Genomic DNA, 114,669 nt, shown 5'->3' with positions numbered 1-114,669 from the left:
TTGCGAGGGCTGGGGGAAGGGGCGTTTCCTTTTCATCAACCATCCTTTCCTATAACTTACCGGCCTGCTGGTTCAGGCGCCGCCAGAGACCGTGAGTACGGTTCATTCGGGGAATGGAATACAGATGAAGCTTACCAAGACTGCCGTGCTGGCCGCCACGCTGGCTCTTTCCTGCGCCACTGTTTCGCTCCATGCGACACCCGCCAACGCCCTGACCGTCATGGAATGGCTGAACGGCAAGAAGAAGCAGAAGTCCGAGCCGCTCCCCGGCGTCACGACCGGCCTGGCGCTGCCTGGCGCCGAGGTGAAGCAGGAAGCCAAGCCGCTTCCGCGTGTTACCGGCCCGCGCTACTACACCTACAAGGCTGATGCCCTGAGGCGTGTCGCGGTTGACAAGCTGGCCGACCCGGTCGTCACCAGCTCCATTTCGGCCGATATCGCGCCGGCCGGCGATGCCGGTGTGCGCGCCGCCTTCTCCACCATCAATGTGCGTGCGACACCGGATGCCGCCAAGGCGGTCGAGACGTTCTACGGCACGCAGAAGAAATTCGTCTGGATCGACGGCACCGGCATCAACGACAAGGCGAAGACCGCCATCGCGGTGCTGGCCGATGCGGCCGCCGTCGGCCTCGATCCCTGGGACTATGCGGTCAAGATCCCGGCCGAAAGCTTTGACAGCGCCGACATGAATGCGCGCTACAGCGAGCTTGCGGCCTTCGAGGTCGGTCTTTCCGCGGCCGTCGCCGCCTATGTGCAGGACGCCGTGCGCGGCCGTATCGATCCGAACAAGATCTCCGGCTACCACGATTTCAAGCGCAAGGACGTCAACCTCGTCGCGGCGCTGAAGAACGTGGCGATGAGCAGCAACGTCAAGGGCTATCTCGAAAGCCGTTCGCCGGCGAGCGCCGATTTCCGGGCACTGAAGGCCGAGCTTGCAAAGTTGAAGGCGGAAACCTCCGGCGAGGACCGCGTCGTCATCGCCGAAGGCACCGTGCTGAAGCCGGGCCAGAGCAATCCGGAACTTGCGAACATCGTCAAGGGTGTCGTCAAGCACGGTTCGGATGCATTGAAGACGGACCATTCGCTTGCCATCGCCAACTACAAGGACACGCCGGACTACACGCCCGAGCTGGTCGCGCTCGTCGAAGCCTTCCAGAAGGAGAACGGGCTGAAGCCGGATGGCGTCGTCGGCAAGGCGTCGATCCGCAAGCTCGTCGGCGGCGATTCGGTCGCCGACAAGATCGCCAAGCTCGACGTGGCGCTGGAACAGGCACGCTGGCTGCCGGTCGATCTCGGCGCGCGCCACGTCTTCATCAACCAGCCGGCCTTCCAAGTCTACTACTACGAGGACGGCGCGGAAAAGTTCTCGATGCGCACGGTCGTCGGCTCCAAGTCGAACCAGACCTATTTCTTCGAGGACAAGGTGCAGACCGTCGAGGTGAACCCCTATTGGGGCGTGCCGCAGTCGATCATCATCAACGAGATGCTGCCGAAGCTCCGGAACGATCCGTCCTATCTCGACCGCATGGGCTATGAGGTCGCTGTCGGCGGTCGCGCGGTCGCCTCGTCGTCGGTCAACTGGTACGGCTCGACCGCGGGCGTCTCCGTCCGCCAGCCGCCGAGCGGCGACAATGCGCTGGGCGAACTGAAGATCCTGTTCCCGAACAGCCACGCCATCTACATGCACGACACACCGTCGAAGAGCTTCTTCAAGAAGGACATGCGGGCGCTGAGCCATGGCTGCGTGCGTCTTGCCGAGCCGCGCAAGATGGCCGCCGCGGTGCTTGGTGTCAGCGAGGAAGACGTCGGCAAGGAAATCGCCGGTGGCAAGAACAAGGCGCTGAACGTCAAGGCCGACATTCCGATCTACATCGCCTACTTCACCGCTTGGCCGAACAAGGACGGCGTGGTCGAGTATTTCGACGATGTCTATGACCGTGACGGCTACATGCGCAAGGCCTTCGCCGCCACGCAGAAGGCGCGGCAGGGGGAAAGCTGATCAACCCCAGGTCAGCGGATCCAGCCTGAGATAGAATGCGAGGCGCCCCTCATCGGGCGCCTCGATCTTTAGGGCGGAGAACAGTGTGTCGAAGGCCTGTGCCGCCTGTGCCTGCGTTGCCCAATTTTCCGAAGCGTTGGCGAGCATCAGCGTGAGATCGGCATAACGATCCGCCGTGCCGAGCCGGCCGAGATCGATCAGGCCCGTGCAACGCAGTGTGTGCGGGTCCACCATGAAATTCGGCAGGCAGGGGTCGCCGTGGCAGACGACGCGGTCCGTTTTTTCCTGCGCGAGCCGCTGCGGCAGGTCTGCCTCGACACGGGCGAGGAGCACACTGCCCGGCTGGCCTTGATCCTCGTCGGGCAGGAAGTCCGGATTGACGGCATCGCGCGCCACCACGTCGGCGGCGCGGGCGAACATGCCGGAAAGGTTCTTTTCGAAGGGGCAATCCGCGACGGGAAGGGCGTGCATGGCCGCAAGCTGTTCGGCCATCGACGGCCATGCCTTCAGAAGGTCGTCGCCCGCAAGCGTGACGGCGGGAACGCCGGACACGGCGCTCATCACCAGGCAGGCGCCGTGTTCGTTCTCCCGCCAGTCCTCCAGCAAGGGACAGGCGATGCCCCGGCCGGCGAGCCAGCCGAGACGGTCCCGTTCGCCGGCAAGCTCCGGCGCACGGTTGCCGGTTGCCAGCTTGGCGTAGCTGCGGCCATCCGGGCTGCGGAAAACCCGGTCGCCGGATTCGCCCTGATGGACGGGAGTCCAGCCGGACCGGAGGTTCAAGAGTGTTTCCGTCCAGTCCAAGGCTTTCCTCCGGGATATCAGCGGGCGATGAGCCGCTCGACGAGGTCGGGTGTCAGTTCGTCGAAATGGGTGATGACATGGCTCGGTTCAAGGTCGGCGACGGGTACGTCCGAGTAGCCGAAGGGTACGCCGATGGAGGGCACGCCGGCATTGCGGGCGACGAGGATGTCGTTGAGGCTGTCGCCGATCATCACCGTGCGCTTCGGATCGGCCTCGGCAAGGCGGACGGTGCCGAGCAGGTGCTCGGCGTCCGGCTTGCGCACCGCGAAGGTGTCGCCGCCGGTGATCGCGGCAAAACGCGGGGTGAGGGCGAGGCCGTCGAGCAGGCGGCGGGCGAGGCCTTCCAGCTTGTTGGTGCAGACGGCAAGGCGGTGGCCGGCGCCGGCAAGGCGGTCCATGGCGTCGAGAAGGCCCGGATAGGGCACGGAAACGCCGGGCATCGCGCCGGAATAGTGCTCGACGAAGGCGGCGAGCATGCGCTGCAGCTCCTCCTCGGAAATGTCGCGTCCGCGCAGCGCGAAGGCGCGCTTGATCATCACCTGGCCGCCGTGGCCGACGAGATAGGTAAGGTCGCCGTAACCGACGGGCTCGAGGCCCTCGAGGCCGATCGTGTGGTTGAGGCTTGCCACGAGATCGTGCGCCGTGTCGATGAGCGTACCGTCGAGATCGAAGACTACGAGAGAAGCGGACATGGGGAAACCTTGTATGGGGAGGACGCAGGCAGGCCCTTCCGGTATGCGATGGCGCCGGCATTTGCAATCGCCTTCTCCGCCTTGGCCGGCATGGGACGGGCGGCGTTTTTGGCTTTCGTTTGCCGGCGGGGGCGTGTAAGTGTCTCACCGGAAATCCGGCCGCTTCGGCGCCGGCCGACGACCATTCAAGGAGTTTTGGGCATGGACGCCCGGGAAATGAAGATCAAGGCCGCAGAGGTCGCGCTCACCCATGTAGAGGACGGCATGCGCCTCGGTATCGGCACCGGATCGACCGCCGAGGAGTTCGTGCGGCTCCTGGCAGAAAAGGTCGCCGGCGGCCTGAAGGTCGAGGGCGTGCCCACCTCCGAGCGCACGGCGCGGCTCTGCGTCGAGCTCGGCGTGCCGCTGAAGTCGCTCGACGAACTGCCGGAACTCGACCTCACCATCGACGGCGCCGACGAAGTCGACGGCAAGCTGCGCCTCATCAAGGGCGGCGGCGGCGCGCTGCTGCGCGAGAAGATCGTCGCCAGCGCCTCGACGCGCATGATCGTCATTGCCGACGAGACCAAGGTCGTGGAGACGCTCGGCGCCTTCAAGCTGCCGATCGAAGTCAATCCCTTCGGTCTCACCGCCACCCGCATCGCCATCGAGAAGACGGCGGCCCGCCTTGGGCTTTCCGGGGGAATCGCGCTGCGCGCCTCGGGCGACGGCACGTTCATGACGGACGGTGGACACTACATTCTCGACGCATCTTTTGGCCGCATTCCTGATGCAGATGCGCTCGCAAGCAACCTCAATGACATTCCCGGTGTCGTCGAACACGGACTCTTCATCAACATGGCGTCGCTGGCCATCATCGCGGGACCCGCGGGTGCGCGCACGCTGACGGCAAAAGACTAGACAGGAGCACAGACCGACATGATCAAATTTGCTGGTTTCGGCCGGACCCTCGCGGCGACCCTCATCGTATCGGCAGCGCTTGCCGGCGCCACCAAGGCGCAGGACGTCACCGATGAGCAGGTCAAGGCTGCCCGCGCCGCCATCGACGCGATCGGTGCCACGAACGGTTTCGACAACATCCTGCCGGGTCTTGCCGTTCGCATCAAGGCGACGCTCGTCCAGGCCTCGCCGAACCATGAGACGGAAATCAACGCCACCGTCGACGAGCAGGCTCTGGCGCTCGCCCCGCGCCGCGCCGACCTCGAGAAGGAAGCCGCGACGATCTACGCCAAGACCTTCACCCAGGAAGAGCTGAAGTCGATCGCTGACTTCTACAGCTCGCCGGTCGGCAAGAAGCTGCTGTCGGACGGCCCGATCGCCACGCGCGAAGTCATGAAGGCCGCCGAGATCTGGGCTGTCGGCGTCGACCGCGACCTGCGTGCCGAAAGCGCCAAGAAGCTGAACCCGATCCTCGGCGCCGCAGCGTCGGCCGAGGGCGGCGAAGCGCAGCCGCAGCAGTAACCGAATGATGAAGGGGCGGCGCGAGCCGCCCTTTTCCGTTATGCCGCCCTGTCGCCCATGCTGCCAGAGCGATCTTTCGCCGATCGCGTTCCCGACCAGATGATAGTCTATAGCGTCGACCGTCTTCTTGCGGACAGCCGGTTCCAGGACTGTCTCGTTTTTTCCGCCGCCGAGCTTCTGGCCACGCATCGCGAGATTCCCCGCGAGGTGCGCTATCTGGCGGACCTGCAAAAATGGCTTCTCAGCCAGGCGACGCTGGCGCTTCACTTCGAGCATCGTCTCGATTCGGCGCGCCCGCCGATCTCGCCCAGCAATCTCCTGCGCTTCCTTGCCAATACGCCGATCGCCAGCCGCAACACCGTTCTCGCCTTCCTGGCCGAGATGCGGCAGTACGGTCTCGTCGAGCCGCTTGCGAACAGCGACCGCCGGCAGCGGGTTTTCGTTGCGCGGGCGCATACGGAAGACCTGATCCGCCGCTGGTACTGCACCCATCTGGAAGCGCTCGACCGCATGGACGGCGCGGGGCGTGCGGAGCGCCTGCGGGCGGCGCCGGACCTCATCCTTCCTGCACAGACGCGCATGGCGCGCCTGCTGCTTTCCGCGCAGGGCTGGTGTCGCCCGCCGAATGCCGTCGGCCTGTTCACCCGGGCGGAAGCGGGCAGCAACATCCTGCACGACATCGCGGCGCGGGCGCCGTGGCACCTGACGGAAACTCGGGTCTGGATCGGACCGGTGACGTCGAGCGGCATTGCCGCGCGCTACCTGATCTCGCAGAGCCACACGGCACGCATCCTCGCCAGGGCGCGGGACGAGGGGCTGATCGGCTGGGCGCTTGCCGGCAATCGCGGCGACTGCTGGGTCTCACCGGATCTCGTCCTAGAATACCGGCGCTGGCAGGCGCTCAAGTTTTCGGCGATTTCCGAGGCTTTTCAGGCGGCCGTCGAGCGCGGCACTGTCATGGCCTGAAACGTGCGGGACCGCCGCAATGCGCGGCGATCCCGGGCGGGCTCATTCGTGGATCGTGTATTCGCCGAGCTCGCAGAGGTTCTGCGTATCGGTGGTCGTGTCGAGGTCGGAATCTTCCGTGAACTCGAAGCGCATGTCGTATTCGCAGACGCTGCGGCCGTCCGCGATGGTGATCTCGATCGTTTCGCCGGGGTTCAGGACCTGCTCGCCGAAAACATCCTCTTCCCACTTGTCGACGCCGACCGGGGAGGTGTGGAAGCGGGTCAGCACCGAGCCGGTGCCGTTCTTGAGCTTGAAGACGAGGTCTTCCGCGGCGGCCGGGCCTGCAAGCATGACGAGTGCTGCGGCGGCTGCTGTGAAATGTTTGAATTTGTGCATATTTGTCATCCAGTTAGCCCACAATCGAGCGTGCAATTCTTAGAGTGCATGCGGGCGGACGTAAACGGGAATTGCCGCCGTCGTCCTACCCATTTTTGGGCGGATCTCGCGAAGACGTGAAGGGGAGGAAATGCCTGCAGCGCCGGGCTGCGGCGACGTGGTCTTTTCCTTTTGGCCCTGCTGTTCCTATATGTGTAGCGCCCGACGGCGGATTCGCACCGTCGGCCCCCGTCAGACGGCCGTCCGGCCAGGCTTGCCCGCAGGAGATCACCATGCCGACATTCGACTACGACCTCTTCGTCATCGGTGGAGGCTCCGGCGGCGTGCGCAGCGCGCGCCTTGCCGCCGGCATGGGCAAGAAGGTGGCTATCGCCGAGGAGTTCCGTTTCGGCGGCACCTGCGTCATCCGCGGCTGCGTGCCCAAGAAGCTCTATGTCTACGCCTCGCAGTTTCCTGAACATTTCGAGGATGCCGCCGGCTTCGGCTGGCAGGTCGGGGAGACTCGTTTCGACTGGCAGGCGCTCGTTGCAGCCAAGGAGAAGGAGATCACCCGTCTGGAAGGGCTCTACCGTAAGGGCCTCGACAATGCGGGTGCGACAATTCTTGCGAGCCGCGCCGTGCTCGTCGGGCCGAACACCGTGCGCCTGACGGCGACGGACGAGCTGGTGACGGCCGAGCGCATCCTCATCGCGGTCGGCGGCCATCCGACGCCGCATGCCGACCTGCCCGGCCATGCGCTCTGCATCAGTTCCAACGAGGCGTTCGACCTGCCGGAACTGCCGAAATCCATCCTGATCGCCGGCGGCGGCTACATCGCCGTCGAATTCGCCAACATCTTCCATGGCCTCGGTGTCGAGACGACGCTGATCTACCGCGGCAAGCAGATCCTGTCGCGTTTCGACCAGGACATGCGCCAGGGCGTGCAGGCGGCGATGGTCGCCAAGGGGATCCGCATCCTCTGCGAGGACATCATCACCCGTGTGAGCGAAGCCGAGGGTGGCGGGCGCACCGTCACCACCAAGACGGGCGAGACGCTTGCCGTCGATCAGGTGATGCTGGCGCTCGGCCGCGCGCCGAACACCGGCAGCCTCGGCCTGGACACGGCCGGCGTTGCGACGGACGAGCGGGGGGCGATCATCGTCGATGCCCATTCCCGCACCAACGTGCCCGGCATTTTCGCGCTCGGCGACGTGACCGACCGCGTGCAGCTCACCCCTGTCGCGATCCATGAGGCGATGTGCTTCATCGAGACGGAGTTCCGCGGCAACCCGGTTTCGCCGGACCACGACCTCATCGCCACCGCGGTCTTCTCCCAGCCGGAGATTGGCACCGTCGGCCTCAGCGAAGAGGCGGCGGCAAAGACCTTCGACGAGCTGGAGGTCTACCGCGCCGAGTTCCGCCCGATGAAGGCGACGCTCTCCGGCCGGCAGGAAAAGACGATCATGAAGCTCGTCGTCAATGCGGCCGATCGCAAGGTCGTCGGCGCGCACATTCTCGGCCATGAGGCCGGCGAGATGGCGCAGCTGCTCGGCATCTCGCTGAAGGCCGGCGTCACCAAGGACGATTTTGACCGCACCATGGCAGTGCATCCGACGGCGTCGGAGGAGCTGGTGACCATGTACCAGCCGAGCTATCGCGTCAGGAACGGGCAGCGGCTCTGATTGACGGCTGTTCCTCGCCGGCCAGCCGGCCGGCGAAGCGGTCCTCGTGGCGCTTGAAGAGGCCTGCGAGGCGATCGAGGGCCAGCCGCATTTCCGGCCGGTGGCGGTCGTCGTCGTTGACGGCGAGCCAGAGCGGATGGCTGAGATCCTCGATTGGGGAGCCCTCGCGCACGAGCGCTGGCATGGCGTCGCCGACGAAGGCCGGCAGCACGCCGCGCCCGGCGCCACCGGCGATCAGCCGCGCGAGCACGGCCGGCGCATTCGTCCAGGTGTGGATCTGCGGCTCGTGGTTGCGGAAAACCCATTTCTCCGCATCGGACACGGCGACCTCGGTGCTGATCGAAACCCAGGGCAGGTCCGCCTCGAAGGCGAGATCTGCGGCGCGATAGACCGCATAGGCCACGGTCACCGACTTGCGCACGGCGACATTGCCGCTCTTCGGTGCGCTGTGGAAGAGGCCGATCATGCCGTGGCGATAGGTCAGGTCTTCCCCTGCCGGAAAATGCTTGCAGCACAGGCGGAAACTGTCGGCCGGGCCACGCAGCGCGCGCGTGTTTTCCGCGATGAAGTCCATCACCCAGATGTCGCCGGCTATCGAGACGATGGGCAATGCGAAGGCATCGCCGTGCCAGCGGGTGATGTCGGCGGTCGTGCGGCGGATCGTCCGGACATGGTCCAGCAGAATCACGCCGTCCGGCGCCAGCCTGTAACCCTGCTGGCTGCGGATGAAGAGCGTGCGGCCCATGGCCCGCTCCAGCGCCAGCATGCGCCGGCCGATCGTCGGTGCGCTGGCACCCGTGATCGCCGCCGCGCCGGCAAGGCCGCCCTCCGTCGCGACGTGGAAGAAAAGCTGCAGATCGCTCCAGTCGACTTCCGACATGCACCGGCTCCTGTTGAACGCCCTTTTCTAGCGCAAATGCCGCCGGCCGGCATCGCTCATCCGTGAAACGGACGTTTCATTTCCGCATCTACGCCGGCCGGCGAGCGGTCGCTATCTCGGAAAGGATACCGGAAACAGGAGGCCGTCATGAGCCCGGAATGGATGATCGCCCTCGACAGGGCGGAGAAGATGACGAAGCGGCGCCGGGCGGACCCCTTGTCCGATCCGCTGGAGGCGGAGGCGTGGCGGGGTCTCGAAGGGGTGAGCGCGCTTCTCTCGCGTCTCCTTGCCGGCCGCAGCCGACCGAAGCGGGGCGCCACCCGGCGGGTCCTGCCGGACGGGCCGGTTGCCTCACATGCAATCCTGCGTCGTTTCTAGACCAGACCGGTCGCTTGCGGTGTTTTATTGCCTGTCCAGGAGCGGGGCCGCAACCGTTGCAAATGCGTCGATGCGGCTGGAACTGCGGCTATGCAAGACCCATCTAACGGTTTATAAGCCCGCATCTTCAAACGGACGTGGCGCCCCGGGCTTTCTTGGGCGCATCAGGACAGGTGAGTATCATGGCAGAGAATTGGACCCCGAGTAGCTGGCGGCACAAGCCCATCCAGCAGGTTCCGGACTATCCCGATCTCGCCGCATTGGCGGCGACCGAAGAGCGCCTTTCGAAGTTTCCGCCGCTCGTCTTCGCCGGCGAAGCACGGCGCCTGAAGGCCTCGCTTGCGAATGTGGCCGAGGGCAAGGGCTTCCTGCTGCAGGGCGGCGACTGTGCCGAAAGCTTCGCCGAGCACGGCGCCGACACGATCCGTGACTTCTTCCGCGCCTTCCTCCAGATGGCCGTGGTGCTGACGTTCGGCGCCCAGCAGCCGGTGGTCAAGGTCGGGCGCATTGCCGGCCAGTTCGCCAAGCCGCGCTCCTCGGGCATCGAGAAGCAGGGCGACGTGACGCTGCCGTCCTACCGCGGCGACATCATCAATGGCATCGAGTTCACGGAAGAGGCGCGCGTGCCGAGCCCGGAACGCCAGATCATGGCCTACCGCCAGTCGGCTGCCACGCTGAACCTGCTGCGCGCCTTCGCGATGGGCGGCTACGCCAACCTCGAGAACGTGCACCAGTGGATGCTCGGCTTCGTCAAGGATTCACCGCAGGCCGAGCGCTACCGCAAGCTCGCCGACCGGATTTCCGAGACCATGGATTTCATGAAGGCGATCGGCATCAGCGCGGAAAACCATCCGGGCCTGCGCGAGACCGATTTCTTCACCAGCCATGAGGCGCTGCTGCTCGGCTACGAGCAGGCGTTGACCCGTGTCGATTCCACCTCGGGCGACTGGTACGCGACATCCGGCCATATGATCTGGATCGGCGACCGCACGCGCCAGGCCGACCATGCGCATATCGAATATTGCCGCGGCATCAAGAACCCGCTCGGCCTCAAGTGCGGCCCGTCGCTGACCGCCGACGGCCTTCTGGAGCTGACCGACCTCCTGAACCCGGCGAACGAGGCTGGCCGCCTGACGCTGATCTGCCGCTTCGGCCACGACAAGGTCGCCGACAACCTGCCGAAGCTCATCCGCGCCGTCGAGCGGGAAGGCAAGAAGGTCGTCTGGTCCTGCGATCCGATGCATGGCAACACGATCACGCTCAACAACTACAAGACCCGTCCGTTCGAGCGGATCCTGTCGGAAGTCGAGAGCTTCTTCCAGATCCACCGCGCCGAAGGCACGCATCCGGGCGGCATCCATATCGAGATGACCGGCAACGATGTGACGGAATGCACGGGTGGCGCACGGGCGCTGTCGGGCGATGACCTCGCCGACCGCTACCACACGCATTGCGATCCGCGCCTCAATGCCGACCAGGCGCTGGAGCTCGCCTTCCTTCTTGCCGAGCGCATGAAGGGCGGCCGCGATGAAAAACGCATGGTTGTGAACGGTTGATCGCCATTCGTTCATGCTTTGGTTCCGTAGATTAGCGGAACTGATGCAAGCATTCAGGAATGTGAAATTGACAGGACCGGGCCAGCTGGAAAAGCTGGCCCGGTTTTCGTTTGGGGGGAAGGCATGAGTGAGGAACATACGGGACATTGTCTGTGCGGCGCGGTGCGCTTTCGCACCCGTGGCGCGCTCGGCAAGGTGGTTGCGTGTCATTGCAGTCAGTGCCGGCGGCAGACTGGCCACTTCTACGCCGCTACCGACGTGCGCAACGACGCGCTGACGATCGAAGGGGAAGAGAACGTCACGTGGTACCGGGCGAGCGCGACTGCCGGGCGCGGCTTCTGCCGCGTCTGCGGCTCGGCGCTGTTCTGGAAGGGCGATACGGCCGATCACATATCGGTCATGGCCGGTGCCTTCGACCTGCCGACCGGGCTCGAGATGGGCGTGCACATCTTCTGTACCGACAAGGGCGACTACTACGAAATCAACGACGGTGCGCCGCAACTGCCCCAGGCGCGCTGAGGCAGCGGCGGCGCACCGTCCGGTCTACTGCACCAGCGTCGGCCGCTGGCAGCTGACGCCCGTCACGCGGATGTCCGCCTCGCCGACCCGGACGCCGGCGAGGATCAGGAGGTTGTAGAGCAGTTCGTCGATGGCGGGCGTCACGGCACCGAGCGTGCTGCCGAGTGCCGCGGCGATGCCGGGAATGCCGATCGGCAGGCCGAGCAGCTTGATGTTGATGTCGACGTCGAGATTGCCGAAGAGGGTGCGCACGGCCGAGGTGAGCGTGTCCCGCGTCGAGACGGATTTCGTCGTGCCGGCGGCGACTTCCGTCGGCGTGTAGGTGAGGCGGGTCCTGCCGAGGTTCTTCACTTCGGTATGGGCGATCGCGTCGATGCTGAGGAGGGCGGAATCGACGATGCGGGCCTTTTCCACCCGTGCGTCGTCCGAGAAGTCCGAGAGCACGGACGGATTGACCTTGCCGATGGCCACCTCCGCGACGCCAGGCACCGCATCGACCACCACATTGGCATTCGTCGGCGAACCGCCGAGGCAGCGGATATCGGAGAGCTTTGCCTCCGAGGCTGCGACCTCGACATAGAGCGGCAGCTTGATGCGCAGGCCGGCAAGCGCGGCGAGGCCATCGACGGAGACTTCCACGGCAAGCCGCGTCTGGGCGCTGCGCACGGCGGTGCCCGGTGCACCGAGACGGTGCGAGGGCGTTTCCACCGGCGGTTCGCCGATGGCGAGGGTCACCTTGACCGCGGCAAGGCCGGGCACGACGGCGCCGACGTCGAGCGCCACCTGGTTCTTGCCGTTGGCGAGCGCCGCGGCCGACGTGATCATCTGCAGGGCGTTGATCGACATCTTCCAGTCGCCGCCGGTGGCAATCGCGAGGCCCTTCTTCGGGTCGAGATTGAGAATGCGGGACAGCGGCAGCTTCACCTTGCTGCCGGCCGTTGCCTGTTCGACGAGCCGCAATGCGGAGCGCACGGGGCCGGACAGGCCCTCGACGGCGCGCATCGAGGCGAGGAGCTGCGGCATGGTGATGCCGGCGTTCAGCACATCCTCATAGGTGCCTGCCGTCAGGTTGAGGTGCGTCGCGACGGCCTTCAGGAAAGGGTTGACGGAGATGTCGGTATCGACCAGCGCCCGGTAGTCCATGACATTGAGGGAGAGGTTGGTGCCGAGCAACTGGCCGAGCACCGCGTTCAGGATTCCGTCATTGAGGCTGGCAAGGCGTGTTCCGATGGAAAAGGCCGCCGTCTTGGAGCGGGCGGCCGAGCCGGTTGCCGAGAGCAGCGGGGACTTGGGGGTGAAGAGCGTTGCGACGAAGAGATCCGACGAGCGGGTCATCGTCACCCGTGCGGCGTCCGCATCGGCGCTCGCCGCCTTGAAGCGCTCCGCCGGGGCGATGTCGGGATCGGCCGTGTAGCGACCACGCTCGACGACAGCCGTTGCCGGCGTCGCCTTGGAGTTGAAGGTGGTGACGACGGCCGGGATGGTGGCGCCGTCCTTGCCCGTCACGGCGACAGGGAGGTTGTTGAGCGCAAAGTAGCTGGCGGCGGATTTCTCCGCGTCGTTGACATTGGAGGCGGCGGCAATGGCGGCAAGGTCGGCGGCGGTCTGCAACTCGCGCTGCTGCACGGTGAGGTAGCCGTAGTCGACGCCGAGGGCGAGCGAGAAGATCAGCAGCGGCAGGCTGATGGCGGCAAGCGTGCCAATGTTGCCGTCGCGGTCGGAAAGCAAGGTGCGAGAGCGTTTCATGGTCACATTCCTCCGACACGGACGGTGGAGTAGCGTTTAATCTTCTGGCTGGGCAGGGCGAAGGTGAAGAGGTTCCAGATCGGCAGATCCTCGGAGTTGTAGGTGATCGTGACGGTGAATTGCTCCGGGTTGGCCGGATCGTCGGTAACGACGACCTGCATCTTTGCACGATTGAGGAAGGCGTAGTCGAAGTGGGACGTATCGAGGTAGCGGTTGACGAGCGTGATGCGCTCGGTCTGGTTGAGGCCGGCAACCGCCGTGCGGGCCGCGTCTGCCGCGACCTGCTGTACCGCATGGGTTACGCTGAGATAGACGCCGTAGGCGATGAGCGTAAAGAGCACAAGGAAGAACAGGGGCGCAATGATCGCGAATTCCAGAGCCGAAGTACCGAATCGATCCTTTACCAGGTTAGACAGCGTGTGCATGACATCTCCTCCTTGGGATTGTCCGCTGACAAGGTATTCGCGCATTCTGGTGGAATGCACCTATATCGTGCGCCCTGTGTGTTAATTTTCTCCTATTAATTGAATTAGCTAAAATTGTAACTCAGATAGGTTGTGGACGATTGTCACTCCCTCTGCCGCAGCACCTCGTGCAAGCGCAGAACCTCCAGTTTCAACGCAGCGATCTCGCTGATGAAGTGGGTGTCGATCTTGTGGTGCAGTGCCATCAGTTCGATCTCGGCCTTCAGGTTGACCTCGTAATCCTTCGAGGCCTCGAAGCGGTCGCGGGCGGCCTGCCGGTTCTGCGACATCATGATGATCGGCGCCTGAAGGGCAGCGAGCATGGAGAGCACGAGGTTGAGGAAGATGAAGGGGTAGGGATCGAAGGCTTCACGCGTCAGCACGATCGTGTTGACGATCGTCCAGACAACGAGGAAGCCGAGGAAGGTGATGATGAAGGCCCACGAGCCGCCGACGCGGGCGATGGCGTCTGCGACCCGCTCGCCGACAGACTGTTTTGCGTCATAGGCGTCGTTGCGATCCTCTGAAAGGATGCGACCCTCGCGGGAATGGAGAAGGACCTCGCGCTCGGTATCGTCGAGTTCGCTGGAGGCTTTGCCGAAGAGGATCTGGGCGGCGTCGTCGAAGGGTCTCATGGCCGGGCTCCGTTGTGGGAATCGGAGCCCTAACCTAACGTTCTTTTCTGGGAAATCAGTAGCCTGCGGCCATCAGTTCCGCATGGGAGTTGAAGAAGCGCTCCAGGCCGTACTGCTTGCCGAACATGATGTCGTGCTGCAGGAAGCGGAAGTCGCGCACCAGCGGGTCGATCGTCTTCTTGCGCGCCCAGCCGCCCGTACCGTTGCCCTTGGCGTCGATCAGCATGTAGCGGTCGATGACGCGCAGCTTCTCGTGCACCGCGCCGAGGAACCCGGTGTAGTAGGGATGCTCGAAGCCGGCTTCCTTGAGGATGTAGTAGGACAGGAACGCCGGGCTGATCGTGCCGATTTCCTTTTCCGCACCCGTCTTGTTCGACCAGATGACGAGCGGGGTCTCGTGTTCCTTCTTCATCACCTCGGGCGAACCCTTGCGTGAAGCGGTGATGCCCTTCATGTAGCCGGAGTTCTGGTAGACGGTGTTGAGCGGCGGCAGGTGGTCGCCGAAGACGACGATGATCGTCTCGCGGTCGCGGTCCTTGGCCCAGTCCATCAGCATCTTCAGGCTGTTGTCGGCTTCCTTCACGCCCTGCGCGTAGCTTGCGAGCATGCGGTTGTCGCGGGCATCGAGCTTGCCGTCGACCTTGATGTCGGTCTTGGCGTAGCGGCCGTCGTCATAGGGGCCGTGGCCCTGCAGCGTGACGGTGAAGAAGAAGAAGGGATCTTCCTGCAGGTCCGCCTGACGGATGATCTCCTTGGTCAGCGCCTCGTCCGAGGTGAAGTTGCCACGCTTGGCGAGCGGCGGCATCTTGTCGACGTCCTTGAAGGTCTCGAAGCCGAACGCCTTGTAGACGCTGTTGCGGTTCCAGAACCAGCCGGAGAAGGGATGGATGGCGCGCGCCGTGTAGCCTTCCGCCCGGAAGAAGGTGGCAAGCGAGGGGATCGGCTTGCGCACATATTGCTGGTAGGGGATCGAGCCCGTCGGCAGGAAGGCGTTGGAGAAGCCGGTCAGCGCCTCGAACTCGACATTGGCGGTGAGGCCGCCGAATTCCGGCGAGAAGACGTTGCCGCCCTGGCTTTCGCGGATGACGGGCATCGGGTCGGCCGAAAGCTTCACGCTCTCGATGCGCGCCGGATCCCACAGCGATTCACTCATGACGACGATCACGTCGGGCTTCGAACGGTGCGTGGTGCCGGCCGGCAGCGGCTTGGAGGGGATCTTGTCGATCGCCTCGGTCATGTAGCCGGCGGGCGCCTGGACGTTTGCCATCGGCAGGTTGATGGCAAAGGCCATGACGAAACCGTTGTGGCGATAGTTCTCCGCCTGATCCCACATGATCGGGAAGACTTTCAACCGGTCGCGGACCCAGGAGAACTCGTTGTAGTCCATGATGGAGACGAAGCCGGCGAGAAGCGGCAGCACGACGGCAAGCCGCGTCAGGCGTTCCCTCTTCGTCAGCGGCCGGAAACGGCGCCAGGCGAAGACCCACAGGCTGATGAGGCCGGCGACGGAGGCGAGAACGGCGACGGCGAGGAGAGCGGCCGTCCACGGCCGGTCCTGCACGAGCACGGGCATGAGTTCCAGAATCTGCCGGCCGAACAGCAGGTCCGTCGGGTAGAGCGGATCGGTGAGGAAGACCTGCTTCTGCTGGGAAATGACGCCCATCAGCACGACGAGCGGCGAGACGAGCAGGACGGCCTTGTGCTGGCGGCCGATCAGCGCGTCGACGGCGAGGTAGAGCAGGAAGAAGACGCCCGTCGTCGTCCAGGCAGGCTGTTCGAGATTGGTTAAATAGAGGCGCACCTGATCGAGCGCGCCGCGCGTGATCCATTCGACGACGACGACGGTGAGGAGCGCAAGAAGGACGGAAACGGCAAGGGAACGCAGGACGGCAAGCGTCTTGGCATGGCGCGCGAAGAAGCCGGCCTCGACGGCGCGTTCTTCGGTTGCATTGATTGCCACGGCTGCGGAGGTGAACAGGGCCAAGGCCGTCTCCAGATTTCATGAAAGTTTCGTGTATCTGTCATACGGACGTCATCTTGAACAGGAGATGAACGGTTTCTGCAACGTTCGTCCCCCGCTTTGGTTCCGTCTGTTGCAGGCCCGCCATGGCGCTGCGGACCCGTTGAAAACCGGGCTCTTGCGCCGAAAGGTCCGGCAAACGCTCCGCGCTTCATTCCCAAAACGTCCGCCATGCTCTAAAGAGCTTGTCGACCGTTCGAGAGGGCGACAGCGACGCGCGGCCGCAGGCTCGGACACCAGCAAGAGATGGGTCCGCAGACATGACTTCCGATCAAGACATGACCTCCGATCAAGGCAGGGCGACGCTGCGCATCGCGGTTGCGCAATTGAACCCTGTAGTCGGCGACGTCGCCGGCAACCTTGCCAAGGCGCGCGCCGCCCGTGAGGACGCCGCCCGGCAGGGCGCCGATCTGCTGCTGCTGACCGAACTCTTCATCTCCGGCTATCCGCCGGAAGACCTCGTGCTGAAGCCGGCCTTCCTGAATGCCTGCCGGCGCGCGGTCGACGATCTGGCGGCCGATACCGCCAAGGGCGGCCCCGGCGTCATCATCGGCTTTCCGAGGCAGGACGAAACCGGGCGCTACAATGCGGTCGCCGTCATCGACGACGGCAAGGTGATCGCGGTGCGCGACAAGGTGGACCTGCCGAACTACGGCGAGTTCGACGAGAAGCGCGTCTTCGACCAGGGCGCGATGCCCGGTCCCGTCAATTTCCGCGGCGTGCGTCTCGGCATCCCGATCTGCGAGGACATCTGGGGCGATCTCGGTGTCTGCGAGACGCTGGCCGAGAGCGGCGCGGAAATCCTGCTGTCGCCGAACGGCTCCCCCTATTATCGCGGCAAGGTCGACATCCGCCACCAGGTCGTCCTGAAGCAGGTCATCGAGACCGGCCTGCCGCTGCTCTATGCCAACCAGCTCGGCGGACAGGACGAACTGGTCTTCGACGGCGCCAGCTTCGCCTTCAATGCGGACAAGTCGCTCGCCTTCCAGATGAGCCAGTTCGAGGAGACGATCGCGCTCACCACCTGGAAGAAGCGGGCGGACGGCTGGGTCTGCGACGGTGGGCCGGCGTCGCGCATTCCCGAGAAGGAAGAGGCCGACTACCGGGCCTGCCTGCTCGGCTTCCGCGATTATGTCAACAAGAACGGCTTCAAGAACGTCGTGCTCGGCCTGTCCGGCGGCATCGATTCGGCAATCTGCGCGGCGATTGCCGTCGATGCGCTCGGCGAGGAGCGGGTGCGCTGCATCATGATGCCCTACCGCTACACGTCGAAGGATTCGCTGAAGGATGCGGCCGATTGCGCCCGGCTGCTCGGCTGCCGCTATGACATCGTGCCGATCGAGGCCCCGGTCACCGGCTTCCTCTCCTCGCTTTCGGAGCTTTTCGAAGGCACGGAGGAAGGCATTACGGAGGAAAACCTCCAGAGCCGCGCACGCGGCACCATTCTCATGGCGGTGTCCAACAAGTTCGGCTCGATGGTCGTGACGACCGGCAACAAGTCGGAAATGTCGGTCGGCTATGCGACGCTCTACGGCGACATGAACGGCGGCTTCAATCCGATCAAGGACCTCTACAAGATGCAGGTCTATGCGATCTCGCGCTGGCGCAACGCGCATGTGCCGCCAGGCGCGCTTGGGCCGACGGGCGAGGTGATCCCGCAGAACATCATCGACAAGGCGCCGTCGGCGGAGCTGCGTCCCAACCAGACCGACCAGGATTCGCTGCCGCCCTATCCGGTGCTCGACGACATCCTCGAATGCCTGGTGGAGCGCGAGATGAGCACCGAGGAGATCGTCGCCCGCGGGCATGACGCGGCGACCGTGCACCGCGTCGAGCACCTGCTCTACATCGCCGAGTACAAGCGCCGCCAGTCCGCGCCGGGCGTGAAGATCACCAAGAAGAATTTCGGACGAGACCGGCGCTATCCGATCACCAACCGTTATCGCGACCGGGGGTAGGGCGTGGGCGATCCCGCCGACAAGCCGGGCCTGCGCCCGGCCTTCACCGAGGAGGAAGTCCGGCTGATCCGGCTGTGGTCACTCAGTGATCTTTCGGCCGGGCGGCAGCTTTCGGCGCAGATCGCTTATTTCGCTACGCCGGCGGTTTTCGGCTTCTACGGCTTTGCAACCGGCAGCCTCGTCATTCTCGGCGTTGCCTTCCTTTCCATCCTGCTGCTCCTCGTCTGGGGTGTCGTCACCACCTGGCGCGACCAGCGCAATCTTGTGCTGATGCAGTCTATCTGCCGGAAGCTCTCGGCGGAGGAGGAGACTCGGCAGGATGGAGCGTCAGGTTTCCCGGATCCGGCTGGCGGAAGTTAAGTTTTCGCTCACCAGCTCATTTAAGCGAATTTTGCCGTCTGTCATTTAGCCTTCGTCCCATAAGCCGGAGAAACCGGCAGGGGACAGGCAGGGAAACGATGACAGGCAAGGCGCAGGTGGGCCGCTCAATGCGGCGACGCGGGGTTGGTCTGGCGATCCGGATGGCGGCGGTGATGATCGTCGTCCTGTTCGGCGCCGCGAACTATCTCGTGCTGGACTATGCCATTGAGCGGGCCGACAGTTTTGCCGCCGAGACCGAGCGCACGCTGGTGCGCAACGAATTCGGCCATCAGATCGACCAGGTGGTGCAGTACCAGAGCCAGTTGTCCTTCTGGGACAAGACCTTCAACGAACTGAAGGACGGCATGCCGGGTGATGCCTTCGTCAAGGATCAGCTGCGCGACTGGATGTGGGCCGACTTCGGCTTTTCCTGGATGATCTTCACCACGCCGGACGGGGAAAAGGTGCTCGGCGTGCATCGCGGCGAGACGGTTTCCGAAAGCAAGGCGCGCGAGAAGCTGCATTGGGTGAGCGACCTGACGCTCAAGGCCGAGCGCGCCTACCGCGAGGCGCTGTCGCCCGACCGTGGCGGATGGCAGGTCCAGGGCGCCAAGGAGGACCCCGACCTGCTGACGCCGGCGCTGCCGGAAATCCACGTCTCCGGCATGCGCCTCATCGACCGCGTCATGAGCATCGTCGTCGTGCAGGCAGTTATCCCGAAGTCGCTCTACATTCCCGCAAGCCGGATGCAGCCGACGCTGCTGATCACCGTCAAGCCGGTTTCGCAGAAGATGCTGGCCAATACCGAGCGGCGACTCGGTTTGCGCGACCTCGGCTTCACGCCCATCGTGACGCAGGAGCCGGGGCTGGTGATGACGCCGGTCGGTGCCGATACCTACAATCCGATGGTCGCCTCCTGGCGGCCGAACATGCCCGGCCTGTTCGTCTGGAAATCGGCACTGCCGCAGATCGCGATGTTCGTGCTGGTCTTTGCCGGCGTCATGCTGTTTGTCACGCTGCGCTTCTCTGCACTGGTCAAGGCACTGCAGCGCAGCGAGGCGCAGAACGCCTTCCTTGCCCAGCACGATCCGCTGACGGGGCTGAAGAACCGCAGCGGTTTCGACGAAGAGGTGCGCCATGCCATCCGCAAGGGCGAGAGCCAGCCCTTCTCGATCGTCGCTCTCGACCTCGACCGGTTCAAGGCCGTCAACGACCGGTACGGCCATGCGGCTGGCGATGCGGTGCTGCAGGCTGTCGCACGCCGCTTTTCCGAGCGTATCGGCCCGCTCGGTACGGTCGCCCGCCTCGGCGGCGATGAGTTTTCCGTGCTCCTTGGCGGTGTCTCCAGCCGCGAGATGCTCCTCGAGCTTGCTGAGGGCCTTGTCCGGGATGCGCAAATACCGATCGCCCATGACGGGCAGCTTCTGGTCATCGGCGGCAGCGCGGGCATTGCCCAGTTCCCGGACCATGGTGGTAGCCTGCACGATGTGATGGTGATGGCGGATGCGGCGCTCTATGCGGCCAAGAATGCCGGTCGCAACCGAGCCGTTCATGTCGGCGACATGGCTGGCGACGCGATTGCCGAAGCCGATGCGGTACGCGCGGCCTGACCAGTCGCCCTGCGCACTGAAGCGCCTACCGCCTTGTTTCCATGGGGTTTCCGCCAGGATGCGCCGCAGCAGGCGCCGGCCCTGTCTGAAGATAGTCGTGTCCGGTCGGTCTCTGTCTCCGGAAATGGCTTGAGAAACAGCCCGATAGGGGATTTGCTTGCGGAAATGAATCATGTGTCGATCGGCTTCTCGTTGTTCGCGAGCCAGTGTCGGCCGGTCTGCAAGGGAGGCATGGCATGAGTGAAGGTGCGCGGCTCGACGGCAAGATCGCCGTCGTCACGGGAGGAACGCAGGGACTGGGGGCGACGATCGCCCGGCTCTTTGCCGAGCGGGGTGCGGCGGGCCTCGTCATCTGCGGTCGCAATGCCGCCAAGGGCGAGGCGAAGGCCAAGGAGATTTCCGGCGCGACGGGTGTTGCGACACTCTATGTGAAGGCCGATCTCGCTGTGGTCGAGGATGCGCGCGCGGTCATTGCCGCCTGCGACGCGGCCTTCGGCCGTGTGGACGCGCTGGTCAACGCCGCCGCCATCACCGACCGCGGCACGATCCTCGATACGAGCCCGGAGCTGTTCGACCGCATGTTCGCGGTCAACGTACGCGCGCCGTTCTTCCTCATGCAGGAGGCGATCACGGTGATGCGGCGCGAGAAGACCGAGGGCACCATCGTCAATATCGGTTCGATGTCGGCCAAGGCCGGCCAGCCCTTCATCGCCGCCTATTGTGCCTCCAAGGGCGCGCTCGAGACGCTGACCAAGAACACGGCCTATGCCGTTCTGCGCAACCGCATCCGTGTCAACGGCCTCAACATCGGCTGGATGGCCTCGGAGGGAGAGGATCGCATCCAGCGCGAATTCCATGGCGCGGCCGACGACTGGCTGGCGAAAGCGGCGGCAAGCCAGCCCTTCGGGCGGCTCGTCGATCCGGCCGAGGTGGCGCGGGCCTGCGCCTATCTCTCCTCGCCGGAATCCGGCCTGATGACGGGCTCGGTGATCTGCTTCGACCAGTCTATCTGGGGTGCCTATGACGGCTCGCCCCATCCGGATGCGCCGCTCTGAGGCGCAGGCACGGCGGTGCATGGCGCAGGCGGGCTTGATCGCGCCCGCAAGCCATGCGCATATCCTTCGCGTCAGGTGCCCGCTCCGGCGGGAGAATCGGGAATCCGGGGCGGGCGAAACGCTCAGGTCCGGAACGTGCCCAACGCTGTGACGGGGATGGTTTGCACCGTAAAAGCTTGAATCGATTCAGGCTTTTGCCACTGGTTGTTCAACCGGGAAGGCAGGTGCCTGCCGCGCGACCCGAAGTCAGAAGACCGGCCTGGCACGATAGACCGAACCGCGCGGACGGCGGCAGGTTGTGACGCATTGTTGGGGAGATGACGATGCGAAGCGAACCCTTGGACCCTCTGGTCCGGGCGGGCGCCTTTTCCCGTGAGGAAAAGCAAGCCGTCTACCGTGCCATCGAAACGCGCCGCGACGTGCGCGACCAGTTCCTGACCGATCCCTTGCCGGACGACCTCGTCGGCCGCCTGCTGCAGGCCGCCCACAATGCCCCGTCCGTCGGTTTCATGCAGCCATGGAACTTCCTGTTGGTGCGCAGCGCGGCGACCCGTCAGGCGGTGCATGCGGCCTTCCTGAAAGCCAATGCCGAGGCGGCGGCGATGTTCGAAGGAGAGCGTCAGGCGCAGTATCGTGCGCTGAAGCTGGAGGGTATCCTGAAGGCGCCGCTGTCGATCTGCGTGACCTGCGATCCGACCCGCGGCGGCAGCGTGGTTCTCGGTCGCACGCACAACCCGCGAATGGACGTCTATTCCACGGTCTGCGCCGTGCAGAATCTGTGGCTCGCGGCGCGGGCGGAAGGCGTCGGCGTCGGCTGGGTCAGCATCTTCCACGACAGCGATATCCGTTCGATCCTCGGTATACCCGGTCATGTCGAGATCGTCGCCTGGCTGTGCGTCGGCTTCGTCGACCGGCTCTACGGCGAGCCGGAGCTGGCGGTGAAGGGCTGGCGGCAACGCCTGCCGCTGGAAGACCTGGTGTTCGAGGAACGCTGGCCGGAGGAAGGTGTCAGTTGACGCCGGCATCCACCGGGCGGCCAAGGTCGATGGCGGATTCGTTGGCCGGCAGGAAGACCGGGCCGACCGTGCGCACCTTGCTGCTGGCCGGGTCGTAGTCGCGCTCCTCGACCTTCGCCGGCACCTTGACCGGGGTCTCTTCCTTCTTCGGCAGGGTGCGAATGGTGGTGATCGAGCCGCTGTCGGAATCGTCGGCGGTGCCGGCGCGCGCGGTCTCGGCGTCGTCGCCCTTCAGCGCCTTCTCGCGCTTGATCATCTCCTGATAGTAGGCCGAGAGGTTGCAGCCGCAGGCGCCGGGCTTGGAAAGGTCGCGCGTGCGGTAGGAGAAGGCGTTCGGCATTTCGTAATAGGGGCGTCCCGTGACCGTGGAGGTCATCTGCTCGGTTTCCTGGCCGCTGGTCATCGACTGGTAGAACAGTTCGGTCTCGGTTTCCGGGCACATCATGGCGCAGACCTTCTGGTCGCGCCGGAAGTCGAGCGGTGTCGCGCCCGACGAGATCGGGAAGAAGCCGCCGTCGCAGGTGCGCACGCAGACGGTGCGCAGGTTGCCATGGCCGTTGCTGCCGCCGAGCGAGCGCAGTTGCAGGCGCTCGCTGCCGTCGGGCGCGGTGCCGAGGGGCAGGGTGCGCCTTTCATCGAGCGTGCGCAGCGTCTCGGTCGCCGCGATCGGCATGACCTTCGCCTCGTCGCCGCATCCGTTGCTCGCCAGGAGGGCGGTGAGACGGCTGCGCTTGCCCTGCGACGAGGTGCCGCCGGCAAATTCGCGGCGCTTCTTGTCGAGGATTTCAAGGTTGCGCTCCATCTTGCCGATGACGCTTGAGAGCGTGTCGCAAGCTCCGGCATTCGCCCCGCCGACCACGATGATGCTGCCGCCCGAGCAGCCAAGGCGGCGCTGGTCGCTCCTGGCCTTGCGCAGCTGAATGTTCTGGCGGGCGATCGCGCCGGCATATTTGCGTGCGCTCGTCGTATCGACCACCACCTTGGGCAGGTTGGCCAGCTCCGCCTGGAGGCGCTCGCACACGTTCGCCGCCGCCGTGCCGCCCGACAGGAGCAGCGGCAGGCCGGTTGCAATGGCAAGGAGGAGGCGAAGGCGCCCGGTCACATCATCGATCCCGTGAATTGGTTTGGCCGCGTTCCGGCCGCATATGCAGTTCCTATCATAGGCCCTGGCGGGGGAAGCGCAACGTGCTCCCGGATTTGTGATTAATGTCGGTCACAAAATATGAGTTGCGTATTCACCTTTTTGCCCGTGGCGCGCAATTGATCTCCCATGGGCCTTGGTGTAGCACTCTCGACAAACTCAACAGCCGGTCTGCGCCCGGATGGCGCAACCGCCTATGGCGGAACCCCGGCCCTTGCAGGCAGGTATTCATGCGGATTTCCTCCATCTTGCTCAGCCCCTGGTACGCGCTTCAGCTCGCATCCGGCGCAAAATCCTTCGCTGACAACCCCATCATCGGTAGCAAGTGGCTGAACCGGAAGGGCTTGCACGAGAAGCGCGTGTCGCTTGCCATGCGCATGGCCGCCTGGCGCCGCAGGAAGCTGGAAAACCTCGTCGCCCCGGATCACCGCCGGCAATATGCCGAGAACGGTTTCGTGAAGATCGAGAACTTCCTGTCGCCCGACGTGTTTGCCGCGGTCACCCGCGAGATCGCCGAGCGGGATTTCGAGCGCTACGACATGCTGCAGGGCGAAACCGTCACGCGCCGCGCGATCATCGACGACAGCGACCTCGAAAGCCTGCCGGGCTTCAAGGCGGCGCGCAACGACCCGCGCGTCACCAATCTCCTGCGCTACGTCTCGTCCCATGCCGGCCAGCCGCTGCTCGTCGTGCAGGTGGTGATGGCGCTGCCGTCCGTCATCACGCAGGGTTCGACCGACCCGCAGACCGCGCTGCACAGCGACACGTTCCAGCCGACGGCCAAGGCGTGGCTGTTCCTGCGCGATGTCGGCGAGGAGGACGGCCCGTTCGCCTATGTGCCCGGCTCGCACGAGATGACGCCGCAGCGCCTCGCCTGGGAGCGCGACATCAGCGAGAATGCCGATGCGATCGAGAACAAGTATTCCGCCCGCGGCTCGCTGCGCATCATGCCGGACGAGCTGACGGCGCTGGGCTATGGCCAGCCGGTCAAGATGACGGTGAAGGCGAACACGCTTGTCGTCGCCGACACGCACGGCTTCCATGCCCGCAGCCCGAGCTACAAGACGACGACGCGCATCGAGATCTACGGCTCGCTGCGCCGCAATCCCTTCCTGCCGTTTACCGGTCTGCACATCGCCTCGCTGCCCTTCATCGCCTCCGGCATGAACCGCCTGATCATCTCGGCCATGGGGTTTCGTGCGAAGCTCGGCCTCAAGGGCTCGCCCTGGAAGGATGCCGGCCAGGGCAAGGCCGACGAATGGTCGAAGCGGCTGAAGCAGCCCTCGGCCTGAGCCAAAAAAAACGGACGAACCGGCCGCACCCTTGCAAGGCGGCCGGTTCGACCCTAGATTTCCGGCAACGCAATGCCGACCGGATGGTGCACCATGGATTTCAACCCGACCACAAACCGACTTCGTTTTGTCCTCGGGGAAATCTCTATTCATGCCGCATTCCATCACCCTTTCCAAAATCCGGTGGTCCACGCCTGACGGCCACGCCCTCCTTTCCGATCTCGACCTGACCTTCGGCGCCGAGCGTGCCGGCCTCGTCGGCCGCAATGGCGTCGGCAAGACGACGCTGCTGAAGCTCGTCACCGGCGCGCTCACGCCGCAGGCCGGCACCGTCGCCGTGAACGGCACGGTCGGGCTGCTGCGCCAGAGCGTGCAGGTCAACCCGCAGGAAACCGTTGCCAGCCTGTTCGGCATCGTCGAGGCGCTCGACCTGCTTTCCCGTGCGGCGCGCGGGGAGGCGGACGCCGAGGCCCTTGCCGATGCGGACTGGACGCTGGAGGCGCGGCTTGCCGCCGCGCTCGCCCGCGTCGGGCTGGAGGCGGAGCCGGAGACGCCGATTGCCGCTCTTTCCGGTGGACAGCGCACGCGGGCGGCCCTCGCGGCCCTCATCTTCAGCGCGCCCGATTTCCTGCTGCTCGACGAGCCGACGAACAATCTCGACCGGGATGGGCGGCAGGCGGTCATCGATCTGCTCGCCGGCTGGCGGGCGGGGGCGATCGTCGTCAGCCACGACCGCGCGCTGCTGGAGACCATGGATGCCATCGTCGAGCTGACGACGCTCGGCGCCACCCGCTATGGCGGCAACTGGAGCGCCTATCGTGCGCGCAAGGCGCTGGAACTCGCCGCCGCCCATCGTGACCTTGCGGATGCGGAAAGGCATGCCGCTGAGGTGGCGCACACCATGCAAGTCATTGCCGAGCGCAAGGCGCGCAAGGACAGTGCCGGCCGCCGCAAGAAAGCGCGTGGCGACATTCCGCGCATCATGCTGGGCGCGATGAAGGAGCGCAGCGAGCTGACGGGCGGCGCCAATGCGCGGCTTGCCGAGGACCGCCAGGCGCAGGCGGGCGAAGCGGTAGCGGCAGCGCGCGAGCGCATCGAAATCCTCCAGCCGCTGAGCGTCAGCGTGCCGCCGACCCATCTTGCCGCCGGCAAGACGGTGCTCCGGATGGACGGCGTCACCGCCGGCTACCGGCCGGACCGTCCGGTCATCCGCGACCTTTCCTTCACCTTGACCGGGCCGGAGCGGGTGGCCGTGACGGGGCCGAACGGTGCGGGCAAGACGACCTTCCTGGCGCTCGTCACCGGCGCGCTGATGCCGTGGCAGGGCAGCGTGCGCCTCTTTACGGACGCCTCCATGCTCGATCAGAAGGTGAGCCTGCTCGATCCGGCCCTGTCGATCCGCGATAATTTTCGCCGGATCAACCCCGGTTCCGGCGAAAATGCCTGCCGGGCGGCGCTGGCGCGTTTCATGTTCCGCGCGGATGCCGCGCTGCAGGTCACCGGCAGCCTTTCGGGCGGGCAGCTGCTGCGTGCCGGACTAGCCTGTGTGCTCGGCGGGGGGCGGCCGCCGGCGCTGCTGGTCCTCGACGAGCCGACGAACCATCTGGACATCGATTCGATTGAGGCGGTGGAGGCGGGACTGCGCGCCTATGACGGCGCGCTCCTCGTCGTCAGCCATGACGAGGCGTTTCTGACGGCGATCGGTGTCACGCGCCGGCTGGAGCTTTCTGTGGGAGGATAGGAAGGCCGGGTTTTGCCCGACCTTCCTTCTTCAGGCCTTTCCGAAACGCTCGATGACCTCGGCAAGCGGAACGTGGCCCCTGAAGGCGCCGTTGCCGGCCGGTGTCTCGCCGCTTTCCAGTGCGGTGGCGAACACGACGGCAGGGTCGGCCTCCAGCCGGCGGCGGATGGCCTCGATTCGGGGCCAGCGGCTTGCCGGGGCGACGGCGTGGTAGTCGAGCCAGCGGGCGACGCCGATGAGCACGCCGTCCGCCAATGTCGGACGGTCGCCGGCAAGATAGGGCGTGTCGCCGAGCATCGCCTCCAGCTTGTCGTGCCGTTCGATGACCCCCTCGCGGCCCCAGCGACGCAGCGAATCTTCGAGCACCGGGTCCGGTGTCTCCAGTTCGAGCGCCGACCAGAGCGGGCTGAAGGAACCGGTGAAGCCGGTGTTGAGGAAGGCCATCAGCTGAACCATGCGGTCGGCTTCCGGCGCCGTTGCCTCGAAGCTGACGCGCCGCTCGGTGTCGCGTGCGGCGATCCAGTGGGTGATGGCCATGGTTTCGGTGATCACCCGGCCGTCATCGGTGACGAGGGCGGGTGTCTCGTGCCGGGCGTTGAGGCGAGCATAGGCAGGGTCGCGCATGTCGCCCAGCATGTCGACGCGGCAGAGGCGATAGGGTTTTCCCAGCCACTCCAGCGCGGCGACAAGGCCCATGGAGCTTCCGGCGGGGAAGCCGTAGACGAGGATCGGTTCCAATGTTCTTCTCCGTGATTTCTGTTGACCACGCTGCGCAGCGACACTGGACCTAAGCCTTGCCTGCCCCCATGTAAATTACGCACATTTTTGTCACCACGCCGGAGCCCGTCATGAAGGATCTCGTTTCCCGTTGCCCGATCGAGGAGGTCATGCAGGTCTTGAGCGGCCGCTGGCCGACGCTGCTGATCTATTACCTCAAGGACGGAACGAAGCGCTTCAGCGACCTCAGGCGCGACAATCCCACCGTCTCGCACCGCATCCTGACGCTCGAACTGCGCAAGCTGGAAAAGGCGGGCATCGTGCAGCGCACGGTGTTCGACGGCTATCCGCTGCGGGTCGAATACGACCTTACGCCATCCGGCCTGACGCTGCTGCCGCTGGTCGATGCGCTCGGCGACTGGTGGGAGGCGCGGGATGCCGCGCACCCGGCACCGCAAACAAAAACGGCCGCCGAGGTGGCGGCCGTTTCGTAAGGCGGGGATTGCGGCTCAGGCCGGGTAGGAGGCTTCCACCACGGCAAGGGCGGCCATGTTCACCACGCCGCGCGAGGTGACCGACGGCGACAGGATATGGGCGGGCATGGCGGCGCCGAGCAGGATCGGGCCGACGTGCAGGCTGTCCGTCATCGTCTTGACGACGCCAAGCGTGATGTTGGCGGCGTCGAGATTGGGGAAGACAAGGAGATTGGCTTCGCCGGACAGCGTCGAATTCGGCATGACGCGCTGGCGCAGCGCCTCGGAAATCGCGGCGTCGCCGTGCATTTCGCCGTCCGCCTCGAGCGTCGGATCCATGTCTCGCACCATTTCCATGGCGCGGCGCATCTTGAAGGCGCTGTCGGAATCCCGCGAGCCGAAGTTCGAATGGGAGACCAGGGCGGCGCGCGGCGTGATGCCGAAGCGGCGGATTTCCTGTGCAGCCATGACCGTCATCTGTGCCACTTCCTCGGCCGTCGGGTCGAAGGTGACATAGGTGTCGGTGAAGAAGGTGGCGCCGCGCTGGGAGATCAGCAGGCTGAGGGCGGAGAAGTCGAGCACGCCCTCCTTCTTGCCGATGATCTGGCTGACATCCCGCAGGTGCTTGGCATAACGCCCTTCGACGCCGCAGATCAGCGCATCGGCTTCGCCGCGCTTGAGTGCGAGCGCGCCGATGACCGTCTGGTTGGTGCGCACGATGGTGCGTGCGGCTTCCGGAATGACGCCACGGCGGCCGACGATGCGGAAATAGTCGTCGACATAATCGCGGTAGCGCGGATCGTCCTCGGGGTTCACCACTTCGAAGTCTGTCTGCGGGCGGACGCGCAGGCCGTAGCGCTTGAGGCGCGCTTCGATGATCTGCGGGCGGCCGATGAGGATCGGCTTGGCGATGTCCTCCTCCAGCAGCACCTGTGCGGCGCGCAGCACGCGCTCGTCTTCGCCTTCGGCAAAGATCACGCGCTTCTTGGCCGCATTTTTCGCCGCGGCGAAGATCGGCTTCATGACGAAGCCCGAGCGCCAGACGAAGCGGTTGAGCTGGTCGAGATAGGCGTCGAAATCGGCGATCGGGCGTGTCGCCACGCCGGTTTCCGCCGCCGCGCGGGCGACTGCCGGCGCGATGCGCAGGATGAGGCGCTGGTCGAAGGGCGAGGGGATGAGGTAGTTCGGACCGAAGCTCGGCGTGTCGCCGGAATAGGCGCGGGCGGCGACATCGGACACTTCCTCGCGGGCGAGGGAGGCGATGGCGCGCACGGCGGCCATCTTCATCTCCTCGTTGATCGTGCGCGCGCCGCAATCGAGCGCGCCGCGGAAGATGTAGGGGAAGCAGAGGACGTTGTTGACCTGGTTCGGGAAGTCCGACCGGCCGGTGCAGATCATCGCGTCCGGGCGGGCGGCGCGCGCCTCCTCGGGCATGATTTCCGGCGTCGGATTGGCGAGCGCCATGATCAGCGGCTTTTCCGCCATGCGCGCAAGCAGCTCCGGCTTCAGCACGCCGGCGGCCGACAGGCCGAGGAAGACGTCCGCACCGTCGATGGTCTCGGAGAGCTGGCGCTTGTCGGTCTCCTGCGCATAGATGCTCTTCCACTGGTCCATCAGGGCTTCGCGGCCCTTGTAGACCAGGCCCTCGATGTCATGCACCCAGATGTTCTCGACCTTCGCGCCGAGGGAAACGAGCTGGTTGAGGCAGGCAAGCGCGGCCGCGCCGGCGCCCGAAGCAACGATCTTGGCGTCCGACAACGCCTTGCCGGCGAGCTCCAGGCCGTTGAGGACCGCTGCAGCGACGATGATGGCAGTGCCGTGCTGGTCGTCGTGGAAGACGGGGATATCCATCTTCTCGCGCAGCTGGCGCTCCACCTCGAAACATTCCGGCGCCTTGATGTCTTCGAGGTTGATGCCGCCGAAGGTCGGCTCCAGCGCCGAGACGACATTGACCATCTCGTCGACGGTCGGCGCGTCGATCTCGATGTCGAAGACGTCGATGCCGGCGAACTTCTTGAAGAGCACCGCCTTGCCTTCCATCACGGGCTTGGAGGCGAGCGGACCGATATTGCCGAGGCCGAGCACGGCCGTGCCGTTCGAGACGACGGCGACGAGGTTGGCGCGCGCCGTGTAGTCGGCGGCCGTGTTGGGGTCGTCACGGATGGCAAGGCAGGGCGCGGCGACCCCCGGCGAATAGGCAAGCGCCAGATCGCGCTGGTTGCCGAGCGGCTTGGTCGGGTTGATCTCGAGCTTGCCGGGGCGGGGGTGGCGGTGGAAGAAGAGGGCCTGCTGGTCGATGTCGCCGCTTGCCGGACCGTCCTGCGTCCGCGATTTGTCACCCGTGCTCATGATGCTCCCTGCCATATGCTGTTTTCGTTGCGGCTCTTGGCTCTGCGAAACCGCCGCGACGTGAAGTTTTCCGAGTCTTCCATAAAGCCGCAATCAGCGGCCTGTGCAATGCCTATTTGCCGCCGAAAAAGGCATAGGTGTGTCATCAATCTGAAACAGGAGTCTGGTTTTCAACGGGTTGAAAGCCGCCCCTCCCGACGACCACCGCGGCGGCTGGCCACCCGGAGAAGAACGCATGACTGCGACCCTTGCCGACCCCACTGTCCGCCACTTCCGCACGCTGTTCATCTCGGACGTGCATCTGGGATCGAAGGCGGCCAAGGCGGACTTCCTGATCGACTTCCTGCGGCATCATGAAGCGGAGACGATCGTGCTCGTCGGCGACATCGTCGACGGCTGGCGCCTGAAGCGCAACTGGTATTGGCCGCAGGCCTTCAACGATGTCACGCAGAAGCTGTTGCGCAAGGCGCGCAAGGGCACACGCATCATCTACATTCCCGGCAACCACGACGAATTCCTGCGCGATTTCCCCGGCACCCATTTCGGCGGCGTGGAAGTGGCCGACCGCATCATCCACGAGGCGGCCGACGGCAAGCGCTATCTCGTGCTGCATGGCGATGAGTTCGACGTCGTCGTGCGCCATGCCCGCGTCGTCGCCTATCTCGGCGACTGGGCCTATGACGCGGCCATCGCCATCAACGTGGTCTTCGCCGCCATCCGCCGCCGGCTCGGCCTGCCGTACTGGTCGTTCTCTTCCTGGGCCAAGCAGCAGGTCAAGACGGCGGTGAACTTCATCGGCGAGTTCCAGAAGGTGGTCGTCGAGGAGGCGCGGCGCCACGATGCCGACGGTGTGATCTGCGGCCATATCCACCACGCCGTCATCACCGAGATCGACGGCATCCGCTATATCAACAGCGGCGACTGGGTGGAGAGCTGCACGGCGATTGCCGAACACCATGACGGGGAGATGGAACTGATCACCTGGCAGAAGCTCGCCTCAAGCCCCGCCGAAGTCCTTCCGGTCTCGCACCGGATGCTGGCGATCGAGACCCGGGAGCCGGAGGCCGCTTAGAGAAATTCCAGCGGAAGCGCGTAGTGGTTTTGCGTAAAAACGAGATAGAGCGTTTCCGCGATTCGAAGAAAAGCGGAACTGCCCTGCGGCAACTTGCGTGCATCCGGGATGCAAAAGCATGGGGCGGAAGCTGGCGGATCGCGCTGCGCCTGTGTCCGGTTTCACAAGTTCGGCATTCCCGCCGGTGGGCAGAAATAGCGCATTGGCGTACGTACATCGGCATGATAGAGCGGAGGGCGTTCCAACGCAGGTTCCCCGCCAATGAATGCCCCCTCCGGTTTTACCGTGACCGCCGGCGCGCCGCCGTATTTTGCTGCGCGTATCGCTCTCGTCTTTTGCGCGCCGATGATGGTCAACGGCATTGCGCTGCCGTTCTTTCCGGTCTGGCTGGAAACGCTTTCGATGAGCGATTTCCAGATCGGCATGGTTCTCGCCGTGCCGCTGTTCGTGCGCGTCTTCACTGCGCCGGTGGCGGGCATCATCGCGGACCGGATCGGCGAGCGCTCGATCGTGCTGCTCTGGTCGGCGCTGCTGTCGCTCGCGACGGCTCTCGCGCTTTTTGCGACGGGCTCCTTCTGGCCGGTGCTGCTGCTCTATACGCTGCAGGGCGCGGTCTATTCACCCTATGTACCGATCACCGAGGCGATCATGCTGTCGGGCGTGCGGCGCTGGAATTTCGACTACGGCAAGATGCGCCTGTGGGGGTCACTCGCCTTCATCGTCGCGACGATGACCGGCGGCTGGCTTGCCGGCCTCTATGGCGGTGCGATGGTGCTGCCGGCGATGGCGGTGGCCTTCGTGCTGACCGTGATCGGCGCGGTGATCGCGCCCAGGATCGGCAAGCCGCGCCGTCCGTCGCCGATTGCCGCGATCGCGACCATGCCGACGAAGAGCACGCTACGGCAGGCGGATGTGCAGTTCATGCTGATCGGCGTCTCGCTGGTCAATGCGAGCCACGCCATGCTGTTCGCCTTTTCGGCGATCTACTGGCAGAAGATGGGATTCAGCGGCGTCGACGTCGGTATTCTCTGGAGCGCTGGCGTTCTGGCCGAAGTGCTCTTCTTCCTCTTTGCCGTCCAGCTGCGGCGCCGCTTCAATCTCTGGTCCATGATGATGGCCGGCGGCGCCGTTGCGGTCGGCCGCTGGATCCTCTTTCCGATGGACATGTCCTTTGCCGGCTATTTCGCGCTGCAATGTCTGCATGCCTTCACCTACGCGCTGATCCATATGAGCGCGCAGAGCCGGCTCGTGGAGCGCGTGGCGGAGGAGCAGGAGGCGGCGGCGCAGGGGCTCTATTTCTTCTACACCGGCGTCTTCACGGCGCTCGCCACCTTCGTCTCGGGCTATGCCTTCAGCTGGTACGGCGTCCAGGGCTTCTACCTGATGTCGCTCGTTGCCGCTGCCGGTCTTCTCTCGGTCATTGCCGGACGCATCGTCGCGCCGCGTGTTCAGCCCCAGAGCGCGGCCTCGGGCGGATAGACGGTGGAACCTTCATAGCGCAGACCCGGTTCGCGGTCGCGGGCAAGCAGCAGCGGGCCGTCGAGATCGACGAAATCGGCGCCCTGCGCCAACAGCACGGCCGGGGCCATGCCCAGCGACGTGCCGACCATGCAGCCCACCATGATCTTCAGGCCGCATTCCTTAGCCGCCTCGCGCAGCGCGAGCGCCTCCGTCAGCCCGCCGGCCTTGTCGAGCTTGATGTTGATCGCGTCGTAGCGGTCGGCAAGTTTGGGGATGTCCTGCGTCTGGTGCACGCTCTCATCGGCGCAGATCGGGACCGGGCGGGCAATGTCGCGCAGGGCCGAATCGTTTCCGGCCGGAAGCGGCTGCTCGACAAGGGCGATGCGCGCCTCGGCGCAGAGCGCGAAGTGATAGGCGAGGTTTTCCGGCGTCCAGCCCTCGTTGGCGTCGAGGATGATGGCGCTCTCGGGGGCGCCGGCACGCACCGCGCGGATGCGGGCGGCATCGTCCGCCGTGCCGACCTTGACCTTGAGAAGCGGGCGGCCTGCCTCCTGTGCGGCCTGGCGCTGCATCGCCTCGGGGTCGCCGAGGGAGAGCGTGAAGGCGGTGACGAGCTTCTGCGGCGCCGCGGCATTGACCACCTGCCAGGTCGGCACCCCCGACAGTTTCGCCTCGAGATCCCAGAGCGCGCAGTCGAGGGCGTTGCGGGCCGCACCTGCGGGCATGACCCGCGCCAGTTCCTCGCGGCCGATTCCGTCCTCCACGGCGCCGCGCATGTCCTCAATGGCGGCGAGCACGCCGGCAACCGATTCGCCGTAGCGCGCATAGGGAACGCATTCGCCGCGGCCGGAAAGGCCCGAACTGCCGATCGTGCAGGTCACCACTTCGGCCGTCGTCTTGGCGTCGCGCGAAATGGTGAAGGTGCCGGCAATCGGGAAGCTTTCGGTGGTGGCGAGCAATGTGCGGCGCATGGGACTAATCCTGGCAGGCTTGAAAAAATCGAGGCGGGAAGGGGCTTTTGCAGGTTAGTTCGGTGACAGATGGGCGGCGAGCCGGTAAGACAGGCGCATGTTGTCCCAAGCACGGGAAGATGCAAGAGACTTGACCGCCACCCGTTCCCCCCTCGACATCGCGATCGAAAACCCGCCTGAAAACGGCCGGGAGGTCTGGCGCCTTTCCGGCGAGTGGGTGAACACGAACGCGGTTGCCGCCAGCAAGCGGCTGGCCGATATCGGCCGCGGGCAGGCCGGTGCGCTGGAAATCGACCTCAGCGGTGTTTCGGCCATGGATACGGCCGGCGCCTGGCTGCTGCGCCGGGCGATTGCCGAGCGGCAGGGCGGCGGCAACGAGGTCAGCCTTACCGATCGCGAGGGTACGCACTACGCCGACCTGATTTCTGCCCTGCCGGAAAAGCTCGCCGAACCACGGTATGGCGGCGGCGGGAAGGGCACCCTGTTCGAGCGCATCTTCACCCCCATCGGCCGCGCGATGATGGACGTCTGGGACGATACGGTCGCCGCCATGTTCATCCTCGGCTCGGCGGTGCGGGGCGCGCAACTGAAGCTCGGGCGCCGCAGCGGCGTCTCGCCCTCGGCGATCGTGCACCAGATCGACCATATGGGTGTCCGCGCGGTGCCGATCATCCTCCTGATGTCCTTCCTGATCGGTGCGATCATCGCCCAGCAGGGCGCCTTCCAGTTGCGCTACTTCGGGGCGGAGGTCTTCGTCGTCGACCTCGTCGGCATCCTTCAGTTGCGCGAGGTCGGCGTGCTGCTCACCGCCATCATGATCGCCGGCCGCTCCGGCAGCGCGATCACGGCCGAGATCGGCTCGATGAAGATGCGCGAGGAGATCGACGCGCTGAAGGTCATGGGCCTCAGCCCCATCGGCGTGCTCGTCTTCCCGCGGCTGGTGGCACTGACGGTGGCGCTGCCGCTGCTGACCATCATCGCCAACTTTGCGGCCCTAGGCGGCGCGGCCTTCGTCGCCTGGTCCTATTCCGGCATCACCTTCGACACCTTCCTGTCGCGTCTTCGCGAGGCCATCGACCTCTCGACGGTGGTGTCCGGCATGATCAAGGCGCCGTTCATGGCGCTGATCATCGGCATCGTCGCCTCGGTCGAGGGGTTGAAGGTGGGCGGCAGCGCCGAATCGCTTGGCCGCCACGTCACCGCCGCTGTGGTGAAGTCGATCTTCGTCGTCATCCTCGTCGACGGCCTCTTCGCCATGTTCTACGCCGCGATCGATTTCTAGGGATGTCCATGGAGCAGGTTTCGGCAAAGGCGGACGACGTGGTGCTTTCGGTCAAGGATCTGACCGTCGGCTTCGGCAGCAACATCGTGCTGGATGAGCTCAATCTCGATATCTATCGCGGAGAGATTCTCGGCTTCGTCGGCGCGTCCGGCACGGGCAAGTCGGTGCTGATGCGCACGGTGCTGCGCCTTCTGCCGCGCCGCTCCGGCAACATCCGCATCTTCGGCATGGATTTCGACAAGGCGAGCGAGGCCGAGCGGCTGGCGCTCGACATGAAGCTCGGCGTGCTCTTCCAGCACGGTGCCCTCTTTTCCTCGCTGACGGTCATGGAGAACATCCAGGTGCCGATGCGCGAGTATCTCGACCTGCCGCAGGCGATGATGGACGAGCTGGCGCGGCTGAAGATCGAGCTTGTCGGCCTTGCCCCGGAGGCCGCGAACAAATTTCCCTCCGAGCTTTCGGGCGGCATGATCAAGCGTGCGGCGCTGGCGCGGGCGCTGGCGCTCGACCCGGCGCTCGTCTTCCTCGACGAGCCGACCTCGGGCCTCGATCCGATCGGCGCGGCGGAATTCGACGAGCTGATCGCCAAACTGCGCGACACCCTCGGATTGACCGTGTATATGGTGACTCACGACCTCGACAGCCTGTTTTCGGTTTGCGATCGCATCGCCGTTCTCGGGCAGAAGAAGGTCATGGTCGAAGGCACGATCGAGGACATGCTGGCCTTTGACGATCCCTGGGTGCAGTCCTATTTCCGGGGCAAGCGCGCGCGATCGATCGTGCGTAAAACGTAAGGACGTGTCCGGGGCCGATGGGCCCGGATGGATGGAACTGCGAGCAGGATAGCCCGAAGCATGGAAACCAAAGCCAATTACGCCCTCGTCGGTTTCTTCACCGTCCTCGTCATGGCTGCCGCCTTCGCTTTCGTCTACTGGATGTCGCAATACGGCCGTGGCGGCGAGATGGCGCAGCTGGCGATCCGCATCCCGGGATCGGCGAACGGGCTCAGCATCGGCTCGCCCGTGCGCTTCAACGGCATCCCGGTCGGCTCCGTACGCAGCCTTGCCATCGATGCCGACGATCCGCTCTTCTCCGTCGCCATGACGGAGGTCTCGACCAGCGCGCCGGTCAAGCAGACGACGACCGCGGTGCTTGAAGTGCAGGGTCTGACGGGCGCGGCCTATATCGAGCTTTCCGGCGGCAGTGCTGCCGATCCGAACATCCTGCGGCAGGCCTTCGACACCGAGGTTCCGGCGGTGCTGCAGGCGGAACAGTCGAGCGTGACGAACATCCTGTCGACCGCAGACAAGATCCTGAAGCGTGCCGATGCGGCGATCACCGATATCCAGGGCTTCGTCGCCGATGCACGCGGGCCGCTGACGACGACCATCCAGAACGCCGAGCAGTTCTCCGGCTCGCTCGCCCGCAACGGCGAGAAGGTGGACGAGTTCCTGCAGAGCGTCGGTGGCCTGTCGGAAACCTTCCGCAATCTTTCCGGCCGGCTCGATTCGACGCTCGCCTCGGTCGACGAGCTGATCAAGGCGGTCGACCCGAAGAAGGTCGAGGATTTTGTCGGCAATGTCGACAAGGTCAGCAAGGACATCGCGGCCGCGTCCGGCGACATCAAGACCACGGTCGAGGGCTTCCGCAAGACGGCCGAGACCTTCGATACCTTCGGCAAGCAGGCGACGGCCTCGCTCGACAAGATCGACAGCCTGATCGCTGCGGTCGATCCGCAGAAGGTCGGCGGGGCGATCAACGACATTTCGGTCGCGACTGCCGATGCCCGCAAGGCCATCGCCTCCGTGACGGGCGTCGCCGACCGTATCGGCGCCCGCGAGGAGGATATCGACCAGATCATCACCGACGTGCAGCAGATGAGCAACAAGCTGAATGCCGCCTCCACGCGCGTCGATGGCGTGCTCGCCAAGCTCGACGGCTTCCTGGGCGAGGGAGATTCCGAATCGCTCTTCGCCGAGGCCAAGGCGACGCTGCAGTCGATCAAGCAGGCGGCTGACACGCTGAACGGGCGGATCGGACCGATTGCCGACGGATTGCAGCGATTCTCCGGTTCGGGGCTGCGGGATATCGAGGCGCTGGTGCTCGATACGCGCCGCACCATCCAGAATCTCGACGGTGCGATCTCCGGCTTCGAGCGCAATCCGCAGCGCCTGCTCTTCGGCGGCGACACGGTCAAGCAGTATGACGGTCGCAACCGGCGCTGATCCGGCCGCAAGGTGTGGCCCTATCCCCACAACTGCCGGCCGCCGGCGGGCCGAGGCGGATTTGTCCGTCCGCGCAGCCGTGACAGCATGCCGTGCCGCTGCTACACAGGCAGTTACAAGGGTTTGAGGACGACATGACGAGTTCGGGTATGGGTTTGTTGCGGAACGGGACTGCGGCGCGCGCCGCGCTCGTGGCCGTCCTGGCGACGACGCTTGCCGCCTGCGGCAGCACACAGGCCAAGAACGATACGTTCGCGCTCTCCTCCGTCGCCGCCGTCGAAGGCCCTTCGGCCAAGAGCCGGCAGATCCTCGTGCCGCAGCCTTCGGCGCTGAAGGCGCTAGACAGCGAACAGATCGTCATCCGCCCGTCCGCCTCCGAAATCCAGTACCTTGCCGGCGCGCAGTGGAGCGACAGCCTGAGCAAGATGGTGCAGGCCAAGCTCGTGCAGGCTTTCGAGAACACCGGCCGTCTTGGCGGTGTCGGCAAGCCGGGCGAGGGGCTGGCGATCGACTACCAGATCGTCACCGATATCCGCGCCTTCGAGGTGCAGACCGCCGGCGCCGATGCGGCGGTGGTGGAGATTTCGGCAAAGCTGCTCAACGACCGCAACGGGACTGTCCGGGCACAGAAGGTGTTTCGTGCGACGGTTCCGGTTGGCGGTACGGGCAATCCGGCCTTCGTGAAGGCGCTCGATGCGGCCTTTGCCGCGGTCACGGCCGATATTGTCGGCTGGACGCTCGGCGCGATCTGATTTCTTTCGACACGCGGGCGTAGAAAGGCCCTCATCCGCCTGCCGGCACCTTCTCCCCGCAAGCGGCGCGAAGGGGTGTGTCTTGCGGGTTTCCCCAGGCAAACAACGCCCATGTCGATTGGAAAACTGTGCCGCTTGCTCCTTCTCCCCGCTTGCGGGGAGAAGGTTGCGACAACGGGATGAGGGGCCGCGCGCCGACGCGCAGCCGTCCCGTCAGGCGTTTTCGACGCCCTGAATGGCCGAGACCTTCCAGTCGCCGCCGTCGCGGCGCACGAAGGTCCAGATCTCGACCGCTTCCGTCAGATTGTCCGGATCGCCGGAAACGAGCTTGCCGGTCGAGCGGTCGCGCATCACGTCGATGCTCTCGTAGCGCATGGCGACGGTGGCGTATTCGTCGGCGCCTTCGCGCCAGGCTTCGGCAACGTCGCCCTGCACGAGGTGGATGTCGCGCACCTCGTTCTTCAGGCCCTGAGTGGCGTTGTCGCTCAGTTCCTCGGCAAGGTACGACATGGCTTCCGGCGTTGTGATCTGGCGCAACGTGCGGAAGTCCTCGGCCGCATAGGCCGCCTGCAGCTCCTTCAGCATGCTTTCGAACTGTTCGAGATCGGCCTGCTTGATGCCGAGCTCGTCGCCGCCCTTCGGCTGCGGTGCGGCCTGACGGCTGCCGCCGCCGATGCTCGGGATCTTGAACTGCGAGCCGCCGTCCGGCGTGGCGTTGCGGGCATGGCCGCTGCCGGCATAGGCGGTGGCATTCTTCTGCGCGAACATGCGGCGGAGGAACAGGAAGACACCGGCGATCAGCAGGATCTGCAGGAGAAGACCGAGCATGCCGATGCCGCCACCGAGCCCCTGGCCCATCAGCATGCCGACGAGGCCGCCGAGCATCAGGCCGCCGAGCAGCGTGCCGCCGAAACCACCGAAGAGGCCGGGGCGCGGATTGGTGGCCGTGGCGTTGCGTCCCGCGGACGGCTGGGCCGACTGCTGGCGCGTCATGGTGCGGTCGATGGGCTGGGCATCCGTCGGTGCGGTGCGCGTCGTCGAGGGCGTCGAGAAGGTGCGGCTGCCGCGGCTGCCGAGGCCGCCGCCGGCGCGGCGGGCTTCCGCCACATCCACCACCGTCATCATCACCATCACCGCGACTGCCAGCGTCGCCAGAATGCGTCCAAAGCCTTGTATAAAGATCATTTCCGTCTCTCTTCCCATGCGCCCGCAGGCGCGTTGGTCCGCATATAGCGGCTGGAGAGCCGGATTTTAAGGTTCCGTCGCCGGAAATCGGTCGCCCGGAAGGGCATGTCTCATCAAAGGTGCGTTATCAGCTCCGCCAATTGGGGCCTTGAACGCAAAACGGCCGCCTTGCGGGCGGCCGTTTCGTTTTCCGTCCGGATCAGCTTAGCTGAAGCGGCCTGCCGCATGGGCCAGCATGGTGTAGACCTTGCCGGTGTCCGAGGTGAGGTAGGTCTGCGTCATGACCTTGTCGCGGTCGTTACGGGCGACGTCGGCAAGCAGCTTCTCGAAGTCCGAGATATAGCGGTCGACCGCGGTGCGGAACTCCGGCTCGCGCTCGTACTTGCGCTTGATCTCGTCGAACGTCTGCTGGCCCTTCAGCGTGTAGAGGCGCCGCGTGAAGACGTCGCGCTCGCCGCGCTGGTAGCGGCGCCACAGGTCGACCGAGGCATCGTGGTCGATGGCGCGGGCGATATCGACCGAGAGCGAGTTCAGCGATTCGACGACATGGCGCGGGTTGCGGCTGTCCGGGCGAGCCGCCTGACCATCGGCGCGCGGCTGGCCGAACTGGGCCTCCTCACGCGAGACGGCGCCGCGCAGGAGATCCCGCATCCAGCCGCCTTCGCCGGTGGTCTTGGCTTCGGATTCCGCGGGCAGGGGCTGTGCGCGCTGCGGCACCGTGGCCGGTGCGGCACGCTCGAGGCCGAGGCTCCCGCGCAGCTGCTGGGCCGGCTCCTCGCGGCGGGGCTCGCCGCGGGTTTCCTGCACCGGCTGTGCCTGCTGTACGACCTTGGCCTGAACCGCGGCCGGGCGGGAGACTTCCAGCGCCGAGGAGGACTTGCCGATGATGTCGGACAGGTCCTGCAGGGCCTTGATCTGCTCGCTGACGGCGCGGCGCATCTGCGCCGCGTTTTCCTTGGCCTCTTCCGGCAGGTCGAAGGCACCGCGCTTCAGCTCGCCGCGGGTCTGGTCGAGCTCCTTGCGGATGTCGGCGGCGGCGCGGCGGATTTCCTCGGTCGCACCGGAGAACTTGCCGACCGCTTCCTCGACGGCCTCGCGCAGCGTTTCGCGCATGACGGTCGTGGCGGCTTCGGACTTCTTGCCGCTTTCGGTGAGCAGGCGATCGACATCGGAGAGCGAGGCGCCGACGCTGCCGCGCAGGCGGTTCGCCACTTCCTTGGTCCGCTCTTCGGCGCGGGCGAAGGAACCCTCGACCGACTGGCCTGCTTCCTCGCCGGCCTTTGTCAGCTGCTCGCGCAGCGTGTTGGCAGCGGCCTCGGCGCGCTTCTCGGTCTCGCCGAGGATGCGGCCGACTTCGGCGAACGACGTCTGGATGCCGCCGCGCAGGTTGCCGGCGATGAGGTTCGAGCGCTCCTCGGCGCGGGTGAAGACGCCCTCGACCATGCCTTCGAGCGACTGCATGGTCTTCTCGATCTCCTCCGAGCGCTGCACGAGGCCGACGGAGAGCGAACGCAGCGCGTCCTGGCGCTCTTCCAGCGTCGAGACGAGGTTCGACTGGGCGGCGGCGAGCAGATCCGAGGCCTGCGACAGGATCTTCGAGTGGTCCTCGAAGCGACCGACGATGCCGCCGATCTGCGACAGCGTGCCGGACGAGATGTCGGACAGGCGGTCCACCTTGCCCTCGAGCAGGCGCGACGTGGTGGACACCATGTCGGAGGCGCGCTCGGCGGAGGTGGAGAAGCGTTCGGCCGTGCTCATCAGACGGCCATCGATGGCGCCGAGCGTCTGGCTGGCGGCATCGACGATGCCGGCGATCGCGCCGTTGCTTTCCGAGAGGCGGGCGATCAGGCTTTCGACATTGGCGGCAAGGCCGCTTTCGATCTCGCGCATCGTGCCGGCGGCTTCTTCCGTGCGGCTGGTGATGGCGGCGAGCGTATCGGCCGTGCGGGCGGAGATCGCGTTGATGAGCGCGGCGTTCTCGTTGCGCAGGCGCTCGGCGCTTTCGCGGGCGACGCCGCTGATGCGCTCGGCAGCGTCACGGGCGACACCGCCGATGCCTTCGGCAGCCTCGCGGCCGACGGCAGCATAGCTGTCGATGACCGGACGGGCTTCCTCGTCGATCAGGCGGGCCAGCTCTTCCGTGCGGCTCGCCAGCATGGAGTTGAGCTCGCGGGTGCGCTCGTCGAGCGTCGAACGGATGGAGGCGCCGCGCGCTTCCAGTGCCTTCTCGACATCGCCGAGGCCGGCGCGCAGCGACTGGGCCTGGTCGGCAAGGCGGTTTTCCGTTTCCGTGAAGCGGGCGACGGCGGAGGAGGTGGTCTCTTCGACGGCGCGGGCGAAGGCTTCGTTGCGGGCCGAAAGGTTGCCGGCGAACTCCTCGCCGGTGCGGGCGATGTTTTCGGCGGCGCGCTGGGCCTCGACGCCCATTTCCTGGGCTGCACGGGAGACGGCGCCGCGCAGCGACGAGCTGAGGCTGGCGAATTCCTCACCGGTCTTGGCGAGCGACTGGGCGGAGCGGACCGCTTCGGCGTCCATGTCCTGGGCGGCCTGCGAAACGGCGTCGCGCAGCGTTGCGGCAAGACCTGCGGCCTTGCCGTCGATCGTACGGTTGACACTGTCGAGACCGATGGTCAGCGCGCGGTCCATCGTGCCGAGGCGTTCCTCGATGCGGCCGGTCTTCTCGTCGATCGTGCCGGCGATGCGCTCCGCAGCCTCTCCGGTGATGCGTTCGATGTCGCCGGTGCGTGCAACGAGTGTTCCGTCGATGCGTTCGGCGGCTTCTCCGGCAATGCGGGCAATGTCGCTGGCACGGCTGGCCAGGGTTCCGTCGATGCGCTCCGCAGCCTCACCCACGGCGCGGCTGATTTCGTCGGCGCGGTTGACGAGGGCGCCATCGATACGCTCGGCGGCGTCGCCGACGGAGCGCTCGATCTGGCTCGCGCGGTTGAGGAGCGTGCCTTCGAGACGTTCGGTGGCTTCCCCGACCGTACGGCTGATTTCGTCGACACGTCCGACAAGGGCGCCGTCGATGCGTTCGGCGGCACCGTCGACGGTGCGTTCGATTTGGCTCGCGCGGTTGAGGAGCGCGCCTTCGAGCCGTTCGGCAGCCTCGCCGACGGTGCGGCTGATTTCGTCGACGCGGCCGACGAGGGCGCCGTCGATGCGCTCGGCGGCATTGCCGACCGTCAGCTCGATCTGCGTTGCGCGGGCGAGCAGCGTGTCGTCGATGCGGTCTGCGACCTGGCCGACGACGCGGTTGATCTCGTCGACGCGGTTGACGAGGGCGCCGTCGATACGCTCGGCGGCACTGCCGACGGTCATCTCGATCTGCGTGGCGCGGGCAATCAGCGTGTCGTCGATGCGGTCGGCCGCTTCCCCGGCGACGCGGGCGATCTGGTCGGCGCGGCTTGCCAGCGCACCGTCGATGCGTTCGGCGGCTTCTCCGGTGACGCGCTCGATATCGGTGAGGCGGCCAGAGAGGGCGCCTTCGATGCGCTCGGCAGCGCTGGCACCAAGGCGCTCGATGTCGGTGACGCGGCCGGCGAGGGCGGCGGCGATGCGTGCCGTCGTCTCGTCGCCGATGCGCTCCACCTCGGCCATCGGCCGGGAGAGGGCTTCGGATACACGCAGCGAAACGTCGCCGCCGGCGCGGTCGAGATCGGTGAGGCGCTCCGACAGGGTGTCGGAGATGCGCGAGGCTGCCGTATCGACAAGGCCGGAGACGTGGTCGACGCTGTATTCGATGCGGGATTCGAGCTTGCCGAGGTTTTCCTCGAGGCGGCTGCCGGTCGTGTCGAAGCGGTTGGCGACGTTGTCGACGGTCTGCTCCATGCGGCTGCCGAAGGTGTCGGCTGCGTGCACGATCTTCGCCGAGGTTTCGACGAGGCGTTCCGCGACGGCGCCGACGCTTTCACGCACGCGCTGGTCGAGCAGGGCGCCGCTGCCGTCGATGGTGCGGCGAAGAGCCTCCTCGTGCTGCTCCATGGACAGTTCCAGCATGCCGGCGCTGGTGGCGATCGAGGTGCCGATGGTGGTCACCTGGTCGTTCAACGTCTCGGTGAGATGGTTACGGCCCTCGGTGATGGCGAGGTTGATCGCGTTGATGCGGTCGTCGAGCGTTGCCCGAATCTCGTCATGGGTGGAGGCCAGCGAACCGGTGAGCGTCGACGCACGGTCCGAAAGCTGCTCCATGGACAGTTCCAGCATGCCGGCGCTGGTGGCGATCGAGGTGCCGATGGAGGTGACCTGATCGTTGAGCGTTTCGGTGAGCTGGTTGCGGCCCTCGGTGATGGCGAGGTTGATCGCGTCGATGCGGTCGTCGAGCGTCGCGCGGATCTGCTCGTGGGTGGAGACGAGCGAACCGGCTAGTTCGGATGCGCGGCCCGAAAGCTGTTCGGCGATGTTGGCGGCACGACCGGAGAAGGCTTCTGCGAATTCGGTAGCCTGGCCATGCAGGACGCCCGTGAGCTGCTGGTTGCCTTCGGAGAGGACTGTTTCGACGCGCTCAGCCGCCGCGTCGATCGCGGACTGCATCGCGCCGGCGCTGTTGGACAGAACCGATGCGAGATTGGCAGTGCGGCCGGTGATGGCGTCGTCGATCTGGCGGGCGGCGCCCGTCAGGGCGTTCTCGACACGGCCGGCGGCGGCGCCGACGGATTGTTCGAGCTGGCTGCCGGTCTCGTTCAGCATCGAGGAGAGGGCGGTGGTGCGCTCGGACAGCGCGTTGTCGATGCGGTTGTGGCTGGCGGCGATCGTCGAGGCGATCTCGTCCGCGCGGGCGCCGAGGGCCTCTTCCATGCGCGCCTGGGCGGTTTCGATGCCGGAGGCGATCGAGGTGCCACGCGAATCCAACGCATCCGTCAGGCGGCGCTCGCTGCCGGAAATGCTTTCCACCAGGGCGCTGGCGCGGGCGCCAAGTGCCTCTTCCATGCGGGCCTGTGCGGCCTCGATGTCGGTGGCGATGGCCGAGCCGCGCGAATCCAGCGCGTCCGTCAGGCGGCGTTCGCTGCCGGAAATGCTTTCCGCCAGCGCTTCGGCACGGGTGCCGAAGCCGCTTTCGATGCGGTTCTGCACGTCGGCGAGGCCGCCGAGAAGGGCGGCGGACTTTTCCGAGAGGACCGCGCCCATGCGTTCATGCGCACCGCTGACGGCATTGGAAATGGCGTCGGCATGGCCGGAGACCGCACTTTCGAGGACTTCCTGGCTGGTGGCGAGCGTCGTGGCCAGTGCGAAGGACTGGTCGGTGAGCGTGTTGCCGAGACGGTCGATGCTGGAGGTGAGGATGCCATCCATCGCGTCGCGGCCGCTGGCGACCGTTTCGTTGATGCGGGCAAGGCTCTCCATCAGCTTGCTGTCGAGCGAGCCGGCGCGCTGGTCGAAGGCCTGGGTGAACTCCTCGACACGATGGTCGAAGGCGCTGGCAATCTGGCCGACGGTCGCGTGCATGCGCTCGTCGAAGAAGCCGGTGCGCAGGTCGAGGTCCATGACGGTGTCGTCTGCGGCGTTCTTGAGGCTCTGGCGGAACTGCGCGCCCTTTTCGTCGAGCGCGGCGTTCATCGACTGGAGAATGTGGTCGAGACCGCCGGTGACGGCCTGCTGGCCGATCGACAGGCTTTCGCTGATCTCGCGGGTGCGGGCGATCAGCGTCTCATTGAGCTGTTTGGCTCGCTCGTTCAACGCGGCATTCAGCTTTTCCGTATTGGTGTCGAGCGAGCTCGCGCGGGTCTCGAACTGCTGCAGCAGGTCACGGCCGCGCGAATCGAGGTTCTTGGTGAGCTGGTCGAGGCGGCTGTCGAACTCGTTGGCGAGCGCGAGGCCGGAGGAGCTGAGCGTCGAGAGCAGGCTGTCGGTGCGGGCCGACAGCATGGCGCCGATCGTCTGCGTCGCGCTGTCGGATTTCTCCATCAGCATCGCGGCGCGGGTGTCGAGCATGGAGGCGAAGGCTTCGCCCGAGGTGGCGAGGCGCTGGGTGATGTTGTCGCCGGCGCTGGCCAACTCGTCCTTCAGCTGTTCGTGCGCGCCGGAGATCGACGACCGGATGCGCTCGGCATGGCTGACGATCGCCTCGCGCTCCGAGCCGAGTTCCTGGACGAGGGTGCGCACGCGCATCTCGTTGTCGGAATAGCTGCGCTCGAGGGCGTTGACTTCGGAATGCACGAGCGTTTCGAGCTCGGTTGCGCGGGCGATCGTACGCTCGATGCCCTCGTTCATCGCGGAGACTTCGCGGCGGACGGCTTGGCCGACGCTCATGATGCGGTCGCTCGCGACGGTTTCCGGCTCGGAGAGACGGAGTGCGACTTCCGCCATGGAGCGGGCGGCACTGCGCAGTTCCTGGGCGCGGGAGATCATGATCGCGAAGGCGAAGAAGAGCATGATCGGCATGACGATGGCGACAACCATGCCGATGGCACCGGGCAGCGCCACGAGGTCGGCCACCGAGCGGATCTGCCAGATCTCGGGCGCATAGAGAAGGTTGGCAACGCCCAGCCCGCCGATGACCCAGAGAATGGACATCAGGATGGCCATGCGGATCGAGGCCCGGCCCGAGCGTACGTCCAGCGACTTCAGGATCGCGGCAGGCGTCTTGCGGGAGCCGTCGTTGGCGGGGGTGAAGGCTGGGGTTTTCGGTGCCTGCTCGGGGCTGAGGCCACGCGCGGCCTCGCCGGATGCAGGGCGGCTCGCAGGCTTTTCCTGCGTCTTGTTCGGAACGCGGCTTGCTGGTTCAGACACATGGGCCTCCGAAGCGTCCTTCTTCGAGGGCGTCTCCGGCGCTAGATCATCAAAGTCGATCTTCAGTGCTTCTTCCAGGGCCTGGAAGGCCTTGTCGTCGATCGACTCGGTGGGCTTGTTCGTCGCCATGCGGATACGCCTCGTTACCATGTCCGGGATCGGGCTTCATGCGCGCTGCCGCTGCTCAGGCGCATTCGAACCGGTCCGGTTGGTGGCCGGTCTTGCTGCATACCCTCATGGCACGCAGCGTCCGGACCGCCGTTCATTCCAAATTCGCTCGATAGACCGAAAAGGCGAAGCGGTGTATCTCCGCCCACGGCTTATCCACCGGGACTATCCGGTCGTATCGTAGTGACACATTAGCCTGTATCACACAATTCATTGCCATCTCCCTTCGTCCGAAACTTAACAGGAAGTTAATATCGGGCGATTCTGTATCGCGATGGAAAACCTGCGAAAATGGCTATTTTTCAGCCGTTAACCATAGTTCGCGATTCATGCCCATTTTGCGCCGTCTTTTAATCGGATAGGCGCGCCGGCCGCGCAGAATGAACGTCCCATGTCCCTGTGCGGAACGACGGAAACACCCGTGCCGCATCGACACCTGCGTGCACCACAAAGAAACATGCGTACATCGCGTCTATAAGGATATTGGCAAATGGCAGCGCTCAACATTGCATTCGAGGCGCCGGACAATGCAGGCGGCATGTCCCATTCCGGGGAAAAGCCGATCGATCTGGTACACCTTGCCCGCCAGACCATGGGTGACAAGGGGCTGGAGCTGGAAGTGCTGCAGATGTTCGCGCGGCAGGCGCGCGCGAGCATGAAGGACCTCGCGAGCCTGGAGGGCGCCGCCCGCGCTGCCGTCGCTCATCGCCTCAAGGGCTCCGCACAGTCCGTCGGCGCCACCGCCGTCGGCAAGGCGGCCGCTGCGCTCGAGGACAATCCGGCCGACGCAATCGCGCTTGCCGGCGTTGCCGCCGCCGTGGTCGAGGCGGAAAACTTCATCCTGAAACTCTGCCGCTGAACGGCGCAGACCTGCCGTGTCTTCCCTGGCGCGGCGGGAAAAGCCGATGCCGCGCCCGGACCATCCGGATCCTGCCGGGCGCGCGATGTTGACTGGGGAGGGGTTTTGTTGGAAACGTCCGCGGAAAACCGGCGCGTTCGACCATCCTTCCGCCGGCCGTTCGTTCGCCCGCCCGGGCAGTCTTGAGGATCCGGAAGCCATCATGAGCAAACTCACCATCGTCGCCTTTGACGGCACGCGCCACGAACTGGATGTCGCCAACGGCTCCACGGTCATGGAAAACGCCGTGCGCAACTCCGTGCCCGGCATCGAGGCCGAGTGCGGCGGCGCCTGCGCCTGCGCGACCTGTCACGTCTATGTCGACGATGCCTGGAGCGCGACCGTCGGCCCGCCGGAAGCGATGGAAGAGGACATGCTGGACTTCGCCTACGAGGTGCGCCCCACCTCGCGGCTCTCCTGTCAGATCAAGATGTCGGATGCGCTTGACGGGCTCGTGGTCCACGTTCCCGAACGCCAGGCCTGACATCTTTTCCTTCAGATTGTCGGAAGTACCGGCCGAAGCCGATTTGGTTTCGGCCGGCCTCTTGTCGCCTCTTCTTTGCGCGTGAAGAAGAGATCGCCGGGTTCTGCTCGCCTGCAAGAATAGAAGGGCAAAAAAAGAGCCTCGCCGGTCGGTCAGGACGAGCGAGGCCAGGAGGGCGCATCGCAGGCAGGAGAGGGAGGAGACACCTGCTGCTTTGATAAGGACGCGCCAGGAGAACCTGTTACAAACCGCTTCATGCAACTTCGGGAAGGAAAGTCGTCTTCCCGTTCACTGTTGATATAAACATACGGCGATTTGTGGAATTGCGCTATCGCTAAAACTAACCAGTCATTTCATGCATGGAAACGCCTCCGTGCCTTGGCCCGGTCCCGTTCCATTAAAACTCCTTCCAGATATACCTGCCGGCGCGGTGCGCCTTTACTCGGCGCGGTTCTTCAGCCGGTGCACCAGAAGGCGCATCATGCGGTCGTTGAAGTTCTTCGATTCGATGCGGTCGAAACGGGCCTGGTCGGCGTCGTGTTTCGTTACGGCATCCGCCGTCACCCGATCGACCCGCGCCTGCATGCGTTCGCAGTCGGCCTCGGGCCGCAGGGCTTTCAGCGTGCGCTCCAGGCTGCGGGCATGAGTGCGGGCGATTTCGGCGTGGCGTTCCTCGTGGCGCTTGATGTCGCTCGAAAGCGTATCCCAGATCAGCGCGAGCGACGGGGTGGCACGCTTGCGGTGCTTCCAGCGCGGCAGGATGATCTCCGTGGAGAGTGTTACCCGCGCCTCGCCGACCGCGCAGCGGCTGCCGCGGCGCACATAGGTGATCGAGCCGCCCCACTTGATGCGGGTGGCGCCGGGATGGCGCGATCCGCTGTGTTTCATCATCGGACCGCGCTTCGACAGTTCCTCGTCGAGTTCGGCCGCGGTGCGTCCGCCGACGGAGAAATAGGCGAAGGTCTTCGAGGTGATGGTCTCGGCGCGGGCGGGCTGGGACGCGAGGCAGGCGAGGGCGGCAAGGGCCATCAGGCGAGCGATGGTCGTCATTCAGTCAGCATTCCTTTCGCCACCGGGACATCCGGTGTGGAGACCGGCCGAAAGCGCCGGTTGAACTTCCCCCAAGCTTGGGGCATAGGCTCGGCGAGCGCAACACCCTATCCGGGATGCCGCTCGATAGCCTTAGCGTCAAATCCGTTGATTTAAAGCTAAGGGTGTCTAGGAGATCTCCAAGGCGCTGTCGCCAACTGCGAGGAAAACCGCCATGTTTTCACCATTCGAGCCCTTTCTCTGGGCGCTCGCCCACGGGCGCTCCCTGGAGCTCGGCCCGCGTGGCATTTTGATGGCGATCGTCAATGTTACACCGGATTCCTTTTCCGATGGCGGTCGCTTCGACAGCGCGGACAAGGCGGTGGCGCAGGCCATGCTCTGTCTCGAAGAGGGGGCGGAGATCGTCGATATCGGCGGCGAATCCACCCGGCCGGGCGCGGCTTCCGTGTCGGCAGCGCAGGAGCAGGACCGTATTTTGCCCGTTATCGAGGCGCTTGCAGCTACGACGGACGCGATCATCTCGGTCGATACCTACCGGGCCGAGACGGCGCGGCTGGCCGTTGCAGCCGGGGCGCATATCGTCAACGACGTGCACGGCCTGCAGCGCGAACCCGACATTGCCGGCGTTGCCGCCGCGACCGGGGCGGGGCTGTGCATCATGCATACCGGCCGCGACCGCAAGAAGCAGCCGGATGTCGTGGAGGACCAGTATCTCTTCCTCGGCCGCTCGCTGGAGATCGCCCGGGAGGCGGGTGTCGCGCGAGACGCGATAGTACTCGATCCCGGTTTTGGCTTTGCCAAGGATACGGAGGAAAATCTCGAACTGATGGCGCGTTTCGGCGAGCTTTTCGGTTTCGAACTGCCCATCCTGGCCGGCACCTCGCGCAAACGCTTCGTCGGCGCCGTCACGGGGCGCGAGGCGGAAGGCCGGGATGCCGGCACTGCCGCCACGACCGCGCTGCTGCGGGCTGCCGGTGCGGCGGTCTTCAGGGTGCACGATGTCGCAATCAACAGGGATGCGCTGGCAATGGCGGATGCTATGCTTGACGCAAGGCGCAAGGTGACGGCGCGCGAGGCGCGCGCCTGACAGACAGGCAGCCAGACAGGAAAGACCATGACCACCACCTACACGATCACGCTCAAGAACTGTGCCTTCTTCGCCCGCCACGGCCTGCACGACGCCGAGGAATTCCTCGGCCAGCGGTTCTTCGTCGATGCGGAGCTGGAGGTGCGGCCGCTGCGCCCGCTTTCCGACGACGCGATCGAATCGACCGTCGATTACGGCGTCGCCTTCCAGGAGATCGAGAAGATCGTCACAGGCCAGCGGCGCTATCTCATCGAGGCGCTGGCGCAGGAGATCGCCACCGTGCTCTGTGCCCGCTTCCCGCAGATTTCCCGTGCCCGCATTACGGTGCGCAAGCCGAACGCGCCGGTGCCCGGCGTGCTGGATTATGTGCAGGTGACGGTCGATCATGCCGTCTGAGCCTTTCCGCCGGGCTTCGCTCGGCCTTGGCGGCAACATCGGCGATCCCGTGCGCTCCATGGCCGAGGCGTTGCAGGCGCTCGATGCGCGGGAGGACTGCCGCGTGACGGCCGTCTCGCGGCTCTACCGCACGCCGCCCTGGGGCAAGACTGACCAGGACTGGTTCTTCAATGCCTGTGCGCTGGTGGAGACGACGCTTGCGCCCGAGCCGCTGCTCGACACCTGCCTTGCTATCGAGCGTGACATGAAGCGCGAGCGCAAGGAGCGCTGGGGTCCGCGCACCATCGATATCGATGTTCTGACCTATGAGGGCGTGGTGCAATCCGGCGGGCGGCTGGAGCTGCCGCATCCGCGCATGACGGGGCGCGGCTTCGTGCTGATGCCGCTTGCCGACGTTGCGCCCGACCTTGCGGTCGGGGGGCGCACGGTGAGGTCCTGGCTGGAGGATGCGGATGTCGCGGGCATCGAGCCGGCGAGCGTCGGCCCGGAATGGTGGAAGGTTACTTGATCGAACCGACGGCGATGTCGTCGAGATTGCGGTCGAGCGAGACGCCGATGACCGGCACCATCTTGTTCTCGACCTTCACCGAGATGGTGATGTTCATCTTGTTGTCGCCTTCGAGACGCGCGATCATCGCGCCGTTCAGCTTCTGGCGGTTGATGCCGACGACCACCTTGTCGCCGTTGACCTGGCCGGAGGTGATGTCGAGGCCCTTGCCGGAAGCGCCGTCGAGGAACTTGCCCTTGTAGGTGCTGCCCGACTTGGTTATGAGCGCGGACATCGGCTGCTTGAAGACGCCGACGCGGCAGAAGCCCTCGAGCTGGATGCCGGCGCCCTTGGCGGGTGCGGTGTCGCCCGTCAGGTCGCAGGCGAACTTGGTGCCCTTGTACTTGCCGGCGACGATCTCGCCCTTGCCCTGCCAGCTGCCGGTGACCTGCTCGAAGAACGCCTTGTCGCGCGAGCCGGCGGAGGCGGGAAGCGCGATGGCGGTGGCTGCGAGGAAGGCCGCTACGGAGACGCGGGCGATCAAAGAGGTGCGCGAGTACATGAACGATCCTTGATGGGCGACGGCCATCTGGCCTGCTTGTGTGCGACGAGATTTGCGCGAAAATGGTTAATGGACGGTTTCCGGGCGTCTTGCCCTTCGTCATTTACCGGTCATGCAGGCCCTGAAAACCGGGGTGTTGCAACGAGCCCACAGTTCCAGGACCCCGCCTGCGCGTCGCGAATGATGCACGGTGCCGGGGGTCAGGCGTCGTCGCGCCGGCCGTTCGTCATGCTCGGTGTAAGGTCGCCGATGAAATCGCCGATGCCGGGCCGTTTCAGCGCGCGGAAGGGCATGGGCCGGCAGAGATCCATGGCGGCAATGCCGATTCGCGCCGTCATCAGGCCGTTGATGACGCCTTCTCCGAGCCGGGCGGAAAGCTTCGAGGCAAGCCCGTGGCCCAGCACCTGCTGCACCAGGCTATCGCCCATGGCAATAGAGCCGGTAACGGCGAGATGGGCGATGACATCACGCATCAGGCGCAGCATGCCGATCTTGCCGGGACGGCCGCCGTACAGTTCCGCCATGCCGCGCACCAGCCGACTGCTCTCGTAAATGACATAGCCGAGATCGACCAGCGCCCGCGGGCTGACGGCGGTGACGATGGAGACCCGCTTGGCCGCGCCGAGGATCAGCGCACGCGCCTCGCGGTCGAGCGGCGCCATCAATTCGCGTTCGGCAAGGTCGACGAGGTGGGCCGCGTCGATGATCTCGCCTTCGGTCTCGGCGAGACGCGCGCGCCCGCGCGCCGTCTGCGGCCGGGCGGCCACGAGATGCACGAGGCGGGCGAGGATGGCGCGGCCGACCGACGGGCTTGGCGACAGGGCGGCTTCGGCGACGTCGTGCTTGAGGTCCTGCACGGCGGCGAGACGGCGCAGGCCGATCAGTTCGCGCGCGACAAGGCCGAAGACGGCGAGAACCGCGATCGCGGCAGCGGCGATCGCGAGATAGCCGAGCCAGTCGTTGCGGCTGAAGAGATCGCGGATCAGCGAATCGACCCAGAGCCCGACGGCGAGCGAGACGAGGAGGCCGAGCGCGCCGAGGGCTATGCGGCCGAGGGTGAGGCGGCGCTTGCGCGGGGTGGCGACCGGCGGTGCCAGATCCGGCAGGTCGGCGGTAGTGGCGATGAAGGGATCCTCGGCATCCGGCGTCAGCGTGACGGCGTCGTCGAAGGCGGCGGGCGCACGGCGCTTTGCATGCTCGGATGGCTGCGGGGAGCCGGCGGGCAAAGCGAAGGCGGCGGGCTTGCGCGGACGGTCGTTCATGCGAGCCGGTCTCCGATCAGGTATTGCAGTGCGCGGTCGAGGCGGATGTGCGGCACGGACAGTTTCAGGCCGCCGCCCGTCTCCTCGATATGCGGCGGGCGGAAGCGCACGAAGTTCAGGAGATGCGGCGCCTCGCCTTCAGGAACGGATTCAAGTTCCTTGAAAAGTGAATCCGGATCCTTCGGCAAGTCCCCGGGAAATATAGCTGTTTTTCGTTCGCCGTCGAAGATCTCGCCGTTGATCCGCTCGCCGGCCATGGGCACGCCGACGATGACCGGCAGGTCCTCGCCATCGTGCTTGACGGTCGCCTCGCGGGTGGCGCGCACGGAGGCGAGCGCCATCACCTCGATGCCGGCGCCGCTCATGCCGATGCGCTCGATGGCGCGCTCGACGAGGCGGCGAGTGACGGCCTCCAGCCGCGCATGGCTTTCGTGGTGCAGATGGTCCGCCTTGGTGGCGGCAATCACGATGCGGTCGATGCGGCGTGTCACGAAGGAGGACAGAAAGCTGTTCGTGCCGGCGCGGAAACAATCGAGCACGTCGCCGAGCGCGCGCTCCAGGTCGTGTACGGCCTCGGCGCCGCGGTTGATGGCCTGAAGGGCGTCGATCAGCACGATCTGCCGGTCGAGCCGGGCAAAATGTTCGCGGAAGAACGGGCGCACCACATGCGTCTTGTAGGCCTCGTAGCGGCGCTCCATCATGGCATGCAGCGATCCCCTGTCCGGGCGGCCTTCCGGCAGGTTCGGCAGGGGGGCAAAGGTGAGGGCGGGCGAACCTTCGAGGTCGCCGGGCATCAGGAAACGGCCGGGCGGCAGGGTGGAGAGCGAACGTTCGTCGGATTTGCAGGCCCTCAGATAGGCGGTGAAGGCTTCTGCCAGCGTGCGTGCGGTCGCTTCCTCGGCTGAAGCTGCCGGGTCGATGGTGGCCGACAGCGCCAGCCAGTCGCGCGCGAGCTCCGCGCGGATGCCGGACTGTGCGAGCGCCACGGTGTTTGCGCTGAAGGTGCGGAAATCCTGCGCGAGCAGCGGCAGGTCGAGCAGCCATTCGCCGGGATAGTCGACGATGTCGATCGACAGTTTTCCGGGTGACAGCAGGCGACCCCAGCCGGAGGCGCTTTCATAATCGAGTGTCAGACGAAGCTGCGAGATGGCCCGGGTCGAATCTGGCCAGAGGCGATCGGCGACCAGCGCTCGGATATGGTCCTCGTACTGGAAGCGCGGCACGGCGTCGTCCGGCTGTGGCTCCAGCCGGATTTTTGACACACGTCCCGAGCGCCCTGCCTCGAACAGCGGCAGGCGGCCGCCATTCAGCAGGTTGTGGACGAGCGAGGAGATGAAGACGGTCTTGCCGGCGCGCGACAGGCCCGTCACGCCGAGGCGGATCGACGGGTTGACGAGGTTGGTGGCGCGGCCGGTCAGCGCGTCGAGCGCGAGCAGGGCTTCGTCGGTGAAGGTGGTCAGGCTAGGGGGCAAGGTCTCTTTCCAGCATCGAAGGCGATATAGGAAACGAAATCCGGCGGAAAAAGAGGCCGCCTTTTCACGCAAACCATGTCACGCAGGAATCTGCAGCGGTTTTGCGCCAGCGCGATGCCGAAAATCAAGAGGCGGCCCCGAGGGATCGCGCTGCGCCTCAATGCGCCGGGCGCGGTGTCATGAAGCCGGCAAGGCAGGCGCCGGCATAGTTGTCTTCGGTCGGGCGCTCGTCGAAATCCAGGATGGCAAGGCCTGCTGTCGGATAGCCGAAGGGGGCGGCGGTCTCGGCGATCTCCTTGCCGACGAGACGGTGGAAGAACTCCTCGATCATCGGATTGTGGCCGACGATCATCACGGCGGTCTCCTGCCGGTCCGCGAAGGCGAGTTCGGCATAGGTGTCGACCGTGCCGGAATAAAGGGAATCGACATAATCGATGGTCAGCTCCTCGCTCACCGAGCGATGGAAAGGCTCGGCGGTCTGGCGGCAGCGGACGGCGGTGGAGGAGATGATGAGGTCCGGCCTGTAGCCCTGGTCGGCGGCTTCCTCGGCGATCACCTCGGCTTCGGCAAAGCCATCGTCGTCGAGGGCGCGGTCGAAATCCGACTGGCCGGGCTCGGCCCAGGCGGCGCGGGCGTGACGAAGGATGTAGAGCCGGAAGGCCGGCGTGCCGAGAGATGCCAAGTGTGTCCTCCATCCGCCTGCGGCAAACGATCCGTGCCGCATTCCGACTTCATGTCTGTCCTTGCGGGAAAGATCAACCGGTTTTGCGCACGGGCGCGTTCACGATCGTGTCTGACGGCGCCTGGTAGGCCAGCGTGTGTTCCAGCCGCTCTGGCCGTGCGAAGTAGTAGCCCTGCATCATGCGGCAGCCAAGGCCGCGCAGCGCAGCGACCTGCTCATGGGTCTCCATGCCTTCGACAACGCAGATGCAGCCGACGTTGCGGGAGAGGTCGACGATCGTCTTGACGATGCTGCGGCTGCGTTCGTTCGTGGCGATATCGACGATGAAGCTGCGGTCGATCTTGATCTTGGTGAGCGGCAGTTTGTGCACGTAGTTGAGGCTCGAATGGCCCGTGCCGAAATCGTCGAGCGCAATGCCGATGCCGCGCTCGGCGAAACGGCGGATGTTGTCGGCGGCAAGCGTGAAGTTGCGCATGACGGCCGTCTCCGTCACCTCGATGTCGAGGCGGGCCGGGTCGACGCCGCTTTGCGCGATGATCTCGAGCAGGGCATCGACGGTCTTGTTGGAGACGACGTCGCGGGTCGACAGGTTGACGGAGAGGCGGATGTGATCCGGCCAGCTCTGTGTGGCCGCCAGCGCCTTCTGCACCAGGATCTCCGTCAGCCGGCCGATGATGCCGGCCCGCTCGGCTGCACGGATGAAGATACCGGGCGGCACGTTGCCGAGGGTCGGGCTCTGCCAGCGGGCGAGTGCCTCATAGGCGGAGATGCCGTTCGTGTCCGCATCGACCATGGGCTGGAAGACGAGGTACATCTCCTTCTCGAAATCGGCGGCGCGCAGCGCCTGCTGGATGCGGCCCTGCTCGTTGATCTCGGCCTCGTGCTCGGCGGAGAAGACGACCGTCGTTCCGCGAAAATTCTGCTTGGCGAGATAAAGGGCAAAGTCGGCGCGATCGAAGAGCCGGTCGGCCGTGGTGCCGGCATCGCCGAGGATCGAGATGCCGAGCGAGCCGGAAACGCGTGCTGTCTGTCCGTTGAAGACATAGGGTTCCTGAAGGGCCGCGCAGATTTCGTCGCCGATCGCATGGAGCCGCTCTGCGCAGGCCTTGCCCTCGAAGATGATGCCGAACTCGTCGCCGCCGAGGCGGGCCGGGAACAGACCCTGGCCGGCAAAGGCGAGGAGCCGTTCGCCGACCTCGACGAGCAGCTTGTCGCCGATGCCGTGGCCGAAGGTGTCGTTGACGGGCTTGAAGCCGTCGAGGTCGATAAGGCCGAGGGCGAGGCCCGTGCGGTTCTTCTCCGCCCGTGCGATCCTCGTTTCGAGCTCGGCACGGAACTGGCGGCGGTTGGGCAGGTTGGTCAGGCTGTCGAGATTGGCGAGGCGATGGTTCTCGTCGCTGAGGCGTTGGGTTTCCGCCTGGCGCGCCTCCAGCTCCTTCTGCGACTGGATGAGGGCGCCGAAATCCCGGTAGTAGGTGAAGAGAATGAACACCATGGCGACGGTGACAAGTGCGACATTGAGAGCGAGCGCGGTGAAGACCGGATTGCCCGAAGTGCCGAAGAAGATGGTGAACGGGCCGAGCACGATGGCCGTCAGCGCGAGCGCGGCCGCCCGCAGGTGCATCAGGCAGAAGATGCAGCCGACGACCGTGTTGGCGATGTAGAAGGCGACATGGGACTGCTGGTAGGCGTTACCATAGGGATAGAGGCTCAGCGACCAGGCGCAGAAGCCGGCGCCGAGCAGTGCGGTCAGGCGATAGGTCGAGCGCAGCCGGCCGACTGCCTCCGCATGGGTGTAGCGCCGGTTGCGGCTGAACCACCAGTGGACGAGGCGGAACAGGCTGATGGCATAGAGCGCGGAGGGAATGTAGAGGGTGAGAGAGACGGGAGCGGTGCCCAAATGGGTGACGGTGATGGCGACAGTATTCGTCACCAGCATGAAGTAGAGCAGCGGCACCTGCTTGGTAAAGGCGGCAAGCTGCGCCTGGACGAGCTCCGGATTGCCGGATTCGATCGAAAGAATGGCCTTTGCCCTGCTGAACATCAATGCGTGCTCCTGCCCTTACGGCAAGAGAAAAGCATGAGTTGCTAAAATAAGTCTGAATCCAGGGCGCTACAGGTTCGCGAAAGAAAATCGTCCTACCCTTATCCCGGATCGGCAATCGCGTGCCTATATTTGGTGCAGGACGATGCGACAGACAGGCGATAGAGCGCCCTTTGGGCGAGGCGACGGGGATGTTTGGCGGCCGATTTTGCCATCCCGTTGTAATCTTGATGAAATATTAGTCTGGCAAGGTTCAAAACAGAGGCAGACGCGAAAAACCGTGGGTAAGTTTCTACAGGCTTGAAACACGTTACCCGTGGGGATATACAGCGCGCCTTGAGATGTTCTTCAGGAGAATCGCGTTGAGTGAGAAGATCGATCTTAGCAATTTCGTCCTCGATGAGGGCGATGAATTCATGAACGCAAACCAGCGGGCTTACTTTCGAGCAAAGCTGAACGCCTGGAAAAACGACATCCTGCGCGAAGCGCGCGAAACCCTCGACCATCTGGCAGAAGAAAGCGCCAATCATCCGGATCTTGCGGACCGGGCGTCTTCGGAAACCGACCGTGCCATCGAACTTCGGGCACGTGACCGCCAGCGCAAGCTGATCTCCAAGATCGATGCGGCGCTGCAACGTCTCGACGAAGGCACTTACGGTTACTGCGAGGAAACAGGCGAGCCGATCGGCCTCAAGCGTCTCGACGCCCGCCCGATCGCCACGCTTTCGATCGAGGCGCAGGAGCGCCATGAGCGTCGGGAGAAGGTGTATCGCGACGAGTAGACCTTTCCTGCGGATCTGAGGAGGTCCGAGGGCAGGCTTCGCGGTAATCGAACACCGGATGTTTCCGGTGCCGGCAGGTTTCGTGTTGTTCGGTGCTGGCAAGACCAAAATTAAAGCCGCCGGAAACCTCGTGTTTCCAGCGGCTTTTTTCTGTGCGGTTCGGATCGGTTGTCTTACGCCTTGCGATTGGCGGCAATTTCACCGAGCAGGCGCGCCATCTCCGCTTCGGTTTCCTCGCGGCTCTTTGCGACGGGCTGCCCATGACCGATCGTGGCGGCGGTCTGCGTCGGGTTGAGCGTCGGCTGGGCGGCTGTGTGAGCGGTCGTGCCGGCGGCGGCACTGCTGGCCATTTCGGCCTCCAGGATCTTTTCGAACTCGCTGACCAGCGCCGGGTTGTCGGCAAGTTGGGGCGTCGGCTTGGCGAGCGTCGGCGTCGCCATCGGGCGCTGCACCGTCTGGCCGGCGGTTGCCTGTGTCGTGTGCGTTACCGTGGACTGGGGCAGGACGCGCTGGCGGTTCTGTTCGAGGACGTCCTCGATGCGGCGCTCCGGCGTACGCTGCTGCATGGCCGTCTGCGCCTGCTGGGTCGTCTGGACCGGCTGGCTGACCGCCTGCGCCGGAGTGGTGCGGGGAGCGGTGTCGTCCTCACCGGCATAGAGCACCCTGGTCATCGCCGAGACGCCCTCCGGCGTTGCCGCCGGGCGGCGCTCCACCGTGCCGTTGGCCGATGCGACGGCACCGGCCGAGGCGGTGGCACGGGCGGCGATCGCGGGTTCGGCCGCCTTCGCCACTGTTTCCTGCAGCACCGGCGCGGGCTCGGTACGCTCGGTCCTCTGGTTGGTCTTTTCCGTCGGCTGGGCATGGTCAGCCGAGGGGAGGGCGATGCGCGTCTCGATGACGATGTCGGTCGGGCCGCCGATCATCAGGAGGTGTTCCACGTCGTCCCGGCGTATCAGCACGAGGCGGCGGCGCGTGTCGATTGCCGCGGCATCAAGCACGGCAAGGCGCGGCGCACGGTTGCGCCCGCCGCGGATGAAGGGCGAGGAGGGGCGGCCCCGGATGATCCAGAGCACCAGCGCGAGGCAGAGAAGGCCGAGCAGCACCACCACCGCGGCGATGACGAACTTCGTGCCGTTCTCTGCGAGAATCTCCTGGAACATGGCGCGGTCACTCCTTCTCAGCAGTTTTGGCCCAGCAGTTCGGCCTTTCGGGCCGATTGGCTGCATTTGACGGCTTTTCCCGGGGTCCTACAAGCGCGGTATACCGGTTGTCCAGCACGGATTGCCGTCGTCATCGTCGCGTAAGTATGGCAGGTTAGGGAAATTGCGATGTTTGAGCCGGGAATATTCCCTGTGAATTCGCGGCCTTGCTTCCCCTCGACGGCTTTTTGCGCTTCCCTCGTGCGGATAAACATGATTCTGGCATCGGGTTCGGGTCAAGCGCAAGACCCGGACTGTTGCAGACGAGGGACTGATGACGACGATGAAGCGGCCGGACGGGGATAATGTGCCGATCGTGGACCGCGGCGTGCGGCCGGCGGTGGCGCTGCGTGTGGTGCTGCTCGCGGTCGTGCTGGCGGCTTCGGCGGGGGCGTTCATCGTCTTCAAGAACCAGCTCGACAACGAGCTCGTGCTCGGGGTTCTCGGCGTTCTCGCCATGGCCGGCATCTTCTTCGTCGTTTCCGCGCTGATCGGCTTCATCGAGGTCATGCCGCAGGCAGCGCGCTCGGATGATCTGGCACGCGCCTTTCTCGATGCGCATCCCGATGGCACGGTCGTCACCGACCGCAAGGGCCGCATCGTCTACGCCAATGCGGCCTATGGCGCGTTGACGGGGGCGAACGGCGCTGCCGAGGTGCAGACGCTCGAGACCCTGCTGTCGCGCAATCGCGACGCGACCGAAGCCGTCTATCGCCTGACCAACGGCCTGCACGAAGGCAAGGAAGGCGCCGAGGAGTTCCGCGTCCAGAAGCCGCTCAACCCGGCCGGCTCCGGCGGCTCGGGCGCACAGTGGTATCGCCTCAAGGCGCGTATCCTGCCGAACCGCGACAAGCCGAAGCAACCGCTCTATATCTGGCAGATTTCCAACATCACCTCCGAGCGGGACGACCAGGAGCGCTTCTTCAAGGAATTGCAGAACGCCATCGACTATCTGGACCATGCACCAGCCGGTTTCTTCTCCGCGGGCCGCAAGGGCGAGATCGTCTACCTGAACGCGACGCTTGCCGAATGGCTCGGCATCGATCTTGCGAAGTTCCATCCCGGCTCGCTGTCGATCGCCGAGATGGTGGCGGGCGAGGGGCTGGCGCTTATCCAGTCCGTGCAGGCCGAGCCTGGCCTGAAGCGCACCGAATTGCTCGATCTCGACCTGCGCAAGACGAACGGCCAGAGCCTTCCGGTGCGCATCGTGCACCGCGTTTCCACGACGCGCGACGGGGCGCCTGGCGAAAGCCGCACCATCGTTCTTGCGCGCGAGGAGGGCAGCGCGAACGATCAGTCCGCCTCGATTGCCTCCATGCGCTTCACGCGCTTCTTCAACAACACGCCGATGGCCATCGCCTCGGTCGATGGCGGCGGCCGGATCCTGCGCACCAACGCGCCATTCCTGAAGCTGTTCTCGGGCGTCGTCTCGCGCGACGATATCGACCGCGGCGCCAAGCTCGAGACCATCGTGCACGAGACGGACCGCTTGCGCCTGCAATCGGCGCTCGATGCGGCGAAGGACCGGCAGGGCGACATCGCGCCGATCGACTCGCTGCATCCGGCCGACGACGGCCGGCATTTCCGCTTCTATGTGAACGCCGTCATCGACCAGAGCGACGAGGCGCCGGAGGAGGCGGCCATCGTCTATGCCGTCGAGATCACCGAGCAGAAGGCGCTCGAGACGCAGATGGCCCAGACGCAGAAGATGAATGCGGTCGGCACGCTCGCCGGCGGCATCGCGCACGACTTCAACAACGTGCTGACGGCGATCCTGCTTTCCTCCGACCACCTGCTTCTGTCCGCGCGCCCGTCCGATGCAAGCTTTGCCGATCTCATGGAGATCAAGCGCAACGCCAACCGGGCGGCGGTGCTGGTGCGCCAGCTGCTTGCCTTCTCGCGCAAGCAGACGATGCGCCCGACCGTGCTCAACCTCACCGACGTCATCGGTGACCTGCGCATGCTCGTCGATCGCATGACCGGCACCAACGTCAAGATCGATGTCGAATATGGCCGCGACCTCTGGTCGGTGAAGACCGATCTCGGCCAGTTCGAGCAGGTGCTGATCAACCTTGCGGTCAATGCGCGCGATGCCATGCCGGAGGGCGGCACCATCACCTTCCGCACCCGCAATGTGGAGGCTGACGAGGCGGCGGCACGGAACCTGCGCGATCTGCCGCCGGGCGACTATGTGGAAGTGGACGTGGCCGACCAGGGCACCGGCATCCCGCCCGAAATCATCGACAAGATCTTCGAGCCCTTCTTCACCACCAAGGAAGTCGGCAAGGGCACAGGGCTGGGCCTTTCGATGGTCTATGGCATCGTCAAGCAGTCCGGCGGCTATATTTATCTCGATTCCGAAGTCGGCAGTGGCACGACCTTCCGCATCCTCATGCCGCGCCATATCGAAGAGGTGGTGCCGGCGGAAGCGGCGGGCGCGGTGCAGGCACTGTCGCAGGCTGGCGGTCAATCGACGGCCGTGGCCGCGCGGGAAGCGGACAAGGAGCCGCGCGACCTTACCGGCGGTTCAGCCGTGGTGCTACTCGTCGAGGACGAGGAAGCGGTGCGGCGCGGCGGCAAGCGCATGCTGGAGACCCGCGGCTACACCGTCCACGAGGCCGGGTCCGGTGTCGAGGCGCTGGACATCATGGAAGAGCTGAACGGTGCCGTCGACATCGTCGTCTCCGACGTGGTCATGCCCGAGATGGATGGTCCGTCGCTGCTGCGCGAGCTGCGGAAAACCTATCCGGACCTCAAGTTCATCTTCGTCTCGGGCTATGCCGAGGACGCCTTTGCCCGCAACCTGCCGGCGGACGCCAAGTTCGGCTTCCTGCCGAAGCCGTTCTCTCTGAAGCAGCTTGCCGAGGCCGTGCGGGAAATGCTCGACGCCTGAGCCTTCAGGCAATCGCATAGGGAATTCGACAGTGCCTTTCTTTCCTTCTCCCGGTGGGGAGAAGGTGGCCCGAAGGGGTCGATGAGGGGGCGGACGGATCATTTGCGCCCTTGCCATCACCTTCATCCGCCCGCCGGCACTTTCTCCCCGTGGGGAGAAGGGGAATGAGGAAGCGGCTTCCTTCCAAATGCGATTGCCCTGTCTCGGCTCCTGACGGCACCGGCCTTTCAACGGAAAAACCGGGGCGGCATCGGCAGATGCGGTTTTTTCTTTGCCCAACCATCATGGTCAATGGTCGGTTAACCGCTTGCCGCTAGTGTCGTACCCGTATTGCGTATCGGGACTGCTGTGCATGTGGACCAAACACCATAAGAAGCGGAAATTCGGCCGGCTGGCGTTGCCGGTGATTACAGTCGCATTCCTTTCCTACTTCGGCTATCATTCCGTCCATGGCGATTTCGGCCTCAGGGGGATGGAGGAGCTCGAACGGCAGAGAGTAGAGCGTCAGGCGCGCCTGGACGTCCTCGTGCGGCAGCGTCAGATCCTGGAAAAAGAGGTGGCCCTGATGAGCGATGGCTCGCTCGAGCGCGACATGCTCGACGAAAAAGCACGCTCCTATCTCAATATGTCCAGAGCCGACGAAATCGTTATTTTCCATTGAAGAAGTCGATTAACCGAAATCTGGTTAATCGTAAATATGCCTTACTAATCAGTGGCTTGCGAAGAATATAAGCCATGCATTTATGGCATTGCTGAGGCGGACTTTCTCCCCTATGGTTTCCTCCAAGAGGCAAACATAGGGAGGAACGAATGGCTCCGCGTAAAACCGCGTCCACGTCCAGCCGCAAAACCGCGGCAAAGCCTGCAAAGAAAGACTTCACCGGCGGCACGATTGCCGAGTTCTCCAAGGAAGACGATCTTCACGCCTATCGCGAAATGCTGCTCATCCGGCGTTTCGAGGAAAAGGCTGGCCAGCTCTATGGCATGGGCTTCATCGGCGGCTTCTGTCACCTCTATATTGGCCAGGAAGCGGTCGTCGTCGGCATGCAGCTGGCGCTGAAGGAAGGTGACCAGGTCATCACGGGTTATCGTGACCACGGCCACATGCTCGCCTGCGGCATGAGCCCGCGCGGCGTGATGGCGGAACTGACCGGACGTCGCGGCGGCCTTTCCAAGGGCAAGGGCGGCTCCATGCACATGTTCTCCAAGGAAAAGAACTTTTACGGCGGCCACGGCATCGTCGGCGGGCAGGTTTCGCTCGGCACGGGCCTTGCCTTCGCCAACCGATACCGCGGCAACGACAATGTCTCGCTCGCCTATTTCGGCGACGGCGCTGCCAACCAGGGCCAGGTCTACGAGAGCTTCAACATGGCCGCTCTCTGGAAGCTGCCGGTCGTCTACGTGATCGAGAACAACCGCTACGCCATGGGCACGTCCGTTTCGCGCGCCTCCGCCCAGACCGATTTCTCGCATCGCGGCGCATCCTTCAACATCCCCGGTTACCAGGTGGATGGCATGGATGTACGTGCCGTGAAGGCCGCCGCCGACGAAGCCGTCGAACATTGCCGCTCGGGCAAGGGGCCGGTCATCCTCGAGATGCAGACCTACCGCTATCGCGGTCACTCGATGTCCGACCCGGCGAAGTACCGTTCGAAGGACGAAGTGCAGAAGATGCGTTCCGAGCACGACCCGATCGAGCAGGTGCGCGCCCGCCTTCTGGAAAACAAGTGGGCAAGCGAGGACGATCTCAAGCAGATCGACAAGGACGTTCGTGACATCGTCGCCGACAGCGCCGATTTCGCGCAGGCCGATCCGGAGCCGGATGCATCCGAACTCTACACCGACATCCTGCTGTAATCCGGGGAGGGACACCAATGCCAATCGAGATTCTCATGCCCGCCCTGTCTCCGACCATGGAGGAGGGCACGCTCTCCAAATGGGTGAAGAACGAGGGTGACACCGTCAAGTCCGGCGACGTGATTGCCGAAATCGAAACCGACAAGGCGACGATGGAAGTCGAGGCCGTCGATGAAGGCGTGATCGGCAAGATCCTGATCGCCGCCGGCACCGAGGGCGTCAAGGTGAACACGGCGATCGCCGTGCTGCTGCAGGACGGCGAGAGCGCCGACGCGGTCGCCGCGCCGAAGGCAGCCGCCAAGCCCGCTGAAGCCGAGGCGCCGAAGGCCGTCGAGCCGGCACCTGCCGCCGCTGCCGCGCCCGTTCCGGCGCAGCCGAAGGGCGAAGTTGCCGCCGATCCGGATATTCCGGCCGGCACCGAAATGGTGGCGACGACGGTGCGCGAAGCGCTGCGCGACGCCATGGCGGAAGAGATGCGCCGCGACGACGACGTCTTCGTCATGGGCGAGGAAGTCGCCGAATACCAGGGTGCCTACAAGATCACGCAGGGCCTGCTGCAGGAATTCGGCGCCCGCCGCGTTATCGACACCCCGATCACCGAGCATGGTTTTGCCGGCGTCGGCGTCGGTGCGGCGATGACCGGCCTGAAGCCGATCGTCGAGTTCATGACCTTCAACTTCGCCATGCAGGCGATCGACCAGATCATCAACTCCGCGGCCAAGACGCTCTACATGTCCGGCGGCCAGATGGGCGCGCCGATCGTCTTCCGCGGCCCGAATGGCGCTGCAGCGCGCGTCGCGGCCCAGCACTCGCAGTGCTATGCCGCCTGGTACAGCCACATTCCGGGCCTCAAGGTGGTCATGCCCTATACGGCGGCCGACGCGAAGGGTCTCCTGAAGGCGGCCATCCGCGACCCGAACCCGGTCATCTTCCTCGAAAACGAAATCCTCTACGGCCAGAGCTTCGATGTGCCGAAGATGGACGATTTCGTGTTGCCGATCGGCAAGGCGCGCGTGCACAAGAAGGGCAACGACGTCACCGTCGTCTCCTTCGGCATCGGCATGACCTACGCGCTGAAGGCGATTGCGGAACTGGAGAAGGACGGCATCGACGTCGAGCTGATCGACCTTCGCACCATCCGCCCGATGGATCTGCCGACGGTCATCGAATCCGTCAAGAAGACGGGCCGCCTCGTCGTCGTCGAAGAGGGCTATCCGCAGTCCTCCGTCGGCACCGAGATCGCGACCCGCGTCATGCAGCAGGCCTTCGACTATCTCGATGCGCCGATCCTGACGATTGCCGGCAAGGACGTTCCGATGCCCTACGCCGCGAACCTCGAAAAGCTGGCGCTGCCGAATGTCGGCGAAGTCGTCCAGGCGGTCAAAACCGTCTGCTACAAATAAGGGGAGGGCGCCGAAATGCCGATCAACATTACGATGCCCGCCCTCTCGCCCACCATGGAAGAGGGCAACCTCGCCAAGTGGCTGGTCAAGGAAGGCGACACCGTGAAATCCGGTGACGTCATCGCCGAGATCGAGACCGACAAGGCGACGATGGAAGTCGAAGCCGTCGACGAGGGCGTTGTCGCCAAGATCGTCGTGCCCGCCGGTACTGAAGGCGTCAAGGTCAACAGCCTGATCGCCATCCTTGCCGCCGACGGTGAAGATGTGTCGGCAGCCGCTGCCGGCGGTGGTTCCGCGCCGAAGGCGGAAGCCAAGCCTGCCGAGGCCAAGGCCGAAGCGCCGAAGGAAGCAGAGAAGCCCGCGGCCGCAGCCGCGCCGGCTCCCGTCGCTGCCAGCGCCGGCAACGGTCATTTCGTCGGCAACGGCCTCTTCTCTTCGCCGCTCGCCCGGCGTATCGCCAGGGATGCCGGCGTCGACATCAAGTCGGTCTCCGGCTCCGGCCCGCACGGCCGCGTGGTGAAGAGCGATGTCGAGAAGGCGATCGCCTCCGGCGGTGCCAAGCCCGCCGCCGCTGCAGCAGCCCCGGCTGCCGCCGCCTCCACAGCGCTCGCCGCGGCCCCCAAGGGCATGTCGGAAGAGGCCGTGCTCAAGCTGTTCGAGCAGGGCTCCTACGAGCTCGTGCCGCATGACGGCATGCGCAAGACCATTGCCAAGCGCCTGCAGGAATCCAAGCAGACGATCCCGCACTTCTACGTCTCCGTTGACGTCGAGCTCGATGCGCTGCTGGCGCTGCGCGCCCAGATCAACGGTTCCGCGCCGGAGAAGGACGGCAAGCCGGCCTACAAGCTCTCGGTCAACGACATGGTGATCAAGGCCATGGCGCTTGCCCTGCGCGACGTGCCGGATGCCAACGTCTCCTGGACCGACACGAACATGGTCAAGCACAAGCACGCGGATGTCGGCGTCGCCGTTTCCATCCCGGGCGGCCTGATCACGCCGATCATCCGCAAGGCGGAGTTGAAGAGCCTGTCGGCCATCTCCAACGAGATGAAGGACCTCGGCAAGCGGGCCAAGGAACGCAAGCTGAAGCCCGAGGAATACCAGGGCGGCACGACCGCGGTCTCCAACATGGGCATGATGGGCGTCTCGAACTTCGCTGCCGTCGTCAACCCGCCGCATGCGACGATCCTGGCTGTCGGCGCGGGCACGGAGCGGGTGGTGGTCAAGAAGGGCCAGATGGTCATCGTCAACGCGATGACGGTCACGCTCTCCACCGACCACCGCTGCGTCGATGGCGCGCTGGGTGCCGAACTGCTCGGCGCCTTCAAGCGCTACATCGAGAGCCCGATGGGGATGCTCGTCTGATAGCGGAGTGCGGCCATGAAGACGGTTCTCTGCTACGGCGACAGCCTGACCTGGGGTTACAAAGCGGAAACGCTCGACCGGCACGCCTTCGAGGATCGCTGGCCGAGCGTGCTCGCCAAGGCCCTCGGACCGGGTGTCACCGTGATCGCGGAGGGCCTCAACGGCCGCACCACCGCCTATGACGACCACATGGCGGACTGCGACCGCAACGGCGCGCGCATCCTACCGACCATCCTGCACAGCCACGATCCGATCGACCTCGTCATCCTGTTGCTCGGCGCCAATGACATGAAGCCGGTCGTTTGCGGCACCGCCTTTGGCGCCGTGCAGGGCATGGAGCGGCTGGTGTCGCTCGTGCGCCACCATGCCTGGTCGTTCGGTGACCAGGAGGGGCCGGAGGTGCTGATCGTCTCCCCGCCGCCGCTGTGCGAAACCGCGAACACCGCCTTTGCGGCGATGTTCGCCGGCGGCGTGGAACAATCGGCGATGCTGGCGACGCTCTATGCGGACCTGGCGGACGAAGCCGGCTGCGGCTTCTTCGATGCGGGCGCGGTGGCCGAGACCACGCCGCTCGACGGCGTGCATCTCGATGCGAAGAACACGCGGGCGATCGGCAAGGGTCTCGAGCCGGTCGTGCGCATGATGCTCGGGCTTTGATCGGGATCAAGGAGTGAAGGCGAGGGCGCGCTAGGCTGGCACCATCATCAGAAGAAGGAGATGGACATGCCGAATACCCCGCACCAGCTGGCAGAGGAATTTCCGGAGCACCTGACCAAGATCCGCCACCTGCGCGAGGTCGATGGTCATTTCCACCGGATTTCCGAGGAGTATCAAGCGGTGAATCTCGCGATCCACCGCGCCGAGACGGATATCGAGCCCGTCGCCGACTTCCACATGGCCGACATGCGGAAGGAGAGGATGCGGCTCAAGGATGAAATCTACGGGATGCTGATGCGGCCGGAAAAGGTCGAGCAGCTTCCCTGAGGGGCGGAGTGCTTCCGCTTCTCGTCAAGGCCGTGGCGGCGGTTGGCCGACTGTGGCGCAGAAGAACAACAGAGGAGTGGAAGCGCTCATGTCGAATGCCTACGACGTCATCGTTATCGGTTCGGGTCCGGGCGGCTACATCGCCGCGATCCGCGCGGCGCAATTGGGCCTGAAGACGGCCATCGTCGAGCGCGAGCATCTCGCCGGCATCTGCTCCAACTGGGGCTGCATTCCCACCAAGGCGCTGCTGCGCTCGGCCGAGATATTCCACTACGCCCAGCATCCGGGCGACTACGGCATCAAGATCGAAGGCTCGGTGACGCCGGACCTGAAGGCGATCGTTGCCCGCTCGCGCGGCATCGCCCAGCGCATGAACGGCGGCGTCGGCTTCCTGATGAAGAAGAACAAGGTCGATATCATCTGGGGTGAAGCCAAGATCACCAAGCCGGGCGAGATCGTCGTGTCCAAGACGACGAAGGCGATCCAGCAGCCGCAGGCGCCGCTGCCGAAGAATGTTCTTCCCGAAGGTACGTACACCGCAAAGCATATCGTCATCGCCACTGGCGCGCGTCCGCGCGCACTGCCCGGCATCGAGCCGGATGGCAAGCTGATCTGGACCTATTTCGAGGCGATGAAGCCGGAAGAGATGCCGAAGTCGCTGCTCGTCATGGGCTCGGGCGCCATCGGCATCGAATTCGCCTCCTTCTACCGCACGCTCGGCGTCGATGTGACGGTTGTCGAGGTGATGAAGACGGTGATGCCGGTCGAGGATGCGGAAATCTCCGCACTCGCCAAGAAGCAGTTCGAAAAGCAGGGCATGAAGATCCATCTGGAGGCGAAGGTCACCAAGGTGGAGAAGGGTGCGAACTCGATCACCGCCCATGTCGAGATGAAGGACGGCAAGGTCGAGAAGATCACCGCCGACCGGATGATCTCCGCCGTCGGCGTTCAGGCCAATGTGGAAAACATCGGCCTTGAAGCCGTCGGCGTGAAGACCGACCGCGGCTTCATCGCCATCGACGGTTACGGCAAGACGAACGTACCGGGCATCTACGCGATCGGCGACGTCGCCGGTCCGCCGATGCTGGCCCACAAGGCGGAGCACGAGGCCGTCATCTGCATCGAGAAGATCGCGGGCCTGCCGAACGTGCATCCGATGGACAAGTCGAAGATCCCGGGCTGCACCTATTGCCATCCGCAGGTCGCCTCGGTCGGCCTGACGGAAGCCAAGGCCAAGGAACAGGGTCGCGACATCCGCGTCGGCCGCTTCCCCTTCGTCGCCAACGGCAAGGCGATCGCGCTCGGCGAAGACCAGGGTCTCGTCAAGACGATCTTCGACAAGAAGACCGGTGAACTGCTCGGCGCGCACCTCGTCGGCGCGGAAGTGACCGAGCTCATCCAGGGTTTCGTCATCGCCATGAATCTGGAGACGACCGAGGAAGAACTGATGCACACGATCTTCCCGCATCCGACCATTTCGGAAACGCTGAAGGAAAGCGTGCTCGATGCCTATGGGCGTGCACTGAACGCTTGAACGTGCTAAAGCCCGCCTCCACATGGAGGCGGGCCCGCTAATTTCCGGTCCGCAAGGGGTGTTGGCGCCCCACAGGAAAGTGGAATCGACATGGTCACCATTCTCGACCGCACCAATCTTGATCCCAACGCCCCGCGCGTTCGCCACCCGGAAAAGGCCCATCGGCCCGACACGGAAGTGCTGCGCAAGCCGGAATGGATCCGCGTCAAGGCGCCAGTGTCCAAGGGCTATCAGGAAACGCGCGATCTCGTGCGCTCCCACAAGCTGGTGACGGTGTGCGAAGAGGCGGGCTGCCCGAACATCGGCGAGTGCTGGGACAAGAAGCACGCGACGTTCATGATCATGGGCGAGATCTGTACCCGCGCCTGCGCCTTCTGCAACGTGGCGACGGGCAAGCCGAATGCACTCGACATGGCGGAGCCGGAGAACGTCGCCAAGGCCGTCAAGCAGATGGGTCTTTCCCACGTCGTCATCACCTCCGTCGACCGCGACGACCTCGCCGATGGCGGGGCGGAGCATTTCGAGAAGGTGATCTGGGCGATCCGCGAAGCCTCGCCGCTGACGACGATTGAAATCCTGACGCCGGACTTCCTGAAGAAGCCGGGCGCGCTGGAGCGTGTCGTTGCGGCCAAGCCTGACGTCTTCAACCACAACATGGAGACCGTGCCGGGCAATTACCTGACGGTTCGTCCGGGTGCACGCTACTTCCACTCCGTCCGCCTCCTGCAGCGCGTGAAGGAGCTGGACCCGACCATGTTCACCAAGTCGGGCATCATGGTGGGCCTCGGCGAGGAGCGCAACGAAGTGCTCCAGCTCATGGACGACCTGCGCACGGCGGATGTCGATTTCCTCACCATCGGCCAGTATCTCCAGCCGACCCGCAAGCACCATGCCGTCATGAGCTTCGTGACGCCGGAGGAGTTCAAGTCCTACGAGACCGTCGCCTATTCCAAGGGCTTCCTGATGGTCTCTTCCAGCCCGCTGACGCGCTCCTCGCACCATGCCGGCGACGATTTCGCACGGCTTCGGGCCGCGCGCGAACGCAAGGTTCTTGCCGCCGCGGAATAGACTTTTCCTCAGCCTTCCTTTAAGCCCCGCCGTCCCGCCCGACGGCGGGGTTTTGCGTTTCGGGGATGGCGATGACGGTTTCGATCACGATCGAGGAAACGGCCGAGCGACTGGAGACGGCGAACCGCGTGCTGGTCATCGGCTGCTCGGGCGGCGGCAAGTCGACGCTGTCAAAGGCGCTCGCCGCGCGGTTCGGCCTGGAGTACCAGTCGATCGACCGGGACGTGCGCTGGCTGCCCGGCTGGCGCGAGCGCGATCCGGCCGCGCGGCTTGGTATCCTGAAAATGCTGGTGGCGCGGGAGCGCTGGATCATGGACGGCAGCAATCCGTCCACCTTCGACCTGCGCGTGCCGCGCTCGGATCTCGTCATCTGGGTGCGCATGCCGCGGCTCACCTGCTTTCTCGGCGTCGCGCGTCGTGTCTGGCGCTACCACGGCACGGTGCGGCCGGAAATGGCGGCGGACTGCCCGGAACCGCTTCCGGACCGCACCTTCCTCGACTACATCTGGAACTTCGAGAGAAAATCTGCACCGGTCTTCATCCGCAAGCTGGAGCAGCATGGCGAAGGCGTACCGCTCGTCACCCTGTCTTCGCGACGTGAGGCGCGCCGCCTGCTGACGCGCGTCGGCGCATAGGAGAACCACCATGATCGCCATCACGAAAGAGACCGCCGCCGCGCGGCTGAACACGGCGGAGCGCGTGCTGGTCATGGGCTGCTCGGGCAGCGGAAAATCGACGCTGGCGCGAAAGCTGAGCGAGCGGCTCGGTCTACCCTATGTCTCCATGGACCGCGAGATCTTCTGGCTGCCGGGCTGGATCGTGCGACCGCGTGCGGAGGCCTTGATGCGCCTTCAGGCGATCGTGGCGGAGGAGCGCTGGATCATCGACGGCACCAGCCCTGGCACCCTGCCGGTGCGCCTGCCGCGCACGCATCTCGTCCTCTGGCTTCGCCCGCCGCGCTGGGCGTCGCTCTACGGCGTCCTGTCGCGCTGGCTGAAATTCCGCGGCCGGTCGCGGCCGGAAATGGCCGATGGCTGCCCGGAGCGGATGACACGCGAGTTCCTCGCTTACATCTGGAACTTCGAGAAGACGGAGAGCCCGGAAATCAAGGAGAAGCTTGCGGCATATGGACCGGATGTGCCGGTTTGCGTGTTGAAATCGAAGGCCGAGAACCGGGAGCTACTTGCCATCCTCGCGCGGCAATATTAGCTCTCGGCCATGCCCCAGTTCGAAACCCGCCGTCCGGTTCCCCATACGCCCGAGCAGATGTACGACCTCGTCGCCGATGTCGAGCGCTATCCGGAATTCCTGCCGCTCTGCGAAGGGCTTACGGTGCGCTCGCGCAAGGAACGCGACGGCAAGGAACTTCTGATCGCCGATATGACCGTCGGCTACAAGGCGATCCGCGAGACGTTCACGACGCAGGTTCTTCTCAACCGCGCCGAACGGGCGATCGACGTCAAATATATCGACGGGCCGTTCCGCTATCTCGACAATCGCTGGCGCTTCGAGCCGCTGCCGGACGGCGGATGCTCCGTGCATTTCTTCATCGACTACGAATTCAAGAGCCGCATTCTCGGCGCGCTGATGGGCTCGATGTTCGACCGCGCCTTCCGTATGTTCACCGAGGCTTTCGAAAAGCGCGCCGCCGCGATCTATCGCGACTGAACAAAACCGGCCGATCATCCGTCATTCACCCTAGATGTCAACGGCCGGGAGGCGGACGATGGGTGCTGTGACGATGGGACGTTTGCGCTGTTTTCTGCTGGCTGCTGCGGTATTTTCGGCCGATGCGGCATCCGCCGAGCCCGATCTGGCGCTGCTGCGCAAGGCCGGAAGCTATGTGCTGCTGCTCGATGCCGACAAACGTCCGATCGCCGGCAATTACTGGCTGTCCGAAGGGCTGAAGGTGAGCACGCACTCGCGCAATCCCGGCTCCTATCCGCAGCCGCTGCTCTACACCGACCGGGATTTTCCGCCCGGCCGCATCGCCAATATGTATCTCTTCCTCAACGGCAAGGAGACGGTCACGCCGGATATCCGGGCCGTGCCGGTCGGGGAGACCGTGACGGTGACACGCAAGCACGAACCGATGGGCGTGCTTGCCGGAAAGGTCGCGGCGCGAAATCTCACCTACACGCTGACGACCGTCGCCGTCGCCTCGGACGTCATAGGGGGCGCAAAACTCCTCAGCCGGATTTATGAGATCGCGCCGGTGGATCCGGCGAACAAGGAAATGGATTGGGGGCGGCGGGTCTATATCGAGACCGTCGATCTCGACATTTCCCGCGAGCAGGCGGCGCGCGTCGCCGATATCGAGACCGGCAAGGCCGGCAGCACGGGCGATTTCTCGGGCATCTATGCCAGCCGTTTGCTGAGCAGCGACGACTACACGAAATGCATGACGGAAAAGCGGGCCGGCAAGGCGTATCAGGACGCCGTTCGCCGCGAAAAGGAGACGAACGACGCCTGGATGGCCAAGGAGTATCTCGCGACCGGCGTTCCCTGGTGGGAAGCGACCGACGCGAAGGTCCGCATGGAGGCCTTGCTCGACGTCACCGGCCTCTGTCTGCCGGGGTCGACGAAATAGCTCAATCGGCCTTCGACAGCTCGATCAGCATGTCGAGGGCGGTCCGCACCGTCGCAAGCCGCACGGCGCTGCGGCCGATATCGCCGTAGCGCATCTCCCGGTGCAGCGTCGCATGGCCCCTGCGGGCGGCGGCGAGATGCACGAGGCCGACGGGTTTTTCCTCCGAACCGCCGCCGGGGCCGGCAATGCCCGTCACCGCCACGGAAATGTTCGCGCCGGAATTGCCGATGGCGCCTTCGGCCATCTCGATGGCGGTCGGGCGGGAGACGGCACCGTGCGCTTTCAGCGTCGCATTGGCGACGCCGATCATCTCGCGCTTCGCCTCGTTGGAATAGGTGACGAAGCCGCGGTCGAAGACGTTGGAGGAGCCGGATATTTCGGTGATCGCGCCGGCGATGAGGCCGGCGGTGCAGGATTCGGCGGTGGCGATCAGCAGGCCCCGCGCCGCAAAATCGGTGACGATCGTCTGTGCGGCCTCTTCGATGTCCTTTGGCCAGATGCTCATGCGTCGGTCCCCTTATAGACGACGGTCGCGGTGGCGATGGCGGCGATGCCTTCGCGGCGGCCGATGAAGCCGATCTTCTCGTTGGTCGTCGCCTTGACCGAGCAGCGATCGATGGAGATGCCGAGGAAATCGGCAAGGTTTTGGCGCATCGCCTCGCGATGCGGGCCGACCTTCGGCGCTTCGGCGATCAGCGAGACATCGGCATTCATGATGACGCCGCCCCTGGCGCGCACGATGCCGGCGGCATGTTCGAGGAAGATGCGGGACGCCGCGCCCTTCCACTGCGGGTCGGAGGGCGGGAAATGATCGCCGATATCGCCCGCGCCGCAGGTGGCGAGCAGGGCATCGGTCAGCGCATGCAGCGCGACGTCGGCGTCGGAATGGCCGGAGAGTTTCTGGTCGTGCGCAATGAAGAGGCCGCAGAGCGTGACGCCGTCGCCTTCCACGAGTTGATGCACGTCGTAGCCGTTGCCGGTGCGAACGTCGGGCAGGGCGGTGGCGAGGCGCTGGTCGGCCATGGCGATGTCCTTCTGTAGGGTAAGCTTGACGTTGCCGGCGCCGCCTTCGACGAGGTGGACGCGCACGCCCGCCCATTCGGCGATCGAGGCATCGTCGGTAAAGTCCGTGCGGCCGGAGGCGCTGGCGCGGCGATGGGCTTCCAGGATCGTCTGAAAATGGAAGGACTGCGGCGTCTGGGCAGCGAAGAGGCCGGAGCGGGAGACGGTTTCGGCGACATTGCCGTTGGCGTCCGCGCGCTTCAGCGTATCGGCGACGGCGACGGCCGGCAGCACGGCGCGGGCGCCATGGTGGAAGGCGGTCAGCGTGCGCTCCAGGATGGCGGGCTCGACGAAGGGGCGCACGGCATCCTGGATGAGGACATGCGTGATGTCGCCTTCCGCAAGCACTTCGAGGCCGGCGAGAACGGACTGCTGGCGCGTCGCGCCGCCGGTGACGACCGTCAGGCGGTCGCCGGCGGGCAAGGATTGCGCGCGTGCATTCTCGAAAAGGGCTACGTCATCGGGATGTATCACGACCACGATACGCCGGGCGGGCAGCCAATTGACAAAGAGATCGAGCGTATGGGAGATGACCGGCCTTCCGCCGATGCGGCGGTACTGCTTGGGGCCTTCGGCATGGCTGCCCGCCCGTTCGCCGCGACCGGCGGCGACGATCACCACACCGCAGGATAGCGCATTTTCCGCCAGCATCTGGTCTCGTAGCTCCCGTTTCAAAGCGATTTGAGGTGGTTTAGCCGGAAGGGTGCCGCAATTCCAGCGCTGTAAGGAAAATTGCGGGCATGCAGGATTGCAGCTTGGCAAGAACGAGAACAATGGTTAAAAATAGTGCAGAGAGATGACTTGCTTGAAAGATGAGCATTTGACGATCCCCAGCCTGTCAGCGCCGCTCGACGTCGGCGGCCGGACCCTGCGCAACCGGGTGGTCCTCGCGCCGATGTCCGGCGTCACGGACCTGCCGTTCCGCGATCTCGCCTGGCGTTTCGGCGCGGGGCTGGTCGTGACGGAGATGGTGGCGAGCCGGGAACTGGCGCTGAACGCGCGCGAAAGCTGGTCGCGCATCCGCAATTGCGGCATCCGGCCGCATATGGTGCAGCTCGCCGGGCGCGAGGCGCACTGGATGGCCGAGGCGGCGCGGATCGCCGAGGGCGAGGGCGCCGATATCATCGACATCAATATGGGCTGCCCCGCCAAGAAGGTGATCGGCGGCTATTCCGGTTCGGCGCTGATGCGCGATCCCGATCATGCGCTCGGGCTGATCGAGGCGACCGTCGGCGCGGTGAAGGTGCCGGTCACGGTGAAGATGCGGCTCGGCTGGGACCACGATTCGCTCAACGCGCCGCATATCGCCGCGCGCGCCGAGGCGGCGGGGGCGGCGATGATCACCGTGCATGGGCGCACCCGCATGCAGTTCTACGAGGGCAAGGCGGACTGGGACGCGATCCGCGCGGTGCGGGACGTTCTTTCCATTCCGCTGGTGGCCAACGGCGACGTCGATACGGCCGAGGACGCGCGCGAAATCCTGCGGCGCTCGGGCGCGGACGCGGTGATGGTCGGGCGCGGGGCGCAGGGCCGGCCGTGGCATCCGGCAGTGCTGGCGGGCGCGGCGGCGCACCCTTCGACGGAGGAGATCGCGGCGGTTGCGGTGGAGCACTATCGCATGATGCTCGACTTCTACGGCGTCGAGGCCGGGCTGCGCCACGCGCGCAAACATGTCGGCTGGTATCTGGAGCGTTTTGCACCCGGCTTTACGGGGCCGGCCAAGGCGGAGATCATGACGGCGCGCGACAGCGATGCCGTCGCCGACAGGCTCGCGACGGCGCTGCTTGCGGGCGGCGCAGCAAGGCTCGGAGAGGCGGCATGACGGACAGGCCCTTCGACCAGAATGCCGCGAAGGCGCCGGACCTGGCGCTCGCCGTGCTCAACGCCATCCAGAATCCTGTCATCCTCGTCGATGCGCGCGGGCTGATCGCCTTCGCCAATTGGGAAGCCGAATCCTTCTTCGGGTCGAGCGCCGGCTATCTCTCGCGGCACGACATCTCCAACTTCATTCCCTTCGGCAGCCCGCTGCTGACGCTGATCGATCAGGTGCGCGAGCGCAAGGCCCCGGTCAGTGAATACCGCGTCGACCTGAGTTCACCGCGGCTCGGGGCGGAAAAACTGGTCGATATCTATGTGGCGCCTGTCACGACCGAGCCGGGTTCGGTGGTGGTCGTCATCCAGGAACGCTCGATGGCCGACAAGATCGACCGGCAGCTTACCCATCGCGGAGCGGCGCGTTCGGTGACGGGCCTCGCCTCCATGCTGGCGCATGAGATCAAGAATCCGCTTTCCGGCATCCGCGGCGCCGCGCAGCTTCTCGAAACCTCCGTCATCGACGAGGACCGCACGCTGACCCGGCTCATCCGCGACGAGACGGACCGCATCGTTTCGCTGGTCGATCGCATGGAGGTGTTTTCCGACGAGCGGCCGGTCGACCGCGTGCCGCTCAACATCCATTCGGTGCTCGACCATGTGAAGGTGGTCGCCAAGGCGGGTTTTGCGCGCAACATCAAGATCACGGAACTCTACGATCCGTCGCTGCCGCCGGTCTTTGCCAACCGAGACCAGCTCGTGCAGGTGTTCCTCAACCTGATCAAGAACGCGTCCGAGGCGATCGGCGAGCGGCCGGACGGCGAGATCCAGCTTACGACCGCCTATCGTCCGGGCATCCGCCTTTCCGTTGCCGGCACGCGGGAAAAGATCTCGCTGCCGCTGGAATTCTGCGTGCACGACAACGGGCCGGGCGTGCCGGCGGATCTCCTGCCGCACCTCTTCGATCCCTTCATCACCACCAAGACCAACGGTTCGGGCCTCGGGCTCGCGCTGGTCGCCAAGATCATCGGGGGGCATGGCGGCATCGTCGAATGCGACAGCCAGGCCTCCCGGACCACCTTCCGCGTGCTGATGCCGGCCTCCCGCGGCGTCAGCGAAGACGACGACTTTCCCAAGACCAAAGGACATGATTGATGACAGGCGCCACAGTCCTCGTTGCCGATGACGATGCCGCGATCCGCACGGTTCTCAACCAGGCTCTCAGCCGCGCGGGTTATGACGTGCGCATCACCTCCAACGCGGCAACGCTGTGGCGCTGGATCGCCGCCGGCGAGGGCGACATCGTCGTCACCGACGTCGTGATGCCCGACGAGAACGCCTTCGACCTCCTGCCGCGCATCAAGAAGGCGCGGCCGGATCTGCCGGTGCTCGTGATGAGCGCCCAAAACACCTTCATGACGGCGATCAAGGCCTCGGAAAAGGGTGCCTACGACTACCTGCCGAAACCCTTCGACCTCACCGAGCTGATCGCCATCATCGGCCGGGCCCTCTCGGAGCCGAAGCGCAAGCCCGCGCGGCTCGACGACGACACGCAGGACGGCATGCCGCTCGTCGGCCGCTCGGCGGCGATGCAGGAAATCTACCGCGTGCTCGCCCGCCTCATGCAAACGGACCTGACGCTGATGATCACCGGCGAATCGGGCACCGGCAAGGAACTGGTCGCCCGCGCGCTGCACGATTACGGCAAGCGCCGCAATGGACCGTTCGTCGCGATCAACATGGCGGCGATCCCGCGCGACCTCATCGAATCGGAACTGTTCGGCCACGAGAAGGGCGCCTTTACGGGCGCGCAGAACCGCTCGACCGGCCGCTTCGAGCAGGCCGAGGGCGGCACGCTGTTCCTCGACGAGATCGGCGACATGCCGATGGATGCGCAGACGCGGCTGCTGCGCGTGCTCCAGCAGGGGGAATATACGACAGTCGGCGGGCGGACGCCGATCCGCACCGACGTGCGCATCGTCGCGGCGACCAACAAGGACCTGAAGCAGTCGATCAACCAGGGGCTTTTCCGCGAGGACCTTTACTATCGCCTCAACGTCGTGCCGCTGCGCCTGCCGCCGCTGCGTGACCGCGCGGAGGATATTCCCGATCTCGTGCGCCACTTCGTGCAGCAGGCCGAGAAGGAAGGGCTCGACGCCAAGCGCTTCGACCAGGAGGCGCTGGAACTGATGAAGGCGCATCCCTGGCCGGGCAATGTGCGCGAACTCGAAAACGTCGTGCGCCGCCTCACCGCGCTCTACCCGCAGGACGTCATCTCCCGCGAGATCATCGAGGCGGAGCTGCGTGCCGACATTCCCGACAGCCCGATCGAGAAGGCAGCGGCCCGAAGCGGCTCGCTCTCCATCTCGCAGGCCGTCGAGGAGAACATGCGGCAGTATTTTGCAAGCTTCGGCGACGGCCTGCCGCCGGCCGGGCTCTATGAGCGCGTGCTGGCCGAGGTGGAGTATCCGCTGATTCTCGCCGCGCTGACAGCGACGCGCGGCAACCAGATCAAGGCGGCCGACCTGCTCGGCCTCAACCGCAACACGCTGCGCAAGAAAATTCGCGAACTGGGTGTATCTGTATACAGAAGTTCGCGTTCTGCTTGACTTAACGGCAGGGAGCGTTGCATTTTGGCCACAATCTGTTGCTTGAGGGTAACAGAGGGGTTTGCGGCCGAATAGGCTTGCGTGCCTGATCGTCATGGATGCGGGTACGAATGTGGCCGGTCCCTCATGCGGTCGGCGCTACTCCGGAAAACACGAGAAGAACGCCGGCGCCCTTCGGGATGCCCGGCCGGGGAAGCGATGCGGCAGATGACGGAAGGCGTGAGCCTGCTTTCGAATGAGAATGGAAAGGGAGCGACCGGCGATCGGCGGGCCTCTTTTGCCCTGCCTGGTCTGGTGCTAGCTGGCGGTGCCCTCGTTGCCGCGACCATCTCGCTGTTCATCCTGCTCGGCCTGACGCCGATCAAGCCGGAGGCGAACGTCGTCATCGCCTCGGCGGCGATCAACGCGGTCTTCATCGTTGGCCTGATGGTCCTGATCGGCCGAGAGATCCTGCGTCTCCTGCGCGCGCGCCGCCGCGGACGCGCCGCTGCCCGCCTGCATGTGCGCATCGTGGCGCTGTTCTCCATCGTCGCGATCACGCCTGCCGTGCTCGTCGCCATCTTCGCCTCCATCACGCTCGATGTCGGCCTCGACCGCTGGTTCTCCATCCGCACCCAGTCGATCGTCAGTTCCTCGCTCAATGTGGCGCAGGCCTACGTCCTGGAAAACGCGAGCTATCTGCAGGGGCAGACGGCGTCGATGGCGAACGATCTCGATCGCAACCGCCAGCTCTACAGCCTCGACCGCACGGGCTTCGTCGATCTGATGACGCGGCAGGCGCGCGGGCGCGGCATGCTCGGCGCCTTTCTGCTGCGGGCCGACGGTTCGACCATCCTGCAGGCCAATATCCAGATCGAGAACCCGCTGCCGGCCGTGCCGGAGGATGCGCTGAAGGCGTCTGCGGCCGGCCAGCCGACGCTCATTCCGCCGGGTGCCACCAATCTCGTCGGTGCCATCATCAAGCTCGACAATATTTCCGACGCCTTCCTCTACACGATCCGCACCGTCGACCCCGAAGTGATGCGCTCCATGCGGCTGATGGAGGAGAACACGGCGGAGTACCGGGCGCTCGAGGCCGGGCGCACGACGCTGCAGATCGCCTTCGGCGTGCTCTATCTCGGCTTCGCCCTCATCGTGCTGCTCGCGGCGATCTGGACGGCGATCGCCGTCGCCGACCGCATCGTGCGGCCGATCCGCCAGCTGATCGGCGCGGCGGACAGCGTCGCCTCGGGCAATCTCGATGTCAGTGTGCCGGTGCGAACGGTCGACGGCGACGTCGGCAACCTCTCGCGCACTTTCAACAAGATGATCGCGGAAATCCGCGCGCAGCAGGAGCAGATCCTTGACGCGAAGGACGAGGTCGATCACCGCCGCCGCTTCATCGAGGCGGTGCTTTCGGGCGTGACGGCGGCGGTCATCGGCGTGGAAGACGACGGGCGCATGACGATCGCCAACCTTTCGGCCGAAATCCTGCTCGGGCGCAACGCCAACGACCTGATCGGCCAGCCGCTGACCGCGGTGGCGCCGGAAATCGCGGCGGTGCTGGCCGAGGGGGCTACCCGCCACCGCAACAACTACCGCAAGCAGATCAACATCATGCACGGCGGCAAGGAGCGGACGCTCAACGTGCAGGTGACGCGCGAGGAGGCGAAGGATGCCAAGGAATCCTACGTCATCACCATCGACGACATCACCGATCTCGTCATCGCGCAGCGTTCGACCGCTTGGGCGGACGTGGCGCGGCGCATCGCGCACGAGATCAAGAACCCGCTGACGCCGATCCAGCTTTCGGCCGAACGTATCCGTCGCCGCTACGGCAAGCAGATCGATCCGGAGGACCGCGCGGTCTTCGACCAGTGTACGGACACCATCGTGCGCCAGGTCGAGGATATCGGCCGCATGGTCGATGAGTTCTCCGCCTTTGCACGCATGCCGAAGCCGACGAAGGAGCGGTCGGACCTGCGCAACATCCTCAAGGATGCTGTCTTCCTGCGCGAGATGGGCAATACCCATGTCGATTTCCGCAAGGATCTCGGCGAGGTTCCGCTGGAAGGCCTGTTCGACACGCGCATGCTTGGCCAGGCCTTCGGCAATCTCATCAAGAATGCGGTGGAGGCCATCGAGGCCCTGCCGCCCGAAGTGACGCGCGAGGAGCGGAAAATCCTCGTGCGCGCGACGCCCGACGACGCAGGACGGCGGTTCGTCGTTGATGTCATTGACAACGGCAAGGGGTTGCCGACGGAGAACCGGCACCGGATTCTCGAACCCTACATGACGATGCGCGAGAAGGGCACGGGGCTCGGCCTCGCCATCGTGAAGAAAATCATCGAAGACCACGGCGGGCAGCTGGAACTGCATGATGCCCCGGCGGATTTCGACAACGGCCATGGGGCGATGATCCGTGTGATCCTGCCCTACGAGGAAACGGCGGCCGTCGATGCGGACAAGAAGAGCAAGGAAGTGAGCCATGGCGTCTGATATTCTTGTGGTGGATGACGAAGAGGACATCCGCGAGATCGTTTCCGGCATTCTTTCGGACGAAGGGCACGAGACGCGCACGGCCTATGACAGCGACAGCGCGCTGGCCGCGATCAGCGACCGCGTGCCGCGCCTCGTCTTCCTCGATATCTGGATGCAAGGCAGCAAGCTCGACGGCCTCGCGCTGCTCGACGAGATCAAGAGCCGCCATCCGGACCTGCCGGTCGTGATGATTTCGGGCCACGGCAATATCGAGACGGCCGTCTCGGCGATCCGCCGTGGCGCCTATGATTTCATCGAGAAGCCGTTCAAGGCCGACCGGCTGATCCTGATCGCCGAACGGGCGCTGGAGAACTCCAAGCTGCGCCGCGAGGTGACGGAGCTGAAGAAGCGCTCCGGCGACCCGGTTGAGCTGATCGGCACCTCGGTCGCCGTCTCCCAGCTGCGCCAGAACATCGAAAAGGTCTCGCCGACCAACAGCCGAATCATGATCCTAGGCCCCTCCGGCTCCGGCAAGGAGCTGGTGGCGCGCATGATTCACCGCAAGTCGAGCCGGGTGAGCGGGCCGTTCGTCGTGCTCAACGCGGCGGCGATCACGCCCGAGCGCATGGAGATCGCGCTGTTCGGCACCGAGGGCACACCCGGCCAACCGCGCAGGACAGGGGCGCTTGAGGAGGCGCATGGCGGTATCCTCTATCTCGACGAGATCGGCGAGATGCCGCGCGAGACGCAGAACAAGATCCTTCGCGTGCTCGTGGATCAGCAGTTCGAGCGCGTCGGCGGTTCGAAGCGGGTGAAGGTGGATGTGCGCATCATCTCCTCCACCGCCTACAATCTCGAAAGCCTGATCGCCGAAGGCGGTTTCCGGGAAGACCTCTACCACCGGCTTGCCGTCGTGCCCGTGCGCGTGCCGCCGCTTGCCGAACGGCGTGAGGACATTCCCTTCCTCGTCGACATGTTCATGCGCCAGATCAGCGAGCAGGCGGGTATCCGCGCCCGCAAGATCGGCGACGACGCGCTGGCGGTGCTCCAGGCGCACGACTGGCCCGGCAACATCCGCCAGCTCCGAAACAATATCGAGCGGCTGATGATTCTCGCGCGCAGCGACGGTCCGGATACACCGATCACCGCCGACATGCTGCCGACGGAAGTGGGCGACATGCTGCCGAAGATTTCCACGCAGGGCGACCAGCACATCATGACGCTGCCGCTGCGCGAGGCGCGCGAAATGTTCGAGCGGGACTATCTCATTGCCCAGATCAACCGCTTTGGCGGCAACATTTCCCGTACGGCGGAATTCGTCGGCATGGAACGCTCCGCGCTCCATCGCAAACTGAAGTCGCTTGGCGTATAAGGCGCCAAGCGACTTGAGGGATTCTTGGGCATGAAGGTCATCATCTGCGGCGCCGGGCGCGTCGGCTACGGTATTGCGGAACGGCTCTCGGAAGAGGGCAACGACGTTTCGGTGATCGACACGCAGCCCTCGCTGATATCGGCCATAACGGAAACGCTCGACGTCAGCGGCGTCGTCGGTCACGGCGCGCATCCGGAAGTGCTGGCCAAGGCCGGCGCGGACCAGGCGGACATGCTGATCGCCGTCACGCTGTTCGACGAGATCAACATGGTCGCCTGCCAGGTGGCGCATTCCCTGTTCAACGTGCCGACGAAGATCGCGCGTATCCGCTCACAGAGCTACCTTGCGCCCGAGTATTCCGATCTCTATTCGCGCGACGACATGCCCATCGACGTCACCATCTCGCCGGAAATCGAGGTGGGCAAGATGGTGCTGCGGCGCATCTCCTTCCCGGGCGCGACTGATGTCGTGCGCTTTGCCGACGACCGCATCGTCATGGTGGCGATCGAATGCATGGAGGATTGCCCGGTCGTCGAGACCCCGCTGAAACAGCTCAGTGAGCTCTTCCCGGATCTCAACGCCACCGTCACCGGCATCTTCTCCAATGGCAAGCTGTTCGTGCCGAATTCCTCCGACCAGCTGCATTCGGGCGATCTTGCCTATGTGGTCTGCGACAAGGAGCACGTCCGGCGCACGCTGGCGCTGTTCGGTCACGAGGAGCAGGAGGCGGCGCGTATCGTCATCGCAGGTGGTGGCAATATCGGCTATTTCGTCGCCAAGGCGATCGAGGACTATCAGTCGAAGACGCGGTTGAAGATCATCGAGAGCGACCGCGAGCGGGCGGTCGTCATCGCCGACAAGCTGCGCAACGCCGTCGTGCTGCACGGTTCGGCGCTCGACCAGAAGATGCTGCTGCAGGCGGATATCCAGGATGCGGACCTGATCGTTGCGCTGACCAACAACGACCAGATCAACATTCTCGGCAGCGTGATGGCCAAGCGCCTCGGCTGCAAGCAGAACCTCGTCCTGATCAACGACCCGATGTATCAGGATTTTACCAAGACGCTCGGCATCGATGCGCACATCAATCCGCGCGCAGTGACGATATCGGGCATCCTCCAGCACGTCCGCAAGGGGCGTATCCGCTCGGTCTATGCGGTGCAGAAGGGGTCTGCCGAGGTGATCGAGGCAGAAGCGCTCGAGACCTCGCCGCTCGTCGGCAAGCCGCTGCGCGAGATCGAACTGCCGCCCGGTATCCGCATCGGCGCGATCTATCGCGACAAGACGGTGATCCGGCCGGATGGCAACACCAAGATCAAGGCGAAGGATCGCGTCGTGCTGTTCGCGGCCGCTGCGGCCGTGCGCCATGTCGAGCAGCTTTTCCGGGTCAGCATCCAGTATTTCTGAGCGTTTGCATCCGCAAACGCCTATAACGGGAACATCCATGCCGCGCATCGCCTATGTCAACGGCCGATATGTCCGCCATGCCGATGCGGCGGTGCATATCCTGGACCGCGGTTTCGTCTTTGCCGATGCGGTCTATGAGGTCTGCCAGATCCAGCAGGGTTTTATCGTCGATCTCGGCCGCCATCTCGACCGGCTCGACCGGTCGCTGGCGGAAATCCGTATTCGCCAGCCGATGCCGCGCGCGGCGCTGACCGGCATCCTGCGGCAGGTGTTGCGGCGCAATCTGGTGACGAACGGCATGGTCTATCTCCAGGTGACGCGCGGCGTCGCGAAGCGGGATCATGTCTTTCCGGCGCCAGAGGTGCGCCCGACGCTGGTCGTCACGGCAAAAAGCCTGGATCCGGCGGTGAACGCTGCCAAATACGCCTCGGGCATCAAGGCTGCCACGGTGGCCGACAATCGCTGGGGGCGGGTGGACATCAAGACCGTCGGCCTGCTGCCGAATGTGCTGGCTCGCCAGCAGGCGAAGGAGGCCGGCGCGCAGGAAGCGATTTTTGTGGATGCGGAGGGCCATGTGACGGAGGGCGGCGCGACGAATCTCTGGATCGTCGACCGGGCCGGTACGCTGGTCACGCGGCCGGCCGATCACGGCATCCTCAAGGGCATTACCCGCACGACGCTGATGGATGTCGCTGAAAAGCTGGGCCTTGCCGTCGAGGAGCGCCGCTTTTCCGTGGCGGAAATGCTGGAGGCGCGGGAAGTGTTCGTGACCGGGGCGACGACGATCTGCCTGCCGGTCGTTTCGATCGACGGACACGCGATCGCCAACGGGCATCCCGGCATGACGGCACAGAAAATCCGCGAGGCCTTTTTCGCCGTTGCGGAGAAGACCGCGATTTGATACCAAAATTGACGGTCCGCCACGTCGTGTCGGGCCTGGGGACATTTATTTTAGTCAACCGGTCTCAAGGGCCGGCAATCAGAAAGAAGCGGCGCGATGGCGGAACGTTCTCAGAACCTGCAGGATCTTTTTCTTAATACCGTTCGCAAGCAAAAGATTTCCCTGACGATCTTTCTCATCAACGGGGTCAAGCTGACCGGGGTTGTCACTTCCTTCGACAATTTCTGCGTGCTGCTCCGTCGCGACGGTCACTCGCAGCTCGTGTACAAGCACGCGATCTCGACCATCATGCCCGGCCAGCCGTTGCAGATGTTCGAGACCGAGGAAAGCGGCTCCTGACAGGACCCAAGACCATTAAGAAATCCGATACAAGCAAGGATTCCATCGTTCCGGAGGCTGAAAAGCACCGGGACGATATGCGCGCCGTTGTCATCGTGCCGGTCCTCAAGGCCGCACGTGGAAAACCGGATCCGACCGTGACCATGCGGTCCGACGAGGCGCGGCTGGAAGAGGCCGTCGGCCTTGCCCGGGCTATCGACCTGACCATCGCTTCCTCTGCCGTCGTGCCCGTCAGCCAGCCGAAGCCCGGTACGCTGCTCGGCACCGGCAAGATCGCGGAGATCAAGGCGTTGCTCGATGAACACGATGCCGGTCTCGTCATCGTCGATCACCCGCTGACCCCGGTACAGCAGCGCAATCTCGAAAAGGAATGGGGTGCCAAGGTCATCGACCGCACCGGCCTCATCCTCGAAATCTTCGGCCGGCGCGCCTCCACCAAGGAAGGCACGCTGCAGGTCGAGCTTGCCCATCTCAACTACCAGAAGGGCCGCTTGGTCCGCAGCTGGACCCACCTTGAACGCCAGCGCGGTGGCGCCGGCTTCATGGGCGGTCCGGGCGAAACCCAGATCGAGGCCGACCGCCGGCTGCTGCAGGACAAGATCGTCAAGCTGGAGCGCGAGCTGGAGCAGGTGCGCCGCACCCGCCAGCTGCACCGTTCCAAGCGCAAGAAGGTGCCGCATCCGATCGTCGCGCTCGTCGGCTATACCAACGCCGGAAAGTCGACGCTGTTCAACCGCATCACCGGGGCAGGGGTTCTGGCGGAAGACATGCTCTTCGCCACGCTCGACCCGACGCTGCGCCGCATGAAGCTGCCGCAGGGCCGCACCGTTATCCTTTCCGACACCGTGGGCTTCATCTCGGACCTGCCGACCCACCTCGTCGCCGCCTTTCGCGCGACGCTGGAAGAGGTGCTGGAGGCGGATTTGATTCTCCATGTGCGCGACATGTCCGATCCCGACAACGGCGCGCAGTCCTCGGACGTGCTGCGCATCCTCGCCGATCTCGGTATCGACGAGAAGGACGGGGCGGAGCGCATCCTCGAGGTCTGGAACAAGATCGACCGGCTGGAGCCCGAAGCGCGCGAGGCGCTGGTGCAGAAAGCCGAGAGCCAGCCGACCGTCATTGCCGTCTCCGCCATCTCCGGCGAGGGCGTCGACAAGCTGCTTTCCGAGATCAACCAGCGGCTTTCCGGCGTGCTGGTCGATCGCGACGTCATCCTGCCGGTCACGCAGCTTCAGCTTCTGCCCTGGGTCTACGATCATTCGATCGTCGATGCGCGCGAGGACCTGGAAGACGGCAATGTACGGCTGGAACTGCGGCTGACCGAAACGGAAGCTGCCGAACTCGACCGCCGGCTCGGCATTGGCGGCAAGAGAGTGGTCGAGGACTGGGAGCGCTGAGGGCGCCGGGCTGAGTGCCCCTCATCCCGCTGCCGCGACCTTCTCCCCGCAGGCGGGGAGAAGGGGGTGTCGCACCGGTTTCCTAAAAACCGAAACGTCCCGGATGAAGAGAAGGCCTTGCATCCTGACCCTTCGCCCCGCTTGCGGGGAGAAGGTGCCGGCAGGCGGATGAGGGGCCTTTCAGCCCCTTACGTCAACTGCCGCTCGATCCGCTTTGCCGCCTGCCACAACTCTTCCATCCGCTCCAGCGTCGCCGTTTCAAGGCTTTCGCCGTTGGCAGCAAGGTTGTCCTCGATATGCGAGAAGCGGTTGCGGAACTTCGTGTTCGTGCCGCGCAGCGCCATTTCCGGATCGGCGCCGACATGGCGGCCGATATTGACCAGCGCGAAGATGAGGTCGCCGAGTTCGTCGGCGACGGCCTTCTTGTCATCGTTCCGCAGCGCTTCCCGCAGTTCGCCGACCTCTTCCTCGATCTTGTCGAGGATCGGCGCCGGTTCGGACCAGTCGAAGCCCACCTTGGCGGCGCGTTCCTGAAGCTTCAGCGCCTCGACGAGGGCGGGGAAGGAACGTTGCACGGAGCCGAGATGGCCGCGGAGCGGGTCGTCCGGCAGGCCGCGTCTGGCGCGGCGCTCCTTGCGCTCCCGCTTCTCCGCCTGCTTGATCGCATCCCACTGCAGCTTCACCGCTTCGGGCGTGTCCGCGTCCGAGCGGGCGAAGACATGCGGATGGCGGCGGATCATCTTGCGCGTGACGGCTTCGACGACGTTGCCGAAGTCGAATTCGCTGCGCTCCTCTGCCATGCGGGCATGGAAGACCACCTGAAGGAGGAGGTCGCCCAGCTCCTCGCACAGGTCGTCCATGTCGTTCCGCTCGATGGCGTCGGCGACCTCGTACGCCTCCTCGATCGTATAGGGCTTGATCGTCTCGAAGGTCTGGACGACGTCCCAGGGGCAGCCGGTCTCAGGCTGGCGCAGGGCTGCCATGATCTCGATCAGGCGTTCGATGTCGCGGCTCGGTTCCATCGTGGTTCTCAGTTGAGGGGGATGTTGTTGCCGGTCTTGCCGGACTGGTAGGCGTCCGACAGGTCGTCATAGGCGGCGCGGATCTTTGCGTCCTGTGCTTTCAAGGCTGCCTTCGCGGTCTCGTCGGAAGTGGCGATGAGATCGGCGATGGCGGCGGAATGCCAGAAGGCGTTCGTCTTTGCATAACCGCCGGGATCGAGCCGAAAAACTTCCTTGAGGATGCGCAGATCGTGCGGGATCGCAAAGCTGTCGCGCGAATCCTCATGGCTGAAGAAATAGTAGAAATTGTCGAAGCCTGCCCAGGTGATGGCCGAAAGGCACATGGAACAGGGCTCGTGCGTGGAGAGGAAGATGTAGTCCTTCGTGTCCGGCTTCTCGATGCGCTCGTAAAGGCGCTTCAGCGTGTGTACTTCGCCGTGCCAGAGCGGGTTTTCCGTCTCGTTGTTGGTTTCGGCGATCACGAGCGACAGATCGGCCTTGTTGAGGATAGCCGCGCCGAAAACCTTGTTGCCGGCGGCAACGCCGTCGCGCGTCAACGGCAGAATATCGAATTCGATGACATCGAGGAGGCGCTTTGCAAGGGCGGACTGGTCCATGATGGGAATCCTCGTTGGCGTGACAGTGCCTCCATAGCGGCCGGTGCGGCGGGCAGGCAAGGGTGGCCGGTGACTTATGCTCAAAATGCGGGAGGTGCGAGCAAAACAATACGCGCCCCCGGAGCCATTGGAATTTCTGTTTCTTTTGTTTGTGGCCATTTTTCGCGATAGTGCGCAGACTTCAACCGGACTACACCATGACCGCAGCACACCAGAAGCTTTCGACATTCCCGGCGTTCTTCCGCGTCAGCGGCCGGACGGTCGTTGTCGTGGGTGGGGGTGACGAGGCGTTTGCCAAGGCGCGGCTGCTGTTCAACACGGATGCCCGGATCGTCGTGCTCGCCGAGACGCCGGAGGCCGACTTGGCCCGCTTCATCGCCGACAAGGGGCTGGAGCTGGTGCGTGCATCCTTTTCCAGCGACGCCATTGCCGATGCGACGCTCGTTTTCGCAGCGACGGGCGACGCTGCCACCGACCGGGCGATTTCCACCGCGGCCCGCGCGCTGCGCATTCCGGTCAATGCCGTCGATCAGCCGGACTACTGCGATTTCTTCACGCCGGCGCTCGTCAACCGGGCGCCCGTCGCCGTCGCCATCGGCACGGAGGGTGCAGGCCCCGTCCTGGCGCAGATGATTCGCGCGCAGGTCGACCAGATCCTGTCGCCTTCGCTCGGCCGCCTCGCCAGCCTCGCCAACGGCTACCGCGAAGCCGTCGATCGTATCCTGCCGCGCGGCGTGACGCGGCGCGTCTTCTGGCGCCGCTTCTTTCAGGGCGCCGTGGCCGATGCCGTCAACAATGGCGATATCGAACTCGCGCAGCGTACTGCCGATTCCCTCCTGACCTCGCAGGGCAGGGCCGCCGGTCATGTCTGGCTCGTCGGCGCCGGTCCGGGTGCAGAGGATCTCCTGACGCTGCGCGCCCAGCGCGTGATGATGGAAGCCGACGTCATCGTCTTCGATGCGTTGGTGCCGCAGGCCATCGTCGACATGGGGCGCCGCGATGCCGAGCGCCTTTCCGTCGGCAAGCGCAAGGGCTGTCATTCCAAGTCGCAGGAAGAGATCAACGACCTGCTTGTCGAACTCGGCAAGGCGGGAAAACGTGTCGTGCGCCTGAAATCCGGCGATCCCCTGGTCTATGGCCGTGCCGGCGAGGAAATGGCGGCGCTCCGCCAGGCGGGCGTCACCTATGAGGTCGTGCCCGGCATCACCTCCGCCTTCGCCGCGGCTGCCGATTTCGAACTGCCGCTGACGCTGCGCGGCGTCGCGTCCTCGCTCGTCTTCACGACAGGCCACGACCTGACGGGCTCTGTCCTTCCGGATTGGGCGCGGCTTGCGATCTCCGGCGCCACCGTGGCCGTCTATATGGGCCGCACGGTCGCCGCCTCCGTCGCCGCCCGGCTGATGGAAGCGGGCCTGCCGGCCGAGACGACGGTCGCTGTCATTGAGAATGCCAGCCGGCGGGAAAAGCGGCTGCTGCACGGCACGTTGAAGGACCTGCCGGGCCTTGAGCACCGCGACGAGCTGACCGGTCCCGTCATGGTGATCATCGGCGACGCCGTTGCCGGCGCCAATTTCGAACATTCCGAGCCGCTCGCTGTCCGCGAGCCGGTTCGCACCACAGCAGTATTGGGAGCATGACATGGCCGACAAGGTTCTGACAGCCAACCGCCTTTCCGACGGTATTTCCGTCTGGCTGGATGCGAGCGGCACCTGGAACGAGCAGCTCCAGGCTGCCTTCGTCGCGCGCCACAAGGAGGCCGTCGACGCGCTGGAAGCGACCGGCAAGCAGGCCTTCGCCGACAACAAAGTGGTTGACGTGAATGTCGTCGATGTCGAAGAGATCGACGGCGTGCTGCGGCCGCTGCGCATGCGCGAGCGCATCCGTGCCGCCGGCCCGACCATTCCCTATGCCGCCGGCTATGCCGGCTTGACTGCGACGGCCGCTTCGGCCGCCTGAGGAACGCCTATGTATCGCTACGACGAATTCGATCACGCCTTTGTTTCCGGCCGGGTGGAGCAGTTCCGCGATCAGGTGGGCCGCCGCCTGTCCGGGGAACTCGCCGAGGATGCTTTCAAGCCGCTGCGCCTGATGAACGGCGTCTATCTGCAGCTCCACGCCTACATGCTGCGCGTCGCCATTCCCTACGGCACGCTGAATGCGCGCCAGATGCGCATGCTGGCCTATATCGCGCGCAAGTATGACCGTGGCTACGGCCATTTCACCACGCGCCAGAACATCCAGTACAACTGGCCGAAACTGTCGGAACTGCCGGACGCGCTGGCCGATCTCGCGACGGTCGAGATGCATGCGTTGCAGACCTCGGGCAACTGCATTCGCAACGTCACGGCCGATCATTTCGCCGGCGCTGCGGCCGATGAGGTCGCCGATCCGCGTCCCTATGCGGAAATCCTGCGCCAGTGGTCCTCCGTGCATCCGGAATTCTCCTTCCTGCCGCGCAAGTTCAAGATCGCCGTCACCGGCGCAGAGCGCGACCGCGCGGCGATCCAGGTGCACGACATCGGCCTGCACCTGAAGAAGAACGACAACGGCGAGATCGGCTTTGCCGTCTATGTCGGCGGCGGGCAGGGCCGCACGCCGATGGTCGCCAAGAAGATCCGCGATTTCCTGCCGGAAGAGGACCTCCTGTCCTACACGACTGCGATCATGCGCGTGTACAACCTGCATGGCCGGCGCGACAACAAGTACAAGGCGCGCATCAAGATCCTCGTGCACGAAACCGGCGCGGAGGAACTGGCGCGGCAGGTGGAGGTGGAGTTCGCCGAACTCAGGAACACCGAGCTGAAGCTGCCGGAAAGGGACATCGCCGCCATCACCGCCTATTTCGCGCCGCCGGCACTTGCCGCGCGTGCCGAAGGCTGGGCGAGCCTTGCACAGTGGAAGAAGGCCGATGCCGACTTTGCCCGCTGGGTGCAGCACAACGTGCATCCGCACAAGCACCCCGACTATGCCAGCGTGACGATCTCGCTGAAGCCGATCGGCGGCATCCCGGGCGATGCGACGGATGCGCAGATGGAGGCGGTCGCCGACATCGCAGAGGAGTACGCCTTCGACGAGATCCGCGTCAGCCACGAGCAGAACCTGATCCTGCCGCATGTGGCGCTGGCCGATCTCGAGCCGATCTATCGCGGCCTTGTCGCCTCCGGGCTTGAAACCGCCAATGCCGGCCTCATCACGGATATCATTGCCTGTCCCGGGCTGGACTATTGCGCGCTGGCCAATGCCCGCTCGATCCCGGTCGCGCAGGAGATCTCCACCCGCTTCGGCTCGCCCGAGCGTCAGGCCGAGATCGGCGAGCTGAAGATCAAGATCTCCGGCTGCATCAATGCCTGCGGCCACCATCATGTCGGCCATATCGGCCTGCTCGGCGTGGAGAAGAAGGGCGAGGAGCTCTACCAGATCACGCTCGGCGGGTCCGGCGACGAGAACACGTCGATCGGCGAGATCATCGGACGCGGCTTCGAGCCGGAAAAGGTGACGGATGCGATCGAGGTGATCGTCGATACCTATCTCGGCCTGCGCCTTGAGCCCTCCGAGACCTTCCTGACCGCCTATCGCCGCGTCGGGCCGCAGCCGTTCAAGGATGCGCTCTACGGCGACAAGACCGCCGCGGCAGCCTGAGGAGACCGGTGATGACGAAAATCTGGAACGAAACCGGCTTCGTGACCGACGATCCCTGGGTGGTCGAAACTGAAGAGACCAAGGCCGGCTCGAACGAGAAGGCGATCCTCGGCCTCGGCGATTTCCTCGCGAAGGTCTCGGAGACGGACGAGGTCGGCCTCGGCGTGCTGATCAATCCGGCGGATGACGTGCGCAAGCTCGAGGGTCATCTCGACCGCATCGGGCTGGTCGCAGTCGCTTTTCCGGCCTTCAATGACGGGCGGGCCTTCAGCCATGCCTCGCTGCTGCGCGCGCGCCTCGGCTTCAAGGGCGAGGTGAGGGCGGTGGGCGACGTGCTGATCGACCAGATCCCGCTGATGCTGCGCTGTGGTATCGACAGCTTCGCCGTCACCAATGCGACGGCGCTGAAGCGGCTTGCGGAAAACCGTCTGCCGGGCATCGACAACCACTATCAGCCGACTGCGCGTCCTTCCGGAGATGCGGGTTCCTATAGCTGGCGCCGCCGGGCCTGATGCGGGCGCCGGCCGGCGAATAGCCGCAATTTCGTGGCAGCTTTGCGCGAGATCAAGGCCGGACGGCCGGCCTTGCGCAAAAACGACATGAGCGGCAAACTATTGCGCGGCCAATCAGCGCATTGGAACGGAATACCTTCCTTTGCTGCTCAGGATGTAATATCTGCCTATCGTCAAATTTTCTCGACGCGAAGCCAGGACCGATCCCGAAATGAACGCACCTGCCAAGACCGAAGATTTTGTGGCCTCCGCCATTCCCGCCGGCGTTTTCGCCGAGACGGTGACGAGCGTGCAGCACTATACGGACCGTCTGTTCCGCTTTCGCATGACGCGCCCGGAAAGCTTCCGCTTCCGTTCCGGCGAATTCGCCATGATCGGCCTGATGGTCGGCGACAAGCCGGTCTATCGCGCCTATTCGATCGCCAGCCCGTCCTGGGACGAGGAGCTGGAGTTCTTCTCGATCAAGGTGCCGGACGGCCCGCTGACCTCCCATCTCCAGCAGATCAAGCCGGGCGACACGGTGCTGATGCGCAAGAAGCCGACCGGCACGCTGGTGCTCGACGCGCTGACGCCGGGCAAGCGGCTCTACATGTTCTCGACCGGCACGGGCATCGCGCCCTTCGCCAGCCTCATTCGCGATCCGGAAACCTACGAGAAATTCGACGAGGTCATCCTGACGCATACCTGCCGCGAGGTTGCGGAACTGAAATACGGTTTCGACCTCGTCGAAGAGATCCGTAACCACGAGTTCCTTGCGGAAGTCGTCGGCAACAAGCTGCGCCATTATGCGACGGTGACCCGTGAGGACTATCCGTTCCAGGGCCGCATCACCGACCTCATCCGCAACGGCAAGATGTTCGCCGATCTCGGCGTGCCGCATTTCGACCCGGCGGTCGATCGTGGCATGATCTGCGGCTCGTCGGCCATGCTGAAGGAAACCAAGGTGCTCCTGGAAGAGGCTGGCCTGATCGAAGGCGCTAACAACAAACCCGGCGAATTCGTCATCGAACGCGCCTTCGTCGATTGAGCGAACGCCGGTCTTGAAGATTGATGGGCGGCCTTCGGGCCGCCCTTTTCGTTTCAGCCGGTGAGGTCGTCGATGAGGGTCGCCATGGCGGCGGCGGCGGCGGGGCCGTCGGCGTTTCGGATGGCGCGGATCACCTTCACATGCAGGTCCACCGAGCGGTCCATCTGCCGGCTGTCGGCACGCGCGAACCAGAGGCGGCGGGCATGGGTCTGCAGCGGGGCGAGGGCGGTCGTCAGGAAGCGGTTGGGACAGGCCGCCTCCATGATCTCGTCAAAAGCCTTGTCGGCGGCGAGAAAGCCTTCGATGTCGGAATGGATCGAGCAGGCGGTCATCGCCTGCGCGCAGGCGACGAGCGATTCGCGGTGCGCCTCGTCCGCATTGCGGGCGACAAGCTCGGCGGCAAGCGGCTCCAGCTGGCGGCGCGTTGCCATGACCTCGGCGTGGTCCTCGGGCCTGATCGCGGTGATCTGCAGGCCGGCCCGCGGGCGCACGGCGATCAGGCCCTGCCATTCCAGCTTCTGGATCGCCTCGCGCACTGGCGTCCGGCCGTGGCCGGCAAGCGCGATGAGCTGGCGTTCCGTGACGAGCGAGCCGGGTTTCAGCTTGAGCGTGACGAGCAACCCTTCGAGGGCGAGATAGGCGAGGTGGGCCTGCGAAGCCGCGCTTTCCGTCATTTCGTGTCCCTGTTTGATATATCACATCGTCGCATGCCGTGAGGCCGCTGTCCATTGTTGTGATATATCACTGATGTTTCCGCCGGCTACGGGCCGTGAAAGGCATGAAAAAGGCCGGAACGTGCGTTCCGGCCCATCTTTGCCTGAATTCTTGCTGGGAAATCAGAGCAGGAAGTCGCGCGCGTCGAGATCCTTCAGCTTGAAGTCATCGAGGATCAGGATGTCGGTGGCCGAGAGCTTGATATGCACATCGTCGCCGACCTGCGAAGCCTTGCTGAGCACGCTGCTCACCTTGGAGAAATTGTAGGAGCGAAGATCGATATCGTCGACATTGTCCTTGAAGTCGGTAACCGTGTCGCGGCCGTAACCCTTCTTGAAGATGAAGTCGTCGTTGCCGGCACCGCCGGTGAGCACGTCGTTGCCGGCGCCGCCATCGAGCTTGTCGTTACCGACCATGCCGAAGAGCTTGTCGTTGCCGGCATTGCCCTGCAGCGTGTTGTTCGCCTGGTTGCCACGCAGGACGTCATTGCCGCTGCCGCCCTTGGCGTTCTCGATCAGCGAGCGGGTGTCACCCTTGAAGAGGAGTGCGTTGAAGATGTTGCCACGGGCATAGGCATCGCTTTCGAAGTTCAGCAGGGCAAGCTGGACGTCGCTGAATTTCGAATGCTGACCGGGGCGAAGATCGACATTGACGCCGGTTTTGTAGGCGGAGAGGTCGTAGGTATCCTTGCCGCCACCGTCCCAGATGGTGGCGAAGATCCGGTTGCCTCCGGCGTCGATGGCGACCTTGCCATTGACCAGCGTATCGCCGCTGCCGGGCTTCCATTTGTAGACCGTGTTGCCTGAATTGGTTGAAAAGTCGGCGCCGTACATGCGCTGCAGGGCGGCAATGTCGGCCATCATGTAGGACTGGGCATAGTCGAATTCGCCGTTCCTGTAGCCGTCCGCCGGGCCGCCGATGTTGGAACGATAGGTCATGATGGAATACTCCATCGAATCCTTGTTGCCCGGCAGGGCAGGGAAACCGTCGTCTGTCTCATGGCCGTGCTTCAGGCCGAGCGCATGGCCGATTTCGTGCAGCATCGTGGCCCAGGAGTAGTTGCCGGCGACGGGCGAGCGATAGTCGAACGAGCGGCCGAACCAGAGGTCGCCATCGCCGTTGGTCGTGCCGGGATAGTAGGCCCAGGCCGTATCCGGGTCGTTGGATTCGGCAAAACGCAGGTTGGAACTCGTCGTGCTTCCCTGTGAAATGGAAAGGCCCGTGAACCCCTCGACCGAAAAACCGTTGTTCGCCGCGCTGCCGAAGCTCGTATCGAGTGCGAAACGGGCAGCGGATTGCTGCATGGAGGATATCGAACCGAAGCCGTTGTCTTTTTCACCGGCATAGGTGTAGGCGGACGACGACGTGGGGAACGCATAGGTCACCGAGCCCGACCAGGCCTTGCCCGACAGAACGCCGTCAATCATCGATATGCCGGTCTCGCCGATCGTCTTGGTGGTCTTGCCTGTACCTGTCATGTCGCATTCTCCTCGTCTGCTTGGTGTCTCGGGTGCGTGCCTTGGATAGACCGCAATTCAGGTCGATTCTGTGAACACTTGAACCATGCACGCTTCCCGTGGTGAAATGGAAGCCCGTAGAACAGGACGGACAATTGCCGAATGGTATTCGACCGGAGGTTAAAATTGCTATCAAAGATATCTATCGTGGCGACCACCAGCCTTGTCCTTGCAGCGGCCGGTGAGGCGCCGGCCGGCACTGGCGGCATCATGGCAAAGCCCTCCGATCCCGAGAAGGCCGTACAGGCTGAGTATGAAAATCTGAAGTCGAAAGGGACGCGTGACGCGCTGGAATTGTTTATCGCGCGCCATCCGAAGCATCCGCTCGCCGACCGGGCGCGTGAGGAGATCGAGCGGCTCGGAAAGTAGACCCGCTCACGAAGCCGACTAAAAAAGAAGGGCGCCGCGAGGCGCCCTTTGCACATTCGCATGCAGCATCGATGCTCCCTCCGGCGCTCATTCCAGACGTTTCCCTTTCCTAATAAACCATCCCGAATAAAGCCGTGCGCCCGCCCGTCGATAGGAGGAATGCGGTTGACGAACGTCATGGGCCTTGCCAGCATGCCCCTGGATTTCGGACCGGACCAGTTGAATTTGTGGGGGCATACGTTGACTGCGGGTTCCATCGTCGCGACGCTTTTGATCATTTTTGCCGGGCTGCTGGCTGTTCCAGCCGTCAGCCATACCAATGCGGGAACCACCTTCTCCCTGATGGCCTCCTCCATGGCTTTCGTTGCCATGGGTATCGCGCAGTTCATGGCGACCCGCCCGCCTTTCATCGAAAGGCTGTTCGGCGGACTCGACCGCATCTACCAGTTCCATCGCAAGATCGGCATCGCGGTGCTCTGTCTTATCCTCGTGCACTATTTCGTCGCGCCTGATTTCCAGGGCCTTTCGGTGACCAGCGGCCTCAACCTGCTTGCCAAGACGGCGGGTGAGTGGGCCTTCTACGGCTTCGTCTTCCTGCTCGTCCTCAGCCTGGTGAAGGTGATCCCGAAAACACGTTTCCAGATTCCCTACCAGTACTGGCGCATCACCCACCGTTTCATCGGCCTGCTCTTCGTGCTCGTCGCCTTCCACCAGATGTTCATCAAGCGGCCTTATGACGGCACGGTGCTGCTGGCGGTCTACCTCAACCTCTTTGCCACGCTCGGTATCGTCAGCTATGCCTATACCCAGCTCCTGCCCTGGCTGCGCACGCGGAAATACGAGGTGGTGAATGTCGAGCGCCATGACGGAGCGACGATCATCTCGGCCAGACCCACAGGCCGCAAGCTCCGGGCCATGCCCGGCCAGTTCGGTTTTTTCCGCGTCAACAAGCCGGGCCTGCGCGAGCCGCATCCCTTCACCATCGCCGGCATCGAGGACGACGGATCGGTGCGTTTCGCCATCAAGCCGCTCGGCGACTACACCAAGGCGCTGCGCGAGACGGTGGCCGTCGGCGATGCGCTGACGCTGGAGGGCGGCTACGGCCATTTCAACCACAAGCGCGGTGGCAAGAAACAGATCTGGCTAGCCGGCGGCATCGGCGTCACGCCGTTCCTCGCCATGGCGAGCCGGCTGAAGGGCGACGAGGGGCAGGATATCCACATGGTCTACTGCGTGCGCGACGGGGCCGAGGCGATCGGCCTCGACACGTTTCGGGCGCAGGCGGAAAAGCTCGAGAACTTCAATTTCGTGCTGCACAATTCGGCGACCGACGGCCGCTTCGACGCCTCGAAGCTCGTTGCCGGCACGAGCATGAACCCGGCGGAAGCTGATTTGTGGTTCTGCGGCCCGCCGCCCTTGCGGATGGCGATCGAAAAAGGACTGAGGGAACTCGGCAAGGCGCCGCGCCGCGTCGAGTTCGAGCGTTTCGAATTTCGGTAGGGCAGTTTCCAAGGAAACTGCGAAGCGGTTTCTCTTTCGGAATTGTGGTTCAAGGATTTGCATTTCCAGCCGGTGCGCCGGCTTCATGGAGCGAAAGGAACAAGCCATGCGCATGTTCAGGACATCATTCTTCAGCCCCGGCGCCCGGCTTGCCGCTGTCATCGGCCTTGCCGTGGCGGCGTTCTGTCCCACCGGAGCGCTCGCCATCGACCAGTTCGCGGCCGATGCCTACGGCACCTACAAGGCGAATGCCGAAAATGGCAAGCTGCTGTTCGGCGCAGCCGGCTGCGGCGCCTGCCACGGCTCCGGTGACAACACCGAGCTGCTTTCGGGCGGCATGGAAATGCAGACGGCGATCGGCAAGTTCTTTGCGCCGAACATTTCCGCCCATCCGAACGGTATCGGCGGCTGGTCCAATGCGGACTTCCTGAATGCCGTCATGGTGGGCCTCAAGAAGAGCGGCGACAATCTCTATCCGGTCATGCCCTACACGTCCTATGGCGGCATGAAGCCGGAGGACGTGCTCGACATCAAGGCCTATATCGAGACGCTGCCGCAGTCGGATGCCGCCTCGAAGGAACATGAGATCGCCTTCCCCTTCAGCCGCCAGACGACGATCACGCTCTGGAAGCGTAGCCATTTCACCGTGCCGGCTTACCAGCCGCGCGAGGAAACGCAGATGGAGCGCGGCCGCTACCTGGTCGAGAATGTCGGCGGCTGCGGCGATTGCCATACGCCGCGCACCACGACCTACGGTCTCGATCTGGCCCGCGCCTATGAGGGCGAGAAGGGCCTGACCGGCGCCGTCGCGCCCGATATCACCAAGGCCCGCATGGCCGGCCTTGCCTCGCACGAGGTCTTCACCAAGGGTCTGATCGACGAAGGAAAGAAACTCTCCGGCTCGCCTTTGGCCGATCCGGTCATGCGCCGTATTGCGCAAGGCCTTTCGACGCTGTCGGATGAAGACAAGCAGGCCATGTATGCCTTCCTTGCAGACCGCGAGGTCAAGGTGACACCGGTCGAGACCAGCACCGCGCCGGTCTGCAGCGAAGCGACCGCCGAAACAGCGCTCGCCGCCGGTGGCGGCAGCGCCGAATTCGCTTCGGCGGCCGACGCTTTCATCGGCAAATATTGCCGCAACTGCCATGGCCCGGGCGAAAGCTCGCAGGGTTCCTTCCCTTCGGGTGATCTTGCCTCGATTGCCGCCAATCCGGCCTTCGTGACGCCGGGCGACGCCGCCAAGTCGCTGCTCTACACCAGCGTCACCAGCGGCCGCATGCCGCTCGGCAAGCGCCCCGATGATGCGGAAGTGCAGAGCCTTGCCAACTGGATCAACTCGCTGAACAAGGATGCTATCCCGACAGCAGTGTCCGCGACGAAGACCGAGCGCTCGCGGCCGATGCTGAAATATCTCGATTTCGTCGAACTGGCGCTGCGCGATGTTTCCAAGGTCGATGAACACGACCAGCCGTTCATGCGCTACTTCAGCTATCGCGACCAGTACAACGGGATGATGAGCTGCGAGAGCCATGAAACCTTCCTGAAGCGCATGAAGGTTCTGGCGGGCGGGTTCAAGAAGCTGCTCAACTCGCTCTCTTACGGACCGGAACTGGTACTTCCGGAAGAAGTGGAAGGTTCCGACGGCTTGCTCGTGCGTGTCGACCTGCGCGATCTCGAATGGAGCCAGGAGGACTACGACTTCCTGATCAACGAATACTTCTATGGCGTGGACCCGGCCAGCGACGCCCAGCTGCACTCGCTTGCCAAGGCGACGCAAACGCAGTTGCCGATCATGCGTGTCGACTGGTTCATGAGCAACGGTGCCCGGCCGAAGGTCTATAACCGTCTCATGAAGCTGCCGACGAACATTTCCGAGCTGGAAAAGCGCTTCGGTGTGCCGGTCGACCAGAACATCGAGCGCCGTCGTATCGTCCGCGCCGGCTTTGCTGATGGTTCCTCCGGCGTTTCCGACCACAACCGCATGCTGGAGCGGCACGACATGCCCTTCGGCGGCTACTACTGGAAGTCCTATGACTTTGCTGGCGATGTCGGCAAGCAGGTGCTGAAGCGCTTCCCGGCAGGACCGGAGGGCGTGCGCCTCAAGGCGGGCCTCGAACCCTTTGATCATGACGGCGGCGAAATGATCTTCTCGCTTCCGAACGGCATGCAGGGTTACTATCTGTCGACCGACAAGGGCGACCAGCTCGATATCGGCCCGACGGCGATCGTCTCCTTCCGCAAGCGGCCGATCGGCAAGGGCGTCGAGATCATCAATGCACGCTCCTGCTTCGACTGCCATTTCGACGGCATCCTCTCCAAGCGTGACCAGCTGCGTGAACATATCGAGACGTCGACGCTGTTCTCGAAGGACCAGCAGGACGAACTGCTCGCCGTCTATGTTCCGCAGGAGGAACTGAACGAGGTGTACAAGCGCGACACCGATCGTTTCGTCGCCGCGCTCGATCGCCTCGGTATCACGGAAGCGACGGCCGGCGGCGGCAAGACCAGCCTGAAGGCTCCCGGCGGCGCCGAGATCTTCACCTACTTCGCCGACAAGTACGAGGACGAGCTGAACTTCGAGCAGCTGGCGGCCGAATTCGACATGACGCCGGAAGAGTTCGCCTCCGATATCCGCCGTCTCACCGATGTCAATGCGTTGCGTATCGGCATCGACTGGGTGGCGACACTCGAATCGGGTGCGACGATCCCGCGCGTCGAGGTCGAGGAGCAATACGCCTTCATGCTTCAGCCGCTTCTCCAGCTCGAGCCGCTGAAGCGCGGCGTCAACCCGGAGGGCAATGCCGGCCAGCAGTCCGCCGACAACAGCGGCTACCAGCAGCCGGAGCAGAAACCGGAACAGAAGCAGGAACAGGCCGGCACCGACTACCAGCAGAAGCCGGCCGATCAGGCCACGGGTGGCGACCAGTATGCCAAGCCCGAGGAGAAGGTCTATGTCCCGCCCTACAAGCAGGACGACAAGGCGCAGGAGAGCAAGGTGAAGCTTGCCCTGCATGTGCCGTCGACAAGCGCGAAGGTTGGGGATTACCTTGCCTTTGAACTCAGCACGAACCATGCCTGCGAGCTGCAGGTGATGTATGTGGAAGACACCGGCAATGTGGAGATCATCCCCGACGTGATGATCGGCAGCACCACGCTCAATCCCGGTGAGCGCCGCCTGATCCCGCAGCCGGGCACGGGCAACCTGACCTTCGATTCGCCGTCTCCCGGCGAAACGATGATCGCCTACTGCCGCATCGGCGGCCTTGGCGACCAGAAGCTGACGGCCGAGAAGGCCAAGGAACTGGCCGCAAGCACGAAGCAGCCGCTGACGCGCGGCATTGCCGTCAATCTCGCCAAACAGGCCGAGAAGGACAACGGGGCAAGCGGCGTCCAGATGGTGACCTTCGAGATCAAATGACGTGAGGGGCGGGGGCCTTCGGGCCCCTGCCCATTTCTTACATGAGGACATGAAGGCTGGGCCGACAATGCTGATGCGATCCCTTGCAGCGACACTCTTCGTACTGGCCGGAGCGGCGCCTGCCGCCGCGGCCTGTGAGGCCTTTACCGGTGTCGTCGAGGCGCTCAATGCAGGGGACGAGCAGAAGGCACGTGCGCTTGCGGAAACGGCGGGCACGGCCAATTGCAGCGCCAACGAAAGGGCGCTAACCGGCCGTATCGCAGCATTGACGACCTTCAATCGCATCGCGACCGCCGTCGGCAGCGGCGGCCGGCTTTCCGATCACCGGCAGGCGCTGGAAGACCTGCAGCGCCAGTATGGCGGTCCCTGGCAGGTGCTGGATGCGCTCGGCGATCTCGCGCGCGAGCGCAAGGACTATGAACAGGCCGCGCGCTTCTACCAGCTTGCCCTGGAGGACGGCTCGAACGAGACGCTGACGCCGGACTGGATGGCGCCGGACGAGCAGTACATCCTGCGCCTCGACAGGCTCGCCAGCGAAATGCGCCTTGCCGCACCGCGGCCCGTGCAGTTGGCCATGCGGGGCGGTTGCAAGGTTTCCTTCCGCGGCGTGAAGATCAAGAAGAAGTCTACGCCCGTGCGCTACGTCTTCGGCACGGCGGATTTCACACCCGAGGGCATCGAGGCCGCAAAGGATCTCTCGGAATGCCTGAAGGCGGTCAAGCCTGGTGCGATCACGCTGATCGGCCATACCGATCCGGTCGGTTCGGCGGAGGCCAACTACAGGCTCTCCGTCGCTCGCGCAGAGACGTTGAAAAGCTATCTCTCCAGCAACGGCTATGCCGGTGCGATCACCGTGGAGGGCAAGGGCGAGGACCAGCCGTTCAAGCCGGATGATGCCAGTGCCTATGATACGGAAACGCTGAACCAGTTGCACCGCCGGGTGGAAGTGGACGTGGAGTGATGAGAGTGCTGCCCTGCCTGCTGGAGCCTGTCTGCCTTGCCTTTGCCTCGAAGAGCGATGGCGCTCCCGTTTGCCGTGTCCGCGCGCTGTTGCGTCGTTCCCTTGCCGGAACCGCGCTGGCGCTTTGCCTTGCCGCTGCTGCGCCGCTTCCGGCCTTTGCCGCACAGACCCACGCGCTTGTCGTCGGTGCCGACCAGTATCCGAACGATGTCAGCCTCGACGGCGCGGTGCGCGATGCGGAGGACGTCTACCGGGCGATGAGCGCTGCCGGCTTCACAGTCCGGAAGTTTACCGATGCCGAGGCCCGCAAGGACGACATCCGCAAGGCCTGGATCGACATGGTGGCCGAGGCGGCGGCCGGTGACACGATCATCTTCACCTATGCCGGCCACGGCGCGCAGATGCCCGAACTCGTCGCCGGCGACGAGGCCGACGGGCTTGACGAATTCCTCCAGCTGCCGGGCTTCGACCGCAACCGCTATGCGGAGACCTCGAACGAGATCATCGTCGACAACGAGATGAATGCCTGGTTCGGCGAGGCGGAAGCCAAGGGCGTACATGTGCTCTTCGTGTCCGACAGCTGCTTTTCCGGCGGCATGAGCCGTTCCGTCACCGGCAAGACCCGGTTGGCGCCAGCCGTCACGGTCAAGCTCGCACCGCCCTCGCAGGAGGCGCTCGCCGGCGCTAACCTCAAGGAAATCGATTTCAAGCAGGTAACCGTGCTTGCCGCCTCGCTGGAAAGCCAGCCGACGCCGGAGGTCATCATCGACGGCGAGCCGCGCGGCGCCCTCAGCTGGAGTTTCGCCCGTGCCCTTGAAGGGAGCGCAGACCGCGACGGCGATGGTGTCATTACCCGTATCGAACTGGAAGACTACATCTTCTCTAACGTGAAAAACCGCTCGGAAGCCTTGCAGGTGCCGAACTTCATGCCGCAGGTGGCCCGCTCGGAGAGCGAGGTCGTCGTGCGGCTGACGCGTGGCATTCCGGTCGAGAATGCCACGGTGGCGACGACGGACACCGGCAGCACTGCGGCCGCGCAGAAGACCATCAAGTCGGCCAAGGAGCTCGGCTGGACGGGTAGCATCGCGCTCCAGGTCGATGGCGCGGCCGACAAGCCGAAGAACGCGGATGGCAGTGGCACACCCTATCGCTGGGATGTGGCGAGCGGCGTCTTCTATACGCCGAACGGCGACGTGGCGGCGGAAAATGTCGGGGCGGACCGTATCCAGGCCGTGGTCGACAAATATGTCCTGCTCGATTTCCTGAAGGCGCTTGCGAGCCAGAATCCCGGCTCCGTCTCGCTGACGCCGGTCAAGGACATCTATGCCGCCGGAAACCGCCTGCGCTTCGATGCTCCGCCCGGCCGCTATCCGAACATGCTGGTCTTCAATCTCGCCAATACGGGCGAGGTGCAGTTCCTCGACATGCAGGCAGCCGGCACCACCAGCTCGCAATTCAAGCTGACGGATGTCGAGGTGGTCAAACCCTTCGGTGCCGATCACCTGATCACGATCTGGACCGGCGAGCCCGTCGATGCGATCGGCGCGGTGCTTGCCGACAAGACCGTGACCGCCGAAACCCTGCTGCAGGCGCTGCTGACGCGGCTCGACGGCAAGGAGGCAAGTGTCGCCATCCAACCCCTCTATACGCGGGAAACGCTCTGATGATCCGTTACGCCGCCGCTCTTCTCCTCTCGCTCTGCCTGGCTGCCACCGCCGAGGCGGCCGACAGGGCGCTTCTGATCGGTATTGGCACCTATGCCACGCTGCCCGAGAAGATGTTCCTCGAGGGGCCGAAGAACGACGTGCCGCTGATCGAGAAGCTGCTCAAGGAAAAACAGGGTTTTGCCCCGGAATCGATCCGTATCCTCCGGGACAAGGATGCGACCAAGGCAGCCATTCTCGCCAGCATCGAGGAATGGCTTGTCGCCGGCACCCAGCCCGGCGACCGCGTCTACTTCTATTTTTCCGGCCACGGCCTTCAGGTGAAGGACCAGAACGGTGACGAGGAGGACGGGCTCGACGAAGCGCTGTCCACTTTCGACATCGCCGCCGGCGACGGGGACTGGACCAACGTCATTCTCGACGACGAGATCGACGCGATGCTCGCCAAACTGAAGGACCGTGCCGTCTCCATCGTCATCGACGCCTGCCATTCGGGCACGATCTCGCGCTCGCTTTCCACCAATGTCGGCGAGGCGCTGGAAAGCGCGCGTTTCCTGCCGCGTCCCTTTGCCAAGCCGGTCGAAGCGGTGAAGACACGCGGCCTGCGTATCGACGTCGCGGTGGTCGACAAGCCCGAAATCGCCAAGCAGAACGGCGTCGAGGCCTGGAGCGCCGCCTCGTCCTACCAGGTGGCCTGGGACGACACGCGCCTGCCGCCGGAAGAACGCCACGGCGTCTTCACGCTTTCCTATGTGAACGGCCACGAGATCGCCGCCGGCGACAGCAACGGCAACGGCATCGTCTCCAATGCCGAGCTGCTGGAATATGTGAAGAAGCAGTCGCAGACCTATTGCTCTGCGCAGACCCAGTGCCAGGGACTCGACCCGCAGCTGGAGGTCAACTACGCGCTGCTCGGTTCCAGCGCCACCACGCCGACCGTCGATGCCACCGCCCAGCAATACCAGCAGCTGCAGACGGGCGGCGACACCCAGCAGCAGACGCCCGATTACGGCAAGGTCGAGGAGGTGAAGGTCGAGAACACCCCGCAGACCGCCTATGTCGCCGCCGATCCGGTGGATGCCGTTGGTGACATCCTCGGCAAGGCCGAGACGGGCGACGTCAAGGTGGCGCTCTCCTCCGACAGCCTGAAGAACGGCGACGTCTTTAAGATCACCGTGACCAGCAGCACGGGCGGGCACCTGATCCTCTACGACGTCGACAAGGACGGCAAGGCGACCCAGATCTTCCCGAACGAATCGGCCCAGAAGATCACGCCGCTGACCGCCAACACCCCGCTCACCATTCCGGACGACTACTATGGCTTCGACTTCGAAGCGGAAGGCCCGAGCGAAAATGTGCTGGTCGCTATCGTCATCGCCGACGACGTCGATCTCACCAGGGTCGCTCCCAGCGACTACGGCCTGACCAAGGAGCTCGACGCCCGCACCACCATCGCCGACATTGCCGGCACGTTGCAGCAGACCTGGACCCGCGATACGGAAAACCGCAGCGTCAACTGGTCGCTCGGGCTGCTGAAATACGCGGTCTATTGAGCGCTCGCTTGCGGGATTGCCGATAGTGGCCGCACGCGCGGCCGCCTCAGAACTCGAAAAGGTCGAAGTGGAAGATGACCGAGCCTTTGAGACGAACCATGAAGTCCGCCTTTCCGTCACCATTGGTGTCGCCCAGCAGCAGCGTTTCCCTGCCGCTCTTTTCGTAACGCAGTTCTCCGGCCTCCTTCGAGAACTGGTCCTGCGCGATGAACTTGAAATCCTGGGTTCCCGGTCTCTTTGTATTGGCGTCCCAGAGGTGCAGGTCGATCCTGTCGCCATCCTTCGCACTGAAATCCGTAATCAGGTCGGCCGTTTTCTTTGTCTTTCCGGTATCGCCTTTGCGGAAAATGAACAGGTCGGCGTCTCCCCCGCCCGTCAGCACATCCGCGCCTTTGCCGCCGGTGATGTAATCGATGGTTTTGCCACCTTTCAGGACGTTGGCCTTGGCGGTGCCGTTCATTTCATTGGCGAACAGCACATCGATCCTGACATAGCTCTCCTTCGTGAACGAACCGCCCCGCCAATCGATCAGCATCCATTCGCTTCCGTAGGCGATATCGGATCGCTCCAGCCAATGCAGGTTCGTATCCAGACGGAAGCCAGCGATCGGCGGCAGCTCGTTGTTCACGTCGAGGATATGTGGCCCGTTCGGTACATAGAGGGTGAACAGACCCGTTTCATAGAACTTGATGCTGATGCCGGAACCGGTGAAGTCCATCGAGAAAATGCCCCCCGTCGGGTTCTTTTCCCAGCCGCCCGGCGAATCCGACGCGCTTTGCGTCTGGGCCGTCGTGATTTCCTCGCCAAGGCCGACTCGCTTCAGACCCCAGCCGGCATAGGGCATGCCCCAGAGATGCTTCGGATCCGGTGTGTTCACTCCATTGACGCGATAGAACCAGTAATCGATCTGAATAGTCTTGTTATCAAATGACATTTTATGCGCTCGAATGCACGAATCTAGAGCACAAGGTTAGAAGACCCATGCTTGCCGGAAACTTAACGGGCGCAATTACGGGTGGCCGCCCAAAGGTTGCACAGCCGCATCGTGAGCGGGCCTTTAGAAGGCCTGGCTTCCAAGGGCGATACGCCGAATTTTGTCGGTGTCACTGGGGTCTTGTGGTGAGCGCGCAGGGATTCGAACCCTGGACCTACTGATTAAAAGTCAGTTGCTCTACCGGCTGAGCTACGCGCTCCCTGGCGGTGCGAAGGTGCCCCGCGGAAGTGGGCGGAACATAGGCAGGAGCATTTGCCGGGTCAACCCGGAAAATGCGGCGAAAAACAGCTTTTGCTGCATTTGGTCGCGTTCTCCAAAAGGTGATTGGCAGGAGAGGACTTCGGCGGATACTACGAAGCGCAATTGGAGGGGCGGACATGGCCGGTTTCGCGCTGGCCCGTCTGTCCCCGCCGCTGCGGAGTAGTTCATTGTCGATCGCCGATATTTCCCTGTTGAGCGCGCTTCTTGCCGGAGCCCTCTCGTTCCTGTCGCCCTGCGTCCTGCCGCTCGTCCCGCCCTATCTCTGTTACATGGCGGGCATTTCCGTTGAGCAGTTCAAGGGCGGCGATGCGGTGGCCGTGCGGCGCGAGACGCGCGGGGCCGTGCTTCTGGCCGCCTTCTGCTTCACGCTCGGTTTTGCCACGGTGTTCGTGGCACTCGGGGCAGGCGCCTCGACGATCGGCATGGTGCTCCGCCGGCATCTCGACATTCTCGCGCAGATCGGCGGCGTCATCATCATCCTGATGGGCCTGCATTTTCTCGGCCTGCTGCGGATCGGGCTGTTTGCCCGCGAGGCGCGCTTCCAGGGGGGAGGCAAGCCGGCGACGGCGTCCGGCGCCTATATCATGGGCCTGGCCTTCGCCTTCGGCTGGACGCCCTGCATCGGGCCGGTTCTGGGGGCGATCCTCGGCGTTGCCGCGGCGCGCGAAACGGTCGGCGACGGTGCCGTCCTGCTAGCGGTCTATTCGCTCGGGCTTGCGGTGCCGTTCTGGATCGCGGCCGGGTTTTCCGGCGCCTTCATGCGCTTCCTCATGCGCTTCCGCCGTCATCTCGGCACGGTGGAGAAGGTGATGGGCGTTCTGCTTGTTCTCACCGGCCTCGCCTTCATCTTCGGCTATATCAGCGCCGTCGCCATCTGGTTCCAGCAAACGTTTCCCATTCTCTCGCAAATCGGCTAACCGGGGATGTGACCTGAAGCGCGCTGCGATCCTCGCGGAACCGAATCCCGGCGTGTCGGGCCTTCGATTCTTCGCATATCGCGCGCGCCCAGCGGCATGCATTTGCGCGATATGCCCAGGCAAGCGGGAGCAGGCTTCGGTGCATGGCTGAGATCATCGGACTTGTATTGCCGTTCTTCGGCATGATTCTTCTCGGTTACGTGGTCGCGCGCATCACGCGCCAGCCGGTCGAGGCGCTCGGCTGGCTCAACACTTTCATCATCTACATCGCGCTGCCGGCCCTGTTCTTCAAGCTGGTGGCCAAGACGCCGATCGAACAGCTGACGCGCGTCGACTTCATCCTCGCCAATATCAGCGCGACCTATCTCGTCTTCGGCCTGATCTTCGCCATCGGGCTCTGGGTGCGGCGGGCGGCGATAAGCGAGGCGACGATCCAGGGCCTGGCCGCCGCCTATGGCAATATCGGCTATATGGGGCCGGGGCTGGCGCTGCTCGCCTTCGGCGAGCCGGCGGCGGTGCCGGTGGCGCTGGTCTTCTGCTTCGAGAACATGCTGCATTTCATGGTCGCGCCCGCGTTGATGGCGCTTGCCGGCGGGGAGAAGCAGCCGGCGCTCAAGATTGCCGGCGGCGTGGTGCGCAAGATCGTCACCCATCCCTTCATCATCGCGACGGCGGCGGGCTTCGCCGCGGCCTTTGCCGGCTTTGAGCCGCCGGCGCCGCTGCAGCGGCTGATCGACTATCTCGCACAGGCGGCGGCGCCCTGCGCGCTCTTTGCCATGGGTGTTACGCTGGCGCTTCGGCCCCTCAAGCGGGTGCCGGTGGAGATCGGCTATATCGTGCCGGCAAAGCTGCTGCTGCTGCCGGTGGCCATGTATCTGATGCTCGGGCTTGCCGGTAATTTCGATCCGGTCTGGGTCTTTACCGCCGTGCTGCTCGCGGCCCTGCCGACGGCGACCAATGTCTTCGTCATCGGCCAGCAATACGGCGTGTGGCAGGAACGCGCGTCGGCGACCATCCTCATCACGACGGTGCTGTCCGTCGCGACGGTGACGGTCCTGCTCTACCTCATCAAGTCAGGCCTGCTTCCGGGCGATCCGTTCCCGTAGGTCATCGCGAAAGGCTTTCAACGAACCGAGCGGCTCGATGCCTTCGCGCATGACGATGCTGCGCAGGGGGCCGAGGGCGGAGAGCAGGTGCAGGCCGGCCGAGCGCAGGAACTGCACGGGCAGGAAATCGGAGAGCAGCGAGCGGTTGAGCAGGTCGACGCTCAGTGTGCGCGAGCGGATGTCCGCCTGCCGCTTGCGGTCGAAGCGTTCGCCAATCCCTGCGTCGTTTGCCGGCGCCGCGCCCTGGATCAGCTCTTTCAGCGCCATGATGTCGCGCAGGCTGAGATTGAGGCCCTGCGCGCCGATCGGCGGGAAGGCATGGGCGGCCTCGCCGAGGAGCACGATGCGGCCCTTGCCGAAGCGCTCGGCCGTCATGCCGGAAAGCGGGAAACTCTGCGCGGAGCCTTCCAACGTGACCTTGCCGAGCATGGATTGCATGCGCGTTTCCACCGCATGGCCGAGTTCTGTCGCGGGTAGGTCCTTGAGGCGCGCGGCTTCCTTCGGCGGCAGCACCCAGACGAGGCTGGAGCGGTTGCCGGGCAGGGGAACCTGCGTGAAAGGGCCGCTCTCGGTGTGGAACTCCGTCGAGACATTGCCGTGCGGGCGCTCGTGCGAAAAGTTGAGCACGAGGGCCGCCTGGGGATAGGACCAGGCCTTGACGGCGATCCCGGCGCTGTTGCGGATCTTTGATTTTCTGCCGTCGGCGCCGGCAACGAGGCCGGCCAGAATACGCTCGCCGTCGTCGAGGGTGAGCTCTACGCCCTGCTCGAAGGCATTGGCGGCCGTCACGCCGCTCTCGATCCGCTCGATCGTGCCTTTTGCCGCGATGCGGGCGTCGAGCACCGCGAGGAAGGGCGCGTTGGGAATGTTGTAGCCGAAGGCCTCGAGCCCGACCTCGCCGGAACGGAAGGCGACGGGCGGTGCGCGCAAGAGCCGCGCGGTGCCGTCGAGGATCTGCATGGTTTCGAGGGCCGCGGCGTGGCGGGCGATCTCCTCCCACAGGCCCAGCGTCCTGAGGAAGGCGATGGACTGGTCCATCAGGGCCGTGGTGCGGCCGTCGTTGGCGCGGGCGGGCGGGGCGATCAGTGCAACGCGTGCGCCCGAATCGGCAAGCGCCAGCGCCGCGAGGCTGCCGGCAAGACCGGCGCCGACGACCGCGATATCGAATTGTCTCATGGCCGACCTCCGAAGCGTCAAGCGTTACCCACAGGTTTGGGGTGCTTCTAGCGGCAGACCCTAGGCCGGCAAAGAGGCAATTTCCATGGGATGAATCGGCGCAGGGTGTGAAGTCGGGTGATCGGTGACCGATTTCTACTGGCGATACAGGGCAATCAATGCATATTACGGACAGTGACACCGCGTAAGAGGGCATGTCGGCGGACCGCCGGCGAAAACCCCAGGGAATGGACTGCGAAGGGCTATGAAGTTTTTCAACTACAAACGCGTACCCTACGCGGAGATTCGTGCCTTTTCCGTTCACATCCTGACGGCATCCGGCTCCTTCCTCGCTTTTCTGGGCGTGGTGGCCGCGGCCGAGCACCGTTTTGTCGACATGTTCTGGTGGCTGGGCCTGGCGCTGCTCGTCGATGGCATCGACGGGCCGATCGCCCGCAAGGTGCGCGTCAAGGAAGTGCTGCCGAACTGGTCAGGCGACACGCTGGACAACGTCATCGACTACGTGACCTACGTGCTCTTGCCGGCCTTTGCGCTCTACCAGAGCGGCATGATCGGCGAGCCATGGTCCTTCGTGGCGGCTGGAGCGATCGTCGTGTCGAGCGCCATCTACTATGCCGACATGGGCATGAAGACGGACGAATACTTCTTCTCCGGCTTTCCGGTCGTCTGGAACATGGTGGTGTTCACGCTTTTTGTCATCCAGGCGAGTGAGCTGACCGCGTCGATCATCGTCTTCGTCTCCGTCTTCCTCACCTTCATGCCGATCAATTTCCTGCATCCGGTGCGCGTCCAGCGGCTGCGGGCGCTGAATCTCGCAGTCTTCTTCCTCTGGGCGCTGCTCAGCGGATATGCGCTGCTCTTGCACTTCGATACGCCGGCCTGGGTGGTCTGGGGTGTGGTGGCGACGGGGATCTATCTCTACGTCGTCGGCGCCGTGCTGCAGGTGTTTCCCAATCTCGGCCGGTAGACATATCAGGGAGATTTTCTGATGACCAAGGCGATCGTCGTCCGCAGCCTCGGCGGGCCGGAAGTACTGAAGCTCGAAGATGTAGCGCTCGACGCGCCGGGACCGGGCGAGGTGCAGATCAAGCAGGCCGCGGTCGGCCTCAATTTCATCGATGTCTATTTTCGTACGGGCCTCTACAAGGCCGAGCCGCCGTTCATTCCCGGCAAGGAAGGGGCGGGCACGATCACAATGCTCGGCGAGGGCGTCACGGATTTTGCGGTCGGCGACCGCGTTGCCTATGCGTCGGCGGACGGCGCCTATGCGGCCGAACGCAACGTCGCGACGAAACATCTCGTAAAGGTGCCGGATGGCATCTCGCTGGAAACGGCGGCGGCCATGATGCTGAAAGGCATGACGGCGCAGTACCTGCTGCTCCAGACCTATCAGGTCAGGCCCGGCAGCGTGATCCTCTTCCATGCCGCGGCTGGCGGCGTCGGGCTCATTGCCGGGCAATGGGCGAAGGCGCTCGGTGCGACGGTCATCGGCACGGCGGGCTCTCAGGCGAAGATCGATCTCGCGCTCGCCAACGGTTACGACCATGTCATCGATTACGGCAAGGAAGACTTCGTCGCGCGGGTGCGCGAACTGACGGGCGGGGCGGGCGTCGACGTCGTCTACGATTCCGTCGGCAGGGATACATTCCCGAAGTCGCTGGACTGCCTGAAGCCGCGTGGCCTCTTCGTCAGCTTCGGCAACTCCTCCGGCCCCGTCGATGCTTTCAACATGGGGTTGCTTGCGCAGAAGGGCTCGCTCTACGCCACGCGCCCGACGCTCTTTGCCTATATCGCCACGCGCGAGGCGCTGGATGCATGTGCAAACTCGCTCTTTGATGTTGTGCAAAGCAACAAAGTGCGTATCAATATTCATCAGACTTATCCGTTGGCCGAGGCGGGACGCGCGCACACGGATCTGGAAGCAAGAAAAACGAGTGGAACGACGTTGCTCATTCCCTGACACGACCCGAACGGGCGGCAGGATGGGTTTGCAGGAAAGAGGGGAAGAGTGTCAGCCGTTGGAGCGTCCGGGGGCAGCCCGTTGCTGGCTGTCCGCAGCCTGACCAAACTGTTTGGTTCATTTGCCGCGTGTAACGCCATCGATCTCGACATCCAGCCGGGCGAAATCCACGCCCTGTTGGGTGAGAACGGGGCTGGCAAGTCCACTCTCGTCAAGATGCTCTTCGGCGTTCTGGCGCCGACCAGCGGGCAGATCCTGTGGAAGGGCGACCCCGTGCGCATTCCGAGCCCGGGTGCTGCCCGCCGGCTCGGCATCGGCATGGTCTTCCAGCACTTTTCGCTCTTCGAGGCGTTGACGGTTGCGGAAAACATCGCGCTGTCGCTGAGCCCGGGCATCTCGCTTTCGAAGGTGGCGGAAGAGGCCTCGCGCCTTTCCCATCTCTACGGCCTGCCGCTCGATCCGAAGGCGCATGTCGCGGACCTTTCGGTCGGCGAACGCCAGCGCATCGAGATCGTGCGTGCGCTGCTGCAGAACCCGGAACTCATCATCCTCGACGAGCCGACCTCGGTGCTGACGCCGCAGGAGGCCGACCGGCTGTTCGAGACGCTGGCCAAGCTGAAGGCCGAAGGCCGTTCGGTGCTCTATATCAGCCACCGCCTCGAAGAGGTGCAGCGCATCTGCGATCGCGCCACGGTACTGCGTCACGGCAAGGTGACCGGCGCCTGTGATCCGCGCCAGGAAACGCCAGCCTCGCTGGCCCGCATGATGGTTGGCAGCGATGTCGCCTCGGTGACGGCGGCAGGCACCAATACGAAGGGTGACGTGCTGCTCGAAGCCCGGCACCTCAGCGTTCCCGCGCGCACGCCCTTTGCCGTCGCGCTGAAGAATGTCTGTCTGAAGGTGCGGGGCGGCGAGGTTCTGGCGATCGCGGGCGTTGCCGGCAACGGCCAGGGCGAGCTGTTTGACGCGCTCTCGGGCGAATATCCGGTGCCTGATGCCACCGCCGTTTCCATCCGCGGCAAGGCGGCCGGCAATCTCGGTATCACGGCGCGCCGGCTGATGGGCGCCGGCTTCGTCCCTGAGGAACGGCACGGCCATGCCGCCGTGCCGGCGCTGCCGCTTTCCGACAATCTCGTCCTGGCGCGCAACCAGTCGGACCGCAAGACGTTTCTTGCCGGCGGCGTGCTCGGTGTCATCCGCCATGCGGTCGTGCGTATTGCCTCGAAGCGCATTTCCGAGACGATGGACGTGCGCAAGAGCGGCGAGGATCCGGCGGCCGGCTCGCTCTCCGGCGGCAACCTGCAGAAATACATCGTCGGGCGCGAGCTCGACCGCCAGCCCGCCGTGCTGATCGTCAACCAGCCGACCTGGGGCGTCGATGCGGGCGCGGCAAGCCGCATCCGGCAGGCGCTCGTCGATCTCGCGAAAGCCGGCTCGGCGGTGCTCGTTGTCAGCCAGGACCTCGACGAGATCTTCGAAGTCGCAACCGAGATCGCCGTCATCAGCGAAGGGCGGCTTTCCGACGTTTATCCGGCGCATGAACTCACCCGCGAGAAGATCGGCCTCCTGATGGGCGGCATGTACGGCAAGACGGAAGGCGAGGTGGCCCATGCGCATTGAACTGGAAAAGCGCGCCAATCCCTCGACGCTCTACTCCATCCTCTCGCCGTTCCTCGCCCTCGGCCTGACGGTGATCGCCGGCGGCATCATGTTCGCGCTGATCGGCAAGGATCCGGTCTCGGCGCTCTACAGCTTCTTCATCGAGCCGCTGCTCGACATCTGGTCGTTGCACGAGATTGCCATCAAGGCTGCGCCGCTGATCCTCATCGGCGCCGGCCTTTCGATCTGCTACCGCTCGAACAACTGGAACATCGGCGCCGAGGGCCAGTTCATCATGGGGGCGATTGCCGGCGCCATCGTGCCCGTCGTTTTCCACGACTGGCATTCGCCGCTCGTCCTGCCGCTGATGCTGATCTGCGGCATGATCGGTGGCGCGCTCTATGCCGCCATCCCCGCCTTCCTCAAGGCGCATATGAACACCAACGAGATCCTGACGAGCCTGATGCTGGTCTATATTGCCCAGCTCTTCCTCGACTGGCTGGTGCGCGGTCCCTGGCGTAGCCCGGATGCCTACAATTTCCCTGTCACACGGGATTTCGCGCCGGAAGCGATCCTGCCGGAACTCATCGCGTCGGGAAGGGCCAATCTGGGCTTCGCCTTCGCCATCATAGCCGCCGTCGGTCTGTGGATCATGATGCGCTATACGCTGAAGGGCTTCGAGATCACCGTTCTCGGCCAGTCGGAGCGGGCAGGGCGCTTTGCTGGCTTCTCGTCGAAGCGCATGATCTGGTTCTCGATGCTGCTCTCCGGTGCGCTTGCCGGTCTTGCCGGCATCTCCGAGGTCAGCGGCACCATCGGCAAGCTGCAGCCGATCATTTCGCCCGGCTACGGCTTTACCGCGATCATCGTCGCCTTCCTCGGCCGCCTCAATCCGCTCGGCATCATCGCCGCCGGCCTGTTCCTGGCGCTTACCTATGTGGGCGGCGAGGCGGTACAGCTGACACTCAGCGTTTCCGACAAGGTGACGCGCGTCTTCCAGGGGCTACTCCTGTTCTTCGTGCTCTCCTGCGACACGCTCATCCGATACAAGATCCGGCTGGTCTTCTCGCGGTTCAGTCCGTCCAGCGAAGGCGGAGCGCACTGATGGGTATCATTGAAGCCATCCTTCTCACCGTCATCACCGCGGCGACGCCGCTGGTGCTGGCCTCCCTCGGCGAACTCGTCAGCGAGCGGGCCGGCGTGCTCAATCTCGGTGTCGAGGGCATGATGGTCATGGGCGCGGTGCTGGCTTTTGCCGTGACCCAGTCGACGGGATCGCCTTATATCGGTGTTCTTGCCGGCATTGCCTGCGGCGCGCTGTTCTCGCTGCTTTTCGGCTTCCTGACGCTGACGCTCGTCGCAAACCAGGTGGCGACCGGCCTTGCACTCACCATTCTCGGCCTCGGCATTTCCGGCCAGATCGGCGAGCCCTATGTCGGCATGTCCGGCGTCAAGCTCCAGCCGATCGTCATCCCACTGCTGTCGGACATTCCCTTCCTCGGCCCGCTGCTCTTCAAGCAGGACATCATCTTCTACCTGTCGATCGCGCTCGTCTTCGGCGTCAACTGGTTCCTGTTCCGCAGCCGCGCGGGCCTGAAGGTGCGGGCGATCGGCGACAGCCACGCCTCGGCCCATGCCCTCGGCATTCACGTCATCCGCACACGCTATCTTGCGGTGATGTTCGGCGGCGCCTGCGCGGGGCTTGCCGGTGCCCAGCTTTCGCTGGTCTATACGCCGCAATGGGTCGAGAACATGTCCGCCGGCCGCGGCTGGATCGCGCTGGCGCTTGTCGTCTTCGCCTCCTGGCGCCCCTGGCGGTTGCTGGCGGGCGGCTATCTCTTCGGCGCGGTGTCGATCAGCCAGCTGCATGCCCAGGCGCTCGGCCTTGGCATCCCCTCACAGCTGCTGTCGGCGCTTCCCTACATCGCCACGGTTGTCGTCCTCATCCTGATATCGCACAATCGGCGGATGACGCTGATCAACACGCCTGCCTCGCTTGGAAAACCGTTCGTGCCCGACCGGTGACGAAGAACAAGAAGACGGGAACACCACTCCTGATAACCTAAAGAGGATAAAATGAAGAAAATCATTCTCGCTCTCGCAACCTCGACGGCCGTTCTCGGCTTTGCCGCTGCCGCAAGCGCCCAGGACAAGACGAAAATCTGCTTCATCTATGTCGGCTCCAAGACCGACGGCGGCTGGACCCAGGCGCACGATATCGGCCGCCAGGCGCTTCAGACCGAATTCGGCGACAAGATCGAGACGCCCTTCCTCGAAAACGTGCCGGAAGGCCCGGATGCCGAGCGTGCGATCGAGCGCATGGCCCGTTCCGGCTGCGCGCTGGTCTTCACCACCTCGTTCGGCTTCATGGACGCCACGATCAAGGTCGCCGCAAAATTCCCGGACGTGAAGTTCGAACACGCGACGGGCTTCAAGTCCGCCCCGAACGTCGCGACCTACAATGCGCGTTTCTATGAAGGCCGCTATATCCAGGGCCTGATCGCCGCGAAGATGTCGCAGAAGGGCGTTGCCGGTTACATCGCTTCCTTCCCGATCCCGGAAGTTGTCATGGGCATCAATGCCTTCGTGCACGGCGCACAGTCGATCAACCCGGATTTCAAGGTCAAGGTCATCTGGGCAAACACCTGGTTCGACCCGGGCAAGGAAGCCGACGCTGCCAAGGCGCTGATCGACCAGGGTGTGGACATCCTGACCCAGCACACGGACACGACCGCGCCGATGCAGGTTGCCTCCGAGCGCGGCATCAAGGCCTTCGGCCAGGCCTCCGACATGATCGCGGCCGGCCCGAACACCCAGCTCACCGCCATCGTCGACACCTGGGGTGCTTATTACATCAAGCGCACCAAGGCGGTTCTGGACGGCAGCTGGAAGTCGGAGCAAGTCTGGGATGGCCTGAAGGACGGCATCCTCACCATGGCGCCCTACACCAACATGCCGGACGACGTGAAGAAGCTGGCGGAAGAGGCGGA

The 114,669-nt window shown here is 64.6% G+C and carries 98 protein-coding genes, 1 tRNA gene and 1 riboswitch (1 of these 100 cut by a window edge); of the genes, 69 read left to right on the top strand and 30 right to left on the bottom strand.

Going from position 1 to position 114,669, the window contains the following annotated elements:
- Positions 1-124: 124 nt before the first annotated feature.
- A complete protein-coding gene (locus K0P03_RS09805) occupies positions 125-1,999 on the top strand; it encodes a L,D-transpeptidase family protein (RefSeq protein ID WP_272789469.1) in 1,875 nt (624 codons plus the stop codon).
- Here K0P03_RS09805 and K0P03_RS09800 read toward each other — a convergent pair whose 3' ends face one another.
- Together K0P03_RS09800 and K0P03_RS09795 are read right to left on the bottom strand one after the other, a co-directional pair.
- Positions 2,000-2,800: an APH(3'') family aminoglycoside O-phosphotransferase gene (locus tag K0P03_RS09800; protein WP_272789468.1), complete on the bottom strand. Its 801-nt coding sequence runs from the start codon at positions 2,798-2,800 to the stop codon at positions 2,000-2,002. It abuts the gene before it with no gap.
- Positions 2,801-2,817: 17 nt separating this feature from the next.
- Positions 2,818-3,492, bottom strand: coding sequence for an HAD family hydrolase (locus K0P03_RS09795; protein ID WP_272789467.1), 675 nt, complete (start codon positions 3,490-3,492; stop codon positions 2,818-2,820).
- Between the two features lie 201 nt (positions 3,493-3,693).
- Here K0P03_RS09795 and rpiA point away from each other — a divergent pair, with 201 nt between their 5' ends.
- From rpiA to K0P03_RS09780, 3 genes are all read left to right on the top strand, one after another.
- Entirely contained in the window at positions 3,694-4,392 is a 699-nt protein-coding gene (gene rpiA / locus K0P03_RS09790; RefSeq protein ID WP_050743218.1) for a ribose-5-phosphate isomerase RpiA, read from the top strand.
- Positions 4,393-4,410: 18 nt separating this feature from the next.
- The gene (locus K0P03_RS09785) at positions 4,411-4,953 is read left to right on the top strand and encodes a DUF2059 domain-containing protein (protein ID WP_023515092.1); all 543 of its coding nucleotides are present in this window, start codon (positions 4,411-4,413) and stop codon (positions 4,951-4,953) included.
- Positions 4,954-5,052: 99 nt separating this feature from the next.
- Positions 5,053-5,919: a hypothetical protein gene (locus tag K0P03_RS09780; RefSeq protein WP_272789466.1), complete on the top strand. Its 867-nt coding sequence runs from the start codon at positions 5,053-5,055 to the stop codon at positions 5,917-5,919.
- A gap of 42 nt (positions 5,920-5,961) precedes the next feature.
- Here the strand turns inward: K0P03_RS09780 and K0P03_RS09775 are convergent, their stop codons facing one another.
- Positions 5,962-6,252: a hypothetical protein gene (locus K0P03_RS09775; RefSeq protein ID WP_371260044.1), complete on the bottom strand. Its 291-nt coding sequence runs from the start codon at positions 6,250-6,252 to the stop codon at positions 5,962-5,964.
- A 317-nt stretch (positions 6,253-6,569) separates the two neighbouring features.
- Between K0P03_RS09775 and gor the strand changes: the two genes are divergently transcribed.
- Positions 6,570-7,958, top strand: coding sequence for a glutathione-disulfide reductase (gene gor, locus K0P03_RS09770; protein ID WP_272789465.1), 1,389 nt, complete (start codon positions 6,570-6,572; stop codon positions 7,956-7,958).
- Here gor and K0P03_RS09765 read toward each other — a convergent pair.
- Positions 7,936-8,838: a LysR family transcriptional regulator gene (locus K0P03_RS09765; RefSeq protein WP_272789464.1), complete on the bottom strand. Its 903-nt coding sequence runs from the start codon at positions 8,836-8,838 to the stop codon at positions 7,936-7,938. The two genes, gor and K0P03_RS09765, sit on opposite strands and share 23 nt — an antisense overlap.
- 147 nt (positions 8,839-8,985) lie before the next feature.
- On the opposite strand from K0P03_RS09765, the gene K0P03_RS09760 reads away from it, so the two are divergent.
- The 3 genes from K0P03_RS09760 to K0P03_RS09750 all read left to right on the top strand — a co-directional run bounded on the left by K0P03_RS09760 (position 8,986) and on the right by K0P03_RS09750 (position 11,291).
- Positions 8,986-9,216 carry a hypothetical protein gene (locus K0P03_RS09760; RefSeq protein WP_023516306.1) on the top strand — a complete coding sequence of 77 codons (231 nt, stop codon included), beginning with the start codon at positions 8,986-8,988 and terminating at the stop codon, positions 9,214-9,216.
- A 182-nt stretch (positions 9,217-9,398) separates the two neighbouring features.
- Positions 9,399-10,772: a class II 3-deoxy-7-phosphoheptulonate synthase gene (locus K0P03_RS09755; RefSeq protein ID WP_023516307.1), complete on the top strand. Its 1,374-nt coding sequence runs from the start codon at positions 9,399-9,401 to the stop codon at positions 10,770-10,772.
- Between the two features lie 123 nt (positions 10,773-10,895).
- Positions 10,896-11,291 carry a GFA family protein gene (locus tag K0P03_RS09750; protein WP_272789463.1) on the top strand — a complete coding sequence of 132 codons (396 nt, stop codon included), beginning with the start codon at positions 10,896-10,898 and terminating at the stop codon, positions 11,289-11,291.
- A 24-nt stretch (positions 11,292-11,315) separates the two neighbouring features.
- On the opposite strand, the gene K0P03_RS09745 is transcribed toward K0P03_RS09750, so the two are convergent.
- The 4 genes from K0P03_RS09745 to K0P03_RS09730 all read right to left on the bottom strand — a co-directional run bounded on the left by K0P03_RS09745 (position 11,316) and on the right by K0P03_RS09730 (position 16,120).
- A complete protein-coding gene (locus K0P03_RS09745) occupies positions 11,316-13,037 on the bottom strand; it encodes a pilus assembly protein TadG-related protein (protein ID WP_272789462.1) in 1,722 nt (573 codons plus the stop codon).
- A 2-nt stretch (positions 13,038-13,039) separates the two neighbouring features.
- Entirely contained in the window at positions 13,040-13,462 is a 423-nt protein-coding gene (locus K0P03_RS09740; RefSeq protein WP_024271085.1) for a TadE family protein, read from the bottom strand.
- A 143-nt stretch (positions 13,463-13,605) separates the two neighbouring features.
- Complete coding sequence (locus tag K0P03_RS09735) at positions 13,606-14,136, bottom strand: DUF1003 domain-containing protein (protein ID WP_023513095.1); 531 nt, start codon at positions 14,134-14,136, stop codon at positions 13,606-13,608.
- 55 nt (positions 14,137-14,191) lie between these two features.
- Entirely contained in the window at positions 14,192-16,120 is a 1,929-nt protein-coding gene (locus K0P03_RS09730; protein WP_443020540.1) for an LTA synthase family protein, read from the bottom strand.
- Positions 16,121-16,434: 314 nt separating this feature from the next.
- Here K0P03_RS09730 and K0P03_RS09725 point away from each other — a divergent pair, with 314 nt between their 5' ends.
- From K0P03_RS09725 to bluB, 5 genes are all read left to right on the top strand, one after another.
- The gene (locus tag K0P03_RS09725; RefSeq protein ID WP_130515738.1) at positions 16,435-18,114 is read left to right on the top strand and encodes an NAD+ synthase; all 1,680 of its coding nucleotides are present in this window, start codon (positions 16,435-16,437) and stop codon (positions 18,112-18,114) included.
- Positions 18,115-18,117: 3 nt separating this feature from the next.
- Entirely contained in the window at positions 18,118-18,474 is a 357-nt protein-coding gene (locus K0P03_RS09720; RefSeq protein ID WP_130515740.1) for an ammonium transporter, read from the top strand.
- 98 nt (positions 18,475-18,572) lie between these two features.
- Positions 18,573-20,084 (top strand): sensor domain-containing diguanylate cyclase, encoded by a 1,512-nt coding sequence (locus K0P03_RS09715; RefSeq protein ID WP_130515742.1) that lies wholly within the window; start codon positions 18,573-18,575, stop codon positions 20,082-20,084.
- 236 nt (positions 20,085-20,320) lie between these two features.
- Complete coding sequence (locus K0P03_RS09710) at positions 20,321-21,139, top strand: SDR family oxidoreductase (RefSeq protein ID WP_023513100.1); 819 nt, start codon at positions 20,321-20,323, stop codon at positions 21,137-21,139.
- Positions 21,140-21,195: 56 nt separating this feature from the next.
- Positions 21,196-21,416: riboswitch (cobalamin riboswitch) on the top strand.
- A 46-nt stretch (positions 21,417-21,462) separates the two neighbouring features.
- Complete coding sequence (bluB, locus tag K0P03_RS09705) at positions 21,463-22,155, top strand: 5,6-dimethylbenzimidazole synthase (RefSeq protein WP_023513101.1); 693 nt, start codon at positions 21,463-21,465, stop codon at positions 22,153-22,155.
- On the opposite strand, the gene K0P03_RS09700 is transcribed toward bluB, so the two are convergent.
- Entirely contained in the window at positions 22,148-23,257 is a 1,110-nt protein-coding gene (locus K0P03_RS09700; RefSeq protein ID WP_272789461.1) for a DUF2865 domain-containing protein, read from the bottom strand. The two genes, bluB and K0P03_RS09700, sit on opposite strands and share 8 nt — an antisense overlap.
- 269 nt (positions 23,258-23,526) lie before the next feature.
- Here K0P03_RS09700 and K0P03_RS09695 point away from each other — a divergent pair, with 269 nt between their 5' ends.
- Together K0P03_RS09695 and K0P03_RS09690 are read left to right on the top strand one after the other, a co-directional pair.
- Entirely contained in the window at positions 23,527-24,588 is a 1,062-nt protein-coding gene (locus tag K0P03_RS09695; protein ID WP_272789460.1) for a phytanoyl-CoA dioxygenase family protein, read from the top strand.
- A 151-nt stretch (positions 24,589-24,739) separates the two neighbouring features.
- Positions 24,740-26,329: an ABC-F family ATP-binding cassette domain-containing protein gene (locus tag K0P03_RS09690; RefSeq protein ID WP_272789459.1), complete on the top strand. Its 1,590-nt coding sequence runs from the start codon at positions 24,740-24,742 to the stop codon at positions 26,327-26,329.
- Between the two features lie 30 nt (positions 26,330-26,359).
- On the opposite strand, the gene K0P03_RS09685 is transcribed toward K0P03_RS09690, so the two are convergent.
- Positions 26,360-27,067 carry a glutathione S-transferase family protein gene (locus K0P03_RS09685; RefSeq protein WP_272789458.1) on the bottom strand — a complete coding sequence of 236 codons (708 nt, stop codon included), beginning with the start codon at positions 27,065-27,067 and terminating at the stop codon, positions 26,360-26,362.
- Positions 27,068-27,177: 110 nt separating this feature from the next.
- On the opposite strand from K0P03_RS09685, the gene K0P03_RS09680 reads away from it, so the two are divergent.
- Positions 27,178-27,540, top strand: a complete 363-nt coding sequence (locus K0P03_RS09680) for a winged helix-turn-helix transcriptional regulator (RefSeq protein WP_272789457.1) — start codon at positions 27,178-27,180, stop codon at positions 27,538-27,540.
- Positions 27,541-27,555: 15 nt separating this feature from the next.
- On the opposite strand, the gene K0P03_RS09675 is transcribed toward K0P03_RS09680, so the two are convergent.
- A complete protein-coding gene (locus K0P03_RS09675) occupies positions 27,556-29,868 on the bottom strand; it encodes an NADP-dependent malic enzyme (RefSeq protein ID WP_024271082.1) in 2,313 nt (770 codons plus the stop codon).
- A 235-nt stretch (positions 29,869-30,103) separates the two neighbouring features.
- Between K0P03_RS09675 and K0P03_RS09670 the strand changes: the two genes are divergently transcribed.
- Both K0P03_RS09670 and K0P03_RS09665 read left to right on the top strand, forming a co-directional pair.
- On the top strand, positions 30,104-30,940 hold the full coding sequence (locus K0P03_RS09670; protein ID WP_023514975.1) for a UDP-2,3-diacylglucosamine diphosphatase: 837 nt from the start codon (positions 30,104-30,106) through the stop codon (positions 30,938-30,940).
- A gap of 261 nt (positions 30,941-31,201) precedes the next feature.
- Positions 31,202-32,419: an MFS transporter gene (locus K0P03_RS09665; protein WP_272789456.1), complete on the top strand. Its 1,218-nt coding sequence runs from the start codon at positions 31,202-31,204 to the stop codon at positions 32,417-32,419.
- Here K0P03_RS09665 and dgcA read toward each other — a convergent pair.
- On the bottom strand, positions 32,389-33,372 hold the full coding sequence (gene dgcA / locus K0P03_RS09660) for an N-acetyl-D-Glu racemase DgcA (RefSeq protein ID WP_272789455.1): 984 nt from the start codon (positions 33,370-33,372) through the stop codon (positions 32,389-32,391). The two genes, K0P03_RS09665 and dgcA, sit on opposite strands and share 31 nt — an antisense overlap.
- Positions 33,373-33,502: 130 nt before the next feature.
- Here dgcA and K0P03_RS09655 point away from each other — a divergent pair, with 130 nt between their 5' ends.
- The 4 genes from K0P03_RS09655 (at position 33,503) to K0P03_RS09640 (ending at position 37,631) form a co-directional block, all read left to right on the top strand.
- Positions 33,503-34,654: an ABC transporter permease gene (locus tag K0P03_RS09655; RefSeq protein ID WP_024271081.1), complete on the top strand. Its 1,152-nt coding sequence runs from the start codon at positions 33,503-33,505 to the stop codon at positions 34,652-34,654.
- An 8-nt stretch (positions 34,655-34,662) separates the two neighbouring features.
- Positions 34,663-35,448 (top strand): ABC transporter ATP-binding protein, encoded by a 786-nt coding sequence (locus K0P03_RS09650; RefSeq protein ID WP_023514979.1) that lies wholly within the window; start codon positions 34,663-34,665, stop codon positions 35,446-35,448.
- Positions 35,449-35,508: 60 nt separating this feature from the next.
- The gene (locus K0P03_RS09645) at positions 35,509-36,879 is read left to right on the top strand and encodes an MlaD family protein (RefSeq protein ID WP_023514980.1); all 1,371 of its coding nucleotides are present in this window, start codon (positions 35,509-35,511) and stop codon (positions 36,877-36,879) included.
- 134 nt (positions 36,880-37,013) lie between these two features.
- Positions 37,014-37,631 (top strand): ABC-type transport auxiliary lipoprotein family protein, encoded by a 618-nt coding sequence (locus tag K0P03_RS09640; RefSeq protein ID WP_272789454.1) that lies wholly within the window; start codon positions 37,014-37,016, stop codon positions 37,629-37,631.
- A gap of 213 nt (positions 37,632-37,844) precedes the next feature.
- Here K0P03_RS09640 and K0P03_RS09635 read toward each other — a convergent pair whose 3' ends face one another.
- Entirely contained in the window at positions 37,845-38,816 is a 972-nt protein-coding gene (locus K0P03_RS09635) for a Tim44 domain-containing protein (protein WP_023514982.1), read from the bottom strand.
- Positions 38,817-39,020: 204 nt separating this feature from the next.
- A complete protein-coding gene (locus K0P03_RS09630; protein WP_272789453.1) occupies positions 39,021-45,674 on the bottom strand; it encodes a hypothetical protein in 6,654 nt (2,217 codons plus the stop codon).
- 529 nt (positions 45,675-46,203) lie between these two features.
- Here K0P03_RS09630 and K0P03_RS09625 point away from each other — a divergent pair.
- On the top strand, positions 46,204-46,572 hold the full coding sequence (locus K0P03_RS09625; protein ID WP_130515767.1) for an Hpt domain-containing protein: 369 nt from the start codon (positions 46,204-46,206) through the stop codon (positions 46,570-46,572).
- 202 nt (positions 46,573-46,774) lie between these two features.
- A complete protein-coding gene (locus K0P03_RS09620) occupies positions 46,775-47,095 on the top strand; it encodes a 2Fe-2S iron-sulfur cluster-binding protein (protein WP_023512203.1) in 321 nt (106 codons plus the stop codon).
- Between the two features lie 438 nt (positions 47,096-47,533).
- On the opposite strand, the gene K0P03_RS09615 is transcribed toward K0P03_RS09620, so the two are convergent.
- The gene (locus K0P03_RS09615) at positions 47,534-48,145 is read right to left on the bottom strand and encodes a DUF922 domain-containing Zn-dependent protease (RefSeq protein WP_443020539.1); all 612 of its coding nucleotides are present in this window, start codon (positions 48,143-48,145) and stop codon (positions 47,534-47,536) included.
- Positions 48,146-48,359: 214 nt separating this feature from the next.
- Here K0P03_RS09615 and folP point away from each other — a divergent pair, with 214 nt between their 5' ends.
- Genes folP through folK form a run of 3 tightly spaced genes read left to right on the top strand, consistent with a single transcriptional unit; the run spans position 48,360 to position 50,136 of the window.
- The gene (gene folP / locus K0P03_RS09610) at positions 48,360-49,232 is read left to right on the top strand and encodes a dihydropteroate synthase (RefSeq protein ID WP_272789452.1); all 873 of its coding nucleotides are present in this window, start codon (positions 48,360-48,362) and stop codon (positions 49,230-49,232) included.
- Between the two features lie 27 nt (positions 49,233-49,259).
- Positions 49,260-49,628, top strand: coding sequence for a dihydroneopterin aldolase (gene folB, locus K0P03_RS09605; protein ID WP_023512200.1), 369 nt, complete (start codon positions 49,260-49,262; stop codon positions 49,626-49,628).
- Positions 49,618-50,136, top strand: a complete 519-nt coding sequence (folK, locus tag K0P03_RS09600; RefSeq protein WP_272789451.1) for a 2-amino-4-hydroxy-6-hydroxymethyldihydropteridine diphosphokinase — start codon at positions 49,618-49,620, stop codon at positions 50,134-50,136. Before folB ends, folK begins: the two co-directional genes overlap by 11 nt.
- On the opposite strand, the gene K0P03_RS09595 is transcribed toward folK, so the two are convergent.
- The 5 genes from K0P03_RS09595 to K0P03_RS09575 form a co-directional block, all read right to left on the bottom strand.
- Positions 50,129-50,677 carry a hypothetical protein gene (locus tag K0P03_RS09595; RefSeq protein WP_130515773.1) on the bottom strand — a complete coding sequence of 183 codons (549 nt, stop codon included), beginning with the start codon at positions 50,675-50,677 and terminating at the stop codon, positions 50,129-50,131. The genes folK and K0P03_RS09595 overlap by 8 nt on opposite strands.
- Positions 50,678-50,877: 200 nt before the next feature.
- A complete protein-coding gene (locus K0P03_RS09590; protein ID WP_272789450.1) occupies positions 50,878-51,939 on the bottom strand; it encodes a YcjF family protein in 1,062 nt (353 codons plus the stop codon).
- The gene (locus tag K0P03_RS09585; RefSeq protein ID WP_272789449.1) at positions 51,936-53,411 is read right to left on the bottom strand and encodes a YcjX family protein; all 1,476 of its coding nucleotides are present in this window, start codon (positions 53,409-53,411) and stop codon (positions 51,936-51,938) included. The genes K0P03_RS09590 and K0P03_RS09585 overlap by 4 nt, the downstream gene beginning before the upstream one ends.
- A 157-nt stretch (positions 53,412-53,568) precedes the next feature.
- Positions 53,569-54,093, bottom strand: a complete 525-nt coding sequence (locus tag K0P03_RS09580) for a SixA phosphatase family protein (protein WP_023517022.1) — start codon at positions 54,091-54,093, stop codon at positions 53,569-53,571.
- Positions 54,094-54,166: 73 nt separating this feature from the next.
- Positions 54,167-56,137 carry a putative bifunctional diguanylate cyclase/phosphodiesterase gene (locus K0P03_RS09575; protein ID WP_272789448.1) on the bottom strand — a complete coding sequence of 657 codons (1,971 nt, stop codon included), beginning with the start codon at positions 56,135-56,137 and terminating at the stop codon, positions 54,167-54,169.
- A gap of 362 nt (positions 56,138-56,499) precedes the next feature.
- On the opposite strand from K0P03_RS09575, the gene dksA reads away from it, so the two are divergent.
- Positions 56,500-56,919: an RNA polymerase-binding protein DksA gene (gene dksA, locus K0P03_RS09570; RefSeq protein WP_024271077.1), complete on the top strand. Its 420-nt coding sequence runs from the start codon at positions 56,500-56,502 to the stop codon at positions 56,917-56,919.
- 173 nt (positions 56,920-57,092) lie between these two features.
- Here the strand turns inward: dksA and K0P03_RS09565 are convergent, their stop codons facing one another.
- On the bottom strand, positions 57,093-58,079 hold the full coding sequence (locus tag K0P03_RS09565; protein ID WP_272789447.1) for a flagellar biosynthetic protein FliO: 987 nt from the start codon (positions 58,077-58,079) through the stop codon (positions 57,093-57,095).
- A gap of 313 nt (positions 58,080-58,392) precedes the next feature.
- On the opposite strand from K0P03_RS09565, the gene cckA reads away from it, so the two are divergent.
- The 13 genes from cckA (at position 58,393) to K0P03_RS09500 (ending at position 71,812) form a co-directional block, all read left to right on the top strand.
- The gene (gene cckA, locus K0P03_RS09560) at positions 58,393-61,011 is read left to right on the top strand and encodes a cell cycle histidine kinase CckA (RefSeq protein ID WP_272789446.1); all 2,619 of its coding nucleotides are present in this window, start codon (positions 58,393-58,395) and stop codon (positions 61,009-61,011) included.
- Positions 61,012-61,363: 352 nt separating this feature from the next.
- Positions 61,364-61,672 (top strand): FtsB family cell division protein, encoded by a 309-nt coding sequence (locus K0P03_RS09555; protein ID WP_023516821.1) that lies wholly within the window; start codon positions 61,364-61,366, stop codon positions 61,670-61,672.
- A gap of 149 nt (positions 61,673-61,821) precedes the next feature.
- Entirely contained in the window at positions 61,822-62,868 is a 1,047-nt protein-coding gene (gene pdhA, locus K0P03_RS09550) for a pyruvate dehydrogenase (acetyl-transferring) E1 component subunit alpha (RefSeq protein ID WP_023517283.1), read from the top strand.
- Positions 62,869-62,885: 17 nt separating this feature from the next.
- Complete coding sequence (locus K0P03_RS09545) at positions 62,886-64,271, top strand: pyruvate dehydrogenase complex E1 component subunit beta (RefSeq protein ID WP_130515783.1); 1,386 nt, start codon at positions 62,886-62,888, stop codon at positions 64,269-64,271.
- A 15-nt stretch (positions 64,272-64,286) separates the two neighbouring features.
- Complete coding sequence (locus K0P03_RS09540; protein WP_272789445.1) at positions 64,287-65,636, top strand: pyruvate dehydrogenase complex dihydrolipoamide acetyltransferase; 1,350 nt, start codon at positions 64,287-64,289, stop codon at positions 65,634-65,636.
- Between the two features lie 15 nt (positions 65,637-65,651).
- Positions 65,652-66,293 (top strand): SGNH/GDSL hydrolase family protein, encoded by a 642-nt coding sequence (locus K0P03_RS09535; RefSeq protein ID WP_023513283.1) that lies wholly within the window; start codon positions 65,652-65,654, stop codon positions 66,291-66,293.
- 66 nt (positions 66,294-66,359) lie between these two features.
- Positions 66,360-66,620: a YdcH family protein gene (locus tag K0P03_RS09530; RefSeq protein ID WP_272789444.1), complete on the top strand. Its 261-nt coding sequence runs from the start codon at positions 66,360-66,362 to the stop codon at positions 66,618-66,620.
- Between the two features lie 88 nt (positions 66,621-66,708).
- A complete protein-coding gene (gene lpdA, locus K0P03_RS09525; RefSeq protein ID WP_050743191.1) occupies positions 66,709-68,154 on the top strand; it encodes a dihydrolipoyl dehydrogenase in 1,446 nt (481 codons plus the stop codon).
- 90 nt (positions 68,155-68,244) lie between these two features.
- Positions 68,245-69,222 (top strand): lipoyl synthase, encoded by a 978-nt coding sequence (gene lipA, locus K0P03_RS09520; RefSeq protein ID WP_050743190.1) that lies wholly within the window; start codon positions 68,245-68,247, stop codon positions 69,220-69,222.
- Between the two features lie 71 nt (positions 69,223-69,293).
- Entirely contained in the window at positions 69,294-69,857 is a 564-nt protein-coding gene (locus tag K0P03_RS09515; RefSeq protein ID WP_272789443.1) for an AAA family ATPase, read from the top strand.
- A 10-nt stretch (positions 69,858-69,867) separates the two neighbouring features.
- On the top strand, positions 69,868-70,431 hold the full coding sequence (locus K0P03_RS09510; RefSeq protein WP_050743188.1) for an AAA family ATPase: 564 nt from the start codon (positions 69,868-69,870) through the stop codon (positions 70,429-70,431).
- Between the two features lie 9 nt (positions 70,432-70,440).
- Positions 70,441-70,890, top strand: a complete 450-nt coding sequence (locus tag K0P03_RS09505) for a type II toxin-antitoxin system RatA family toxin (protein WP_272789442.1) — start codon at positions 70,441-70,443, stop codon at positions 70,888-70,890.
- Between the two features lie 58 nt (positions 70,891-70,948).
- The gene (locus K0P03_RS09500) at positions 70,949-71,812 is read left to right on the top strand and encodes a hypothetical protein (protein ID WP_272789441.1); all 864 of its coding nucleotides are present in this window, start codon (positions 70,949-70,951) and stop codon (positions 71,810-71,812) included.
- Position 71,813: 1 nt separating this feature from the next.
- Here K0P03_RS09500 and K0P03_RS09495 read toward each other — a convergent pair whose 3' ends face one another.
- Both K0P03_RS09495 and K0P03_RS09490 read right to left on the bottom strand, forming a co-directional pair.
- On the bottom strand, positions 71,814-72,311 hold the full coding sequence (locus tag K0P03_RS09495) for a CinA family protein (RefSeq protein WP_088016470.1): 498 nt from the start codon (positions 72,309-72,311) through the stop codon (positions 71,814-71,816).
- 2 nt (positions 72,312-72,313) lie between these two features.
- A complete protein-coding gene (locus tag K0P03_RS09490) occupies positions 72,314-73,525 on the bottom strand; it encodes a bifunctional 2-C-methyl-D-erythritol 4-phosphate cytidylyltransferase/2-C-methyl-D-erythritol 2,4-cyclodiphosphate synthase (protein ID WP_272789440.1) in 1,212 nt (403 codons plus the stop codon).
- A 145-nt stretch (positions 73,526-73,670) separates the two neighbouring features.
- On the opposite strand from K0P03_RS09490, the gene dusB reads away from it, so the two are divergent.
- The 9 genes from dusB to hflX all read left to right on the top strand — a co-directional run bounded on the left by dusB (position 73,671) and on the right by hflX (position 85,174).
- Positions 73,671-74,696 (top strand): tRNA dihydrouridine synthase DusB, encoded by a 1,026-nt coding sequence (gene dusB / locus K0P03_RS09485; RefSeq protein ID WP_272789439.1) that lies wholly within the window; start codon positions 73,671-73,673, stop codon positions 74,694-74,696.
- The gene (locus K0P03_RS09480) at positions 74,693-75,841 is read left to right on the top strand and encodes a two-component system sensor histidine kinase NtrB (RefSeq protein WP_272789438.1); all 1,149 of its coding nucleotides are present in this window, start codon (positions 74,693-74,695) and stop codon (positions 75,839-75,841) included. The genes dusB and K0P03_RS09480 overlap by 4 nt, the downstream gene beginning before the upstream one ends.
- The gene (gene ntrC / locus K0P03_RS09475) at positions 75,841-77,295 is read left to right on the top strand and encodes a nitrogen regulation protein NR(I) (protein WP_272789437.1); all 1,455 of its coding nucleotides are present in this window, start codon (positions 75,841-75,843) and stop codon (positions 77,293-77,295) included. The genes K0P03_RS09480 and ntrC overlap by 1 nt, the downstream gene beginning before the upstream one ends.
- 207 nt (positions 77,296-77,502) lie before the next feature.
- Positions 77,503-79,773: a sensor histidine kinase NtrY-like gene (locus K0P03_RS09470; protein ID WP_050743373.1), complete on the top strand. Its 2,271-nt coding sequence runs from the start codon at positions 77,503-77,505 to the stop codon at positions 79,771-79,773.
- Positions 79,763-81,127, top strand: coding sequence for a nitrogen assimilation response regulator NtrX (ntrX, locus tag K0P03_RS09465; RefSeq protein WP_272789436.1), 1,365 nt, complete (start codon positions 79,763-79,765; stop codon positions 81,125-81,127). Before K0P03_RS09470 ends, ntrX begins: the two co-directional genes overlap by 11 nt.
- Positions 81,128-81,157: 30 nt before the next feature.
- On the top strand, positions 81,158-82,534 hold the full coding sequence (trkA, locus tag K0P03_RS09460) for a Trk system potassium transporter TrkA (protein ID WP_050743182.1): 1,377 nt from the start codon (positions 81,158-81,160) through the stop codon (positions 82,532-82,534).
- A gap of 37 nt (positions 82,535-82,571) precedes the next feature.
- Positions 82,572-83,435, top strand: coding sequence for a D-amino-acid transaminase (locus K0P03_RS09455; RefSeq protein ID WP_272789435.1), 864 nt, complete (start codon positions 82,572-82,574; stop codon positions 83,433-83,435).
- A 96-nt stretch (positions 83,436-83,531) separates the two neighbouring features.
- On the top strand, positions 83,532-83,774 hold the full coding sequence (gene hfq / locus K0P03_RS09450; RefSeq protein WP_023514954.1) for an RNA chaperone Hfq: 243 nt from the start codon (positions 83,532-83,534) through the stop codon (positions 83,772-83,774).
- Between the two features lie 77 nt (positions 83,775-83,851).
- Positions 83,852-85,174 (top strand): GTPase HflX, encoded by a 1,323-nt coding sequence (gene hflX / locus K0P03_RS09445; RefSeq protein WP_023514953.1) that lies wholly within the window; start codon positions 83,852-83,854, stop codon positions 85,172-85,174.
- Positions 85,175-85,362: 188 nt separating this feature from the next.
- Here hflX and mazG read toward each other — a convergent pair whose 3' ends face one another.
- Entirely contained in the window at positions 85,363-86,196 is an 834-nt protein-coding gene (mazG, locus tag K0P03_RS09440; RefSeq protein WP_272789434.1) for a nucleoside triphosphate pyrophosphohydrolase, read from the bottom strand.
- 8 nt (positions 86,197-86,204) lie between these two features.
- Positions 86,205-86,792 carry a deaminase gene (locus tag K0P03_RS09435; RefSeq protein ID WP_130515807.1) on the bottom strand — a complete coding sequence of 196 codons (588 nt, stop codon included), beginning with the start codon at positions 86,790-86,792 and terminating at the stop codon, positions 86,205-86,207.
- A 197-nt stretch (positions 86,793-86,989) separates the two neighbouring features.
- On the opposite strand from K0P03_RS09435, the gene cysG reads away from it, so the two are divergent.
- From cysG to K0P03_RS09410, 5 genes are all read left to right on the top strand, one after another.
- Positions 86,990-88,429 (top strand): siroheme synthase CysG, encoded by a 1,440-nt coding sequence (cysG, locus tag K0P03_RS09430; RefSeq protein WP_272789433.1) that lies wholly within the window; start codon positions 86,990-86,992, stop codon positions 88,427-88,429.
- Position 88,430: 1 nt separating this feature from the next.
- Positions 88,431-88,748 carry a DUF2849 domain-containing protein gene (locus tag K0P03_RS09425; RefSeq protein WP_023512811.1) on the top strand — a complete coding sequence of 106 codons (318 nt, stop codon included), beginning with the start codon at positions 88,431-88,433 and terminating at the stop codon, positions 88,746-88,748.
- A gap of 9 nt (positions 88,749-88,757) precedes the next feature.
- Positions 88,758-90,431, top strand: a complete 1,674-nt coding sequence (locus tag K0P03_RS09420) for a nitrite/sulfite reductase (protein ID WP_023512812.1) — start codon at positions 88,758-88,760, stop codon at positions 90,429-90,431.
- A gap of 11 nt (positions 90,432-90,442) precedes the next feature.
- Complete coding sequence (locus K0P03_RS09415; RefSeq protein ID WP_050743177.1) at positions 90,443-90,943, top strand: DUF934 domain-containing protein; 501 nt, start codon at positions 90,443-90,445, stop codon at positions 90,941-90,943.
- A gap of 211 nt (positions 90,944-91,154) precedes the next feature.
- A complete protein-coding gene (locus K0P03_RS09410) occupies positions 91,155-91,970 on the top strand; it encodes a ferredoxin--NADP reductase (protein WP_023512814.1) in 816 nt (271 codons plus the stop codon).
- Between the two features lie 53 nt (positions 91,971-92,023).
- Here K0P03_RS09410 and K0P03_RS09405 read toward each other — a convergent pair whose 3' ends face one another.
- Complete coding sequence (locus tag K0P03_RS09405) at positions 92,024-92,644, bottom strand: GntR family transcriptional regulator (RefSeq protein WP_130515811.1); 621 nt, start codon at positions 92,642-92,644, stop codon at positions 92,024-92,026.
- Between the two features lie 162 nt (positions 92,645-92,806).
- Positions 92,807-94,162, bottom strand: a complete 1,356-nt coding sequence (locus tag K0P03_RS09400; protein WP_050743175.1) for a M10 family metallopeptidase — start codon at positions 94,160-94,162, stop codon at positions 92,807-92,809.
- A 186-nt stretch (positions 94,163-94,348) separates the two neighbouring features.
- Between K0P03_RS09400 and K0P03_RS09395 the strand changes: the two genes are divergently transcribed.
- From K0P03_RS09395 to K0P03_RS09370, 6 genes are all read left to right on the top strand, one after another.
- On the top strand, positions 94,349-94,570 hold the full coding sequence (locus K0P03_RS09395) for a hypothetical protein (protein ID WP_037408405.1): 222 nt from the start codon (positions 94,349-94,351) through the stop codon (positions 94,568-94,570).
- 165 nt (positions 94,571-94,735) lie between these two features.
- The gene (locus K0P03_RS09390) at positions 94,736-96,070 is read left to right on the top strand and encodes a ferredoxin reductase family protein (protein WP_245290148.1); all 1,335 of its coding nucleotides are present in this window, start codon (positions 94,736-94,738) and stop codon (positions 96,068-96,070) included.
- A 106-nt stretch (positions 96,071-96,176) separates the two neighbouring features.
- The gene (locus tag K0P03_RS09385) at positions 96,177-99,488 is read left to right on the top strand and encodes a c-type cytochrome (RefSeq protein ID WP_272789432.1); all 3,312 of its coding nucleotides are present in this window, start codon (positions 96,177-96,179) and stop codon (positions 99,486-99,488) included.
- A 73-nt stretch (positions 99,489-99,561) separates the two neighbouring features.
- Positions 99,562-100,449 carry an OmpA family protein gene (locus tag K0P03_RS09380; protein WP_272789431.1) on the top strand — a complete coding sequence of 296 codons (888 nt, stop codon included), beginning with the start codon at positions 99,562-99,564 and terminating at the stop codon, positions 100,447-100,449.
- A complete protein-coding gene (locus K0P03_RS09375) occupies positions 100,449-102,113 on the top strand; it encodes a caspase family protein (RefSeq protein ID WP_272789430.1) in 1,665 nt (554 codons plus the stop codon). The genes K0P03_RS09380 and K0P03_RS09375 overlap by 1 nt, the downstream gene beginning before the upstream one ends.
- Positions 102,113-103,666: a caspase family protein gene (locus tag K0P03_RS09370; RefSeq protein ID WP_272789429.1), complete on the top strand. Its 1,554-nt coding sequence runs from the start codon at positions 102,113-102,115 to the stop codon at positions 103,664-103,666. Before K0P03_RS09375 ends, K0P03_RS09370 begins: the two co-directional genes overlap by 1 nt.
- A 46-nt stretch (positions 103,667-103,712) precedes the next feature.
- Here K0P03_RS09370 and K0P03_RS09365 read toward each other — a convergent pair whose 3' ends face one another.
- Positions 103,713-104,510 (bottom strand): M10 family metallopeptidase C-terminal domain-containing protein, encoded by a 798-nt coding sequence (locus K0P03_RS09365; protein WP_272789428.1) that lies wholly within the window; start codon positions 104,508-104,510, stop codon positions 103,713-103,715.
- Between the two features lie 273 nt (positions 104,511-104,783).
- Positions 104,784-104,859 (bottom strand) — tRNA-Lys (locus K0P03_RS09360).
- Positions 104,860-105,088: 229 nt separating this feature from the next.
- On the opposite strand from K0P03_RS09360, the gene K0P03_RS09355 reads away from it, so the two are divergent.
- Together K0P03_RS09355 and K0P03_RS09350 are read left to right on the top strand one after the other, a co-directional pair.
- On the top strand, positions 105,089-105,838 hold the full coding sequence (locus K0P03_RS09355) for a cytochrome c biogenesis CcdA family protein (RefSeq protein WP_037408391.1): 750 nt from the start codon (positions 105,089-105,091) through the stop codon (positions 105,836-105,838).
- Between the two features lie 143 nt (positions 105,839-105,981).
- Positions 105,982-106,944, top strand: a complete 963-nt coding sequence (locus tag K0P03_RS09350; RefSeq protein WP_272789427.1) for an AEC family transporter — start codon at positions 105,982-105,984, stop codon at positions 106,942-106,944.
- Here K0P03_RS09350 and K0P03_RS09345 read toward each other — a convergent pair.
- Complete coding sequence (locus K0P03_RS09345; protein ID WP_272789426.1) at positions 106,912-108,120, bottom strand: UbiH/UbiF family hydroxylase; 1,209 nt, start codon at positions 108,118-108,120, stop codon at positions 106,912-106,914. The two genes, K0P03_RS09350 and K0P03_RS09345, sit on opposite strands and share 33 nt — an antisense overlap.
- Positions 108,121-108,364: 244 nt before the next feature.
- Between K0P03_RS09345 and pcsA the strand changes: the two genes are divergently transcribed.
- The 6 genes in view from pcsA to K0P03_RS09315 are tightly spaced (at most 51 nt apart) and all read left to right on the top strand, a layout consistent with a single transcriptional unit that may run on beyond the window.
- Positions 108,365-109,087 carry a phosphatidylcholine synthase gene (gene pcsA, locus K0P03_RS09340; protein WP_023513423.1) on the top strand — a complete coding sequence of 241 codons (723 nt, stop codon included), beginning with the start codon at positions 108,365-108,367 and terminating at the stop codon, positions 109,085-109,087.
- Between the two features lie 21 nt (positions 109,088-109,108).
- Entirely contained in the window at positions 109,109-110,080 is a 972-nt protein-coding gene (locus tag K0P03_RS09335) for a quinone oxidoreductase family protein (RefSeq protein ID WP_272789425.1), read from the top strand.
- 48 nt (positions 110,081-110,128) lie between these two features.
- Complete coding sequence (locus tag K0P03_RS09330; protein WP_023513425.1) at positions 110,129-111,700, top strand: ABC transporter ATP-binding protein; 1,572 nt, start codon at positions 110,129-110,131, stop codon at positions 111,698-111,700.
- Positions 111,690-112,784, top strand: coding sequence for an ABC transporter permease (locus K0P03_RS09325; protein WP_023513426.1), 1,095 nt, complete (start codon positions 111,690-111,692; stop codon positions 112,782-112,784). Before K0P03_RS09330 ends, K0P03_RS09325 begins: the two co-directional genes overlap by 11 nt.
- Entirely contained in the window at positions 112,784-113,704 is a 921-nt protein-coding gene (locus K0P03_RS09320) for an ABC transporter permease (RefSeq protein ID WP_050746776.1), read from the top strand. The genes K0P03_RS09325 and K0P03_RS09320 overlap by 1 nt, the downstream gene beginning before the upstream one ends.
- A gap of 51 nt (positions 113,705-113,755) precedes the next feature.
- Positions 113,756-114,669 carry the 5' portion of a BMP family ABC transporter substrate-binding protein gene (locus K0P03_RS09315; RefSeq protein ID WP_023513428.1) on the top strand. It continues 157 nt past the right edge of the window, so 914 of the gene's 1,071 nt are visible here — the first part of the coding sequence; the start codon lies at positions 113,756-113,758; its stop codon lies beyond the right edge, outside the window.

The organism is Shinella sp. HY16, from assembly GCF_028534175.1.
GTDB lineage: Bacteria > Pseudomonadota > Alphaproteobacteria > Rhizobiales > Rhizobiaceae > Shinella.
Note: the sequence above shows the minus strand (reverse complement) of the source record. Positions and strands in the feature narration are given on the sequence as shown.

Excerpts from the sequence above, each read along its gene's own strand:
- K0P03_RS09805 (WP_272789469.1), top strand. The coding sequence starts at position 125 with ATGAAGCTTACCAAGACTGCCGTGCTGGCCGCCACGCTGGCTCTTTCC.
- K0P03_RS09795 (WP_272789467.1), bottom strand. The coding sequence starts at position 3,492 with ATGTCCGCTTCTCTCGTAGTCTTCGATCTCGACGGTACGCTCATCGAC.
- rpiA (WP_050743218.1), top strand. The coding sequence starts at position 3,694 with ATGGACGCCCGGGAAATGAAGATCAAGGCCGCAGAGGTCGCGCTCACC.
- K0P03_RS09785 (WP_023515092.1), top strand. The coding sequence starts at position 4,411 with ATGATCAAATTTGCTGGTTTCGGCCGGACCCTCGCGGCGACCCTCATC.
- K0P03_RS09780 (WP_272789466.1), top strand. The coding sequence starts at position 5,053 with ATGATAGTCTATAGCGTCGACCGTCTTCTTGCGGACAGCCGGTTCCAG.
- K0P03_RS09775 (WP_371260044.1), bottom strand. The coding sequence starts at position 6,252 with ATGCTTGCAGGCCCGGCCGCCGCGGAAGACCTCGTCTTCAAGCTCAAG.
- gor (WP_272789465.1), top strand. The coding sequence starts at position 6,570 with ATGCCGACATTCGACTACGACCTCTTCGTCATCGGTGGAGGCTCCGGC.
- K0P03_RS09765 (WP_272789464.1), bottom strand. The coding sequence starts at position 8,838 with ATGTCGGAAGTCGACTGGAGCGATCTGCAGCTTTTCTTCCACGTCGCG.
- K0P03_RS09760 (WP_023516306.1), top strand. The coding sequence starts at position 8,986 with ATGAGCCCGGAATGGATGATCGCCCTCGACAGGGCGGAGAAGATGACG.
- K0P03_RS09755 (WP_023516307.1), top strand. The coding sequence starts at position 9,399 with ATGGCAGAGAATTGGACCCCGAGTAGCTGGCGGCACAAGCCCATCCAG.
- K0P03_RS09750 (WP_272789463.1), top strand. The coding sequence starts at position 10,896 with ATGAGTGAGGAACATACGGGACATTGTCTGTGCGGCGCGGTGCGCTTT.
- K0P03_RS09745 (WP_272789462.1), bottom strand. The coding sequence starts at position 13,037 with ATGAAACGCTCTCGCACCTTGCTTTCCGACCGCGACGGCAACATTGGC.
- K0P03_RS09740 (WP_024271085.1), bottom strand. The coding sequence starts at position 13,462 with ATGCACACGCTGTCTAACCTGGTAAAGGATCGATTCGGTACTTCGGCT.
- K0P03_RS09735 (WP_023513095.1), bottom strand. The coding sequence starts at position 14,136 with ATGAGACCCTTCGACGACGCCGCCCAGATCCTCTTCGGCAAAGCCTCC.
- K0P03_RS09725 (WP_130515738.1), top strand. The coding sequence starts at position 16,435 with ATGACCTCCGATCAAGGCAGGGCGACGCTGCGCATCGCGGTTGCGCAA.
- K0P03_RS09715 (WP_130515742.1), top strand. The coding sequence starts at position 18,573 with ATGACAGGCAAGGCGCAGGTGGGCCGCTCAATGCGGCGACGCGGGGTT.
- K0P03_RS09710 (WP_023513100.1), top strand. The coding sequence starts at position 20,321 with ATGAGTGAAGGTGCGCGGCTCGACGGCAAGATCGCCGTCGTCACGGGA.
- bluB (WP_023513101.1), top strand. The coding sequence starts at position 21,463 with ATGCGAAGCGAACCCTTGGACCCTCTGGTCCGGGCGGGCGCCTTTTCC.
- K0P03_RS09695 (WP_272789460.1), top strand. The coding sequence starts at position 23,527 with ATGCGGATTTCCTCCATCTTGCTCAGCCCCTGGTACGCGCTTCAGCTC.
- K0P03_RS09690 (WP_272789459.1), top strand. The coding sequence starts at position 24,740 with ATGCCGCATTCCATCACCCTTTCCAAAATCCGGTGGTCCACGCCTGAC.
- K0P03_RS09680 (WP_272789457.1), top strand. The coding sequence starts at position 27,178 with ATGAAGGATCTCGTTTCCCGTTGCCCGATCGAGGAGGTCATGCAGGTC.
- K0P03_RS09675 (WP_024271082.1), bottom strand. The coding sequence starts at position 29,868 with ATGAGCACGGGTGACAAATCGCGGACGCAGGACGGTCCGGCAAGCGGC.
- K0P03_RS09670 (WP_023514975.1), top strand. The coding sequence starts at position 30,104 with ATGACTGCGACCCTTGCCGACCCCACTGTCCGCCACTTCCGCACGCTG.
- K0P03_RS09665 (WP_272789456.1), top strand. The coding sequence starts at position 31,202 with ATGAATGCCCCCTCCGGTTTTACCGTGACCGCCGGCGCGCCGCCGTAT.
- dgcA (WP_272789455.1), bottom strand. The coding sequence starts at position 33,372 with ATGCGCCGCACATTGCTCGCCACCACCGAAAGCTTCCCGATTGCCGGC.
- K0P03_RS09650 (WP_023514979.1), top strand. The coding sequence starts at position 34,663 with ATGGAGCAGGTTTCGGCAAAGGCGGACGACGTGGTGCTTTCGGTCAAG.
- K0P03_RS09645 (WP_023514980.1), top strand. The coding sequence starts at position 35,509 with ATGGAAACCAAAGCCAATTACGCCCTCGTCGGTTTCTTCACCGTCCTC.
- K0P03_RS09640 (WP_272789454.1), top strand. The coding sequence starts at position 37,014 with ATGACGAGTTCGGGTATGGGTTTGTTGCGGAACGGGACTGCGGCGCGC.
- K0P03_RS09635 (WP_023514982.1), bottom strand. The coding sequence starts at position 38,816 with ATGATCTTTATACAAGGCTTTGGACGCATTCTGGCGACGCTGGCAGTC.
- K0P03_RS09630 (WP_272789453.1), bottom strand. The coding sequence starts at position 45,674 with ATGGCGACGAACAAGCCCACCGAGTCGATCGACGACAAGGCCTTCCAG.
- K0P03_RS09625 (WP_130515767.1), top strand. The coding sequence starts at position 46,204 with ATGGCAGCGCTCAACATTGCATTCGAGGCGCCGGACAATGCAGGCGGC.
- K0P03_RS09620 (WP_023512203.1), top strand. The coding sequence starts at position 46,775 with ATGAGCAAACTCACCATCGTCGCCTTTGACGGCACGCGCCACGAACTG.
- K0P03_RS09615 (WP_443020539.1), bottom strand. The coding sequence starts at position 48,145 with ATGACGACCATCGCTCGCCTGATGGCCCTTGCCGCCCTCGCCTGCCTC.
- folP (WP_272789452.1), top strand. The coding sequence starts at position 48,360 with ATGTTTTCACCATTCGAGCCCTTTCTCTGGGCGCTCGCCCACGGGCGC.
- folB (WP_023512200.1), top strand. The coding sequence starts at position 49,260 with ATGACCACCACCTACACGATCACGCTCAAGAACTGTGCCTTCTTCGCC.
- folK (WP_272789451.1), top strand. The coding sequence starts at position 49,618 with ATGCCGTCTGAGCCTTTCCGCCGGGCTTCGCTCGGCCTTGGCGGCAAC.
- K0P03_RS09595 (WP_130515773.1), bottom strand. The coding sequence starts at position 50,677 with ATGTACTCGCGCACCTCTTTGATCGCCCGCGTCTCCGTAGCGGCCTTC.
- K0P03_RS09590 (WP_272789450.1), bottom strand. The coding sequence starts at position 51,939 with ATGAACGACCGTCCGCGCAAGCCCGCCGCCTTCGCTTTGCCCGCCGGC.
- K0P03_RS09575 (WP_272789448.1), bottom strand. The coding sequence starts at position 56,137 with ATGTTCAGCAGGGCAAAGGCCATTCTTTCGATCGAATCCGGCAATCCG.
- K0P03_RS09565 (WP_272789447.1), bottom strand. The coding sequence starts at position 58,079 with ATGTTCCAGGAGATTCTCGCAGAGAACGGCACGAAGTTCGTCATCGCC.
- cckA (WP_272789446.1), top strand. The coding sequence starts at position 58,393 with ATGACGACGATGAAGCGGCCGGACGGGGATAATGTGCCGATCGTGGAC.
- K0P03_RS09555 (WP_023516821.1), top strand. The coding sequence starts at position 61,364 with ATGTGGACCAAACACCATAAGAAGCGGAAATTCGGCCGGCTGGCGTTG.
- pdhA (WP_023517283.1), top strand. The coding sequence starts at position 61,822 with ATGGCTCCGCGTAAAACCGCGTCCACGTCCAGCCGCAAAACCGCGGCA.
- K0P03_RS09545 (WP_130515783.1), top strand. The coding sequence starts at position 62,886 with ATGCCAATCGAGATTCTCATGCCCGCCCTGTCTCCGACCATGGAGGAG.
- K0P03_RS09540 (WP_272789445.1), top strand. The coding sequence starts at position 64,287 with ATGCCGATCAACATTACGATGCCCGCCCTCTCGCCCACCATGGAAGAG.
- K0P03_RS09535 (WP_023513283.1), top strand. The coding sequence starts at position 65,652 with ATGAAGACGGTTCTCTGCTACGGCGACAGCCTGACCTGGGGTTACAAA.
- K0P03_RS09530 (WP_272789444.1), top strand. The coding sequence starts at position 66,360 with ATGCCGAATACCCCGCACCAGCTGGCAGAGGAATTTCCGGAGCACCTG.
- lpdA (WP_050743191.1), top strand. The coding sequence starts at position 66,709 with ATGTCGAATGCCTACGACGTCATCGTTATCGGTTCGGGTCCGGGCGGC.
- lipA (WP_050743190.1), top strand. The coding sequence starts at position 68,245 with ATGGTCACCATTCTCGACCGCACCAATCTTGATCCCAACGCCCCGCGC.
- K0P03_RS09515 (WP_272789443.1), top strand. The coding sequence starts at position 69,294 with ATGACGGTTTCGATCACGATCGAGGAAACGGCCGAGCGACTGGAGACG.
- K0P03_RS09510 (WP_050743188.1), top strand. The coding sequence starts at position 69,868 with ATGATCGCCATCACGAAAGAGACCGCCGCCGCGCGGCTGAACACGGCG.
- K0P03_RS09505 (WP_272789442.1), top strand. The coding sequence starts at position 70,441 with ATGCCCCAGTTCGAAACCCGCCGTCCGGTTCCCCATACGCCCGAGCAG.
- K0P03_RS09500 (WP_272789441.1), top strand. The coding sequence starts at position 70,949 with ATGGGTGCTGTGACGATGGGACGTTTGCGCTGTTTTCTGCTGGCTGCT.
- K0P03_RS09490 (WP_272789440.1), bottom strand. The coding sequence starts at position 73,525 with ATGCTGGCGGAAAATGCGCTATCCTGCGGTGTGGTGATCGTCGCCGCC.
- dusB (WP_272789439.1), top strand. The coding sequence starts at position 73,671 with ATGACTTGCTTGAAAGATGAGCATTTGACGATCCCCAGCCTGTCAGCG.
- K0P03_RS09480 (WP_272789438.1), top strand. The coding sequence starts at position 74,693 with ATGACGGACAGGCCCTTCGACCAGAATGCCGCGAAGGCGCCGGACCTG.
- ntrC (WP_272789437.1), top strand. The coding sequence starts at position 75,841 with ATGACAGGCGCCACAGTCCTCGTTGCCGATGACGATGCCGCGATCCGC.
- K0P03_RS09470 (WP_050743373.1), top strand. The coding sequence starts at position 77,503 with ATGACGGAAGGCGTGAGCCTGCTTTCGAATGAGAATGGAAAGGGAGCG.
- ntrX (WP_272789436.1), top strand. The coding sequence starts at position 79,763 with ATGGCGTCTGATATTCTTGTGGTGGATGACGAAGAGGACATCCGCGAG.
- trkA (WP_050743182.1), top strand. The coding sequence starts at position 81,158 with ATGAAGGTCATCATCTGCGGCGCCGGGCGCGTCGGCTACGGTATTGCG.
- K0P03_RS09455 (WP_272789435.1), top strand. The coding sequence starts at position 82,572 with ATGCCGCGCATCGCCTATGTCAACGGCCGATATGTCCGCCATGCCGAT.
- hfq (WP_023514954.1), top strand. The coding sequence starts at position 83,532 with ATGGCGGAACGTTCTCAGAACCTGCAGGATCTTTTTCTTAATACCGTT.
- hflX (WP_023514953.1), top strand. The coding sequence starts at position 83,852 with ATGCGCGCCGTTGTCATCGTGCCGGTCCTCAAGGCCGCACGTGGAAAA.
- mazG (WP_272789434.1), bottom strand. The coding sequence starts at position 86,196 with ATGGAACCGAGCCGCGACATCGAACGCCTGATCGAGATCATGGCAGCC.
- K0P03_RS09435 (WP_130515807.1), bottom strand. The coding sequence starts at position 86,792 with ATGGACCAGTCCGCCCTTGCAAAGCGCCTCCTCGATGTCATCGAATTC.
- cysG (WP_272789433.1), top strand. The coding sequence starts at position 86,990 with ATGACCGCAGCACACCAGAAGCTTTCGACATTCCCGGCGTTCTTCCGC.
- K0P03_RS09425 (WP_023512811.1), top strand. The coding sequence starts at position 88,431 with ATGGCCGACAAGGTTCTGACAGCCAACCGCCTTTCCGACGGTATTTCC.
- K0P03_RS09420 (WP_023512812.1), top strand. The coding sequence starts at position 88,758 with ATGTATCGCTACGACGAATTCGATCACGCCTTTGTTTCCGGCCGGGTG.
- K0P03_RS09415 (WP_050743177.1), top strand. The coding sequence starts at position 90,443 with ATGACGAAAATCTGGAACGAAACCGGCTTCGTGACCGACGATCCCTGG.
- K0P03_RS09410 (WP_023512814.1), top strand. The coding sequence starts at position 91,155 with ATGAACGCACCTGCCAAGACCGAAGATTTTGTGGCCTCCGCCATTCCC.
- K0P03_RS09405 (WP_130515811.1), bottom strand. The coding sequence starts at position 92,644 with ATGACGGAAAGCGCGGCTTCGCAGGCCCACCTCGCCTATCTCGCCCTC.
- K0P03_RS09400 (WP_050743175.1), bottom strand. The coding sequence starts at position 94,162 with ATGACAGGTACAGGCAAGACCACCAAGACGATCGGCGAGACCGGCATA.
- K0P03_RS09385 (WP_272789432.1), top strand. The coding sequence starts at position 96,177 with ATGCGCATGTTCAGGACATCATTCTTCAGCCCCGGCGCCCGGCTTGCC.
- K0P03_RS09380 (WP_272789431.1), top strand. The coding sequence starts at position 99,562 with ATGCGATCCCTTGCAGCGACACTCTTCGTACTGGCCGGAGCGGCGCCT.
- K0P03_RS09375 (WP_272789430.1), top strand. The coding sequence starts at position 100,449 with ATGAGAGTGCTGCCCTGCCTGCTGGAGCCTGTCTGCCTTGCCTTTGCC.
- K0P03_RS09370 (WP_272789429.1), top strand. The coding sequence starts at position 102,113 with ATGATCCGTTACGCCGCCGCTCTTCTCCTCTCGCTCTGCCTGGCTGCC.
- K0P03_RS09365 (WP_272789428.1), bottom strand. The coding sequence starts at position 104,510 with ATGCCCTATGCCGGCTGGGGTCTGAAGCGAGTCGGCCTTGGCGAGGAA.
- K0P03_RS09350 (WP_272789427.1), top strand. The coding sequence starts at position 105,982 with ATGGCTGAGATCATCGGACTTGTATTGCCGTTCTTCGGCATGATTCTT.
- K0P03_RS09345 (WP_272789426.1), bottom strand. The coding sequence starts at position 108,120 with ATGAGACAATTCGATATCGCGGTCGTCGGCGCCGGTCTTGCCGGCAGC.
- pcsA (WP_023513423.1), top strand. The coding sequence starts at position 108,365 with ATGAAGTTTTTCAACTACAAACGCGTACCCTACGCGGAGATTCGTGCC.
- K0P03_RS09335 (WP_272789425.1), top strand. The coding sequence starts at position 109,109 with ATGACCAAGGCGATCGTCGTCCGCAGCCTCGGCGGGCCGGAAGTACTG.
- K0P03_RS09325 (WP_023513426.1), top strand. The coding sequence starts at position 111,690 with ATGCGCATTGAACTGGAAAAGCGCGCCAATCCCTCGACGCTCTACTCC.
- K0P03_RS09320 (WP_050746776.1), top strand. The coding sequence starts at position 112,784 with ATGGGTATCATTGAAGCCATCCTTCTCACCGTCATCACCGCGGCGACG.